We start from the raw sequence: 110914 nt of genomic DNA, 5'->3' as shown, positions 1-110914 counted from the left end.
GCCGCGTCGACGACATCATGCTCGTCTCCGGCCACAACATCTCCACCACCGAGGTCGAGTCGGCCCTGGTCTCCTACCCGTCGGTCGCCGAGGCCGCGGTCGTCGGCGCCAAGGACGAGACCACCGGGCAGCGCATCGTCGCCTTCGTCATCCTGCGGGCCGGCGAGGAGGAGACCGAGGAGCTGGACGCGGCGCTGAAGGCGCACGTGTCCAAGGAGATCGGCCCGATCGCCAAGCCCAAGCAGATCCAGATCGTGGCGGAGCTGCCGAAGACCCGCTCCGGCAAGATCATGCGCCGGCTGCTGAAGGACGTCGCCGAGGACCGCGCGGTCGGCGACACCACCACCCTGGCCGACTCCACGGTCATGGACCTGATCAAGGCGAAGCTGCCGCACGCCAACGAGGACTGATCCCCGGGATCCGCACTCCGCACGGCACCGACCGCCGGGCGCGCCGACCATCAGGTCCGCGCGCCCGGCGGTTCCGCTTTCGGTAGCCTGAACAGCTCAGGCGCGCCGGGAAGTCTGGTCGGCATGGGTAGTGGTCCCCTGATCACCACCCGTCCGCCGTCGACCGCACGAGACCCTTCGAGGACGCCCCGATGACGCCCCCGGCCCGGCCCGCCGCCCCGCTGCGCGTCTTCGCGCGGCTGAGGCGCATCGAGCGACGGCACGTGGCGGCCGTGCTCCGGACCGAGACCGTCGGCGGCGCGCTGCTGATCGTCTTCGCGCTCATCGGTCTCGTGTGGGCGAACTCCCCTTGGAGCGATTCCTACGAGACGGTCAAGACCACGGTCGTCGGGCCGCATCTGTGGCATCTGGACCTGTCGCTGGCGGACTGGGCCGCCGACTTCCTGCTCGCGTTCTTCTTCCTGGTGGCGGGCATCGAACTCAAGCACGAACTGCAGGTCGGCGAGCTGTCCGATCCGCGGGCCGCGGTGCTGCCGGTGGTGTCGGCGCTGTGCGGCATGGTCGCGCCGATCGCGGTGTACCTGGCGGTCAGCGCCGGCCACGAGCACGCGTCCAGCGGCTGGGCGGTGCCCACCGCGACCGACATCGCGTTCGCGCTGGCGGTGCTGGCCGTCGCCGGGCAGCACCTGCCCTCGGCCCTGCGCGCTTTCCTGCTCACGTTGGCGGTGGTCGACGACCTCGGCGCGATCATCATCATCGCGATCGTCTACACCGCCAAGATCGACGTCGTCGCGCTCCTCATCGCGGTGCTGCTGCTGGTCGCCTTCTACGCGCTGCAGCGGATGCGAATCACGAGCCTGTGGCTGAACCTCCCGCTGGGCCTGGCCATCTGGGTCGCGGTGCACGCGAGCGGCGTCCACGCGACCGTCGCCGGCGTGACCATCGGCTTGATGCTGCGCGGTCTCCGCGATCCTCAGGAGAAGTACTCGCCGGCCGAGCACGTGCAGTGGTGGCTCCAGCCCTTCTCCGCCGGGTTCTGCGTCCCGGTCTTCGCGGTCCTGTCCGCAGGGGTGACCATCGGAGGCGACACGTTCGGCGCGCTGTTCACCGATCGGATCCCGCTGGCGATCGCCGCCGGACTGTTCGTCGGGAAGAGCGTCGGCGTGTTCGGCGGCGCGTATCTGACCGCGAGGTTCACCCGTGCCGAACTCTCCGACGAGCTGCGCTGGAGCGACATCGCCGCGGTGGCCACACTGACCGGCGTCGGGTTCACCGTCTCACTGCTGATCGCCGAGCTCGCCTTCGACGATGCGCCGGACCTCCTGAACCTCGCTAAGGGCGGCGTGCTGGAGGGCTCACTCGCGTCCTCGATAGTGGCAGTGTTCCTTCTGCGCAGAAGAAACCGCTTCTATAACCAGCTGTGCAGTGAAGAGGCGTCGGACGAGTCTGGGGAAGAATAGGGCGGCGTCCCCTCCGCACTGGCCGCGGAGGGGACGCTTAATACGGTTCGCTCCAGGGCGATCCGTGTCAGTCCGACAGGCGCGCTTCCGCGTAAGCGGCCATCGCGGCGGCCTGGTACTCGGCGAGCCCTTCGGCGATCTTCGTGTAGTTCACCTTGAAACGCTCGTCGTCGACGTACATCCGCCCCAGGCACGTGTAGGCCGTGCGGTTAGGCGTCCACCAGTGGCAGATGCCCAGCCAGTGCTGGTGGACCTCGTCCTGCACCGCCGGGTCGTCGACCGGCGTGCCCGCGGCCATGAACTCGGCCATGCGGATCATCGCCGCGGTCGCCTCCCGCTGCCAGCGCTCGATGTCCTCGTCGGTCATCGCCTCGCGCTTGCGCTGCGCCTTCTCGAACTCCTCGGGCCAGCGCTCGCGCGCCTCGTCGTCGTACTGCGAGGAGTCGAACCCCTCGAAGAGGTTCTCCGGTCGATTGATCTTGACGGCCACCTCCGGCCTCCCTTCCAGCTCGGTGATGGTCCGCGCCACGGTCTCGGCCACCCGGGCCAGGCGGTCGCGCTCCACGATCAGGCGCCCGTACTGCCGACGCAGGGCCGCGATCATGTCCGGCTCGGAGTCGATCGCGCTGGCGATGTCCGCCAGTGCCATGCCCAGCTCGCGCAGGACGAGGATCTGCTGCAGGCGCAGCAGCTGTGACTCCTCGTAGTAGCGGTAGCCGTTCGCCCCGACATAGTCGGGCTTGAGGAGCCCGATGTCGTCGTAGTGGCGCAGGGTCCGGGCGGTTACCCCGGACATCCTCGCCACCTGCGCGATCGACCAGCTCATGACGTTTCCCATCAGTGTGCGGCCGGCTTGTCCGACCGCTCCCTCGACGGTAGAAGCTTCCGTAACGTCAAGGTCAACCCGGAATCGTCCGGGCGAACAGGAGCGGCCTCAGCGGCGGCCCAGGATCAGGTCGAAGGCTTCGGCGGTGTACTCGATGACCTGGTCGGGCTGCGGGTCCCCGGCGGCGGGCAGCGGCCGGCCGTGATGGAGCCAGGCGGTGTGCAGTCCTGCTCCGTTGCCGCCGGCGATGTCCGCGGCCAGCGAGTCGCCGACCATCCAGCCGCCTTCCAGCGGCGCTCCGGCGCGGTCCGAGGCCAGCTCGAAGATCTTCGCCTCGGGCTTCCAGGTGCCCTCGACATCCGAGACACAGACCACGTCGACATAGGCACGGAGGCCCACGGCGTCGATCTTGGCGTTCTGGAAGTCGCCGAAGCCGTTGGTGACGATGCCGATCCGCCAGCCGGCGTCGCGCAGCGCCTCCAGGCCGTCCGTCACGCCCGGGTACGGCGCCAGCAGCTCGACCATCCGGCCGCGGTAGGCGTGCATCAGCTCGGCCGGGTCCGCGGGCAGCGCGAAGTAGTCGACCAGGCCCCGGAACGTGTCGTCCGGGGAACCGGTCCAGAACACGTGCTCCTTCTCCAGGAAACCGCGCGCGTCACCGCCGGCGCCGTGGGCCGCCACCACTTCCCCGATCCAGGCGATGAACGCGTCCTTGGAGGAGATCAGAGTGTCGTCCAGGTCGAAGAGCGCGAGACGGGGCATGGCTCCGAGATTAACTGATCGTTCCGACAGCCAACGGAACGTAGGGTTACGGCTGGTGGCGGAGGGGCTGCTCGGCCTGCTGGGACGAGGGCGGCCGCCGTCCGGGTCACACCGCGCTCAGCAGCAGGCCCGAGGTGGGCACGCCGGTGCCGGCGGTGACCAGCACGTTGCGCACGTCAGAGACCTGGTTGACGGCCGTGCCACGGGCCTGGCGGACCGCCTCGGCGATGCCGTTCATGCCATGGATATACGCCTCGCCGAGCTGACCTCCATGAGTGTTCAGCGGAAGGCGGCCTCCGAGGTGGATGGCGCCATCCTTGATGAAGTCGCGAGCCTCTCCTCGACCGCAGAAGCCGAACTCCTCCAGCTGTGTGAGGACGAACGGCGTGAAGTGGTCGTAGATGACGGCGGTCTGGACGTCTTCCGGGCGGAGCCCGGACTGCCCCCACAACTGCCGTGCGACAGTGCCCATCTCTGGAAGGCCGGTGATGTCGTCGCGGTAGTAGCTGGTCATCATGTGCTGGTCGTGTGACGAACCCTGTGCAGCGCCGGCGATCAGGACTTCCTTCGCGGGGAGGCCCCGGGCGCGCTCCGCAGAGACGACCACCAGCGCCACTCCTCCGTCGGACTCCTGGCAACAGTCCAGGAGCCGCACCGGGTCCGCGATCATCTTCGAGTTCTGGTGGTCTTCCAAGGTGATCGGCCGCTTGTAGAACCACGCCGCCGGGTTGGTGGCCGCATGGGCGCGCGCCGCCACCGCGACACGCCCGAAGTCCTCCGAAGTGGCGCCGTACTTGTGCATGTAACGGCGAGCCGCCATGGCGACCCATGCCGCCGGGGTGATGAGTCCGTACGGCGCGTAGTAGCCGAAGTGCTGGGCCATCGGAGACTCCCCGCGCATCTGCACGGCGGCATCGCCGGAGCCGAACCTACGGCCGGAGCGCTCGTTGAAGGCGCGGTAGCAGACCACGACGTCCGCCAAGCCTGCGGTGACCGCTGCCGCCGCGTGCGCGACCGTGGCGCAAGCAGCGCCGCCGCCGTAGTCGACGAGCGAGAAATAGCGGAGCTCCCGGACGCCGAGACCGCGGCCGACCATGATCGACGGACTGGAGTCCATGGAGAACGTGACCAGGCCGTCGACGTCATGCGGCGCGATGCCGGCGTCGTCCAAGGCGGCCTTGCACGCTTCCAGGCACAACTGGAGTTCGCTGCGGCCGGACTCCTTGGAGAACTCCGTGGCGCCGATGCCGACGATCGCCGCCTTGCCGGACAGGGACGCGCTCACTCCCCGACACCTTTCAGGGTCACAGTTCCGGTGACGTGGTCTCCGAGCCGGTTGGCGCCCCGGACGGCGACCTCCACCGTGCCGTCCTCCTCGGTGCGCGTCACGGCACCGGTGAGGGTCATCGTGTCGCCGGGGTAGTTCGGCACGCCGAGCCGGATCGCGATCTTGAGGATGCGGGCCCGGGGACCGGCCCAGTCGGTGACATACCGGCCGACATAGCCGTTGGTGGTCAGGATGTTCATGAAGATGTCGGGAGACCCCTTCTCGCGGGCCGCGGGCACGTCGTGGTGCACGTCCTGGTAATCCCGCGAGGCGATGGCACCGGAGACGATCCGGGTCGGGGTGATCGGGACGACAAGATCTGGCAACGTCTCCCCGACCTTCGGCAGCGTGGTCATGCGTCCTCCTCGATGGGATACGTCGCGATCAGTTCTCCGAGATCGCCGGACCAGGCTTCGGCAGATCCTCCATAGAGCTCCCAGTAGCGGGCCCATGCGTGGTACCTGTGCAGCGGATAGGTGACGTCTACGCCGAAACCGCCGTGCAGGTGTTGGGCCGAACCCACGACCCGGCGTGCACCGTCGGCGGCCCAGATCTTGGCCGTCGCGACCGCGTAGCGGACCCGGGGTGAGCGGTGATCGCTCTCCGCGAGCGCTATGGCGGCGTCCCACAGCGCGGCTTGCATAGCGCGGGAGTCGATATAGCGGTCCGCGGCACGTAGGGCGACGCCTTGGAAGGTGGCGAGCGGGTGCCCGAACTGGACGCGGCCGCTGACATACTCGGACGTCATCGCGAGGGCGCGCGCCGCGATGCCACACAGCATGGCCGAGGAGAAGACGGCGGCGAGGGTGCGGGCAAGGTCGGCGGCGTCGCAGATCTCCATGACCTCGGCATCGATGAACTCCAGGACGCCCAGAGGTTCGCCGGTGGTCGTCACCTGGTCGCCGATCCGAGCGGTGGACAAGGAGACCAGAGCGAGGACTTCGTGACCGTCCTCCCTGACTGCGGGCACCAGGGCGACGTCCGCACTCAGTGGATATGGCACCAGCTGCGTGATGCCGTTGAGTCGCCGGCCGGTCAGGCGCAGGGGACTGGCGATGGTGGACGGGTGGTCGGCGAGCGCCGCGGTGATGACGAGTTCGCCGGTCATCACCCCTGGGAGGTTCTTCTCATCGATGACCGAGACCGCCACGAAGGTCTCCACCAGGGGAACCCGCGCGAGCGCCGCTCCGGCTTCGGTCAGGAGCCGCACCATTCCTGCGATGCCGGTTCCGCCACCGCCCACGCTCTCGGGGAGGACGGCTGCCAGCAGTCCGGTGTCGGCAAGCGTGCGCCACAGGCGGCGGTCATGTTCGTCGGAGACCGCTTCATTGGAATAGGCAGGGCTGCGGGTGGCCTCTATGTCGAGGTCCTTGAAGACCTCTACGGAGAGGTCGCTGACAGCTTCCAGGGCTTCGTTCATCGGCTGTTCCAGAACCGTCATGAGTCTGCCTCCGGTCCAGCGAACACGAGACCGTCCTCGAAGACGAGACGTAGGGGCATCTCTATACGCAGTTCTTCGGACGAGATGCCGCGGGTACCACAGACGATGCGTGGATGCTCGTCGCTGTCCTCGACCTCCAGGTCTATGAGGACGACCGCATAAGGACCTTCCTCCCACGGCGGCAGCGGGTGGTGACAGACGGTGTAGCTATGCAGGACGGCGCGACCGGTGGCGGAAACCGTGGTCCAGTCCAGAGACTGGCAGTCTGGGCACATCGGAGAAGGCGGGTGCCGCAGGGATCCACAGACTGTGCACTTCTGGATGAGGACGCTTCCCTTGGCGACGCCTTCCCAGTAGTAGGCGTTGTCCCGGCCGGTCAGCGGTTGAGGTCGCGTCATGATGCCTGCCCTGTGTCTTGCTCCTGCGCGGGTTTGAACCACAGGGTCCGGAACGACATCTCGCCGACGAGCTCGCCGTGCTGGTCCCGGTACTCGGTGATCGATGTGAGGAAGTAGCCCTCCCCGAGCGCGGTCTTCTTGAGCGTCGACACGGAGTCCAGGTGCGTGACCGCGTACAGGTGGTCCCCGAGGGTCAGGTAGCGGTGATAGGTCTGCTCGCAGTTCGTCGCGACCACGGCGCGGTAGCCGGCCTCGACGAGTTCGGCCTGCGCCCGCGTCGTGCCGTCCCGGAACCCGCGCATCCGCAGCCCCGGCATGGTCCACGCCTGTAGGGAAGCCGGCGGCGCGACGACGTCCGGATGGCCGGCGTCACGCGCTGCCTCGGCGTCGGTGTAGATCGGCAGCTCGTCGCCCATCGCGTCGCACCAATGCCGGATCATCGGCTGGTTCACCGGGTCCCAGGCCGGGACGGGGTCGGACGGGGGATCGGCCAGGTGCGCGGACACTTTCTCGTACAGCGGATCGGTCTCCACAGCTCTCCCTATCTGCGCACTCGGGGCATCGCCAGCCCGGTCATCGCGATGATCTCCCGCTGGATCTCGTTGGCCCCGCCGCCGAAGGTGTTGGTGACGGCGTAGCGATAAAGGAATTCCAGGTCGCCCGCCAGCAGCGCGCCGGGGGAGCCGAGCTTGAGGATCCCTCCGGCACCCAGCACCTGCAGCAGTTCTGCGAGCGCCTCTATATGCGTTTCCGTGCCGTGCACCTTCGCGGCGGACGCGTCAGCGGGGGACAGGTGACCCCCGGTCTGGTCCTTCTGCAGTGCGGCGACCATCTGACCGTTGAGGAGCCGCAGACCACTGATCCGGATGTAGGCGCGCGCCAGGGTCGCCTTCACCCACGGCAGGTCGATGACACGCTTGCCGTCCGCGGCCGGAGTCTCGGCGGCCCAGCGCTGGACGTTCGCGAACGACCGGATCACGCCCTGGGCGACCGCGGCCAGCGCCACGCGCTCGTGGTTCAGCTGCGTGGTGATCAGTTTCCAGCCCTCGTTCTCGGCTCCGATCCGCATCGTCACCGGGACGCGCACGTCGCGGTAGTAGGTGGCGGTCGTGTAATGCGAGGCGATGGTGTGGATCTTGGTGGCCTCGAAGCCGGGGGAGCGGGTGTCGACCAGCAGGATCGTGATGCCCTTGTGCTTCGGGGCGTCCGGGGCTGTGCGGCAGGCCAGCCAGACGTACTCGGCCGAGTCGCCGTGCGTGGTGAAGATCTTCTGGCCGTTGACGATGTAGGCGTCGCCGTCCTCGGTGCGCACCGCGCGGGTGGCGAGGCTCGCCAGGTCGGTGCCGGCGCCGGGTTCGGAGTAGCCGGCGGCGACGTCGATCTCGCCGGACAGGATGCCCGGCAGGATCAGGTCCTTCTGCTCCTGCGAGCCGAAGCGCATGAGCGTCGGCCCGACGGTGTTCAGGGCGACCAGCGGCAGCGGGCATCCGGCGCGCGCCGCCTCGTCGAAGAAGACGAACTGCTCTACCGGGGTCAGCCCGCGGCCGCCGTACTCCTTCGGCCAGCCGACGCCGAGCCAGCCGTCCGCGCCGAGCTTCAGGTGCAGGGTGCGGGCCGTGGCGGTGGAGGTGTCCGGCAGGCGCAGATCGCGGCGGACGTCCTCGGTGACGAGGCTCGCGAAATAGGCGCGCAGCTCGGCCCGCAGGGCGCGCTGGGCCGGGGTGTAGGCCAGGTGTTCCGGTGGGCGCATGCGGTGGTGTCTCCCGAGGTCGGCGTTGATCGGGACGATCTGAGCACTCGTCAGATTAGAACACGTTCTATCTCTTGGAAACAGGGCTTAGGGTGGCGGTCATGGACCCCGCGGACCCGGCCGGCGAGCCCTTCGACGCGATCGTGCTCGCCGGCGGCGACGCCCGGCGGCTCGGCGGCGTGGACAAACCCGGCCTCGACGTCGGGGGAATCAGCCTGCTGGACCGGGTGGTGGCGGCTTGCGCGGGCGCGCGGACGATCACCGTGGTGGGCCCGGCGCGCGCCGTACGGCACCCGGTGGAGTTCACCCGCGAGGACCCGCCCGGCGGCGGGCCGGTGCCGGCGCTGGCCGCCGGAATGGAAATCGGCTCCTCGGAAGTGGTCGCCGTCTTCGCCGCCGATCTGCCATTCCTCGACGCGGCGGCCGTCGAGTTGTTGCGCCGGTCATTGACCGCCGACGCGGTTGTCTTCACCGACGTCCACGGCAAAGACCAACCCCTGGCCGCGGTATATCGGCGCCGCGCTTTGGCGGAGGCATTGGCCGCGGTCCCGGAACTTCCGGGCGCCCGGCTGTTCTCGATTCTCCGGACGCTCACCGTCACGAGGGTGCCGGACCCGGGCGGCGTCACCGCGGACTGCGACACCTGGGACGCGTTACACGCCGCTCGCGCGCTGCTCGCGACACGGCCCGCCGCACCGACGAAGATGGACGGCATGGACGATGACAAGCTGCTCGCCGACTGGTGCGCCGCCGCCGCGGCCGAGCTCGGCCTGGCCAGCCACGAACTCTCCCCGGAAGACCTGAACGCGATCCTGGGGCTGGCCGGCGTGGCCGCGCACAGCGTCAAGCGGCCCGCCGCCCCGCTGACCACGTTCCTGGCCGGATACGCGGTCGGCCTGCGCAGCTCGGCCGGCGGTGGACGCGGGGCCCTCGACGGGCCGATCGCGAAGCTCAGTGCCCTGGCTCAGGCGTGGGGACAGAACGGGGGTCAAGCAGCACGAGGACACGGTGCGACCGGGTCCGCCGGTGCCGGCGCGGGCCGCTCGGCGGCAGCCGGTGCGGGCGGGTCCGGCGGGCCGGAAACCGGTTCCACCCCGGCGGATTCGGCGAGTGTCGCCGGCTCGGTCGCCGAGCGCGCCGCCGGATCCGGGCCGACCCGCGCCACCCCACCCGGCGGGACCGCGAGGGGCGGCTCGGCGGCCGGTTCCACGGAGGCCGAGTCCGCCGACGCCGAGTCCGCCGCCGGCGACGCTTCGAGATCCGCCGGCCAGTGAGCACGACCTCCTGGCCGGAAGCCCGCCGCATCGCCTCCGGCTCCGCGATCCCCCTGCCGCTGACCCGCGTCCCGCTGGCTCAGGCCCACGGCATGGTCCTCGGCGAGTCGCTGTCCGCGCTGGTGGATCTGCCGCCGTTCGCGACGTCCGCCATGGACGGCTGGGCCGTCGCCGGTCCCGGGCCGTGGAAGATCACCGGTCAGGTGCTCGCCGGGCAGCAGCCGACGCGGATCGGCGACGGCGAGGCGGTCGAGATCGCGACCGGCGCCCGCGTCCCGTCCGGCGCGGAGGCCGTCCTGCGGCGTGAGCGCGGGTTCGTCGACGAGCACGACCGGCTCCACGTCGGCGACGGCGAGGACACGCCCGGCCCGGCCGCCGTTCCCCCGGCGCGTCAGCGCATGTACGGCTCCCCTCCGGGAACCGTCGCCACCCGCACCCCGCGCGGTTCCGAACTCGGCCTGCCGATAGGCACCGACATCCGGCCGCAGGGCCAGGAGTCGCGGCGCGGCGAGACTCTGCTGTCGGCCGGCACCCGGATCACCCCGGCGGTGCTCGGGCTGGCCGCCGCGGCGGGGTACGACGACCTGCCGGTGCACGAGCGCCCGCGGGTGACGCTGCTGGTCATCGGCGACGAGCTGGCGGAGTCCGGACTGCCGGACGGCTCACGGGTGCGCGACGCCCTCGGCCCGATGTTCACCGCCTGGCTGGACGCGCTCGGCGTCGAGACCACCGTGGCCCGGGTCGCGGACGACGCCGGGCAGTTGCTGGCCGCGGTCGCCTCCTCCCCGGCCGATCTGGTGATCACCACCGGCGGGACGGCGCGCGGGCCGGTGGACCACGTGCACGGCGTGCTGGCCGAACTCGGGGCCGGGCTGCTGGTCGACGGGGTCGCGGTGCGGCCCGGGCATCCGATGCTGCTGGCCCAGCACGGCGGCACCCGGCACCACCGCCGCTTCGTCGCCGGGCTGCCCGGCAATCCGCTGGCCGCCGTGGCCGGTTTCGTCACCCTGGTGCGGCCGTTGCTGCGCCGGCTGTCCGGACTGGACGGCCCCGTCGGCGCCCTCGGCGCCGCGTCACACTTCCTCCCGCTCGGGGATGCCGTGCGCACCCATCCGACCGACACTCGACTCGTGCCCGTCTCCTTCGCCGACGCCTGCGCGGTACCGCTGCGCTTCACCGGGCCGGCGATGCTGCGCGGGCTGGCGCTGGCCGACGGGCTGGCGGTCGTGCCGCCCGGAGGAGGGGTGGTCGCCCTCGGCGCCGGGCAGCGGGTGGAGGTGCTGGCGGTCTGAACGAGGACGTCACGTACGCCGCGCCGTTCCGCCCGGCGATCGTACTGCCGCGCGCGGTCCCGGGCCCGCTGGTGGCCGTGCTCAAGCGCGTGCTGCTGGCGGTGGCGATCCTGGTGCTCTCGGCGGTGATCGTCCACGTGGGACGGGACGGCTACCGGGACTCCTCGGGACGCCCGGTGACCTGGCTCACGGCGTTCTACTACGCCACCGTGACCCTGTCGACCACCGGCTACGGCGACGTGGTACCGGTCAGCGACTCGGCCCGGCTGGTCAACACCCTGGTGGTCACGCCGCTGCGTGTCCTGTTCCTGCTGGTCCTGGTCGGCACCACGCTGGAAGTGCTCACCGAGCGCACCCGCACGGAGTGGCGGCAGGAGAGGTGGAGGTCGAAGGTGCGGGATCACACCGTGGTGGTCGGCTACGGCACCAAGGGCAGTTCCGCTGTCCAGACCCTGTTGAAGAACGGCTTCGACCCGGCCGCGATCGTCGTGGTCGACACCGACCCGGTCCGGATCGCCGAGGCCAACCGCCGCGGCCTGGTCGGCATCGTCGGCGACGGCAGCCGCAGCGAGGTGCTGGAGCGGGCCGAGATCCGCAAGGCGCGGCACGTCGTGATCAGCGCGCAGCGGGACGACACCGCGGTGCTGACCACGCTGACCGTGCGGCGCCTGACCCGGCGGGCCACGGTCGTGGCCTCGGTCCGGGAGGCCGGCAACGCCCCGCTGCTCCAGGAGGGCGGCGCCACCTCGGTCGTGACCAGCTCCGACACCGCCGGCCGACTGCTCGGCGTGGCCACTCTCAGCCCGAAGGTCGGTCAGGTGGTCCAGGACCTGCTGTCCTACGGCGACGGGCTGGAGCTGGTGGAGCGCCCGGCCGATGCCCGGGACGTGGGCAAGGAGCCCCGGGCGGTCGCGGAGCCGGTGCTGGCGGTCATCCGCGGCTCGCGGACCATGCGCTTCGACGACCCGGCGGTCGAGACGATCAAGCAGACCGACCGGCTGGTCGTGGTCCATTCGGTGCCCGACCGGGCTGCCGGCCCCAGGTCGCGGCCGCACTGACTCCGCGCCGGACGGCCATCGGACCCGCGCCGGACCCGCGCCGGATCCGCGCCGGATCCGCGCTGAACCGGCGCTCGACGCGCTCTGGGAATCCGGAGGAGCCTCGGGCCCCGCCGGGGATCAAGCCCGCCCCGGGCTCAGGCGCGGCCCGGACGCGGCCGCCGGCGACCGCGGGTCCCCAGCCACCAGATCGTCCCCGCCACGGCCAGCGCGAGGCCCAGGGCCGTCCCGGACACCGCGGGCTTGGCCGCCAGCTCGCCGACCCGGGAGCGCAGCGCCACCGGCTTGTCGAAGACCAGCACCGGCCAGTCCCGGGCGGCCGCCTCCTTGCGCAGGGCGCGATCCGGGTTGACGGCGTACGGGTGGCCGACGGCCTCCAGCATCGGGACGTCGGTGGCCGAGTCGCTGTAGGCGAAGGACCGGCTCAGGTCGTAGCCGCGCTCGGCGGCCAGCTCCAGGATCGCCTTGGCCTTGTTCTCGGCGTAGGCGTAGAACTCGATCTCGCCGCTGTAGCGGCCCTCGTCGTCCACCGCCATCCGCGTGCCGATGGCCAGGTCCGCGCCGAGCATCTCGGCGATCGGCTCGACCACCTCCGAGCCGGAGGTGGAGACGATCACCACGTCCCGCCCGGCCGCCTTGTGCTCGGCGATCAGCGCCGCGGCCTCGGAGTAGATCAACGGGTCGATCAGCTCGTGCAGGGTCTCGGCGACGATCTCCTTGACCTGCCCGACGTCCCACCCGGTGGCCATCGCCGACAGGAACTGGCGCATCCGCTCCATCTGGTCGTGGTCGGCGCCGCCGGCCAGATAGACGAACTGCGCGTAAGCGGTCCGCAGGACCGCGCGCCGGTTGATCAGGCCGCCGTTGTAGAACGAGCGGCCGAACGCCAGAGTCGAGGACTTGGCGATGATCGTCTTGTCCAGGTCGAAGAACGCGGCCGGGCGGCCCGCGCCATCCGCACGTGCGTCCGCATGCTCATCCACACAGTCGAGGATAGCGTTGCGTTTAGCGACTAGGTCGAGCGCGCCGGAGATGCGAGCTCGGTGACGGCTTTGAAGCGCAGTTGCGCCCGGTCGCGGCGTCGCTCTTCACGCATTCGGCGTAATGGATCGGCCCGGGGTTTGCATTCTGCGAGCGTCGGGTACACCATGGAAGTCACGGATCGTTCGCGACCGTGCTACCACGGCCCGGCTCCTCCCCCCCGAGCCTGGTCGTGGAGAAGACCCCCGCTCTCCCCCCCGGCGGGGGTCTTCACTTTTCCCCGTGGTTCTCCACGTCACAGGCCCGCCCCGTCCGGCCTCGGGTGGTCCGCCGCACCCGATCCTCCTGTTGTACTGACAACCGGCGTCTTGTCGTGCCCCGGGACTTGTCTCCCGTCCCTTCGGACACATCCTTCGCCACAAGTCCCCGACGTGTCCTTCGGAGCGGCCTTCAGCACAGTTCCGACAACCGATGTCCGCCATATCACAGTGCCTTCGTTTGTCCTTCCTGAGAAATCCACAAGTTCGCACACGTACTAAGACCTCGCATCCAATAACCGCGTGCGCTCTAGGCCGAACGAGGGATAGCAGTTATCCCCACCCCGGGTTTATCCACAAGTGCTTCCGGCAGTCCTGGCCGGAACCGTGATGCCTGCCCGACCGTGGAACGGCGGCCCGCCCGACAGCCGGCGGACCCCGAACCCACGGAGGCGCCATGCGAGAACTCACACGGCAGCCCGCGGCCGGAAGGCCAGGTCACGCGGGCCATGGAGGCCACTCCGGCCCTGCGGGCCACACCGGTCGTACGGGCCACGCCGGTCACCCGGGCCGGACCGGGCGACCCGGCCCCGCCGAGTCCGCCGTGCCCCTCGACCCGGCCTTCCTGGGCCCGCCGCCCGCCGATCCGGACCCGGCCACGGCCCCGCCGCTGGTCGTGACCTCGGATCCGGCCCTCGTCCGGGCGCTGGCCCGGATCGCCGCCGAGGCCGGTGTGCGGATCGAGGTGGTGCCGCACCCCGGCGCCGCCCGCCGCCGCTGGGCCGCCGCCCCTCTGGTGCTGGTCGGGGCCGACCAGGCCGGAGCCGTGGCCCGGGCCGGTCTGCCGCACCGGCCCGAGGTGGCGCTGGTCGGCCGCGATCTGGACGACGCCACCGTCTGGCGGCGCGGGACCGCCGTGGGCGCCGCGTACGTGCTGATCCTGCCGGACTGCGCCCGCTGGCTGGCCGGAATGCTCGCCGAGGCGGACAGCCCGCGCGGCGAGCCCGGGGCGCTGGTGGCGGTGCTGTCCGGCCGCGGCGGGGCCGGGGGTTCGACGCTGGCAGCCGCACTGGCCTTGGCCGGCACCCGCCGCGGCCTGCGGGCCACCCTGGTCGACCTGGACCCGGCCGGCGGCGGCATCGACCTGCTGTTCGGCCTGGAGACCGAGCCGGGCCCGCGCTGGTCGGAGCTGGCCCGGTGGCGCGACGGCCGGCTCTGCGGCCGGTCGCTGCGCGAGGCGCTGCCGACCTACGCCGCCCGCTCCCGGCACGGCCTGGCCGCCGGCCTGGGCTTCACCGAGGAGGGCGCGGACCGGCTGCCGGTGCTGGCCTGGCCCCGCGCCGACCGCACCGCGGCCTCCGCGCCGGCCGCCGACCCGACCGCCGGTCCGTCGGCCGATCCGGCCGGATGGCCCACGGCTCATCCCTCCGGTATCGCCGACCTCTGGTACGACAGCGGAACTCCCGCCGACCCCGAGAAAGTGGATCCGTGGCTCGGGATGGAGACAGGACATCCGTTCGAATCCGCCGATCGCGACGAAGCCGGGAATCCCTTGTATGGCACGGGATCACCGGCCGCGGACGACGAACTCCGGTGCGGAGGCACCGCGGCGATGTCCGGGGAAACGCAGCGACCGGACTCCGACGATTCGCCCATCGACGCCGATCCGTCACGAGAATCGTTTTCCCGGTCCGGCGTCATCCCGCTTTACCAGGGTTCTGATTCTCAGCCCGGCGCGGACCTGGCGCACGGCCGCGGACCCGCCGCCGGACCGTCGGCGGACCGTCCCCTCCCGACGGCCGGCCTGCCGGTCCTCACCTGGCCCCGCACCCGGACCGACCTCGCGTTGCCGGCCGTCGGCGCCGAACCGGTGCGCGCCGTCCTCGGCGCCCTGGCCCAGGCCGGGGACCTGGTCGTGGTGGACCTGCCGCGGACCCTGGACGAGGCGGCGACCGAGGCGCTGGCCCTGGCCACCACGGCGCTGATCGTGGTACCCGCCGAGGTGCGAGCCTCGGCGGCGGCCTCGCAGCTGGCGGCCGCCGTGCGGTTGGTCACGCCGGACCTGCGGGTCGTGGTGCGGCTGCCGGCGCCGGGCGGTCTGGAGCCGCTGGACATAACGGATGTCATGGGCGGCCTGCCGCTGGCCGGGGTGATCGGGCCCGATCGACGACTGTCGGCCGCCGCCGAGCACGGCGAGCCGCCCGGGTCCAGCGCCCGCGGCAGCGTGTCGGCCTTCTGCCGCGCCTTCCTGGACGATCTGTTCGGCGCTCCGGCCGGCCGGCGCGGGGCCGAGTCCCGGGCGGCGGCATGAGCGCGCCACCCGGGTCGCCGGCCCCCGGAGCCTCGCCGCCGCCGTTGCCGGCACTGCCGTCCGGGCCCGCCCGGGTGGCCCGGGCGACCGACCGAGTGCGGCTGAGCGCGGCCCTCATCGACCGGGTCCGCAACCGGTTGGCCACTCCGCCGGTGCGGATCGACACCCAGGCCATCCTCGCCGCGCTGCGGGCCGAGGGCTGCATGCTCGACGGCCGCGACCTGCGCGCGGCCGCGTACCAGGTCCGCTCCGAACTCACCGGGGCCGGCGTGCTGGACCGCTACCTGGCCGATCCGGAGGTCACCGACATCCTGGTCAACGGTCCGGACGCGGTCTGGGTCGAGCGGTCCGGGACGTTGAGCCGCGCCGAGGTGCGGTTCCCGGACGAGACCGCCGTGCGGCGGCTGGCGCAGCGGCTGGCCGCGCACGCCGGACGCCGGCTCGACGACGCCGCGCCCTACGTCGACGGCGTCCTCCCCGACGGGGCGCGCCTGCACGCGGTACTGCCCCCGGTGGCGGTACGCGGCACGCTCATCTCGCTGCGGGTGCCGCCCCGCCGGGCGTTCACCCTCGAACGCCTGACGGCGGGCGGCATGACCACCGAGCAGGGCGCCCGCGTACTGCGCGCGGTCGCGACCGCACGGCTGTCGTACCTGGTCACCGGAGGCACCGGAAGCGGCAAGACCACCCTGCTGGGAGCGCTCCTGGGCGTGGTCCCGCCCGGTGAGCGGATCGTGGTGGCCGAGGAGTGCGCGGAGGTGGTGGTCGACCACCCGCATGTGGCGCGGCTGCAATGCCGCCTGGCCAACCAGGAGAACCGCGGTACGGTGACCCTGCGGACGCTGGTGCGGCAGGCCCTGCGGATGCGGCCGGACCGGGTCGTCGTCGGCGAGGTGCGCGGCCCGGAAGTGCTGGAGTTGCTGGCGGCGATGAACACCGGCCACGACGGCTGCGCGGCCACGGTGCACGCCAACGGCGTCGAGGACGTGGTCGCCCGGATCGAGGCGCTGGCCGCCCCGGCCGGACTGGAACGCGGAGCGCTGCACGCCCAGCTGGCGTCGGCGGTGCAGGTGGTCGTCCATCTCGTGCGGGACCGAGGACGGCGGCGCCTGGCGTCGATCGGCGTCGTCGACCGGTCCTTCCACGAGACCGCGGTGCTGCCCGCCGTGACCTTCGACAGCGCGGGACGGACCGCCTTCGGGCCCGGTGCCGACCGGCTGAATCGCTTGCTGGGCATGGACGTCCGCGAGTCGGCGGACGCCGCGCAGCGGCCCCTGGGGCTCGATCTGGAAGGCGGTCTGGAGAAGCTCGACGGCTGGCAGGAGGCCTTGGCGGTCGCCGACCGGCTGCTTCCGGTGCTCGCCGACGCACCGCCCGACGGCCGCCCGGACGCTGACGAGCCGTTCGTCGCCGACTACGGTCCCCCGGCCGCCCGCGAAGGAGGCCGGAGATGAACTCCATGCTGGCGGGGATTCTGGCCGCCTCGGCGGTGCTGGTCTTCCCCGGCCGCGGTGCGCGACGGCGGCTGGAGACCGCGGTCTGGGGCCGGCCGCGCGGTCCTCGGTGGCGGGTGCGCTGGGCCGGAGCCTGGCCGACCGCGTTGTCCGCGGTCGCCCTCGGGATTCTCAGCTCGCTGCTCGCCCGGTCGGTGGTGCTCGCGGTGCTGGTGCCGTTCGGAGCCTGGCGGGCGTACCGGGCCTGGACGGCCCGCCATGAGCGATCGGCGGTCGAGCGGAGGCGTGCGGAGATCATCGAGCTCTGCGTCACACTGTGCTCGGAGTTGCGCGCCGGTCGCGAGGCCCGGGAGGCGTTGCGGGAGGCCGCCGCGAGCGCGTGCCCGGATCTGGGCGTGTATCTCGCCGGACCGCTGAGCACCGGGGGCGATGTCGTCCAGGTGCTCCGCGACGCGGCGGGCACCCCGGGCCGGGAGGCGCTGGCCGCCGTGGCGGCGTGCTGGCAGGTCGCCGACGGCGGCGCCGGCATGGTGGCCGCGGTCGGGGAACTCGCGGACGGGCTGCGCGCCGAGCGGACGCAGCGCCGGGAGTTGGAGGCGGAGCTCGCCGGCGTGCGCTCGTCGGCGCGGTTGCTGGCCCTGCTGCCGTCGCTGGGCCTCGTCATCGGGTCCGGTATGGGCCTCGCGCCGATACCCATGCTGCTGCACACCGGCATCGGGCAGGGATGCCTGGTACTGGGCATCGTGTTCGTGCTCGGCGGCGTGATGTGGATGGACCGGATCGCGCAATCCGCGGAGGCGCTGTCATGACGGCGCTCGGCGTCGCGTTCACCGGGGTCGCGGCCGGGGTGTCCGCAGGGTTGTCTGTCCTCTGCTGGCCCCGACGGCCTCATCGGCAGGCGCGGCAACGGTTGGCGCGGTTGACTCCGCGCGCCGAGGAGACCGCGACGGGACGCGCCGAGCTCATCAGACGTCTGCGACGCAACCCGTGGACCACGGCTCGCCGTTCCCGTCAGCTGGCCGAAGCCTCGGCCCGCATCTGCCCCGAGGCCGCCGAGCTCCTCGCCGCGTGCTTGGCAGCGGGGGCCGAACCGCTGCGCGCCGCCGAGGTGGTGGCGAGCGCCATCCGCCCCACGGGAAGCCTGGTCACGTATGCCGAACAGGCGGCCTTCGACTTGTCCGCCCGCTTCCAGGAGGTCGCGCATCTGCTCCGGCTCGGCGGCAACCCGATCACCAGTTGGCGTCCGGTCGCCGCCGAACCCGGGCTGCGCCCCGTCGCCGAGGCCATCGGCCGCGCGGGCTTGTCCGGCGCCCCACCGGTGACCGCGATCCGCGCCTGCGCCCAGGACCTGCGCCGGGAACGCCACGCCGCCAGCACCGCCGCCGCCCGCCGCGCCGGAGTCCGCGGCGTAGCCCCCCTCGCCGGCTGCTTCCTGCCCGCCTTCGTCCTGATCGGGATCATCCCGATCGCCCTCGGACTGGCCCACCGTCTGCTCCCCTGACCCGGAAAGGGAAAACTATGCGCAATACCCTGAAACGCCTCCGCCGCGACGACGGCATGTCAACCGCCGTTATCGCGGCACTCGGCGTGTCCCCCGCAGGTCGTGTCGGTTTGGAAACATCAGAAGATGGCTGAGGCGAGTTGCCCTGCGACAGACTCCTGTGTCTCTAAACAACACCCATTGAGGATACCAGGTGTGAGCCAAATCACATGTCGTGCTTACGTCTACATCAGGACCTTGACGCTGGTGGCGCGGCCTTGGCGAGGAGACGTAGTAGGAGATCCGCGAGCAAGACAACCTCGGCAGCCTCCGTCGGGTCCGTAAAGTCGACGCGTCGATGACTCGCCGGGTTCTTGAACAAACCGATCGCACCCTTGTAGAGCTCCATCAGCGCGACAGCCTCCCCGCCATCGGCGGCAGGGTCCGAAAGCGGACCGCCGGTGTCGGTCGGGGACTTCGGGGGCCTGAACGCTCGTTGCATGAGGGCGGTGCCAACAAGGCTGTTTTCCAGACCGGCAGCAGTGCGGACCGCGACCTCGACTTCCTTCATAGCAAGGAGTGCGGCGGCCTCGAAGTCTCCTCGCAGGAACTGCGGCCGGGCCTTCGCCTCAAGCTCAGCAACCATCTGGACATTGAGACGCTCAACGGCTCGGATCCAGGGCAGTCCACGGTCAAGTGCCGCTTCCCCCTGGCGACTGATCACGAACATACCGGGGGTTGATGATTGTTCGACGTCCCAGGCGATCAACCCTCGGTTCTGCAACCAGGCCCAGGCCTCCGACAGAGCCTGAGCAGCGTCGGGTCGTGTGGGGTAGCCGCGGTTCCGCGCTCCCAAGAGCCAGTTCTGCCAGTTCCGTTCCCCGGCTGCACGGGCACTTTTGAGAACCCGTAGCGCAAGGTCGTCCAAAGGCAACGAAACGACGTCGTCGGCTTCGAGGCCCATGTCTTGGAACGGCATGAAGGTCTTCCTGTCGATAGTCGCGGCGGTCGTCACAGACCTGGTCGTCAACGCCTGGCCGTACGAGGTTGTCTGATGTGACCCGGTCGTGCCAGAAGCGTAGAGCAATCAAGTAGTCGCCCATGGTGGATCCCGTCTGCCCGTATGGACGCTGACTATCAGCTCGCTCGTCAGGTGCGGGATCTAGGCTGTCAGGACGTCGCACTCCTCAATCCAGCGGGCCAAGACGCTGAGCGCGACAAGATACTCGAAGGCCTTCTCCTCGCTCCATGACCCCCCGTGCTCGTGGACCGCCGGGTTGCGCATCCCAGCGAAGCAGGCGAAGGCATAGGGCCGCAGAGCGTTGTTGCGGCTCTTGACCGTCTTGTTGTTCGGGTCACCAGGCAGCCGCAGGTGTTTCTCCCCAGGTTTCGGCTTCTCGGTGAAGGCCTGGTTCATGAGGTCGGCGTCAGCGATGTCATCACGCTCGATCAGCGTCTGGGTGTGGGCGTTGATGGAGTTGGCTGCGACGTCGACAGCCTTCTGGAAGTGCTTGCTCTCCCAGAAGGTCTTTGCCGCGTCCCAGACCCAGGGGTGGAGCAGGTTGGCCCGGAGCACCGGGGTGTCGGGAGCGAGGCGGACGGCCCACTCCTGCTGGTCCTCGACCAGTCCGATCGCTCGCTGGATGTTGGCCTGGTGGAGGCGGGCCTCACCAGGGACCGGCGGCTGGTCACTGCCCCACGACCCTTGATAGTCGCGCTCGTAGGCGTTCAGATCGGGATCGAGGGCCTTCATGATCTGGCGGACCGTCGGCTCGCGGCGGCTCATCTCGCCGGCGGTCTTGGAGGACTCCTCGTGAGGGGTGTCACTGAGATGCTCGTAGTGGTACTCGTTGTCGTAGCGGACGAGAAGCTCTAGGTAGTCCTCGAGCTTCTCCCGCATCCAGGCGCGATCCATGCAGTCACATTAGGTGACCGTCCGGTGTCCGTCGTTCGGTTTTAGAGGAGCCAGCGGGCCTGCCGCCTTCTGGAGCTGGAGGGACGGCTCCGAAAGCACGCCCCGGCAGCTAGCGGCGGCCGCGCTTCAGCCAGATCGCCAGCAGGCCGAAGAAGCCAAGGACCAAGGACACGACCATCTTCGCGCGCGGCATCGGCGCCCAGACGACCGCGGCCAAAACCGCCAGTGCGATGACGCCGGCCAGGAGCATCAAGACCATCGTGACGTCGATGGTGCGAGACGAGGGAGAATGGTTCTTGGAGGAGGTCGACTTCGCCATGGAGTGGAGTCCCTTCTTGGCGTCGGCCAGTCCATCAACGACTGGACATCTGAGCTGGGCTGGCCGACGCGAATCTGTAGTCGACGAAGCGGTCTCGCCTCGTTCTCTACCAGTCTGGAACCCCCGCAGAAGCGTTTGTCGCCCATGGGCTCTGGCACGCCTAGGTGTGCCAGAGCCCTGCCATGCCTTGCCATCGCATGCCCCTGATTGCCGTATCGTGTTGCAGTGTGCCAAGTCTGGCCATGATTGGATGGGGGGACCATGGCCGCGGTCCTGCGGTTGCCCAGCTATGAAGCGCTTCCTGGTGGAGCCCACCGCATCTTCATCCTGGAGCTGTTCCGTCTCTATCGCCTCGCCGGTCGGCCGCCACTGCGCGAGATCGAGGAGAAGGTCCTCGAAATGGTCGAGGAGACCGATCTGACGGTCTCCCGCGAGACGATCCGCCGGACGCTCCAAGCCAAGACCATTCCGCGCTGGGCGTCCGTCGAGGCGATGCTGGTGGCCCTGGCATCAATAGCCAAGATCAACCCTGACGAGAAGGCCCCGGACATCGATCGAGATGACGAGCTGTTCGGCACCTATCGGGAGCGGCTGAACCAGGCATGGAACGATGCGATCGACTACCGACCCGAGCCGCTTCCTCCGGTGCTGGCTAATCCCTGGACATCGTCTGACCCGTGGCAGCCTTCAGAGGAGCCGCCCTTCTAACCACCCGCTCGGGGCGGCTGAATTCGCGCCTGTGGGGATTGCTCGAGGTGATTGGCGAAACCGTGGTGGTTCGGTTCGCCCTGCCAAACGCTACTCCTCGATTCCGGCCTTGTGCTCGGCGGGCCATTCGGACGTAGTCTCGAGACCGCTCACGATCGGCCGACAGGCCGCGGAGCTGAAGGCCTCCGCCGAGCGCCTGGCGGTCCCCCGAAAGCGCGTGGCCCATGCCGCTTCGGTTGGTACGCCCGGGGCCGCGCGGTGCGCTGCCTGAGCAGGTCGCTGTTGTCCGACCGACCGAATCCGGATCTGCGAGGCCTCGGCCGTCGGCATTCCAGACGGAAGCGGGTATCCGGCCGCGCCGTTCTCGGCGCCGCTGTCGGCGATGGCACGACAGGCCCAGCCGATGGCCGCCACGAAGGTTCCTCCGCGCCCGTGGGGCACAGCTGCTGCCGGGCAAGACAGGCCGGCGTCTCTATGAAGGATGCTGAATGCCGGACTGCGGTAACTAAAATAGACGAGCGGCGTATCCCGGCCGGCTGCAGACTGCTGAGTGCCAGCCGGGGTACGCGGCCGGTGCTAGGGCAGGCCGAGCTTACGCTTGGCCTCGCTGGTCAGGACAGCCTGCAGGATCGGAGTACCGGTGCGGATCAGGCCAGGGACGGTCCGCCTGACCCGCTCGACAATCTTGATCTGGTCGTGCTCACCGACACCGGGATCCCGCAGCCGGTCCAAATCCGCGCTGATCCGTCGCAGCTCCTCCGACGTAGCCGACTGCTTCTTCAGCAGAGTCTGCAGTCGCCCTACGAGGGCCTCGCGGCCGGCCCAGGGGTGCGGGGCGCCACATTCATCGCAAAACTCCGGAGGTGTGTAGACTTCGCCCGCGACGGCCGCGCCCCAGCCGATCCCACGGATTCTAATGCCGCACTGCTGGCAGTTCGCCAGGATGTCCTCCCCGCACTGTCCGCAGCGCCCGAGATCCCCGCTCGGCCGAGAGGTCCGCAACGCGTCCTGGGGATGCCCGTTGCTACAGACCGTCGCAGCACGATAGCTGCAGCGAGGCGTCCAGTCCGGCGAATTCTGAGGCCAAAACGGCGGGTCATCGACCTCGGTGGTGCCCTCAGCGAGGATTTTCGACATGATGGTGGTGCCGCCTTTCCATGGGATGGGTGGATTGCCGCCGGTTCCCGCAGGTAGCCTCTGACCGCGTCTTGCGGGGCCGGCGCTCTTACTTGATCAATCGCGCGTATGCGGCTCGCGAGCCTCCAGTGCCGCCAGCCGCCGCTCGATCGCGGCCAGACGATCATCTGGGGATGGCTGGTCCGAGGTCGAGTCGCGGCGGCAACTACACCTGGCCCCATCCCGCCCCGGCGGGTTGGCGCTGGTGTTCAAGAGCCTTCTGCGGGCTGCGGCCTGCAGAGGTGTCTCTTGGGTCCAGGGTTCGGCGTGCAGGCGGCTAAGCCAGTCAGCGTAGAGTGCGTAGGATCCGCGCCAGGTGTCAGTGCAAGAACATGTAAGGTACTTGATGGCAGTCCGGTAGCCGTTGAACTTGGTCCTATCGGCCAGTAGCGACACGAGCTGATTCTGCAGGGCCGAAGAGCTTTCGGACTCCGAGGAGGCCAAGCAGGTCGGGAAGAGCCAGTTCTCGGGGTCTTTGTACTGCTCCCGGACGGCGTCGTGGTGATCGCCAGACTTCGGAACCGTATTGTCACCACCAGCACCTTCGGGCTGATCAACATCCTCCCAGACGAGCTCGGGCGGCAGGTCCGCAGGAGCCTCGGTCTCGACCGTGTCGGTCGGCGATACGGAGGTGTGCCGCGACAGTGAGCCCACCATGGTCTGCAGGCCCATCTTCACCTCCCGCAGCTCCACGAGTTCCTTGACGGCGGACCAGGTGCGTTCCAGACCGAGACGAGGCATGGCGACGGTGGAGTCAGCGGCAGGGCCGTGAGCCGCCTCGTTCCGCGCTGCGACGGCGCCGGCAAAGCGGGTGTGAGCGCTGGACTTGGTGATGCCCATGACTTTGCCGATCACATCCCAAGGGGTTCCGCTGACGCGCTCGGCGACCGCGGCCTGCTCGACAGCCGCCTTCGCCAGTTCCTGCAAGCGCAGAGCTTCACGCAGCAGGTCGCCAGGCTCAGCGTGAGGAGCGGGAACACCGGTGGCAGCGTCCGCGGCATGACCGGTGGGAGCGGTGGTCGAGTTCGGCATGCGAGACAGACTCCTTCCAAACGCGAGTCCCTGTCAAATCGAATCTTGGGTTTGAGTTATTCAAATCATGAGCCTGATACTCCACCACCTCGCTGCGTCGTGCGGCGGACCCAGCGGCCGGTATTGGCGAAGTGTTGAGTTCGGGTCTTATGCTCCGAACATGCGGTTTCTGGAGCTGGCAACTCAACGGCGCCGTGGGGTCGTCGGGGGTCAGGTGACGCCACGACAGCTGAAAGAGGTCACTTGTCGGTCGTCTCAACCGGCAGCCGCGTGTCCCATGTTGCGTCGAACCATGCGAGAAAGTCCTTTACGGAGCCGACTTTGCTGATCCGCTCATGAATTGCACGCTGGTCATGGCCGGGTAGGAAGTCTCCGCGGTTGATGGCCTGGCCGCAGCCGCAGTTGCACACTCGGTTGTCGAGCACGGAGTCGAAGTACGTGATCGGGTTCTGCTGAGCACCGTTCGGGGCCGGCTTGCCGACGTAGAGGTCGTAGACCGGGTGCCCCGGTTCGAGCGGTCGACCGGTGAAGGCTCGCCGTCCACCTGAACAGGGGACGATGCCGTCGATCTCGATGGCCATCCGGATCACCGTGTCGCCACTGACTACCGCATAGCGCTCCCGCTCAACTCGTCGTCCCGACATCGACCAGACTCCGCGCGCGACATTGAACAGTTCCTCGCGGCTCATGTCTTCAGCCCAGCCAACTCGGGACCGCTTCAGATCGTCCCTTAGCGGATCGACTGACCTCTGCTTGCCCAGCGTGATCTGGATCATCCCGCCCCTACCTATAGACCTCGTTCTACCGGAGACTATCAACCCTGATGAGCCAGCGTGATTCTCGCAGGGTCGGCATTCCCCGTCAAGAAGGGGTCTGATGGTTGATTGGCGTCACCCAGGCCCAGCAATGACAGGCGTGATGAAAGCGCAGCTCAGGCACGGCTAGATCAGACGTCTGGCACTCTCCTCTGGCACGGACGCGGGTGCTTGACAACACGAAGGACCAGTACCAGAGCGCAGCGATCGTGGCGTAGAGGCCATGCTCACCCAGCCTTGACGCTGAAGCGCTGGCAGGATGCGCTCCGTTCGCCACGGCGGCCAGCCCATCGCCTTGCCCACCTCGTTCCAGCATGGCCCCACTCCACGTTCGGCGATGTAGGCGTCGATCCATGCCGCCACTTCTGGACCCGGATCGTCACGAAGCAGTCGGCGGTCCTCAACGGCCTGCACGGCAGCAAGCCGGTTAGCAATTGCCTCCGGAGTCGGTGTTCCACCGTTGGCCAGCACGTGCCGCCAGGCCCTGTCCTCTGGTCGCGCTCCGGTGAAGTCATGTGGGACCAGTCGTGCGAGCTGCAACAGTGCCGGTCGGTCGGTCGGTAGCCGGAACATCTTCGAATGCACGTACGCCACTCGGAATTGCCGCCGTGTGACTTCGCTGTCCCAGCCGTCGTCGCCTTCCGTCCACTTGTGCCGCTTGCCCTTCATGACCGACCGCCCCGGCGACCAGTCGACGTCGCCGTCCATCCGGAAATCCGCGGAAGAGATCTCGCGTGGCCAACGGGACGGCGGCGCAAGGCTGCCATCTGCGGATTCTTGCTCACGAAGTCCATGTGGGAAAAATAGTCCACTATCGTCTACTGTGCACGGATCTAGCGGCCGGTTGCGTCGCTGGTCATGCACAACAACATCAGCCCTGACCCGATGCTGCTCGCGTTCGGTCTCGGCGTACGGCGCCGCCGCGAGTCCAGAGGGTGGTCGCTAGACGTCTTGGCTGATCGATCGGGGTTGAGCCGGTCGATGCTCATCGGCGTAGAGCATGGACGCCGCAATCCTTCGCTGAAATCAGTTCAGGCGCTGGCGGTGGCGCTCGGGGTCAAGATGGCGGAGTTGGTAGGCGAAGCAGACGCGTCAGCCGCCGCGGCGGGCTGACGGCCCGCAGTCACCATGCAAGGGAGGGTCGCGGGCGTGTCTTGTCGTCAGCGGAGGTGCGCGGGTTAGCTGCGACTGACGCCGTAGCCCGCGGCATGGGCCGTGCGATCGCGTAGTGCAGCGGTCGGCACTCTGTCGAATGGCAGCTCGGTAACGGGGTCGAGGGTGCCGGCGAGAGCGGGCAGGGCGCTTGCCAAGCACTCCAGGGCGACGGTGAGCAGTTGGCGGTGCTCACGTCCGAATAGGTGGTCAAACGATGAGGCGCTCCAGGCGTCACCGTCGTAGAGGGCGTCGAAGACGACCAGGTCGACGGTCTGCGGTAGCTGTCGCGCTACCGGCGTCCGACGTCGTAGCCGCTCGGCGAGATCGACGAACCGGGGTAGCCACGCGGGGGCCTGCGCGATCGCTTGCCGGAGCGAGGGGACCTGACGTTCGATGACCGTCGCACCCTGAGCCCGGTAGGCGCGATGTATGTCGGCGAGTTCCTGGTTCAATAGCGTGTCCGCCATCTCGGCGACACGGAAGAGCTGCTGGTCGTGGGGATCGCCGGTGCCCAGGCCTTGTTCGATCTCTCGTCTGACTCCCTCGACCCCGATCACATCGATACGGCCGCCGGCTCGCAGGGCTGCGACGAGCAGGGCTTGTAGGCTGTGGCCAGCCAGGACGGAGGCGAGCGGCATCGGCACGACTGCGCCCGTCTTGGTGGCTTCGTCGAGGGTGAGCAACGCGCCCAGGACGCGATGGGGTTCGGCAAGCAGTGCATCTTGCTCCAAGAAAGCGACAAGCCCGCTTCTCAGGCCGATCGTCTTGAGCTGCTCCGCTGCCTTCGCGGCTTGGTCTGTAAAGGCTGTGGCGCCAATGGTTGCGAAACGGTCGGGCATGTGGTCTAGGACCTTTTCGCGGCGGGCGAGTTCATCACCGCCGATCAAGTCGACGCCGATACGCCGTGCGACGTCGCGGCCAGCGGGGCTGACCGATTCGCGCACCAATGATGCCCGGTCGGCACCGACCAGGGATTGCATCCCTTTGAGCCATAGCAGTCGGTCCTGTTCACCGGCTTGTCCACGGGTTGATTTGCACTCGGTAATACCCAGCTGCGGACGCAGCCGCGCGTCGAAATCGAGGGAGAGGACATCGACATCGGTGATGACGCGGCGCCGGTTGCTGATCTGGTGTGTGACCGGATGCCGTAGCCGGACCAGGGAGCCTTCAGCGAACTCGGCCCGGGCAAAGCGGCGTTCCAGGTCGGCGCCCTTCTCGTTGGCGGCCTTACCCGGCATAGCGACGAGCTCCGATCTCTTGACGCAGGGCCGCGATGATGTTCGCCGTAGCCCGCGGACTCGGCTCGGTCTCCACAGCGAGGGCCGCCGCCCGCTCGCGCTCGGGGTGGCGATAGGAACGCTGCCCCCGAAGCCCAGCGGTCAGGCTCGACGAGCCTGCGTTGTCCAGATAGGTCAAGGCCTCCTGTGCGACATCGGCCTGCAGCAGGACGAACTTGAAGAACCGGGGCGCCTTCTCCACCCGTACGATCCCCGCCGTCTCCAACATCGGGTAGTCGGTGCCGATGTTGGTCGCGTCCCCGGCTTCGCCGTCGTTGATCAACCGGTTGAGGAACTTAGTCGGCGCGAACAGCCTGTTCGTGGCGTAGGTCCGGGCGAAAACCATGGAGCCAATCAGCTGACGGACGTGTCCGCTGGGATCGACGCCGGTCGGCGCCTCAAACGCGGCCTTTCCCATGTGGGGCGCGAAAAGGAACGCTCGTTCAACACCGTCCGTGGTGGTGACAATCGATCGCTGCAGCAGGCCTTGCGCGACCGCGTAGTCGACCCACTTCTTCTCGCACGAGGTGACGCGCAGCTCCGGCAGCCCCGCGCTGGCGGACACCTCCTCCAGCAAACCCGTCAGCGCGGCTCGCACGTCTCCGTCCTCGGCCCGAAGCGCTGCGGCCGAGTAGTCGTGATCGGCGGCCCACACGTTCGGGTTGAAGAGCACAACATTGTCGTCGGCGCTGTGCCGCCTCATACACAGGTGCAGGCTCTGCAGGTCCTCTATCGCCTCGAGGGCGTCCTCCTCCGAACCAAGACCTGCGCACAACTCCAGTGCGGTGCGCTGAGTGATGGGCATCAACGTCGTCTCACGCAGCACCGCCAGCGCCATGCGTTCCAGCGGCTCGGGAGCGGCGATGTCGACCAGCCTTTCGGCGCTGGCGAACAATTCATCTACGGGCGGCACCTTCTCGGAGACCGCAATGATGGCCCGCTCTGCGTTGTGCTCCAGGTCGACCAGCCCGAGCATCTCCAACGTCGGGAGGATGTCGTTGCGCAGGGCCCGCTTGGTGATCCCGGTCCCGCGCGCCAGAGCCTCGACGCGTTCGGGCGCGCAGACGCCGGAACCGCGCAGCCTGACTGCAGTGTCCAGTACCTGGCCGGCGAACTCCAACTGGCCCAGGTCCGCCCTGGGCTGGCTCGTCCCGTAGGCACTCAAGTGCCGCGACAAACCCAGTAGCAGCTCGGCCGTGGACAGCATCAGCGCTCCTTCCCGGGACGTGTATGAGAGGATCAGCGTACTTCGATATCCGACCACGCCATCGGAAAATTCACACAACGACGGCCGCCGCAATGCGACGGCCGGAATCCGTGCGCCGCATACCGCGTCACTGCCCTGGCAAAGGTTGAAATGAAAACGGAAATGCCTCATTTAGGGGCATCTGGCGTGGCTATCATCGCTCAGCGGACGCGGACCTTGCGTAGTTGAGGCGTCGATGTCGCGGGTGGCACCAACCTCAAGGAGGGCCGCCCATCCGGGCGGGGGCCGCCCGAGTTGTCGCCAGTGCGTCCGGTGATGACCAGGCCGAATACCCAGCTGCCGAGTTCTTCGGTGGTGACGTGGAGTTCCCGGGCGATGTCGGCGAGGCCGACTCCTTTGGCTCGCTGGCCGCGAATGACCTTGTCGAGTAGCTGAGAAGTCTCCCGAGACGCCATGCCTCGGGGCTCGCCCCTGCGGTAGCCGCGTTCCCCCAACACGATGCAGGTGCGGCGGTAGTGCCAGTCCGTCATCATGCCCAGGTCGTGCAGGCGGTAAGTCAGCGCCATTGCGGCAACGTTCCAGTTCCCCTTGCCGGCGATGATCTGCTCGACCAGGGGGTTCTCGGGCATATGCGCGATTACCGCCGACTGCGGCATGAGGAACGCGCTGGCGAACGCGTTCGCCTCTTTCTCGGCTTCAGGCCCCATAAACGACCGCTCATCGCCGTGCAGTACCAAATGTCCGAGTTCGTGGGCGGCGTCGAATCGGCCGCGCTCGGGGGTGGTCATGGTATTCAGGAAGACGAACGGCGTCCCGTCCCGCCAGTGCGCGAACGCGTTGATATCGGCGAACTCGGGCGGCAGGGAGAAGACCCGGACCCCGTGGGCCTCCAGCAGGTGGACCATATTAGAGATTGGGGCGTTACCGAGTCCCCACCGGGCCCGGACCATCTCGGCCGCAGTCTCCGGGTCGGGCTTTCCCAAAGTCGGCAGGTCGTTGGGCGGCAGCCGGTAGCGCTCATCGATCCAGCGATGCAGCTCCACCGCAAATCGGCTGGCGGTCAGCGCAGCGTCCCGTGCCCCGGCCGCCAGCTTGCTCCGGGCTCGGAATGAAACCGCGTCCTGGCCGATGGGGTCCAGGTCCGGCTGATGAAAGAAGGACAACGGAAAGTTCAGAGCCGCCGCTAGACGCCTCAGCGTCTCCTCTGACGGCTCCTGTTTGCCGTTCTCGTATTTACTGAGGTTCGGTACGGCGATCTTCGTCTTCTCCGACAGCTCCGCGAGGGTCAGAAAGCGACGTTTGCGAGCCATGGCGATCCGCGAGGGCGTGATCATGGCTCCTCGTCCTCCTCTCAGTGGCTTGGCAGGACGTTGTTATCGCTCTTCCAACCGAACGTCGTAGCCCGGGGGCTGCTCGCCAGGGTAGTCCACGACGATCTCCCACTCCATCGTCGGGAGCAGGATCCGGCGAAGCCAGGTGTCGATCTTTTCCTGAGGGCCGATGTTCACGGGGAGCGACAGTTCGCTGCGCACTCCAATCACACCGTTCTTCTTGCCCGTGTAGCGGTGGGTCAGCAAGTACCACGTCTGCAGCCCAGCGAGCTCGTCGTCCTCCAGGTGCGCCTGGTCGGAATCCGGCATGACGACCGACAGGGGGAAGAGCGGCGACATGTTGTTCCGGTCGATCAACTCCGCCTTCGCTGCGCCCTGCGGCCGGACGGGGCGCGGATCCGGCCGGCCGGGTAGGCCGGTGCGGTGATCGCCAAGAAGGACGCCGATCGCGATGGTCCTATCGGGGTTGACCACCAGTGGTGAGCCCCGGTGGTCCAAGCGCTTCCAGCCACGCTTGAACAAGACCTCGCGCAGCGTGAAGACCCGCTCCTGGTAGTCCAGCTGGCCGGCGGTTGTGATCGGGTGGTTCGGGGTCGCGCGTGCCCGCGCGTCCTCGCCAGCCGAGATGGCCTTAAGGAGGTCCTCCTTGCCCAGTCCAAGCGCGAAGAGCTGCTCGTCGGGGTTGCCTTCGGGCCAAGCCAAGGACACGTTGACCATGCTCACTCCACTGACACTGCAACTTTTGGTCCCTCGAATGAGGGACCAAAAGTTAGCGTAGCGGGTGGAGGCGATTCGCCGCCAGTAAGTACCGTTAAACAGGCTTCGAATGGGTCGGCATGCAGCGCCCGAGGCAAACACTGGTGCGCGATGGTAAGGCGGCTGAGTCGGTGATGAAGTGCAGCCAGACCTAGCGATCAGGAGCCGCCGGCGGCCGAGGCCGCGCTGCCGGTTGTGCCTAGTACGGCAGCCGGACGTTGAGATCTTGTCCGTAGCTCAGGCCCATGCAATGAGGAGCCGTTCAAGCTCGGCGGCGGCTTGGTCGGCGTCGACGGCTTCCAGGACCAGGGTCGGCGAGTTGGTATAGGGATCTCCGGACCACACGTTGTAGTGGCCTTCGAGGTCGAGGGAGACGAAGGCCGGCGCGTCTGTGACTCCAGCTTCCCAGCAGCGCGGCCCGGTACTCAGACACAGCCGGGCGTGGCTGGTGAACGGGTGCAGCCGTCGCAGCGTGGTGGCGTGGACCGCAGTGACCAGGGCGGTCAGGATCGGTGGCGGCCAGGTGCGGTCGTTGTCGCAGCTGTCGTCGAAGTCTTGCGCGGCTTGCAACTGCCATTCCCAGGACTGCCGTAGTTCGTCGTCCACGGGGCTATCGTCCCTTCGCTGATGTGTTCTGGGAAGGGCGCCGGTGTTGTAGCGGTGCCGGATGTTGCATCCGGGTCTGCTGCCGCTGGTAGTGGCAGTGGCGGGCCCGCAGTTGGTGTCGACGTCGCCACGCCGACCAGGCCCAGCGGTGCTGCTCGGGGTGGTGGTGAGTGAACAGCAGCGCCGCAAGCAGGTGCGCGGTCTCGTTGCGTGTGAGCGCGATCATCCCGGTGTCTTCCTCCGGGGCGGGCTGCTCGGCGGCAAGTACTGTCAGGAAGGCGTGGGCGAGCATGGCCAGCACGGTCCAGCGGGCCCAGGAGGTGTAGCGGCGGACCTGATGCTCGTCCAGCGCGGTGAGTACCTTTCCGGTTTGGAAGGCTTCTTCCACTCGCCACCTCGTCCCGGCCACCCGTACCAGTTCGGCCAGCGTGGCCCGAGCCGGAGTCCAGCAGCGGTAGAACGCCAGCTCGCCGGTAGTCCGGTTACGCCGGATGAGCAGATAGCGCCCCCCGCCGGCCGGCGGCCTCTCCTCCAGACTCAGATATGCCCACTGATACCAGCGTTGTCCTTTCGAGCCCTGCCCGGCCGAGCGCAGCTGCCAGGATTCCTCGGGCAGACCGGCGGCCAGCACGGCGGCGCCGACCGGGCCGGTGGCCAAAGCGACGGTCGCGGTGCTGGCCACGGCCAGCACGTAGCCGATGCCGAGCTGCTCCAGCCCCGCCCGAAGACGAGGGTCATTGCCGTAGACCTCATCACCAGTGACGAAGCCCGGCACCGCGTCGGCGGCCACGGTGCGTTGCACGATCCGCAGCGCCAGCGCCGGTTTGGTAGCAAACACCAGGTCCTCCGGCAGCCCGGCAGCCGCACACCGGGCCGGATCGGCCGTCCACGATCTCGGGACGTACAACTCCCGGTCGATGAACGCCGCACTGCGCCGACCGGCCCAGACCGCGTAGACGGCGACCTGTGCGTTCTCGATCCGGCCGGCAGTTCCGGTGTATTGCCGTTGGACACCGACGGTATGCACGCCCTTCTTCACATCGCCGGTCTCATCCAGCACCAGCACCGCCCTATCGCGCCCCAGATGGTCGACCACGAACGTGCGCAGGTCGTCGCGGAGGCCGTCGTGGTCCCACACTGACTGCGCCAGCAGGTACTGGAACGCATCCGGGCTGCGATACCCGGCATGCTCGGCCAGGGTCCAACAGTTGGCCCGCGACGGCCCGGCCATCAAGGCACGAAGGAACGCCGTGGCATGCCGTCGCGGCTCCACACGCGGGAACCTCCCGGCAATGGCCGCAGTGACCTCGGAGAATCGGTCCCGGCAAGCGTCCAGGTCTATGCTTGCGGCCGCGGCCGTCGTGGGCGAATCAGTCTTCACACACTTGATCATCCACGGCGGCTGACCGCATCCCGACAGCCACTCCCGCCTCACGGGTCACAACGTCCGGCTGCCGTACTAGTGCGGATGCGACGGGACGCACACGGACCGAATAGATCAACGCTGCGCCCACGGATCTGCATGAGCGTCGAGCACATCGAGTTGTTGCTCCGCAGGATCGTGGACGATGACAAGGGAGTGGGTGAACCACCTTGGCGGCCCTGCCGGAGACATCCTCTCCGGCAGGGCCGCCCCCGTTCCCCCAATTTCTCGGACGTGGCAGGTGGTCCGTGACCCACGCCGGGCTTTCCCAATCGCGCGGCGGAGTGCAATTCCGGCTGTTGTGACCCCTCCGAGTCTCTGGTTCTACTAGCCTCGGAGGCGGTGAATGTCAGTCCTCGACCACCCGGTGTTGGGCCCCTTCAGGCGGCCCGTGGCACTCCCGGTCCTGCCATTAGGAGGCAGGTCACCGACACCGGGAAAGGAGGGAAACGTGGCAAACACCCGAAACAAGCGGCAGCAGGTTCAAGGGAACACCCCGTGGATCGGGCTGGCAACGCTGATCGTGAAGTTTCTCATCGAGATCTTCACGAACTAGCGGAGCCGCCCGGAAGAGTGCCCCGGACGACTAGCGGCCTGCCCTCTTCAAGGTTTGATCGGCTTCGCCTTTCGCAACAGCTCGAGCCGCCAGCCATAGGCCTCTCATCCGCAGGACCTCGTCCGTCTGCGTCAGCAAGAAGGCGGGGTCATCAAAGCGAGGATCGTCTTCCCACGTGAGCCTGTCGACGTCGTCTTCCTCGAAACCTATGCCTTTCAGGAAACTCGCAAGGGTGTTCCAGCTGGGAAGGCGTGGTCCGCGTAGCGCTGCGGCAAGTGTTACCGGGTGCGCCTCTCCATAGTCGGCGATCTCCTTGATGCTCGCCCAGTCTCTTCGCTGCTTGCGAAGCTCGTGCATGTAGTTCCGGAGTTCGCGTGCAGCGTGGCTGGAAGGCTGCGGCGGCATCGGTCGGCCGCCGCGACCTCGCTGGGATGCAGCAAGCTGTCGCTGAAGCTCATCACGGCGCTTGAGCCAATGCAGGCGAGACTCAGCTCCTTGGCCCCACTCCTTCAGCAGCGCGAGCAGTGTGGGCGCCTGCGGCAAGGTCTTGCCGCTCAGTGCAGCGTAAATCGCTGAGCGGCTGGGGTGGTGGCGTTGGGGCTCTGTGCCTTCAGCTCGCCATCCGCTTTGGAAAAGTCCGTATCCGCCGGTTTGTTGCGCGGCGTGAGCCATCCGCAGTTCACGTAGGTCAGCGGCGAACGCCTCCAAGGAATCGGCAGATGATGTGCCCGATGTACTCGTCGCCATCTCGCCGCCTCAGTGTGTCTCGCTGAGCCTGAAGGAGTCTCTTAGAGTCCTGATGAGACCATAGCAGTCCTGTGTAGTCCAGGTTGATATGTCATTGACCAGCACATCGATCCATTGACTCCAGTTTCAGGAAATGCCTGGGCCGATCTGCCTCGTGCTCCTGCGCGTCCGCGCTAGGCTGGCCTCACGTTTCCGCCCGGTGGAGCAATGCTCTGAGATCCAGAGGCGCCTGGGCCCCCTGGATGTGCTAGAGGGCCGCTCCAACGACCTGGGAGGAGGCGCCCGTGGACCAGCCGGACTCGGGACACGGAAGCAAGGCTGAAGGCCTTAAAGAGCGTCGGAGGTTCGATCCACGCCGCTGGCGTAGATCGCGGTGGTTCATGGTGCTGGCGGGTTTGCCCGCAGCTATCCAGACAGCCGCCGCGCTCGTCCAGCTGTGGAACGGCCACTGACGCCCGACCCGGAATTGCCGTCCGGGCCGGGCTTTCAGAGGTAGGACCAGCAGGGCAGCCTGAAGACGTCTGCAGTGTCACAAGGCTGCTCTGCTGCCTAGCGCTAGACATTCCAACGGTCAGCAAGCCATCAATCTGCGCTGTCGTCGCCCTTGAGACTACTCGGCGCAACCTACTTTTGCCGAAGCTTACCTATGGAGAGGAACTCTGAGCTGGACGTTCCGTCCATCATCAACGGTGTTCGGGATCGAACAGCTCCGCGCCGTCGCTGCCGTCGAGCAGGAGCGTGAAGCAGGCGAGGCCGTCCCGCAGTTCGGCCAGGTCGTAGCCGTCCGTGCCAACGAACCGCCGCAGCGAAGCGGCCAGGAGCTCGGAGTCCTGGCCGCCGAGCCAGTCGCGCAGGAATTCCAGCATCTCGGCGAACTCGATGGCGTCTTCGGCAGCGATGTCCACGCTGGCCATGATGCCGCAGGCGACGGGTGCGCGTACTCGCCGACAGCCCAGTCGCGCCCGCGGCAACGCGCACAATGCCGCGTCGGCCGTTGCCGCTGCTTCTACTTCTATCTGTTCCCGCTCTTCCCACCGCGCAACGACCGGACCTTGCCGAGCTGATCCGAGGCGGCCCGCAGCCGCTCGATCTCGGTGTGCTGGGCCGCCAGCCGCGAGATCGCGGTCTGCTTGAACGCGGTCAGCTCGGCGATGCGGGCGTCCCGCTCCGCGATCCGCTCCCGCAGCCCGGCGTTCTCCGCCTTCAGCCGCTCAATCTGCCCGGCGCGGGCGTCCACCACCTCTCCTGCGGCCTGCAAGGCTTTCAGCCGCCGCTCGAACTCCTCGGCAAGGTGCTGGTAGGGGCCGGGCCGCTCAGTGCCGTCCCGGTTCTTCTTGGAGTAGAAGCCGGTGCGGGTGACCCCGGCCAGCTCGGCGAGAGTCTTCAGATCGGCCTTGCCGCCGGGTGGGATCTGCCCGGCCAGCAGCGCCTCCATCGCGGCGCGGACTGCCTGCTCGTTGCGGACGCGGGCCTCGCCGCTGATCCGGGGCATCGACAACTTCCCTTTCTCACGGGCCTGGGTGGGCCGAGTCGATGTCGGCGACCACGGCCAGCGCCCGATCGCGTTCCGGCACCAGTCTGAGCCTTTCGGCCTTACCGATGCGCGGATTGTCGATCAGAGACTGAGTGTTGCCGGCCGCCGAGAGCCAGACCGGCTTGTGGCAGGGGTGGTGGGTAGCCTGCGGGCAGCGGGCCGAGTCACACATCCCGGCCAGCGGACGACTCTCGCCGGTGCGGCCGGCCAGCTTCAGACACAGCGCCTTGCCCGGGTCCCGGAACCAGCAGTAGTTCGCGGCCTGGACATGAAGGTGCTTGGACTGCTGGCGCAGCAGGTTCTCCAGCCGCCGCTCCGACTCCAGCACCGAGGGCTCCCCGGCGGCGAAGTCCTTCAGTTGCTCGTCGATGTGCTCGAAGGCGGCGATCAGGTCGCGGGCCCCAGGCCCGGCGGGCAGCTGCCCGGCCTGGAAGTCCCGGAACGCCTGCGCGGTGAGTTCCAGGTGGTGCTTCTGCTCGGCCTTGCGGACCTCGGCCAGCAGCGCCGCCTGCGACCCGCCGGGCCGGTTGCTGTAGCCCTCGGTCGTGGCCACGCGGAGATGCTTCAGGTGGATCTTGGCGGCCAGCAGGCCGCCGGGGCGCTGGGACATCTCCATCGCTAGCGTCTGCCGCAGCATTTGCGTGGTAATTGGCCCGTCCGGGATCGGTGCAAGACCCAGGCGTGCCCCGGCCTCGGAGTTAACGAACCGGCGAACAGCCTCGATCGCCCCGCTCATGTCTCCCGGCGAGAAGGCGTGGGCGCCGTAGTCGTCCCTGGCCAGTCGCGAGGCCATCTTCACCGCCTTCCAGGCCGGCTCCAGCACCACCCACTCCTCCCGGATGCCACCGAACGCCTTGTGCTTGATGAGTTTGCTGGCCAGACGGTAGCGCTGGGTGCCGCCGGGAACGTCGACCGGCGGCAGGGGTGAGGTGTCGGTCAGCTCGTCCATCTCCGAAGACCGCATGCCGCTGATCGCCGAGACCACGATCCGGCAGGCCGCGTTAACCATGTAGGCCAGCTGCCGAACGTCGGCCGAGGACAGCGGCTGCGCCGTCCACGGCACCAGGTCGCCGGTGTCATAGGTGGGGATCAGCGCGGGATCACGGCCGTAGGGCTCGGCCAGGCCGACCGCCTCGACCGCTGCCTGAAGCGCCGGACGGACCTTGGCCATGTCCTTAGGCTGAAGGAACGAGAAGTTGGTCACCCCGCGCATCAGGCGGCCGTAGTTGACTTTCAGCAACGGGTCGTCCGGGCTCCAGCCCTGAGTGAGCCGGTTCTTAACCTGCTGCGCCGAGGACCGCGCCAACGGGATGCCCTCGGCGGCGTAGCGGTCAATCTCGGCACGGATCAGACCCAGCTTCTGTGCCGACACAGTGCTCGGACCCGTGCCGGGGTGGGCAAGCCAGTACTTGACCTGCGAGAACTCCTGCGCGACCGGTTCTCCAAGGGTGTCCATCAGGTAGAGCGCGGCGGCCATGAGGGGCTGGAACAGCTCGTCGGGAACGGCCGGCGTCGTGTTGGACGCTGGCGGCTTCCACCCCACGACCTGGCTGACCGTCTTGCCCTTCCACGGCTCGAACCCCGCCGCGTAGCCGCCAGCGGTGAACAGCTCGGTGTAGAACGACAGGTACTTCACCGGCTTGAGCGTCACGATCAGGCCGCCCGGCGTGACGGGAGCCGTGCGAGGCCGTCTTGCCGTCTTCAAACCGACTTCTGTGCGGAACTGCCGGTAGGCGTCGCAGTGTTCCTGCATCACTTCGGCAAGCGACTCCACGCCCGCCGAGCCCAGGAACGACAGCCAGTGCCCCAGCTCCCGCAGCACGATCCGCAGTGTGGTGGGGTTCATCGGCGTGCGCAATGCGTGCGGGAGCGCCACCACGGCCTCGTGCTCGGGGGCGAGCAGCGCCATCAGGAACTCCTTGGCGGTCAGCCGCCAGCGAGGATTCGGGATGTGCCCGAAATCCCAGCGCTTCTCGCTGGGCCGCATCATCCGGGGAGCATCCGCCAGGTCCACGAAGTCCCACAGGTCGTCGTCGAACCGGGAGCGGTGGCCGCCCGGGGCCACCGCCAGGCCAGCCAGGGCGCACACGTCGGCGCCGGAGAACGGCGAGCGAGCCGCCAGGTGGCTGGGGATCTGCTGGTAGCCGGCGAGCTCCGAAGCCGGGACGTAGATCAGTGGTGCGGTCACGATGTACCTTCCTCGGGGCGAAGTGGCAGCCCAGTGTCGTCGTCGGCGACCGCGCTGGCGGCCGCGGTCAGGACCGCCGGGTCGAAGCGCGGCAGGATGTCGTTGTCCAGGCGGTCGGCGTAGGGGCCGAACACCGCCAGGAACTGCTCGACGGTCATCTGCCGGGACTGGCGGGCGAAGAACGCCTTCAGGCGCAGCAGGTTGGCCGCGTGGCGGGGCAGGAACAGCGCCAGCGGACACAGCAGGCAGACCCAGGGCCGGGCCGGGCACGGCTTGCCCGCCGGGCCGTGCAGCCCGGACAGCAGGTCCGAGCAGGAGGCGGTGAACACGTCCGAGTCCCCGGACAACAGCTCGGTGATCGTGTCGTCGGACAGCCCCAGCGCGGCCACCGTCTGCGGGTGCTTCTCGGCCAGCTCGGCGAGCTGTTCGTCGTTCAGCACCACCGCCGGCCGGGCCCGGCGCAGGATGTCGGCCTGCCCGTCCTCGATGATCGCCTCGACCGCGTCGCGCTGCGCCGGGGTGGTGGCCGTCAGGTAGTGGTCGCCCTCCACCTGCGCGCTGTGGTTCGGGTCAATGGTGATGCGGCCGGTCCAGCCTTTGCGTGACAGCAGGTTGTGATAGGTGGTGCGGATGCGGGCCGCGTTCACCTCCAGCGGCTGCCCGTCGTCACCGAGCACGCCCAGCGCGGCCGCCGCCTTGCGGGCGGGCTTGTTCGACTCGGGCCGGTCGGCCGGGGACACCACGACGTACCGGTTCTCGCCCGCGTCCCCGGGCTGCCGGCGGACCGTGAAAATCCAGACCGCGCCGGCCGCCTGCGGCTCGGCGAAGCGTCGCATCGGCGCCGACAGCTCCAGCCAGCGCTCCAGCAGCCGCACCGCCTTGCCGGATATCGCCACCGACTCCGGTCCGGTCCGGTTCTTCATGTAGCTCACCAGCGTGGTGCGCGCCCCGGTCTTGGTGATGTCCTCCAGGCGCATGTCCCGGATCCCGTCCGGCACGATCCCGCTGTAGATCCCGAACAGCATCCGGAACGCCCAGACCGTGCCCATCTGCGGGAACAGCGCATCGCGCAGCGCCGTAGCGTTGGTGTTCCCGTAGCCGACGCCCTCGCGCTGACCGGGGATGTACTTCGGCAGGTCGCTGTAGGACATCGGGCCGTGCTGCGACATCAGCCACGCCACGTGCTGGTCGCTCCGGGACATCAGGTAGGCGGGGGCGTCCGGGATCGGGCCCAGGGCCGCCAGCGCGGCGACCTCGCCGTGGCGGCGGCGGGCGTCCTCGACCGCCTTCACCAGCGCGGCCTCCAGCCGGGCGAACTCAGTCTCCGAATACGGCTGGTAAGGCCGGGCCGGCTCCTTGAGCTTGAAGGCGCGGCCGACGACGTAGGTCCGCAGGTCCTCCCGCAGGCCGGGAACCTCCTGTAGGAGCAGCCGGGTATAGAACACGTGGTGCGCAGAGGTGCTCATCCAGTAGGACAACATCAGGCCCTTGGGAAGGTCGGCCGCTCCGCCGGTGAAGCCCTGCCCGTTCAGCCAGGCGATCATCACGCGTATGCAGCTGGCGTAGACCACCGTCGTGCGCTTCGCCCCCACACTCCCCAGCGGGTGCGTGCGCTGCACCAAGGCTTCGGCCAGATCGGCGGCCAGTAGGTCGTTGCCGGTCCCGGACAGGTCAGCCGTCCAGCTTGTGCCATTCGGATAGACCGACACCACCCGCAGCGGGTCAAACTCGACGCGGGCCGGCATCAGTCCTCGCCCCCGCCCGCGAACTCCGCCGCCGCCTCGGCCTCGGCGTCGCCGAGCCCCGACAACGCCCCGGCTTCCGCATAGGCTTCGGCGTAGATCCGCCGCACATCCAGGCGCATGATGTAGATCTCGGTGGTGGTCACACTGCTGTGACCAAGCAGGTCACGCAGCACCAGCAGCGGATCGGACTTCGTCAGATACAACGCCAGCGCGGCATCGGCGTCCGTGTCCGCGACCAGCTTCGCAGCCTGCTGATAGTAGCCCTTGACCAGTCCGTCCAGCCTCGCCATCGCGAAGGTGTGCCGCAAGGTGTGCGGCGAGACGTCCGGGAAGGCCGGCTCGTAGTGCTGGCGGATGCGGCGCGAGGTGCGCCGGAACACCGTCCCCCAATCCGTGAACGGGCTCCCGTCGCTTTGCAGGGCCACGATCGGGCTGGATCCGTTCGGGTCGACCAGCCGCATCCGCTCGGCCGGGTTCAGCGACCGCCAGGACACGCGGGCGCCGTTGACCCGGCCGCCCTCCCAGTCCACCTCGCTGACCAGCAGCGGCTCGCCCAGAGCAGGGTCCGGCCGGTATGGACGGCGTTCGGCGATCGAGGCCCGGTCCAGCCGGACGTACTGCCACATCGCCGCCAGCGGCCCGTAATCCACCCAGGTCGCCCTCGGCTTCTTGCCCTTGGTGATCTGCGCCGCCAGCGGAAAGGTGACCGGGATCGGCGACCGGCGCTTCGGCAGCGGCGGCAACTCGTAGGTCAGCAGGTAGGTGAACTCCTGCGCCCGAAGACCGCTTGAGGCCACGAACTCGCCCATCGCGGCATTGCGGCCCACGTGCCAGCCCCGGAACTCATCCGGCTCGCCGTCGGGATCCAAGCCAGCCAGTCCGCGTACAAACAGCCGCAGGTAGTCATCCTCCAGATACTTCACCGTCACGTGCGCCTTGGCCCGGCGAACCGTCGCGGCGTTGCGGACCGTCGGCATCATCCCTGCCTCCGAGTACCGACGTCCCATTACGTAGGTGAACGGCACCGCCTGGCAGAGCCCTTCATCGACCGCCCAGTTGTAGAACCTGGCCACCAGCTTGATGTTGTGGTTCCATGTCGAGCCGTCCCACCGGGCGGCCAGCGGCCCGGCCAGCCGGTACTCGGCGAACGCCGCCAGCACCGCCCGCAACTCGGCCCGCTCGCCGAACACCGGCACCTGTCGCTCGTCCAGGAACTCGAACCAGTGCCGCACGGCCTGCGCGTACGACTTCCACGATTTCGGCGACGGCACGCCGGAGATCGGCAGCTCCTGTAGCCACCGATTCGCCGCCACTGTCGGACGCGCCACGCCCTCGTCCTCGAACAACAGGTCGTCGTCGATCAACACCGGCATGCCCTCGGTGATCAGAGGCCGCCGCTCTACGTCCCAGGACTTCCACTCGGAGGAGTCGAAGTAAGTCAGTCGCACGGCATGGGATGCTATTAATGAGACACATTAGAGTGCAAGCGATAACAACGACAGGCTGTAGTCGGAGACTGCCCCGTTGAAGAGTTATGAGACATGAGGAGTAAGCCGCGATAACCGTCGAATACACCCTCGGCACCCTGGCAGCCTGCGCCTTCGCGGTGATCCTCTACAAGGTGATCACCAGCCCCACCGTCCAGAACGGCCTGTCAGCAGTGATCCGCAAAGCCCTGGACACGACCTTCTGATGCGCCCGCCCCGCGACGCCGGCTACGCCACCGTCGAAGCCGCCCTGGCCATCCCCAGCCTGCTCCTCCTGACGCTCGCCCTGGCCGGTCTCCTCGCCGGCATGGCCGCCCAGATCCGCTGCCTCGACGCCGCCCGCCTCGGCGCCCGCGCCGTCGCCCGCGGCGAACCCCCCGACGCCGTCCAGACCGCCATCAGCCAAGCCTCGCCCGGCAGCACGACCCGTATCACGACCACCGCCGGCCTGATCCACGTCGCGGTCAGCACCCCGGTCGCGCCCCTGGCGATCCTGCACGCCTTCACGGTGCACGCCGAAGCCGTGGAAGCAGACGAAGCCACTACCGCCGACGCCGCACCCGACATCCCATGACAGCCGCTCACGACTGCGGGTCGGCGACCACCGGCGGGCCGGCCGAACCGTCGTCCCGCAGCGATCGCGGCTCGGCGACGATCTACGCCGCGCTCCTGGCCGGTCTACTGACCGCTGTCACCGCGGGGATGCTCGCCCTCGGCTCGGCGGTCCTCGCCCGCCATCGGGCCGGGGCCGCCGCCGATCTGGCGGCGTTGAGCGCCGCGGTCCACGCCGACGCCGGGGAAGCGGCCTGTGACTGGGCCCGGCGCGTCGTCGCCGCCCAGCACGCCGGCCTGGTCAGCTGTGCCTGCGACGGCGCGGTTTGTGTTGTCCGGGCGGCCGTCGGGACGCCATGGGGCTCCACCGCCGTGACGAGCCGTGCCGGTCCCGTCGAGGATTCCGTGGGAGGAGACGCTCCCACCGCTCCTGCCGCCCCCGCTGCCCGATTCGTGCGCGCCACCGGTCTCGCCCCGCGTCCGGAACCGAACCGCGTCCGCCTCGACCCAGCGGCTGCGCTGTGTCGAGGCTCTACCCCACCCGTCCCATCCGCCCCACTCGTTCTCCTCCTCGGTATCCGCTTCCTCGGCGAAGCCGAGCCACACGCTGGGGCGTCGGCGGCGGGATGCCAGTTCGGCGCAGCGTTCGCCGGAGCGGTGGATGCCTATGCGCAGGAGCCAGATCGCGACCAGGAAGAGCCAGCCGAATATCGCGCCGGTGACGAAGACCTGGGCCGTGGTGGTCTGGACGGCTATGCCGAGGAAGGTCAGGTGGTCCTCGCCGCCGCTGGAGGCGACGACGCCGGTGGCGATCATCACGACCAGGCTGATCAGGCCCAGCGCTACGGCGATCATCGCGGGGCGCCTTTCGGGGTGGGGGTCGTGCCCGGCGGCGATCAGGGCCAGCGGTTGGCGGGGCTGTCCCGGCGGTGGGAGGGCGAGTCGAGGTCGCGGCCGTCGCGGGCGCGGTGCGCGCGGCTGTCGAGGTCGTCGTGGGCGCCGGCGCGGCTGTCGCCCTCGTGCCAGCGGCCCACCGGTTCGTTGTCGCTGTCGTCGTCGAGGATCCAGACGGTGTCGCGGTCCATGCGGGCGCGGCGCCAGAGCAGGACGCCGACCGCACCGGCGGCGCCCAGGACCATCAGGCCCATCGGGGCCCGTCCGCGGCGGGCGGCGGTGGTCACGGTCGCCATGGGCACCACCGAGGCGACGCGGGCCATGGGGCCGCGGCGGGGGACGCCGTGGCGGAGGATCTGCCAGGCCGCGGCGGTGCGCTGCGCGGCCTCGGCGGCGAAGGGGCGGGCCCGGTCGGCCACGGTGGAGGCGGCGGCCGAGGCGCGGTCGGCGGCCTCGTGGGCGGCCAGGGCGGCACGGTCCGCCACAACGTGGGCGGCGTCCTGGGTCGCGCCGGCGGCGGTCAGGGCCGCTCCCCGCGCCGACGCGGCCGCCGTGGTGGCGGCGCCGGACAGCGTGGTCGCGGCGTCCGCGGTGCGGCCCTGGACAGCACAGCGCACGCGCTCCGCGCGGCTCGGCTCCTGGTGGCGGAACGGCATCCTCATCGTCGGGCTCCCTCGTATCGCCTGTTCACCGCTGCCCGGCGGCCCCGTCGGGCAGCGCCGCCGGAAGCAGGGTCGACCTGGCAAGCGGCTCGAGATCGTGCCTGCCCGGCCCGGCGACCGGACAACCTCACGGAGGGCCATTGGGGCTACCCGGAGCGTGAGGCGACCGCCATGCAAGGATGGAGAGCGTCCATACGCCAGAAACCGAAAGGCAACCGACTGTGGCCGAGAACCTGTTCGCCACCATCAAGACCAACCTCGGTGACATCACCGTGCGTCTGTTCCCGGACTACGCGCCGAAGACCGTCGCGAACTTCGTGGGGCTGGCGGAGGGCTCCAAGGAGTGGACGCACCCCGAGACCCAGGTGAAGTCCACCACCCCGCTGTACAACGGCACGATCTTCCACCGGGTGATCCCGGGCTTCATGATCCAGGGCGGCGACCCGCTCGGCCAGGGCTTCGGCGGCCCCGGCTACGTCTTCGACGACGAGCCGCACCCGGACCAGACCTTCAACGACCGGGACTACCTGCTGGCCATGGCCAACGCGGGGATCCGGGGCGGGCGCGGCACCAACGGCTCGCAGTTCTTCATCACCGTGCCGACGCCGCGCCGTCCGACCCACCTGAACGGCAAGCACACGATCTTCGGCGAGGTCGCGGACGACGCCAGCCGCAAGGTCGTGGACGCCATCTCCACCGTTCCCACCGGTGCGCAGGACCGGCCGGTGCAGCCGGTCGTCATCGACTCGATCACGATCGAGCGCCGCGAGGGCTGAGCCGGAGCGCGGGGTGCGGAGGAAACTCCGCACCCCGCGCGTTCGTTTCCCCTACATTCGACAATCGGCGGATCGAACCCGGAACCTGCCCACCCGTCTCCCGCCGCCGCCCGTTGAGGGGACGCTTCGCGTCGCAGTATCAACCGAAGGATCACCGTGACGATGCCGCCAAGCAGCTCCGGCAGCCAGTCCGCGCCCGTGACCGACCTCCCCGTCTGCTACCGGCACCCGGGGCGCGAGGCCCACATCCGGTGCAACCGCTGCAACCGCCGCATCTGCCCGGAGTGCATGGTCCCGGCGTCGGTCGGGTTCCAGTGCCCCGACTGCGTGCGCGGCGGCAACCAGCAGGTGCGCCAGGCCCGGACGCCGTTCGGCGCGGTGCTGCGGCCCCGGGTGGTCCCGGTGGTCACCTACAGCCTGATCGCCCTGAACTTCGTGATGTTCGGGCTCCAGCACATCGTCGGCACCTCGCAGGTCGGCGTGCTGGGCGGCGGTGTGGTCGAGGTCAACACCCTGGACATGCGGCTGGAGCTGATCGCCAAGGCGCACTGGGTGGACGGCGAGCCGATAGGCGTGGCGAACGGCGAGTGGTACCGGCTGGTCACGTCCATGTTCCTGCACGCGAACGTGGTGCACATCGCGTCCAACATGATCTCGCTGTTCTTCATCGGCCCGCTGCTCGAGACGCTGCTGGGCCGGCTCCGCTTCCTCCTGGTCTACCTGGTCGGCGGCCTGGCCGGCGCGGTCACCTCGTACCTGTTCATGACCCCGCAGAGCCCGCCCAGCCTGGGCGCCTCGGGCGCCATCTCCGCGGTGTTCGGCTGCCTGGTGGTGATCGGGCTGCGGCGCCGGATCCTGGACCCGGGGATGATCATGGTGGTGCTGATCATCAACATCGTCATCCCGATCCAGAACACCAGCATCGACTGGCGGGACCACGTCGGGGGCGCGGTGGCCGGCGCGGTGATCGGGGCCGTCTACGCCTTCGCCCCGGAGCTGATCCGGGCGTTCGGGAAGGCCACGGCGCCACGCGAACAGCAGACCCGGCTGCTGAACGTCCTCGGCTTCGGCACCATGGCCCTGGTGCTGGTGCTGTCCGTGGCGGCCGCGGCCGTGCACACCTCGCACCTGAACGACCCCGCCAACCGTACGCGCACTCTTGACGACGCGGCGCGCACACCAGCGGTGACCAGGGTCGTCACCGACCCCCCGCCGAGTTATCCACAGGCTGTGGGCACTTATCCACACTGGGGATAAGCCTGTGGATGTTGTGTTAGGGGCCGGGCACTCACCCTGGGTGACCGCCGGACGGAAAGCCGGCGTTCAGAAACCGGCTACTTCCACTTCATCGACGTGATGAACCCGGTGATGATCAGCCCGAAGCCGACGGCCATGTTCCAGCCGTGCAGCTGCGGCACCGGGTACTTCATGTCCGACAGGTAGTAGACCACTATCCACAGCAGGCCGAGCACGAAGCAGCCGATCATCAGCGGCAGCACCACGCGGTTGCCGGTGTCGAGCTTGATGGGCTGCTTCTTGTCCGGCGGCGGGGTGTACGCGGCCTTCTTGCGGACCTTCGACTCGGGCACGGTTCCACTCCTGGATTCGTCGGCTGCCGCACCCCTCGCTCGGGCATGCGACGGTGCGTGTCCGATAGCGTATCCGCCATGGCGTCAGGGCGCGATCAGCTGGACGAACCCGCGGGGCCGGCGGACGCCGGCCCCACCCCCGGGCGGCGCTCCCGGGTGGCCTGGCACACCGGGGTGGTCCTGGTCTTCGCCCTGGCCGGCGGGCTGTTCATGACGGCCCGGGACACCGCCAACGGGCAGGGCGACATCCGTCCCGACCGGCTCTCCCAGCTCTCCGACGTCATCCGGACCCAGAACACCCACAACCGGCAGCTCACCGACCAGGTGGCGGCGCAGCGCGCGGACCTGGACGCGCTGACCCGGGGTCAGGCCGCGGACTCCCGGGTGAAGGCCGCCCAGGCCCAGGTCGACGCGCTGTCCGGCGCGGCCGCGCTGACGCCGGTCTCCGGCTCCGGGCTGACCGTGACCCTGAACGACGCGCCGCCCAACGCCCAGCCCGCCGCCGGCGCCGCCGCGCCGCAGCCGGACTGGCTGATCATCCACCAGCAGGACGTCCAGGCCGTGGTCAACGCGCTGTGGGCGGGCGGCGCCACCGGGATCCAGCTGATGGACCAGCGGATGATCAACACCTCGGCGGTGCGCTGTGTCGGCAACACGCTGCTGCTGCAGGGCCGGGTCTACTCCCCGCCGTACGTCATCACCGCGGTCGGCGACCCCGCCAAGCTGCGCACCGCGCTGATGGCGGCCCCCGCCGTGCAGACGTATCTGGAGTACGTCACCGCCTACGGCCTCGGCTGGGACGTCCGGGCCCGCGATCGGGTGACGCTGCCGGGCTACACCGGGCCGCTCGACGTGTCGCACGCCACCGTGGTGCCCTGATTCCGACAAAATGGCGGAATGTGGGCTGAACGAGCACGGCTGACGTCACGGACCGTCGGGGAGTTCCTGATCACGCTCGGGGTCGTGCTGTTCCTGTTCTGCGCCTACCAGCTCTTCTACACCAACGTGGTCGCCGACGACGCCATGCGCACCGAGGTCTCCGACCTGCACGAACAGTGGGCCGCGCAGTCCCCGGCGCCCCGGAGCGCGGCGCCGAGGACGCCGGGGCCGTTCGACAGCGCGGACAGCGAGGGCCATCCCGGCGCGGCGTTCGCGATCCTGCACATCCCGCGTCTGGGCGACAGATCGATCCCGGTGCTCCAGGGCACCGGCCTGGACCTGCTGTCCCGCGGCGTGGGGCACTACAAGGACTCGGTCATGCCGGGACAGGTGGGCAACTTCGCGATCGCCGGACACCGCAAGACGCACGGCGAGCCGTTCCGCTACCTCGACCAGATGCGGTCCGGCGACCTCATCGTGGTGGAGACCGCCGACACCTGGTTCACGTACCGGGCCGACCGCGATCCGTTCATCGTCGATCCGACCGACCTCGCGGTGGTCGGGCCGGTCCCGGACCAGCCGGGCCGCAAACCGACACAGGCGCTGATCACGCTGACCACCTGCAACCCCTGGTGGGCGTCCACGCAGCGGATGATCGTCACGGGCACCCTGGTCTCCCGGCAGCCGCGGGCCGAAGGCGCGCCGCCGGCGCTGACCGTGAACGCCCCCAGGTTCCAATAAGACTCTGGTAGAACCTCATAGGAACCTCTATAGAGGACTCTGGAGAGATCTGGAGTGAAGGGAGTAGGCGATGTACGCGTTTCTGTGGCGGCACCTTCCAGGGCCCGTCTACGTGAAGGTGCTCATCGCCGCCGCCGCGCTGGCCCTCGTCGTGGTGCTCCTGTTCGGCTGGATCTTCCCGTGGATCGAGCCGCTGATGCCGTTCAGCGGGAACACGGTCTCGCAGTAGGAGTCCGCCGCCTGCGGGTAGGCTCACGGCATGGCAGCGCGGATCCTGGTCGTCGACAACTACGACAGCTTCGTCTACAACCTCGTGCAGTACCTGTACCAGCTCGGTGCGGAGTGCGAGGTGGTGCGCAACGACGCGATCGGCGTCGAGGCCGCGCACGACTACGACGGCGTCCTGCTGTCGCCCGGCCCGGGCACCCCCGAGGAGGCCGGCGTCTGCGTGAAGATGGTCGGCTACGCCGCCGAGCACCGGATCCCGGTCTTCGGCGTCTGCCTCGGCCTGCAGTCGATCGCCGTCGCGTACGGCGCGGTGGTCGGCCGCGCCCCGGAGCTGCTGCACGGCAAGACCAGCCTGGTGACCCACGACGGCCTGGGCGTCTTCGCCGGCGTGCCCGACCCGTTCACCGCCACCCGCTACCACTCGCTGGCCATCGAGCCGGACACGCTGCCCGCCGAGCTGACGGTCACCGCGCGGACCGAGACCGGGGTCATCATGGGCATCCGGCACCGCGAGCTGCCGATCGAGGCGGTGCAGTTCCACCCCGAGTCGGTGCTGACCGAGGGCGGACACCGGATGCTCGCGAACTGGCTCGCGGTGTGTGGGGACGCCGGCGCCGTCGAGCGGTCGGCCGGACTGGCGCCGGTGGTCATCGCCGCGGCGAACTGAGTGAGCAGCCTCCAGCAGCCGCTCCAGGAGCGGAACGCATAAGAGAACAAATAAGAGGACAAAGCAGAAGCCCCGCGTGGAAGTCTCCACGCGGGGCTTCGCTATAGCGATCCCTCCCGGCTGATCACCCGCCACCCTTCTTGGTGGTGGTCGGGCTGCTCGGGCACCCGAAGATGTTGCCGATCTGGCAGGTGGGGTTGGTGTTGTTCGGCGTCGAGGTCGGCGACGTCGGCGTGCCCGGCGTCGAGCAGTCCTGCTGCTGCGGGTCGCACTGCTGGCTCGACGGCGTGGTCGGCGGCGGCGCCGGGGCCGGCGCCACGTACACGAAGATCACCTGGTCGGTGTTGTACTGCCCGTCCGGCTGGCTGATCCGGGTCACCGTGCCGGCCGCCAGGTTGTTGGGGTTCGTGGACTCCGTCTTCGTCTGGACGTTGGTGAAGCCCATCCCCTTGATCTGGGTGACGACCGCGTCGCCCGGCTGGCCGATGAAGTTCGCGGTGCCGGACAGCGTGGCCTTGTTCTTGCCGGTGGAGACGATCCAGCCGATGTGCACCTTGTCGACCTGGATGTTCTTCTGGCCCGCCAGTGACACCTGGCCGCCGTTGGAGCCGTCGAACACGTCGATGATCTTCCCGGCCGGGACCTTGTCGTCGGCCTGCGGGATGATGATCGGCTGCGACAGGTCGAACTTCGCCCCGCCCAACGTCGCCTTCAGGGCGTTCTCGTCCATCTTGTTCAGCTGCGGCTTGTCCGGCACGGCGCCGTACAGCGGGCCGAGGGACAGGCAGTAGGTGATCGGACCCGGCTTCTTGAAGTCGCTCGGCGCGGGGGACTGCGCGATGATCGTGTCCTTCGCGTTCGCGTGCTTGTCGCTGTCGCTCACGCCGGTGCAGTCCGTGCCGTTGCCGGTCAGGGACCAGCCCTGGTTCTCCGGCTGGGCCAGCATCGCCTGCGCCTGCTGGAAGTTCTTGATCCCGACCCCGAAGTCCGGCACCTGCTTGGAGCCGTTGTTCCCGCCGGACTTCAGCAGCGACTTGGCCAGCAGGATCGCCGCGATCACGGCCGCGACCCCGGCCACCGCCAGCACGATGTACCCGGTCTTGCCGCTCTTCTCCGGTTCCGGGGGGCGGCGCGGCTCGGTACGGCGCGGCGGCCCGGCCGGCGGACGCCCGCCGTCGTTGTAGTCGTCGTCGTAGCGGGAGGGCGCGGCGCCGGGCTGCTGGTAGGCGGCCGTCGGGTTCTCGACCGCGGGCATGGCCCGGGTCTGGCCGACCGCGGCCGCCGCGCCGACCTGGCGCGGGTCCAGCCGCTGGGTCGGCATGTTGGCCGCGCCCAGCACCGTGGTCTGCGCCTCGGTCGGCCGGCCGTCCAGGACCCGCTCGATGTCGGCGCGCATCTCGGTGGCCGACTGGTAGCGCTGGTCGGCGCTCTTGGCGAGCGACTTCAGCACCACGGCGTCGATCGCCGGGGTGACCTCCGGGTCGTAGGACGACGGCGGCAGCGGCTCCTCGCGCACGTGCTGGTAGGCCACCGCGACCGGGGAGTCGCCGACGAACGGCGGACGCCCGGTGAGCAGCTCGTACATCAGGCAGCCGGTGGAGTACAGGTCGCTGCGGGCGTCCACGGTCTCGCCCTTGGCCTGCTCCGGCGACAGGTACTGCGCGGTGCCGATGACCGCGGCGGTCTGCGTCATCGTCATGCCGTTGTCGGCCATGGCCCGGGCGATGCCGAAGTCCATCACCTTCACGGTGCCGGACCGGGTCAGCATGATGTTCGCGGGCTTGATGTCGCGGTGGATGATGCCGTTGCGGTGCGAGTAGTCCAGGGCCTGCAGCACGCCGGCGGTGATCTCCAGCGCGCGCTCGGGCAGCAGCCGGCGGCCGGAGTGCAGCAGGTCGCGCAGCGTGGAGCCGTCGGCGTACTCCATCACGATGTACGGGACTGAGACGCCGTTCTCGAAGTCCTCGCCGGTGTCGTAGATGGCCACGATCGCCGGGTGGTTGAGCGAGGCGGCGGACTGCGCCTCGCGCCGGAACCGCGCCTGGAACGTGGGATCCCGGGACAGGTCGGCGCGCAGGGTCTTGACGGCGACCGTGCGGCCCAGGCGGGTGTCCCGGGCCATGAAGACCTCGGCCATCCCGCCGCGGCCCAGTACGGCGCCGAGCTCGTACCTGCCCCCGAGCCGTCGCGGCTGTTCCGCGCCGGGGTAGGTTCCGGACATCTCATCGCTCCAGCTCATCGAACGCCGCCCAGGCGGGAGACGGTCTGAAATCGGTCCCAGTCGAAAACTTGCTTCCGGCAGTATCCCCCGAACCCGCTCCGGCGCCAGACCCGTCACCGGAAACCGCTCCCAGCACGGTACCTGGCGCTACGCGCCGTGCGCGGTCGGCCACGACGCGTGCCGCAGCGGGTGCGGCGTCAGTGCTTGCCCACCCCCAGCGCCGCCTCCTCGACCGCCTTCGCGACCGGTCCGGCGTAGTCGTGGCCGCTGATGCTGTCCCGGAGGTTCGGGTTGTCGGTCTTGATCATCACCGCGACCGCGACGCTCTTCCCGTTCATGGTGGCGTAGGAGACGTACCAGGCCAGCGGGTTCTGGCCGGTGCCGCGCTGCGCGGTACCGGTCTTGGCCCCCACCTTGGCGCCCTCGATGCCCAGGCCGGAGCCGGTCCCGTTGGTCACCACGTTCTGCATCATGTCGTCCAGCATGGCCGCGGTCTGCGGGCTGACCGCCTGGCTGAGCAGGTGCTGGTGGTCCTTGCCCTGATAGGTGACGTGACCGTTCGGTGCGGTCTCCTTGTCCACCAGGTAGGGCTGCATGATCTTGCCGTCGTTGGCCACCGCGGCCGCTATCATCGCCGCCTGCAGCGGGGTGAGCGAGGTGTCGCCCTGGCCGACCGAGGCCTGGGCCAGGCCCAGCTGGTCGTTCCCGAGCTTGTCGGCCGGGAAGGTGGAGGAGACCACGGGCAGCGGGATCTTCAGACCGGGGTTGTTGAAGCCGAACCGTCCGGCGTAGTCGGCTATCGTCTGGGCGCCGAGCTGGGCGCCGACGTAACCGTAGACCGAGTTGCACGAGGCGGCCAGCGCCGCCTTCAGGTCGGTGCCGGGACAGTCGTCCTTGTTCTCGTTGACCAGGGTGTAGCCGGTGCTGTTCGCCGGGTACTGGTGCGCGTTCGCCCCGGTCGGGTCAGTCTCGGTGAACTTGCCGGTGTCCAGAGCCGCCGCCGCGGTGATCACCTTGAACACCGACCCGGGCGGGTAGAGCTCCTGGGTCGCGTGGTTCAGGTTCGGCTTGGTCTTGTCGGCCTCCAGCGCCTTGCCCGCCGCCGACGCGGCGTCGCCGTCGTTGGAGGAGATGCCGTTGGGGTCGAAGGTCGGATTGGAGTACATCGCCAGGATCGCGCCGGTGGTCGGGTCCAGCGCCACCACCGAGCCCTCACGGCCCTTCATCGCGGTGATCGCGGCCTGCTGCACCGAGTTCTGCAGCGTGAGCTGGACGTCGCCGCCCTTCTTGGACTTGCCGGTCAGCGTGTCCATGAAGTTGGCCACCGACTCCGAGCTGTCCGTGCCCTGCAGGTACTTGTTGAGGATGAACTCGAGGTCCGTGGACCCGTAGCTGGGCGACTTGTAGCCGGTGATGTTGCCGTAGGCGCCGCCGAGCGGGTACGTGCGCTGGTACTTCAGCGTGATGCCACCGGAGAGCTTGGAGCCGGCGATCACGGTGCCGTCGGCGGTGGTGATCTGGCCGCGGGGGTAAGCGAACGCGTCGTAGACGGTGCGCATGTTGCCCGGGCGGGCCTTGTAGCTGTCGGCGTTCACCACCTGGAGGTAGTTCGAGCTGACCAGCAACGCGGTGATGAGCAGGAAGCAGAACAGCGCCACCCGCCTGATCGGCTGGTTCACGGGCCGTACCTCCGCTCCGCCGGACCCGGCCGGTCCGGCACCTCGCCCGGCGTGGCACCGGGCGCCGGGGTCGGCCGCGTCAGCTCGTCGTCTTCGTCGTCATCGAACGCCGGGGGGTAGGACTCCGCCGACCCCTTCTCCGGTTCCACGTTCCGGCCGGATGTGGCCTGGATCGCCTGGGTCGCCTCCGCGGCGCGCTGCGTCGTCTGCTCGCCGTAACCACGCGGCTGGGCCGGGACCGCCTGGGTGGGGTCCGAGGCGCCGGCGGTGCCGGCGGCGCCCGCCGGGCGGGTGGGCATCGCCTGCGTGGGGTCGGCCGCGCCGGGCGGCACCGGGCCGTTCAAGCCGTTCTGTCCAGCGTGACCCGGGTGGCTCTGATGGCTCGGGCTGTTCGGGGAGCCGGGGTTGTTCGGGTCCAGGCCGGCCCGGCTCAGGATGCCCTGCCCCAGCCCGGTGGCGCCGAGGCCGCTCTGGCCCGGCTTGCCCGCGCCGACCGGACCACCCGGACCACCCGGACCACCCGGACCGCCCGCGCCGGCCAGACCCGCGGCGGGGACCCCGCGCCGGCCGCCGCCGCCCGTGGTCGCCGGCATCCGCGAGGCGGCCGCCAGCCGCATCGAGCGCAGCTCCTCCTCGGTCAACGGGATGGCCGGCGGCAGCGGACGCCGGGCGGCGTCCGAGAGCCGGATCAGCAGCGCGATCACGACCCAGTTCGCGACCAGCGCCGAACCGCCGGCGGCCAGGAACGGCATCGGCAGACCGGTCAGCGGGATGACCCGCATGACGCCGCCGGCCGTGATGAACACCTGGAGCGCGAAGGTGGTGGCCAGGCCCGCGGCCAGCAGCTTGCCGTAGTTGTCGCGGATCAGCAGCGCGGTCTTGAAGCCGCGCATCACGATCAGCATGTAGACCAGCATCAGCGCGAACAGCCCGACCATGCCGAGCTCTTCGCCGACCGTGACCAGGATGAAGTCGGCGTTCTTGGCGAACCCGACCAGCCAAGGTCGGCCCTGGTCCAGGCCCTTGCCCCAGATCCCACCGGTGGCGAAGCCGTAGATGGACTGCGCGATCTGCGGCGAGGCCTTACTGCCCGGCTGCTCGGCGTCGAAGGGGTGCAGCCAGTTGTTCACGCGGGCCACGACGTGCGGGACCGTGGTGCCGATGACGAACGCGCCGACGAGGAACGCGGTGACGCCGATCGCCAGCCAGCTGGTCCGCTCGGTGGCGATGTACAGCAGCACCACGAACGCGCCGAAGAACATCAGCGAGACGCCGAGGTCGGTCTCGAAGATCAGGATGAGCATCGCCAGGACCCAGCAGACCGCGATCGGGCCGAGGTCGCGGCCGCGCGGGATGTTCAGCCCCAGCACCTTGCGCGAGGCCACCCGCAGCGCGTCGCGCTTGGCCATCAGGAACGCGGCGAAGAACGAGACCAGCAGCAGCTTGCCGAACTCGGCCGGCTGGATCGAGACGCCTCCGGGGAAGCGGACCCAGCTCTTGGCGCCGTTCGCGCCCGAGATCGACTCCGGCAGCATGGCCGGGATCGCCACCAGGAACAGCCCGCCGACCATGGAGATGTAGGCGTAGCGCTGCAGGACCTTGTGGTCCTTGATGAACAACAGGAAGCCCGCGAAGGCGATGATGCTCAGCGCGGTGAACATCAGCTGGTTCGTCGTCGACCCGTGCGGCGGCGTGTGGAACTTCACCGGGTTGGCCGCGTGCAGCGCCTGGAAGTGTTCCTTGTCGTAGACGTCCAGGCGGTAGATCAGGACCAGGCCCATGCCGTTGAGGAAGATGGCCAACGGCAGGAACAGCGGGTCGGCGTACGGTGCGGCGTACCGGATGAGCCCGTTGGCCACCAGCACCACGGCCGCCAGGCCCGCGCCGTAGCCCCACATGCCGGCTGGCACGTTGCCGTTGTCGGCCAGGCCCACATTGGCGTACGCGAACATGACGATCCCGACCGCGAACAGGCTCAGCCCGAGCTCGGTGTTGCGGCGCTTCGGGATCGAGGGTTCTTCCGGCCGGGGCGGGGCGGCTGACGTCGACACTACTGAGGACCGTCCGTTGTTCCGGCGCAATACGCCTGCATCTGCGACTCACCGCCGGTCGGCGGCTGCGTGTTCGAAGCCGACGACGACGGGGGGTTCGGGCTCTGAGGGGCGGCCGATCCGCTGTCGCCGCCGGTCGGCGGGGCGGTGGCGCTGCCGGTCGGCTGGCCCGTGGGCGCGCCGCCGTTCAGCGTGGAGCTCTGGGCCGGGTCGCCGACGATCGGCGCTCCGCCCTTGGACTCCGTCGAGACGGGCGCGGACGGGGAGGGGAGCTGGGCCGCCTTCTGCGGCTGGCCCTGCGCCTGCGTCTGCGCCTGGGACTGGGTCTGGATCTGGGTCGCCCCCGGGCCGTGGTGGAAGTCCGCGCAGGCCTTCGCGGCCGAGCGGTACTGCTCCAGGTATTTCAGCGCCGCGTCCTTGGAGCTGAAGGTGACGGTCTTGTTCAGATCGCCGCGCTTCTCGGCGGGCACGGACTTCAGCCACAGCGGACCCGCGGGCTGCCTCACCTCCGAGGCCAGGAAGGGCAGCTGTGTCGTGCCCTGGTACAGCAGCACCCAGTTGCCGTCCGCCGAGGGCTTCACGTAGTACTGACCCTGGCTGTAGACGTAGCCGCCGGTCGCGACGCCGGCCAGGACCACGACCACGGCACCACCGATGATCATGCCCTTCTTGCCGCGCTTGGTCCTGGGGGGACCGCCGGGACCGGGGAGCGGCTGGCCGTCCGGGCCCACGCCGTTGTCGCCGGAGCGGCGGCGGCTGTTCGCCTCGCCGCGCTGGCCGGGGACCGAGTCCAGCTCAGTGGTCTGAGCCGAGGGGTCGAACTGCGGCGGCATGGTGGCCAGCGGCGCGCCGGGATGCGGCTCCGGAGCTCCGGCGGCCTGCTGTTGCTGGTTGCCGCGGCGGGACCGCAGGCGGGCGGCACGGCCGGCCGGGTGGTTCTGCGGGAACTCGTCCTGCGGGCCGGATCCGCCCTGGCCGCCGGGCCCGCCGGCCGCGCCCTGGTTCGGGGACTGGAAGCGCGGCAGCCGCTCCACACCCTCGCTGGCCGCGCCCACCACCACCGGCGTCAGCGAGCCCAGCATCTGCGTGGACTCGTTCGGGCTGGCGCCCGGGATCACGCCGTCGTCCAGGGTGTCGGCGACGATGCAGGTGATGTTGTCCGGGCCGCCGGCCCGCAGCGCCAGCTCGATCAGCGCGTCCACGGCCTGCTGCGGGTCCTGGTACGCGGCCAGGGTCTCGGCCAGCGTCTCCTGGGAGACGAAACCCGACAGCCCGTCGGAGCACAGCAGGTAGCGGTCGCCGGCGTAGGCGTCGAAGGTGCCGATGTCCGCCTCGACCTGCGTGCGGCCGTCCAGGACGCGCATCAGCAGGGAGCGCTGCGGGTGGTGCCCGGCCTCCTCCTCGGTGATCCGGCCCTCGTCGATCAGGCGCTGCACCCAGGTGTGGTCCGCGGTCATCTGCTCCAGCAGGCCGTCGCGCAGCCGGTAGGCCCGGGAGTCGCCGACGTGCACCATGCCGAACCGGCCGCCGGACCACAGCATCGCGGTCAGCGTGGTGCCCATGCCCTCCAGCTCGGGGCGCTCGGCCACGATCGCGCGCAGCCGTTCGTTGGCGGCCACCACGGCGCCGCCGAGCAGCGCCAGGTCCGGCTCGCCGAAGGCCGGGTCGGGCGCGGAGTGCGGACCGGTCTCGTGCGCGGCGATGTCGTGCGTGGAGATGTGCAGGGTCTCCTCGGCCGCGGAGGCGTTGGGGCCGCCCGGACCGTTCGGGCCGCCGGGGCCGTTCGGACCCGGTTGGCCGCCGGGCCCGAGCACCTGCTGCTCGCCGGTGGCGGACAGGTCCCCGGCCCCGGACTGGTCGCCCGGCGACGCCGAGTCCAGCCGCGCCACCGTCGCCATCACCACGGCGCTGGCCAGCTCACCGGCCGCGGCGCCGCCCATGCCGTCGGCGATCGCCAGCAGGCGCGGGCCCGCGTAACCGGAGTCCTCGTTGCCCTCCCGGATCAGCCCGACATGGGAGCGGATCGCGTACCTGAGCACTAGAGCCATCTGGCACCTCTCCTTATCCCTATGCGCGCAACTCGAGCACGGTCTTGCCGATGCGGATCGGGACGCCGATCTGCGCCACGGTGGGCGCGTTCAGCTTGGTCTGCCCCAGGAAGGTGCCGTTGGTGGAGCCCAGGTCTTCGACGATCCACTGCCCTGAGGCGTCGGGGTAAAGCCGGGCGTGGCGGCTGGAGGCGTAGTCGTCGTCCAGCACGATGGTCGAGTCGTGGGCCCGGCCCATGGTGACCTGTTGGCCGCTGGTGATGTTCACCGTGGTGCCGGCCAGCGAGCCGCCGACCACCACCAGCCGGGTCGGGAGCGGGGGGCCGCCGCGCCGTTGACCGGGGCCGCCGGGGCCGCCGGGGCCGTCGCCGGGGCCGGCCGCGCCGGCCTGGCCGCGGACCGCGCCCGGGACGGCCACCGGCCGGGTCGTGGCGGCCGCGGCCTTCGCCGCCTTGGCCTGCCGGCGCTTGCTGGGCCGCGACCCGTACAGGTCGGAGCGCATGACCCCGACCGCCGAGAACACGAACAGCCACAGCAACACCAGGAAGGCGAGCCGGATCACCGTGAGGGTCAGCTGGGACATCGTCAGTCGGTCCTGTATCGGTCCTGTCGGCCTCAGCCCTGCTGCCGGAAGATGATGGTCGTGGTGCCCAGGTGGATGACCGAGCCGTCGCGCAGCGGAGCCTGCGTCACGTGCTGGTTGTCCACCACGATGCCGTTGGTGGAGCCCAGGTCCGAGACGTAGGACGGGGTGCCGATGCGGATCTCGGCGTGCCGCCGGGACACCGACGGGTCGTCGACCCGCAGGTCCACGTCCGTCCCGCGGCCCATGGTGGTGACCGGGCGGGTCAGCATGTGGCGGGCTCCGTTGATCTCCACCCAGCACTGGGTCTGGGGCGCGGGCTGCGGCGGCTGCTGCGGGGCGTATCCGGGCTGTTGCGGTCCGCCCCAGCCGGGCTGCGGCGGAGGCGGCTGGCCGTAGGGGTCGTACCCGCCCTGGCCCTGAGGCGCGCCCCAGCCGGGCTGGCCGCCCTGGGCCTGCGGCGGCTGCTGCGGGGCACCCCACGGCGTGGGCTGCGGCACCTGGTTCGGCGGCACGGGCTGCAGGCCGCCGGGACCCTGCGGACCGCCCGGGCCCTGCGGGCCACCGGGGCCCTGGGGGCCGCCCTGGTACGGAGGAGGCTGGCCATAGGGGTCGTAGCCCTGGGGCTCGCCTTGCATCGAGGACACGGGCACCACTCCTGCCAACGCCTGACTCTGGATCCGGAACATCCCCGTGTCGAGATCCGCCGCGCGCGCGAACTTCACCTCGACCGGTCCGACGAACATATAGCGTTGCTCGGCGCCGTACTCGCGCACGAGTTCGGCAAGCTCCGCGCCCAGGGGGCCGGCGTAGGTCGCCAGCCGCTCGTAGTCCACGCCGCCCAGCTCGACCGTGAAGTCGTTGGGCACCATGGTCCGACCCTGGCTGACCACGGCCGCCCGATCGTCGCACTCCCGCTGCAGCGCGGAGGCGATCTCCACCGGCTGCACCTCGGACTTGAATGCCTTGGCGAAGGCGCCGTTGACCAACCCTTCGATGCGTCGCTCGAACCGCTGTAGGACTCCCACGGACACCCCCTTCCGGCGCGCCAGCCTAGCGTTGACCGGCCTCGCAGACCATTCTGTCGTCCGGCACACCGGGCGGTGCGCCGTCGTCGTCGGACCCTCGGCCACGCGTCCCGTCCGCCGCCTGCGACATCCGGCCCGCGTGCCTGTTACGGATGAGATCGTAACCACCCCGTCCCCCGCTGCGTACCCACATCGCCACGAGATCAGCCGCTCGGCGGCGCCCACGCAGCTCAGCGACCCGGGTATCCGGGCGGGAGGCGAACGTCCTCTCGTCACAAGGACGTGCGACACCCCCGCCTGGTTCCACACACAGAGGTTCGAGATTAAAGGGCTTTCCCGGACGTACCGGGATGTGACGCGCGCTACTCCGGGGGCGGCGGCGATATTGGCAAGAGGGGCGTTCGCCGCGTGCTAATGTTTGTGCAGCAAGAGCGAGCGCGAGTGGCGGAATAGGCAGACGCGCACGGTTCAGGTCCGTGTGCCCGAAAGGGCGTGGGGGTTCAACTCCCCCCTCGCGCACTTGTGAAGGTCGAGTCCAGGCTCGGTTCCCACGGCGGAAGCCGTCAGGAACCGGGCCTGATCGCTTTTCCGGGCCGAGTCGGGGCTCCTTGGACCGTTCGTCGGCGTAGCGGCCACCGGCGAGGCCGCGGTGAGGGGCGGAACTCGCTCACGCAGCCTTGGTTCAGATGATTTTCGGCCTCGTCCAGGCGGCTTCGGGCAGGTCTTCGTCTTCCGCCCAGCCGGCCCGGAGTGCGCACAACCACGACGTCGACCGGCCGCGCGTAGGTCAGCAAGGCCGCAAGCCCGGGCTGGTCGGTGTCGATGGAAGCTGTGTCACGGCTTGGCTGTACCGGAAGTCGCCGACAAGACAGGGTTCTGGATCACCTGTTGTGGAACTACTTGTGAAACGCGACGTCCTGCGGCTCCGCTTCGGGGAGCCGCAGGACGCGGTGGTGTTCCACTTCTATGGAAGCGGGACGGGCGACCGGCTACTGGATTCTTCCGTGCACTGTGCGCGCGACGTCATTCATGACGCCGTCGCTCACGGCCACCCTGCCGCCGAAGACTTCGACGGCCACCAGCGAGTTCGCCCAGCCCGACAACTGGAACCGGGTCGAATCCGACAGCGCCCCGGGCTCGGTGATCAGCAACGGCATCCCGGCATTGGCCGCGTAGGCACCGCCCGTCAGTGCATCCGGGAAGGTCACGCTGGAGGCGACCCCGACACCTGTCGGCGCATGGCCGGTCACCTGAGCGATCACCCGGCCGACCGCCACGGCTGTGTCGTAGCGGGTCGGGCCCGACAGCGCCTTGTCGACCGTCTTGCCTGCCGTGTTCAAAGTGGCGACGGCGCGCTGCGCGAAGCCCCCGACCGGGTCGATCGCCGCGTGCGATTGAACGAAGGCCGCAGTCGCCGCGTCGAAGGTGTTGTCGTCGGACAGCACGATCGGCGCGTTCTCGACCGCGCCGAGCGGGCCTGCCGCCAGCGCGTCCGGGAAGTTCTGCCCCGTGGCCACGATCACGTGCGAGGTGTTCCCGAACGCGCCGGCCACCGCCAGCGCCGTGCCGTACCGGTCGCCGCCTTTGTAGCGGACCACGTGGTAGCCCGCGGCGCGTAGCCCGGACTCGATCGACGGGGACACCGCCGCGTCCCCGCCCAAGATGTAGACCGTCTTGTCCGGCGACGGGCCACCGGTCACCCGGGCGATCTCGGCGCTGGTCGCCGCGTCCATACCCTTTGGATCGGTCAACAGCAGCGGGCCGTGCACGTGCGCCGCCAGCGGCACCCCTGCCAACGCATCCGGTGCAGCGTCGCCGCGGGCCAGGACCACTGCGTTCGCGGTGCCGGCCTTCCACTGCGCCTGCGACACCATCCGCGCCGTCTCATAGCGGTCCCCACCGCCGATGCGATGCACCGCTGCCTGGCCCGGCGGGTTCGGCGTCGGGGTGGGGGTTGGTGTGGGGTTGCCGGTCGGGTAGTCGACGATGGCGGTTCGCATGGTCGTGAGACCGTCGAGCGACGCGTAGATCATGACCTCGGCGCCGGTGGCGGTTCCGGACCAGCCCGGCGAGGTGAGCGTCCCCTTCAGCGGGTTCTGCGGGTCGAGGGTGAGCACCTCGTTGAGCCCCGCGGTCAGCTTGGCACCCGGGGTCGAGCCGGTGGCGTCGATGTCGATGACCACGCTGCCATAGGCGTACCGGGCGGTGCCGCTGAACGTCAGCGCCGGGCCGGGAGTCACGATCTGGGTCCCGACCGGCACCGTGCCGAGCCAGACATGCGTCTGCGTCGAGCCGACGCCGTAACCGGTGACGTCGTCGATGAGCTCGACGCGCGGGACCGCAAAGCCCTCGTAAAGGTAGTTGGTGAACAGGCAGTCGGCACCGACCGCTGTCGGGGTCGGCAGCACGCGGGGATCAGCCGCGACCTGCTGGCCACAATCGAAGATGGCGTGCGTTCCGGCGGGCGGCGTGTAGGACAGGTGAACGAGCCCGGGATTGGCGCTGTCGATCGAAACCGACAGATCGATCGCCGGGCTCAAAGCCGTGGCAGCGTCTGCGGGCGCAGCTGCCGCCCAGGCAAGGCCGGCACCCGTAGCGAGCGTGGACAGGGCGACACCCGTTATGCGGGCACCCCGCGACAAGGACGATCGTTGCATTTATCCCCTTGGCATTCAGAAGTGAGATGGGCGGCAAGGCTAGCCGGCCACCCAAAAACGGAGCGACCACAGCGTGTTGTCGCGACAGAAGTTTGACATTCAGAGCTGCAGGCATCGGCTGGGCCCCTTGCCGACTGTGCCGACAGACATCACCCTCGACGAGTGGTTGACTTCGACATCCGGGTCGGGGTCCGCGGGATCGGGCAGGCGCGGCGCGACAACGGTGTAGCCGTAGGCGGCCAGCGATTCGGCGAGCGAGGGGTACCAATGCTGTTCCGGGGACATGCCGTAGCCGTGGGCGATCAGGACCGTGGACACCAGCATCACTCCTCCAATCGAAACGCGAGAGAGCTCGGTTCTGGCAAGAGCGGAAATCGGTTCCCCCGGCGCAATTCGCAAGGAACCGAGCTTGTTCGCTTTTCCCGGCCTCAGCCGGACAGTTCCGCCAGATGCTTCGTGGCTGCTTCGACCGCTTCCCTGTCCTCACTGTCGGCGGCGAGCTCGTACCAGCGGCGCGCCTCGGCGGGATCGCCTCGCTCCGCGCTGATGAGACCCAGGCCGACCATGGCGCTGGGCGACCACTGCGGGTCGTCGGCCTCGACGCTCGTCGTGAAGATGTCCCAGGCCTCGTCGTTCGCGTCGCGCTCGTACAGGAGCTTGCCGAGCAGATAGTGCGTCATCGCGACCCACTGGGACGTGTCGACCGCCGCGGCCTCCCGGAGCGCCGCCTCGGCGATCGCCTTGTCGACTTCGTGCGCGGCCAAGCTCAGTTTGATCAAGGCCTGGACTTTGCTGTCGGGTTCTGATGAGTCGGCCGCAACGGACCAGGCAGCCTGCGCGGCTTGGAGGTCGCCGGCCTCCTCCAGGATCAGACCGAGACGGAGCGCCGAACGCGCCGCCCATACGGGATGGCCGGAGTCGATGGCGCTTTGGAGATAGTGCTGTGCCGTCCGCGTGTCGTTCTCGTCGAGATACACGCCGCCGAGAAGGTACGCGGCTTGGGGCGCGTCGTTCTTGTCGCCCAGCCCTACAGCCATCTTGAAGGCGTCGCGGATGCCATCGGTGTCGTCTCCGGTGGCCTGGAGAAGGAGCCCCAGCTTCAAGGCGGCGGAAGCCCTGATCTCAGGCTTGTCGGAGTCGATGGCCGTCCGGAGAGCATCGATCGCTTCCTCGTCGTCCCCGTGCTCGGCCAGGAGGAAACCGAGGTGATAGGCCGCGACCGGCGCCAGGTGGTCGTGGCCGGAGTCGACGACCTTTCGGTAGAGCACCGTCGCCCGCTCCACATCACCGTGCTTACGCAGACGCTCTGCTCCTGCGAGCCAGGATCGCGGGCTGCCGGCGTTCGGGTCGGTGCTGTCCGCCAAGGACTTGGCCCCGCCCAACAGGAACCGTGAGAATCGCTTCTTCTCCCCCATCGTCATACTTCTGATTCTTCTCACCGATCGTGGCCCGGGGAAGAGAGCGAGACCGGGCTCCATTCCAGCGGCAGCGCCGCCGGGAACGGAGCCCGGCTCAGAGAGATCTCTCACACATCCGGTCCGGCTCCCGGGCGGTCAGCGCCGCAGCGTGGTGACCTGCAACGCCGGCGAGGCGGCGATGTCTGCGGCGGTGAACCGCTCGGTGACCCACTGGCTGTGGGAGTAGAGGGTCGTCTGGTCGGTGTAGTGCGGCGAGGCGGGGTTCGCCGATTCCGAGTACGTGAGCAAGGTGCTGGCCTTCGGGCCGGTAGGCGACATCTCCACCGTCATCATGAAGCTGCTGCCCATGGCCCAGCTCGTGCGCGACGCGCTGGTGCCCCCGCCCTGGCCGGACGTCGGGTAGGCGTACAACACGTTGAAACAGCCTTCCCAGTCACCACAGCCGTGGAGGGGAACGTTGTCCCATCGCTTGACGTCACCCGGTGCGGCGTCAAGCGCCACTCCCTTCTTCACAGCGTCCTGCACCGCGTCGGCGAAGGCATGCTGGACCACGGGGGCCTCGCCGTCGATGCCGCGCGGCGTGGTCAGCGGCTGCTTCGGGTCGTAGGGGACGCGCCACCAGGTGGCAGGGCCCTTGGCCAGATCACCGAAGAAGCTGGCCCAGAGAACCTCGCCGTGGCTGTTCACAGTGCCGTGCCCGTCCCAGTTCCCGAGTGCGGTGCATGCGGCGCGCACGTCGACGACCGCGCCGTCGCCGGCGGTCAGCGTGGGGTGGGCCCGGCACATCGCGAGGACGTCGGCCAGCCCGACCTGAGCGCTGCGGTCGGTGTCGTCGAACATCAGCTCACGCAGCGTCGGCAGGGTGAAGCCGGCGGGTCCGAGGCCGTCGGTGCCGGCGATCCGCGCGGCGATCATGCCCAGGCCGTTCTGCGGCCGCAGGGCCAACTGTGGCGAGGCGCCGAAGACCTGCGGGTACCCGGTCAGCGGCGCGGCCGGGTTCGTGAGCGCGGGGGTGTTGTTGGAGTTGGCGACGTAGTCGCGGCGCAGCAGCGCCGGCTGGGCCGCCGGCCCGTACAGGCCCGGTTCCACGGCGTCCGGATCCGAACCCCAGTCGCACGCCGTCGTCGCCCCGTTGAGCAGCGGCACGCCGATGCCGGGGAGCGGGGCCACCCGGCAGGAGGCCAGCTGCGCGTCGGTCAGATGAGGCGTGGCCGAGTTGTCGGTGAAGTAGGCGGCGCCGGTGGTGTCGGTGGCGATGGTGTAGGTCCACGGCGAACCCTGATATCTGCGCTGGGCAGCCCGCAGCTGGTCGACGCTCTGCGCCCGGTCCATCGCCAGCCACTGGTCCATCGAGCGGATGTTGTCGGCGTTGGCGTCGCGCATCGTCAGCGCTGAGGTCGCGGTCCAGCCGTCGGCCAGCACAGGACCGTAGCGGGAGGTGTAGAGGGTCCGCACAACCGTGGTCTGCCGACCGTCCGCACCGCGGACCGTGACCGGTACCTGTCGCTGCTGCATCCGCTCCGGGCGACCGTCGACCAGGTAGCTGGTGGGATCACCGGGCACCAGTTGGAGCTGGTAAAGGCTCAGGTGATCGGAGTCGGTGGAAGTGTGAGTCCAGGCGACGCCCGCGGTGTGGCCGATCTGCACGACAGGCGTTCCGTACAGCGCGCCCCCGGTGACGTCGAGCACGCCGGGGATCGTGAGCTGGACCTGGTAGAAACGTGCGTCGCCGTTCCAGGGCAGGTGCGGGTTGGCCAACAACATGCCGGTACCGTCAGCGGTCGCGTCGGCACCGAGCGCCCAGCCGTTGCTGCCACGGCCGGTGGGTTTCGCCGCTGACAGCGAGCCCGCCAGCGCTGTGGTCGTCGTGGTCGGGGAGGTGTTCGGTGCGGGAGGCGTGGCGTTCGCGATCTCCTGACGGAGCCCGGCGGCACCGCCCAACTGATCGATGTCGAGGATGTTCGTCCACAGGTCCTCGGCGGTGATCGGCTGGACCCACGGCTGTCCCTGACACGTCGGATCCGGCAGATGCGCCACGCCGACGTCCTTCAGATATCGGTCGAACCCGGCCGCGTACCCCTCCATGAGTCGCCGCATCTCCGGAGTCGGTCCCAAGGGCGCAGGCCGGGAAAGCAGTTCGCGTACGGTGCCCGCACGCAGCAGAGCCTGGAAGTAGGTGTCACTGTCCAGGTTCGTGTCAGTACCGTTCAGCGAATCGTTGGTCCTGGCCGTAGCGCCGAAGTACCGCGAACGCTCACCGCGCAACGTCAGTACGCGGTCCGCCATCTCGCAGGCGTTGTCCTGGGCGAACGCGTATCCGTAGCCGTATCCCAAGTCGGAGTAGTTCTGCGCGAGGATGTGGGGAACGCCGTACTCGGTGCGGCGTATCTGGACTCCTGACGCGCCTTGATGCTGGTCGCCGACCGCCGACGCCCAGGGCGCCGCCACGGCCACCAGAGCCGTGCACAACGCGCTGACGATGACAGGTCTCGTCTTCCATCTCATGGTCCTGACGATCCCAGCGGTACTCCGGGAGGACATCGTCCCAGAGGGCCGCGCCTGACGTCGGCGCTTAGCCCCTGAGGCGTACTACCCCAGGAGGAAGATCTCGTCCGGCGTCTGCGCCGACCACCCCGATTTTCGAGCGAACGCCAAGGCGCCGGCCTCCCGAGGAGACCGGCGCGCCTTGTGAGCTTTGGGGATCAGATCGCAGCAGGCTCCGCAGTGCGAGTGGTGACCATCACGTCCTCCGGCATCACCACCGGAGCGCGGCGCGCCCGGAGCCCGGCCGCGGCCAGCATGGCGGCGGACAGAGCGATCCACAGGCTGAGGACAACCGTGGCGTGCGTGGCGCCCTCGCCGTGGAAGAAGGCCGTCGAGCGGATCAGGGTGGCGGCGGCACCGGCGGGAAGGTCCTGGCCCATCGCGCCCCAGGGAGTGGGAAGCAGTTCCGGGGCGCTCGCGGCGGCGGAGAGCGGGTTCGCCAGCAACATCATGGTGAGGCCGGCCAGGGGGAAGCCGCGACGGCCGAGGAGGGACGCGGCGGCGGTGGTGAAGCCCGCGACGGCGAGGACCGGGGCGGCGACGGCCGCTGTGAGGGCGAGGTAGGAGCCGGGCAGGAAGGCCAGCGTGTGGCCGGCGAGCAAGGCCAGGGCCAGACCGCCGCCGATGCCGAACAGCAGGGCGGCCAGGGCCCGGTCCCGCAGGCGGCGCAGCTTGAGGGTGATCAGGACGCCGCCGATCAGAGAGGACATGACCACCGGGAGGACCATCGACGTGAAGGCACCGCCATGAGGGTCCTTGGCCGCCGCCGGGACAACGTCCGTGACCGCGGGGGCCGGGGAGCCCGCGGTGCTGGGTGCGAGGTGCGATCCGACCTCGGTCAGCATCGCCGCCACCGTCGGGCCGGCGGCCGAGGCGACCAGCATGCGCGGGCCCTGCGTGTCGGCGACGATGGCGCCGTACGCGGTGCGGTCGGTCAGGGCGGCGCGCGCCGCCGCGTCGTCGGCCACCTCGCGGACCTTGAACGCGCCCGGCGCCGCCTGCTCCAGCCGTTGCTCGATAGCGGTGCGCAGCGGAGCGGGAGCGGAGACGGCCAGCGGCACCTTGTGCGGGGCGCTGTGGGCGGCGGGCGCGGTGAAGGCGAACACCATCAGGGCCTGGATCCCGACGGCCGCGAGAGCGACGCCGGCGGTGCGGTCGAGGAGCTTCATGGCGGGACCCCTTAAAAAGAACGCTCGTTTTGTTTACGTTCCTCATCGTGGCGCCGCCGCCGTCGGTTGTCAAGAACGAGCGTTCGTTTTATTTTGGAGTCATGCCCAAGGTCTCCCCAGAGCACGCCGCCGCCCGCCGCGAACAGATCCTCACCGCAGCCCAGAAGTGCTTCGCCCGCAAGGGCTTCCACGCCAGCTCGATGAACGACGTCTTCGCCGAGGCCGGCCTGTCCGCGGGAGCCGTCTACAGCTACTTCAAGAGCAAGGACGAGATCATCGCGGGGATGGCGGACCGCGCGGTGGGCCTGGTCCAGCCGTTCTTCGACGCCGTCCTCGCCGAGGAGCCGACCCCGCCGCTCACGGAGGTGGTGCGCCGGTTCGCCCAGTTGCTTCAGGAGCTGTCCGAGGGCCCGATGTCCGTGGCGCCGCAGGTCTGGGCGGCAGCCACCTACGACCCGGGGCTCACTCCGGCGGTCGCCTCCAACATGCAGCGGATGCGCGAGTTCTGGATCGAGCTGGCGAGCCGGGAGCGGAAGGCCGGCCGGCTCGCGCCGGACGCCGATCCCACGGCGGTCGGTTCGGTCCTGTTCACGATGGTGCCGGGCTTCCTGCTGGGCCACCGGCTGCTGGCCGACATGACCCCGGAGTTGGTCGAGCGCGGGCTGCGCGACCTGCGCGGCGCACCCCGCGATTGACAGGCTAACGTCGTTAGCTTACGGTGGAGCTAACAGCGTTAGCCACTCCGGCGGACGCGGCGCGGCAGACTGGGGACCACCATGAGCACCCTCACCACCACCGGGGCGACCGGCACCACCGGCCACCACCTCTCGTCGGCGCTGCGGCGCGGCGGCTGGGCGGGGTGGGCCGCCCTTCTCGCCGCCTTCGCGGTCCTCGAGGGCGTCAACCACGGCGCCGGCAGCTGGCTCGCGCTGGTCGCCGGACTGATCGGCCCGGACCTGACGTTCTTCGCGGCCGCCGGCGCCCACGAGCCGGTGCGCCAGGGCCAGCTGCCGCGCAAGGCGGTCCCCTTCTACAACACCGCGCACCGCACGTGGATCCCGTTCGGCCTCGCGGTGGCGTACACGGTGTCGCCGGTCTCGTCGCCGATGCTGTTCACTTTCTTGCTGGCCTGGATGCTGCACATCGCGATCGACCGCGTCGCGGGTTACAACCTGCGGACCAAGGAAGGCTTCATCCGTGGCTGACCACTTCACTGAGGCGCTCACCGAGCGGCAACGGCAGATCGCCGCGGCCGCTCGCGCGCTGCTGGACGCCGAGGGCCCCGACGGCCTCACGATGCGCCGCGTGGCCGACGCGCTCGGCATCAAGGCGCCGTCCCTCTACAAGCACGTCCCCGACAAGACCGCGCTGGAACTCCTGGTCGTCGCCGACGGGTTCGCCGAGGTCGCCGACGCGCTGGAAACGGCCACCGAGAACGCCGAGAATCCTTTGCCCGCACTGGCGAAGGCCTACCGCGACTATGCGGTCGCGCACCCACATCTCTACCGACTCATGAACTACCGGCCGCTTCGCAGGGACCTGCTCCCGGAAGGACTGGAGGAGCGGGCCGCCCTGCCGCTCCTCAAGGCGGTCGGCGGCGACAGTGACAAAGCCCGCGCGCTGTGGGCCTTCGCGCACGGCATGGTGAGTCTGGAGATCGACGGCCGGTTCCCTCCGGACGCCGATCTCCCCGCCACCTGGGAAGCCGGGCTGGCTACGTTCGCGTAAAGATCTGGAGTCCCGGGAACAAGCCGACGAGCCGGAGCTGTTGCCTGCGATCATGACCGACCTCCCGCTCCGCCTCGGTGTCATCGGCCTCGGGGCCATGGGCGCCGAGATGCTCGCCATCGCCGCGGCCCATCCCGATGTCACCGTGGTCCTCGCCGCCGACCCCGGTGGGTCCGCTTTGGAACGCGCCCGTATCGCGCACCCGGACCTGACGGTGACCGCCGATCCGACGGAAGTCGTATCCCACACCGGCATCGACGCCGTCTACATCGCGGCGCCTCCCGTAACCCACGCCGGCTATGCGATCGCCGCTATGAAGTCCGGTAAGGCGGTCTTCTGTGAGAAGCCCCTGGCAATCGACCTCGCCGAAGGCGAAGAGATGGTTGCCCTCGCCGACGCGACCGGTCTGGTCAACGCGCTCAACTACACACTGTCCGACCGCAGCGCCGCGGTCGAGGTTCTCCGCGCTGTCCGCGCAGGCGAAGCCGGAGACGTCCTCGGTGTGGACATCGAGCTGCTCTTCCCTGAGTGGCCACGAGAGTTCCAGAAGGACGCGCGCTGGGTCGCCGGCCGCGAACAGGGTGGCTTCCTCCGTGAGGTCGGCTCTCACTATGTGTTCCTCACCGACCGTGTCCTAGGGCCGCTGACTCCTGTACACACAGAGGTCTCTTACGGGGAAGAAGGGGAGAGCTCCGCTACAGGCTTGTTCTCCGCGAACGGAATCCCGGTCCGCCTCCTAGGGAACGTCGCGGCCGGCCCCGAGACCTACAGCTGGACTCTCCACGGTTCCCAGCGTTCCTACCGCATCACCGAGTGGGGCGACCTGTCCGTGGGTGACGCCGACGGCTGGAAGCCGGTCACCTTGTCCGGTCCGCGCGGCGGCGAGGACACCCGCCTCGCGGAGTTCGTCGGCGCGGTCCGCGGACGTCCGTCGACGCTGGCCGACTTCGCCGCGGGCCTCCGGGTACAGCGCGTGATCGAATCGTTCCACAGCGCCGAATAAGGCGATATCCCATTGCCGCGACCGCGGTGCGCACAACACGATGAACGCATGCTGGCCTCCCTGCTGCCCTTCCTTCTCGCGTGCACCGCGGTCGCCGCCGTGCCCGGACAAAGCACGGCGCTGATCATCCGCCAGTCGATCCGCGGCGGAAAGCGCGCCGGCGTGGCCACGGTCCTCGGCAACGAGACCGGCGTGTTCGTCTGGGGTTGCGCGGCCGCCTTCGGCTTCACCGCGCTGCTGGCCGCGTCGCAGATCGCCTACGACGGCATGCGCATCGTCGGCGCGTGCGTGCTGCTGTGGTTCGGGATCCAGTCCTTCCGTACCGCCCGCAAGATGAAGCAGGACGAGACCGCCCAGAAGCCGGACGAGCTCGACGGCGACGCCCGCACCAAGGGCGCGTGGTGGTCCTACCGCGCCGGCTTGCTGACGAACCTGGCCAACCCGAAGGCCGCGGTCTTCGCCATGTCGTTCCTGCCGCAGTTCGTCCCGGCCCACGCCCCGAAGCTCGCGGCGATGGTCCTGCTGGCCGCGTTGTGGGCCGGCTACGAGGTCTTCTATTACTCGCTCTATGTGTGGTCGGTGCAGCGGATGCGCGCGTTCTTCAGCCGCCGCAAGGTCCGCCGGCGCATGGAGCAGATCTCCGGAACCGTGATGCTCGGCCTGGCCGCGCGGATGGTCGTGGAGAACAGCTGACGGGTATCACCCGGGCATGACCGACATCGAGATCCGCCCGGCCACCCTGGACGATCTGGACGGCCTGGCCCACGACAGCGCCGAGCTGTTCGCGGAGGACGGCGTCGCCCGGGACCGTCTGCGCGATCCCGAGTGGCCGCGCGACAACGACCGCGCCCGGCTGGCCGGGCTGGTCGCAGCTCCCGACGCCCTGGTGCTGGTGGCCGTCGAGGACCGCGTCGTGGTCGGGCACCTGGTCGGCACCTTCAGCCCGGCCTCCTCGATGTGGACGGCCGCGCGCGCCGAGCTGGTGAGCACGCACGTCGTGGCCTCGCATCGCGGGCAGGGGATCGGCGGCCGCATGGTCGAGGACTTCATCGCCTGGGGCCGCGACCGGGGTGCGGCCCGCCTGCACGTCTCGGCGTACGCGGCGAACAGCGCCGCGATCCGCTTCTACCAGCGCTACGGCTTCGTCCCGCTGTCGATCGACCTAGCCCTCGAAGTCGACTAGCCGCGTCCTGAGGGCGGCCACGAGCCCGTCGTCGACGCCGAGCTCCTGTTCCGCGTAGCCGCGCACGGATCCGTACCGGGACTTCAGGTCGGCGATGAACAGCTCCATGGGCTCTTTGGGAGCGCGGGCGTAGGCCGGCCACGTGAGTTCCCGGCCCGGGTAGAAGGCCTTCCAGTCGGCGATCAAGCGCTCGGAGGCCAACTCCGTCAACGTGAAGTCGTCGACCACCGTCTCCTCGGACACACCGATCAGCGTGAGCACGAGCAGACCGATGACGCCGGTCCGGTCCTTCCCCGAGGCGCAGTGGAAGACCGTGGTCTCGGACTCCGGGTCGGCGATCACCGTGAGCACTTCGCGGATCTCTTTGACGCCGTCCTGCGCGACTTCCATATAGCGGTCGGCGAGGAAGCGCCACGGGTCGAAGTCGCTTCCCAGCGAGCCCTGGTCATAGGGCCGGTGCTCGATGCTCAGGTTGAAGTAGCGCAGGCCGGGGAGATCCGGCGCCCGGCCGGCCTTCTCGATCTCCCACGGGTAGCGCAGGTCGATGACCGTGTGCACGCCGAGCGCCGCGAACCGCTCGACGTCGGCCGGCTCCCGGAGCTTTCCGAGGTTGTCCGACCGGTAGAGCACGCCCCACTTCGTCGCGTTCCCGTCGGCGGTCGGGTAGCCGCCGAGGTCGCGGAAGTTGTGTAGGCGCTGGAAATCCACGTGTCTGGTCATGAGCCCCAGTCTGGATCACCGGGAAGGGCTACGCGGCGCCGTCCTCGCCCCGGTCGTATTCCGCCTGCGCGGCCTTCACCTCCGGCATCCGGGTCTCCAGGAACACCGCCAGGGCCTTCAGCTGGTCGGACGTACCCCGCCCGAGCTCGGTCAGCTGGTACTCGACCCGCGGCGGCATGGTCGACAACACGTCGCGGGCCACGAATCCGTCCCGCTCCAGTGCTTGCAGACCCTGGGACAGCATCTTCTCGCTGATGCCGTCGACCCGGCGGCGCAGCTCGTTGAAGCGGACCGGGCCGTCCCGCAGCGAAAGCATGATCAGCGTGCCCCAGCGGCCGGTCACGTGCTCCAGCGCGTAGCGCGACGGACAGCGCGCCTGCAGGACGTCGTAGGCCAGGTCGAGGGCGCGCTCCTCGGTCTGCACCGGTTCGACGGCTTCCGGTTCGGCGCGCGTGCTCATGGCGTCCACGGTACCTCAGAAGCTTTCCTGAAGAAAGCACTACCCTCCAGGTTGCGCTTTCCAAAAGTTAGTGCCATCGTAGGACCCGCGCTAACCAATCGAAAGTGTCTAGGAGCAGCCATGACCATCGCCATCACCGCCGCCAGCGGCCACCTCGGCCGGCTCATCGTCGAGGACCTGCTGGGCCGCGGCGTCCCGGCCGAGCAGATCCGCGCCGTCGTGCGCACGCCCGAGAAGGTCCAGGACTTCGCCGACCGCGGCGTGCAGGTGGTGCGGGGCGACTACGCCGACACCGCCGGCCTGGCCGAGGCGCTGCGCGGCGCCGACAAGTGGATCTTCGTCTCCACCTCCGGCTCCAACGAGGAGCGGCTGGCCCAGCACCTGACCGCGGTCGAGGCGGGGCGGGAGGCCGGAGTCGGCCACGTGATCTACACGTCGATCCCGAACGCCGAGACCAACCCGATCGGCTTCGCCGCCGTGCACAAGGCGACCGAGGCGGCCATCAAGGAGACCGGCCTGCCCTACACGTTCCTGCGGAACAACTGGTACTGGGAGAACCTCACCGGCAGCCTCCCGGCCTTCGTCGAGCACGGCGCCATCATCGGCTCGGTCGGCGACGGCCGGATCGCCTACGCCACCCGCGCCGACTACGCCGCCGCGGCCGCCGCCGTCGCGACCGGCGAGGGCCACGAGGGCAAGGCCTACGAGCTCACCGGCGACCGCGCCTACAGCTACGCCGAGATCGCCGCGGAGGTCTCGCGGCAGGCGGGCAAGGACGTCGCGGCGGTGAACCTGGACCCGGAGGAGTACCGCACCACCCTGGAGGGCTTCGGCCTGCCGGCTTTCCTCGCCGAGGGCCTGGCCGACGCCGACGTCCAGATCTCGCACGGCGCGCTGGAGCAGGTGACCGACACCCTGCGGACGCTGATCGGCCGCCCGACCACGCCGGTCGCCGACGCCGTCGCCGAGGCGCTTAAGAACTGAATAAGGAAGCGACGGTGGTGCGCGCGGATCCCTGGGTCCGCGCGCACCGCTTTTGCATACTCGGCCCGTGGTGACACTGGCCGGAGTGGGGAAGCAGTACGGTCGCGGACGCCCGGTCCTGGCGGACGTCGACATGACGGTGCGCGCAGGCGACGTCGTCTCGGTGGTAGGGGGCAACGGTTCGGGGAAATCGACACTGCTTCGCATCCTGGCCGGAATCACGTTGCCCACTACGGGAACGCTGACCGACGTCCCCTATAGCGTCGGCTACGTACCAGAACGCTTCTCCGCCAACACGCGGATGGCGGCGCACTCCTACCTCTGCCACATGGGACGGATCCGCGGTCTGCCAACACGACGTGCCAGTGAGCGTGCGGACGAACTCTTAGAGCGCCTCAAGTTGGAGCCCGGTCCCGAGTTCTCCATACGAGACCTCTCTAAAGGCAACGCACAGAAGGTCGCTGTAGCGCAGTCTCTGATGACACGCCCGGACCTCCTGATCCTCGACGAACCATGGTCCGGCCTCGACACGTCAGCGCACGGAACGCTGTCCGCCCTCATCACTGAGACCGCGGCAGCCGGGGCCGCCGTCGTCTTCACTGATCACCGGGAGTCCGTGGCCCGCATGGAGGTCTTCCAGCGCTACGAGATCGAAGGCGGCCGAGTCCGGAAGTCGCTGCGACGCCGTCAGGGTCACCGATGAGGGCCCTGATCCGCTATACGTTGGCGAACCTGTTCGTCTCTCAGCGCTTCGTCCCACCGACGTTCCTCTACATGGTGCTCCTGGCGGTCCTCACCAGCAGTGATCCAGGGCCCCTGGTCACTGTGTACGCGGCTGCCGGCGGTTCCCTTCTGGCGGCGAGCGTCTGGATCACCGTCGCGGTGGCCAACGCCGAGGATCCCGTCGGGCGGTGGGTGCTTCTCGCCAATGCGCGTCGCACATCGGACATCGTCATAGCGATCGCCGCATCAGCGCTTCTCTATGAGGTCGCGCTCATCGGGATCGGGCTTGTGTATCCGCTGGCTACGGGCCACCACACGGTCACGGTCTCGGGTCTGGCGATCGGGGCCATCGCGGAACTCACCTGTGCGCTTGTCGGGACGGGCGTCGGGTTGCTGTGCGCGCGTCCGGTCATCGTGCGCACCGGCGTCTCGACCCTGGCCGGGATCGCCATGGTTCTGGTGGTCCTGCTCGTCAAAGCGCTTCCGCCGGTCTCCCCGATGTTGCAGAGGATGACCAGCGGAAGCGCTGCTCGTACCGCTCTCACTCTTACCGACGCTGTGCCGTACGTCGGCTTCGCCATTCTCGGCGCGGCCGCCCTATACGGTTGCGGCCTGCTCGCCCACCGAGTCGGTCGGCGCCGGGACTGACTTCTTTCCCTTCTTCGGCGCCTTCTCCTTCTTGGGCGCGGCCGGCAGCACCGGCTCGTTGCGCAGCGCTCGCAGGGCGAACAGTCCGGTGAGCACCAGCACCACCGCACCGGCCAGCGCCGCGGAGTGCAGCCCCGAGGAGTAGGCGTCGCGCGCCGTGGTCAGCAGGGTGTGGGTCGCGGCGTCGGGGAACTGCTCGGCGACGGCGGCCGCACCGCCGATGGTCTCGTGGGTGGTGGCCACCGCGGCGTCGGGGACGCCCGCGGCACCCGCGTTCGCCATCTTGTGGTGGTAGATCGCCGCGCCGACGCTGCCCAGCAGTGCCATGCCCAGCGAGCTGCCGAGCTCGGCACCGGTCTCGTTCAGCGCCGAGGCCGAACCGGCGCGCTCGGCCGGGGCCGCCGCCAGCACCATGTTGCCGACGATGCTCTGCGCCGAGACCACGCCACCGGCGGCGACGCCCGCTCCGATCAGCACCACGACCACCGGGTTGCCCGGGTGCACCGTGGTCAGGATCAGCGCGCCGGCCGCGGAGACCAGGAAACCGAAACCGATGATCTTCGCCGGCTTCACCTTGGCGGTCAGCGCGCCGGTGACGCCCATCCCGACGCTGATGAACGGCATCGCGGCCAGCGACCACAGCGCGGCGGTGAAGGGCCGCATCCCGATCACGGACTGCATGTACTGCGTGTTGAACAGGCTGAAGCCCATCAGGACGAAGTTGCCGCACAGGTTGACCAGCATCGGCGCCCGGAAGTTCGGCTTGCGGAACAGCTCCATGTCGATCAGCGGGTTGCGGGCGGTGTGCTGCCGGACGACGAAGGCGATCGCCAGGGCCACGCCGAAGGCGAGGGCGCCCAAGGCCGTGACGCTGAAGCCGTCGACCGCGAGCTGCTTGACGCCGTACACGGCCGGGAAGATGGCGGCCATCGACAGGACGGAGCCGGCGACGTCGAAGCGGTGCCCGCTCTTCGTGGCCTTGTACTCCGGCAGCAGGAACGGGCCGATCATCAGCAGCAGGGCCATCGCGGGCAGGTTGATCAGGAAGACCGAGCCCCACCAGAAGTGGTCCAGCAGCGCGCCGCCGACGATCGGGCCGAGCGAGACGCCGCCGATCAGGCCGCCGGTCCAGATCGAGATGGCGGTCTGCCGCTGCTTGGGGTCGGGGAACATGTTGCGGATCAAGGCCATCGTCGACGGCATCAGCGTCGCGCCGGCCACGCCCAGCAGGGCCCGGGTGCCGATCAGCAGCTCGGCGCTGCCGGAGTAGGCGGCGACGACCGAGGCCGCTCCGAACGCCGTGGCGCCGATCAGCAGCAGCCGGCGGCGTCCTATCCGGTCGCCGATCGCGCCCATCGTGATCAGCAGACCGGCCAGGGCGAAGCCGTAGGCGTCCATGATCCACAGCTGCTGGGTGGCGCTCGGCTTCAGGTCCGCGCTGATGAACGGCAGGCCGAACAACAGCACCGACATGTCCATCGAGATCAGCAGGCAGGGCAGGACGAGGACCGCGAGGCCGATCCACTCCTTGCGTCCGGCCCGTGCGGCCGGGGCGGCGTCTTCAGTGCTCTGGTTCGTCGTCATGAGAGGAACGTACATCCGTCTTGGACGTTTGTACAAGACTTTTGTGCGAGACCATCGTTCAATACACGCGTGCGAGACATCCGTCTGAGACTCGGGTAGGCTCGACGCATGAACAACCGTGACGCCCTCCTGGCCGGCGCCAAGAAGTGCCTCCTGGAGAAGGGCTACGCCCGCACCACCGCACGCGACATCGCCACCGCCGCGGACGTCAGCCTGGCCGCGATCGGCTACCACTTCGGGTCCAAGGACGCGCTGATGAACCAGGCGATGTTCCAGGCCATCGGGGAGTGGGGGGAGCGGCTGGAGGAGGCCTTCACCAAGGCCGGCGGTGACATGACGGTCGAGGACCGCTTGGTGCGCGTCTACGACGAGATCGTCGCGACGTTCGACGAGAACCGGGCACTGTGGATGGCCAGCTTCGAGATCATCATGCAGCTGGACCGCATCCCGGGGGCCCGGGATCTGTTCCTCGAGGCGTTGCCCGCCGCCCGGGCCGGGATGGTGGCCATGATCGTCGGGGTTCCCGAGGCCGAGGTCGACCGGGACACCGAGATGTCGATGGGCGCCGTGCTCTACTCGCTGATGGCCGGCCTGCTGATCCAGCGCTTCGCCGACGCCACCCGCACGCCCACCGGCGCGGATCTGGCCGCCGGGCTGCGGCGGCTGGCCGACGCGCTGGACGGGAAGCCGGAGTCCGCCGGCTCCTGACCGGCGCGTCAGGCGGTTCCGGTGGCTCCGGCGGTTCCGGCGGTTCCGGTGGCTCCGGCGGCTCCGGCGGCTCCGGCGGCTCGCGGCGGGGAACCTCAGCGGATTTGAGGTAGGTCAGGACGCCGACCGGGATCAGCCGGCGATCGCCTGACCCAGGCTGACAGCGGCCAGCACCACCATGACGGCCGCGGCCACCCGGACGATCAGGTGCAGCGGGAGCACCTTCAGCAGCCCGCGGCCCCCGATGATCGCGATGCCGCCGACCGCCCACAGCCCGAGCACGGCGCCGATGCCGACGGCGAGCGGGTCCCCGTACTTGGCGGCCAGGTTCGCGGTGACGATCTGCGTCAGGTCCCCGAACTCGGCGACCATGATCACGCCGAACGCGGTGCCCGCCACTTTGCCGAATCCGGCCCCGGTGCCCAACTCCGGCGCCTCCTCGACCTCTTCTTCGCCCTCTTCCTTGCCGTGGCTGCGCAGCATGAGCACCGCGCCCAGCAGGAACAACCCGGCCACGATGGCCTGCAGCGGCCGTTCGGGGATCAGGGAGAGCACCGAGCCGGCCGCCACGGCCAGCACCACGTGCACGGTGAACGCCGCCGCGACCCCGCTGAACACCCACATCGGGCGGTACTTGGTACCCAGGACCAGGGAGGCGATGGCGGTCTTGTCCGGCAGTTCGGCCAGGAACACCACCCCGAAGGTGGTGAAGAGGGCGGCGACGTTCACGAGGCGCTCACGGCGTCAAACTACCGCCCGCTCCCACCTGCCGCGAGCCCGTACGGGCGCCGGGTCCGATCCAGGTCCGCCGCGGTCCCCAGGGCGGATATCCAAGATCGCATCGAATGATGGTAGCTCGACCGGGTGATACAAACGGCATTAGTCTCGGAAACCCCCACCCAAGGGGCACGCGGGCGGCCACACTGTGGGAATGAGCCCAGCACGCAGCGTATTAGCTGAAGAACTCGGTCGGCGTCTGCGCCGGCACCGACTGGACCTCGGCTTGTCCGGCCTGGAGGTCGCGGCCCGCGCCGGCGTCACCCAGCCCTCGGTGTCGAAGATCGAGCGGGGCATGATGCTGCCCTCGGCGGAGGTGCTGGAGCGGGTACTCGGCGTCCTGGCCCTGGGCGACGACCACCGCACGGACCTGCGTGACCTGCTCTCGCGCGCCGTCGACGACGCCGCCGACCGCCGCCGCCACGGCCGGGGCCTGGCCCTTCTGGACGCGATCGCCGAGCGCGAGCGCAACACCACCGCGCTTCGCTCCTTCTCCACCTCGATGATCCCGCCCTTGCTGCAGACCGCCGACTACGCGCGCTACGCCGCGCGCCTGACGCCGTGGATGTCCGAACGCGAACTCGGCCGGGCCTCGGCACTGCACCTGGAGCGCCAGGGGGTGCTGTTCGAACAGGGCCGCAGCTTCGAGTTCCTGCTCACAGAGAGCGCGCTGCGGCTGTGCCCGGGGCCGCCGACGCTGGCCGCCACCCAGGCCGACCGGCTGCGGGTGCTCTCGGCGCTGCCCGGGGTCCGGATCGGCATCGTCCCGGACGGCGCGGCGGTGACCGAGGTGTTCCCGCTGTACGGGTTCACCCTGCACGACGACGCCGCGGTGGCGGTCGAGACCTACACCGGCGAACTGCTGCTCTCCCGGGCCGACGAGATCGCGGCGCACGCCGCCGTGCTGGACGCCTACGCGGCGGTCGCGGCCTATGAGCTGGAGACGGTCACCGGTCTCCTTACGGGTGACAGGCGGCCGACGGCGTCTATCCCGGCGCCGGCCGGGGCAGGAACCGGCTGACGATGTCCGCACACGGGGCCGGGCCCCGGAGCCGAGCCGGGGAGCCGGGCGTCGGGCCCCGGCGCCCGGCGGCCAGGTCGAGTGGTCGGCCCAGTCCAACACAATCCATACAGGTGACCGCAGACCATTGATCCATGCGGATGGGTCACCGATTCCTCACAAGTGGTGTAGAACCAATGGGTATGAGTGCGGTGCGAAGTCCTTACGCTGCCAAGCTGGGCGGCCGGATCCGGCAGTTCCGGATGGAGCGGGCGCTGTCCAGCGGCGAACTCGCGTCCGCGGCGGCCGTCACCTCCTCGGCGGTGTCCAAAGTCGAGCACGGCAAGATGGTCCCGAGCCGGGACGTGCTGGCCCGGATCGTCACCGCCCTGAACCTGCCGGCCGAGGAGCAGGAGAGCCTGTTCGACCTGCTGGGTCAGGCGGCCGCGGACGCGGCCAGCAACCGCGGCTACGGCAAGGGTCTGACACTGCTGAACCAGATCGCCGACCGGGAGCGGGTCTGCTCGGCGGTCTCCACGTTCTCCAACTCGATCATCCCGCGTCTGCTGCAGACCGCCGAGTACGCCCGGGACGCCAACCGGCTCACGCCGTGGCTGTCCGAGCGCGAGGTCGGGAAGGCGGCGCTGACCCACACCGAGCGGCAGTCAGTGCTGTTCGAGGACGGCCGCGAGTTCACCTTCCTGATCACCGAGGGGGTGCTGCGCACCTGGCCCGGCGAGCTGACGGTGATGGCCGCGCAGTTCGACCGCCTGCGGCAGATGGCGGTGCACCCCGGGGTGCGGCTCGGCATCCTGCCCTGGACCTCGGCGATGCGCGGGCTGCCCATGGTCAGCTTCACCGTCTACGACGACCGCGAGGTGGCCGTCGAGATGTTCACCGGCGAGCTGCTGATGGCGCAGCCTGACAAGGTCTCGACACACGTCGCGCAGTTCCGCCGGTTCGAGGAGTCGGCTGTGTACGGTGAGAAGGCGATCGAGCTCATCAACCGGGTCGAGATGGACCTGGCGCGGCTGCCGCAGCTAAACCTGGATGACGAATCATCATCCAAATAAGGGAACTTCCTTGAAATGCCATAGAATCGATGCCTTGTGGGGCTAGCCTGACTGGTGGGAGGGCGGAACCGCCCCCTCCGCACTGCCCAGGAGGCCCCAGGTGTCGTATTGGTCCCGTTCGTTCCCCGGGGCGGCCGAGTGTCTCGCCGAGGTCCGCCACTTCACCCAGATGGTGCTCGGCAACGCGCCGGGCGCCGATCTCGTGGTCCTGGCCATCTCCGAACTGGCCGGGAACGCCATCGTCCACACCGCCAGCGGCGAACCCGGCGGGCAGTTCGTCGTGCACCTGGCCGCCTTCGCCGACCGCTGGCAGGTCCGGGTCGACGACGAGGGCGCGCCGAGCGACCCCCGGATCGTGGTCGCCGGCCTCGACGAGGACGGCGTGGCGAGCTGGGACGCCGAGGCCGGCCGCGGACTGGCGATGGTCGCGGCGATCTCCGAGAAGTGGGGCGTGCTCGGCGACAGCCGGGCGCGCGCCGTATGGGCCGAGATCCCGTACCCCGTGCTGAACGGCACGGCCGCCGAGTGCGTGATGTCGGGGGACATGCTCGACGCGCTGGAGGCCGCGGCTGACGCTCTGGACGCCGAGGACGACCCGGATCAGGGCTTTGACGCGCAGGACGACGGCGGTCCGCGGGGCGCCGACGCCGAGCGCGAGGCCGCCGGACTGCCGGCGGCGGCGAGCGTCGCCGACTCCGGCGACGCGGTCGGCGATCCGGGGAGCTCCGCCACGCCGACCGACCTGGCGACCACGCCCCCGCGGATCCCGGCCGCGCGCTGGCCGGGCCGGGTGAGCGATCCGAAGATCGCCGAACGCCATCGGCAGGCGACCCACCGCGCGGTGTTCATGCGGGCCCTGATCGGGAACGCGTACGTCGAGACCATCGGGCCACGGCCGCTGCCGTACTGGCCTCCGTTCCCGAATCCGCATGCGCTGCCCGGGGCGCAGGCGGCCCGGGCGGGTCACCGGACCCGCGAGCTGGAGGGGCAAGAAGCGGGGTAGCGCGCGGCGTGGGGCCGGGACTGTCGAGCCCGGACGCGACGATAATGAGCTCCCTAAAGCGACAAATCTCCGCGAAAGGTCCCCCCGCGATGCGTACTCGTCCCATCCTGGCCGCCAGTGGCTCAGCCCTCTTATTCGCCTGCGGCGGCACCGTCGCCCATGCCGGGGACGGCGGTGGCGGCGGGCTCGGCCGACTCGGCGGTGTCGGCACGGTCGGCGCCGCGCTGCCGGCATCCGGAACCGCCTTCTCGGTGGTCGAGGACGGCGACATGGTGATGGAGTGCGACGGCGTCGTGCACCGCTTCGAGGTGCGGGGCGCCGGGCGGTTGCGAGTCGGGAACCGGATCGCCGGAGCCACGCCGACCGCCGTGGTGAGCACCGACGCCGAGCAGCTGACCGGCTACGACGCCGATCTGGGGACGGTGACCGTGACCGAGAAGGCGCCGGTGCTGGGGGAGATCGTGGCGCCGGCGGAGGGCCGGCCGTACCCGGCGGCGGAGTCGTTCGCCCAGGATCTGACCGTCGCGATGGAGCACAGCCCGTGCCGCGGCGGGCGGCCCGCGGCGTACGCGAGCAAGACCGCGTTCCCGTTGCTGAACACGGATCTGACGGCGTTCCCGCCGCGGAACGCGGTGTACCTGCTGACGGATCCGGTGGAGCTGGTGGACGTGACGGACCCGTCCGCGCCGTCGTTCACGCTCACGGCGTTCCCGGTGACGGTCAGCCGGACCGTGTGACGGACTCCGGCGGCCGGGGCGCCACCGCGTGGAAACCGTCGAAGAGCGGGCCGCCGAGCCGGTCCAGGACCTCGCGGGCGACGGCGGCGGTGGCGGCCTCGTCGTCCCGCGCCCGCAGCCAGCGCTCGGCCAGGTCCGCGTCCAGGGCCCGCAGCTCGCGCAGCAGCCATTTGCCGTTGCCGTTCCAGCAGTTCGCGACCGCCAGGGCCTGCTGCGCCGCGTCGGTCCACAGAGTGGCCGCGATGACCCGCCGCTCACCGGGATCGGTGGCGTGGGTCAGGTCGTCGAGCAGGTCGGTGAGGCCGTAGCGGGCCAGGTCCCGCTGAGCGGGGTGCAGCGGTTCGGGACCGGTCTCCAGGATCGTGCGGCAGCGCTCCTGCCAGTCGGCCGGGTTGCCGACCAGGGCCACGCCGGCGCCGACCATGCGGTGCAGCGTGGGTTTGCGGGCCGCGTACTCCTTGCCGAGCCAGTGTTGCAGGGTCTGCTCGTCGTGCACGAACATCTCGGCCGGCCAGGCGCGGAAGACCAGCGACTCGCGGCGCGGGGCCAGCGGGTCCCCCGAGGGGAGCACGACGACCAGGTCCAGGTCGGAACCCGGCGTGCGGTGCGCGGTCAGCACACTGCCGGCCAGCACGGCCCACAAGGCCTGCGGATACCGTTCACGGACCAGAGCTCGGGCATCGGGGATCGGATCGCGGTCCATCCCGGGATCATCCACCGGGGCGGCGAGGCGGACAACCGCTTTCCTTAGGAATCCGGCGTCGGGCTTCATGGCTTTCTTGCCCGATTCTCATGCTGTCGGCAAGGCCCTCTCATCGTGGGGGAGCACGGTGGAGCCATGACCGGATTCGAGCACGACCCGTACCAGCCGCAGCGGCCCACCTCTGGAAACCCGCAGCCGTGGGGCGGACACCCGACTTCCGGGCCGGCGTTCGATCCGGCCCGGACTTCCGAGGGGACGACGGCGTCCGCACCGCCGAACCCGCCCCACGCGGGTGGCCCGGGCCCGTCCGGGCCGCCGTCGGGTCCTTGGTCGTTCGGCAGCCCGATGGCACCGACGCCGCCGGAGCGCCCCCGCCGCAAGAGCCGCATGGGCGTCGCCTTGCTGGTGGCGGGCACGATCGCCGCGTCGGGAGTCGCGGGCGGCGTGGCCGGGACGGTCGCGTCCCACCAGAACTCGTCGGCGTCGGCGAGCACCGGCGCGCCGACGTCCGACTCGGCGGTCAACACCCCGATCAGCAACCAGACCGGCCAGCCGACGACCGCCATCGGCCAGGTCGCCAAGGCGGCCCTGCCGACCGTGGTCCAGGTGACGGTGAACTCCTACCAGGGCAAGTCGGTCGGCTCCGGCGTCATCCTCTCCGCCGACGGCAAGATCCTCACCAACAACCACGTGGTCGCCGAGGCGGCGGGCGGCAACGGCCAGATCTCCGTCACCTTCAACGACGGCAGGACCGCCCAGGCCTCGATCGTCGGCACCGACAGCGGCAGCGACCTGGCGGTGATCCAGGCCCAGAGCGTCAGCGGCCTGCCCACCGCCACCCTCGGCGACAGCGACAAGGTCCAGGTCGGCGACACCGTGATCGCCATCGGCTCCCCCGACGGCCTGCAGAGCACCGTCACCTCCGGCATCGTCAGCGCCCTGAACCGCCAGGTGACCGTCAGCAGCGGCCAGAGCCGCTACTCCAACGGCAGCCAGGTCACCTACAAGGCCATCCAGACCGACGCCAGCCTGAACCCCGGCAACTCCGGCGGCCCCCTGCTCAACGCCCAGGGCCAGGTGATCGGCGTCAACTCCGCCATCTACTCCCCGACCAGCGCCTTCGGCGGCCAGGGCGGCAGCGTCGGCCTCGGCTTCTCCATCCCGGTGAACCAGGTCAAGGCCCTGCTGGGCAAGCTGGAGGGCGGTCAAAGCAGCTGACCGTCGCCTCCTCTGCGAACGCCCCGGAAGGGAGCCTCCGGGGCGTTTCGCCTTGTCCGGGCTCTGGTGGCCGGCGGTGGAGCCGACTCAGGCGCCGGCCTCAGCGCGGGCCGCAGCGCGAGCCTCAGCTGCCCGCGCGGCCTGCTCGACCTTCGCGAAGTAGGCCGCGCGCGCGTCCTCGTCGATCGGCTCCTCATACGCCGCCGCCATCCCGGTCCGCCCGTCGAGCCCTTCCCGCAGCACGTCGGCGTGCCCGGCATGCCGGGTGGTCTCGCTGAGCACGTGGATCAAGACGTCGAACAGCTTCGTCTCAGGACGCGGCCACCACGGCACGTGCCCGACGGCATCGATATGTCCTCCCGCGTCTCGTCCGGAGTCACCCAGTGGTCGCTGCCGTCGTAGTCCTGCCACCCCTGCAACGGCCCGGGGTAGGGGGAGGTTGACACCGGTCGCGGTCAGAGGCCGACGGACGTCGTACTCGGAGAGCCCGTCGAGCTTCCAGATCAACACCTCACGCGTCCACCGCAGGCCGCTTTGCAGGCGTTCGTTCACGAAGTCGTCAGCCACGATGCCACGTCCTCACTACGCCCCATCCTTCGGACCGGAGACCCGCCGCCACTTCTTCGCCACGGTCTTGAGCGACGAGTCTCCCCGCTGGACGTACTGCGCGATGTAGCCACAAGCCACGCAGATGTAGACGTCGGTCGGGGTATTCATCACGGTCCCCCGAAGGCTGACCCCACCGAACACACCGCGCCCAGGCTTCAAACCATCCAAGGCGTAATAGACCTCGGTAGCACCGCAGCTACTGCATGTGCCTTCCCGCATCGACATATGGGGAGACTAACGGTCCTGCGACAAGCCACGCAGAAAACGCACAGGCTACCGGCAACGACTCACTTCCCAGGCGCCAGCACCGGGCTGTTGTGATACGCGGCGATCAACCACCGCCCCTCCCGCTTCTCGAGCACCCACGTCGCGTTCACCTTGGCCTCCTCCGGCACCTCGGTGGCCCCGCCGAACAGGATCCCCGACTCACTGACGACGATCGCGGCGTCCCGACCGATGAAGCGGATACTGAGCTGCTTGTTGTAGGTCGACGTCCCCTTGAGCGGCCCCTCGAAGGCCGCCGCCATGCTGTCCCGGATGACGTCCCGGCTGTCCCGCAGCGACCCCGTCATGATCGCGGTGGCGTCCGCGGTGTAGTCCGCGACCATCCCGGCCGCGTCCCCTGCCGCCCACGCCTTGTACGAGGCGATCAGCACGTCCTGGATCGCGGCCTCGTCTGCCACACGGTTCTCCGACATCAGAATCTCCCTTGTGATCGGCTCGCCCGGGCTGTCCGGCGAACTCACCACTACGTACTGGCGCCGAGTTCTGAAGTCATCGCTGTCGCGGAAGAAATATTGAGGCGTCGGGACCTACGACGGCGAGAGACTGCGTGCCCCGCCTGCTCGCGGACGTGCGCCGACGATGCGTTTCAACTCGTCAGCTCCGGCCTGTTCGGCGGGACGCTCCAACAGACTCGGGAAGAACGAGCCACTGCGCCACTTGGGGATGTGCAGCTCCACGTCCCCGGCCGCGGTGGTCAAGCCACGGTCGCGGTGTCCGTCGCGCAGGTTCGTGCGCTGCTCGCTGTGCTGGTAGGGCGCCTCGCCGATCGCGACGGTGGCTTCAGCCTCGATGAGTTCCTGCAAGATCCGCTCCAACACGGTCGAACCATGTCCACATTGTTGGACGAACGTAGTGACGCCAGCAGGTCCAGTAGTTCAGACTGGGAGAGAGCCATCGCCGGCGTGTCCTTTCACAGGGAACGTCAAACCTTCCCTTTGACCGTCCGGCGATGGCTTCCTCAACACAAAAGCCCAGCTCAAGGTCAGTACACCACTCCAGCGAACGTGACCCGCCTTGGGTCACTTGCCGGGACGCAACCGCGCCTTGCCACCTTTGACGGTTATCAAGAAACGACGCGCCATCCCTACAACGTCTAGGGCCGCGCCCCTAGAAAACACGAAACAGCCCCGGAGCTTGATAGCTCCGGGGCTGCTCACCGGGGTGGGCCTAGGTGGACTTGAACCACCGACCTCCGCCTTATCAGGGCGGCGCGCTAACCAACTGTGCCATAGGCCCCGGTTGGTAACGTCGAGAAGCTTACCCCACGCGGGGCGGTGCCCCAAAACCGCTTTCCGGGCCTGGTGACCGGCCCGGTGGGCGGTGGCGGTGGGTCAGGAGGCGGTGTCGTCGGCCAGGGTGACCTCGACGCCGCCGACCAGGGCGGAGCACATGTTGTACAGGTAGGCGCCGAGGGTGGCCAGGGCGGTGAACAGGACGATGTTGACCACGCTGACCAGGGCCGTGAAGCTGATCACCTTGCCGAAGGACAGGACGGAGGTGAGGGTGAGACTGTTGGGCTGGTTGGAGGGGGCGACCGAGGCGAGGGTCCGGTTGATCGAGTCGAAGACGCCCAGGGCGTTCAGGGCCGACCAGAGGAGGGCGGCGGCCACCACGGAGACGACGGCGAAGGCGATCGACAGGACGAAGGTGGTCTTCATCACCGACCAGGGGTCGATCTTGGCCACGCGGAGGCGGGCCTTGCGGCCGCGGGGGGCGGCGCCGGGGGCCTGCTGGTAGCGGGGGGCGCCGGCCGGGGCGCCGCCGGGGCCAGACGGGCGGGGGGACCAGCCGCCGCCCGCGGGTTGCGGACGGGGGCCGGTCTGGCCGGGCGCGGAGTCCGGTTGCTGATACGCCACGGTGCCCATGGTAGGCGCTCCCTTGCGCTTGCCCCCGCCGCGACGGCCGCCGCCGCTGGAGATGCGGCCGGCCAGGCCGGAGAGGCCGGCGGTGATCGAGGCGGCGGCGTTGGACGCCATGGCGCCGGCCGTGGAGGCGGCCGGGGCCGCGCCGCGGGTGCCGCCGGCTCCCGGGGTGCCGGGTCCGCCCGGGGCTCCGGGCGCGCCGGCGGGGCCCTGGCCATAGCCGCCCGGACCGCGTCCACCCTGCGGGCCGTGCGCCTGCTGCGGGCGCGGCGCGCCCTGAGGGCCTTGGGGACTCTGCTGATACGGCGCAGGCTGACGGTGCGCACCGGGGGGCGCGGCGTCGGAGCCCGGCCCGTAAGTGCGGGGCCCGCCGCCGGCGCCGTCGGGGTCGGTTCCGAGGCCGGGATCGGTCGTCGTCTCGCTACTCACTCGGCCAAGCTACCGTCCTACTCCTCTGAGGTCTCCCCAGCCCCGCTATTTTTCGTAGTCGGGTCCATATGTTCGATGGACGCGTCGGATGCGCTGCGCACGTGGACGGACACGTAACGGAACGACGGCCCTGATGACCGCGGCCGGGCGGGTGGCCGAACGGGGGTCACCCATCTGCCGTGCCGGCGCCAGATCGGGAAACCTCCGCACGCGAAACGGCGGCACCGATGCCTCGCATCGATGCCGCCGTCGCGTTTCGCCGTGGAGCTACTCCTCGTCGGAGTCCTCGACAGCGCTGTCCTCGGCCTCAGCCGCGATCTCCGCGTCACCGGAGCCGGCCGCCTCCACGGCCGCCGCCAGGGCCTTCGCCTCCACCGTCAGCGCCTCGCCGTCCTCGCCGAGCTCGTCCTCGACCTCGCCCGGGTCGGCGTTGCGCGCGATCGCGAGCACCGTGTCCCCCTTGCTGAGGTTTATCACCCGCACGCCCATGGTGTCCCGGGACGTCGGCCGCACCTCGGCGACCCGGGTCCGGATCACCCCGCCGCTGAGCGTGATGGCCATGACCTCGTCGCCCTCGTCGACGATCGTCGCGCCCACCAGGCCGCCGCGCTCGTCGACGGTCTTGGCGGCGATGACGCCCAGGCCGCCGCGGCCGCGCAGCGGGAACATGTCCACCGGCGTCCGCTTGCCGTAGCCGCCGGAGGTCGCGGTGAACAGGAACGTCTCCGGCCGCACCACCGACATCGACAGCAGCTCGTCGTCCTCGCGGAAGCGCATCCCGATCACGCCGGAGGTGGCGCGGCCCATCGGCCGCAGCGCCTCGTCGGTGGCGGTGAACCGCAGCCCCTGCGCGCCCTTGGAGACCAGCAGCAGGTCGTCCTCGGGGGAGACCAGCTCGGCGGCGATCAGCTCGTCGTCCTCGCGCAGGTTGATCGCGATGACGCCGGCCGAGCGCGGCGAGTCGTAGTCCTTCAGCGGCGTCTTCTTGATCAGGCCCCTCTTGGTGGCCAGCACCAGGTACGGCGCCTGCTCGTAGTCCCGCAGGTCCAGGACCTGCGCGATCTTCTCCTCGGGCAGGAACGCCAGCAGGTTCGCCACGTGCTGCCCGCGCGCGTCGCGGGCCGTGTCCGGCAGCTCGTGCGCCTTGGCCCGGTACACCCGGCCCTTGTTCGTGAAGAACAGCAGCCAGTGGTGGGTGGTGGTGACGAAGAAGTGGTCGACGATGTCGTCCTGCTTCAGCTGCGCGCCCTTGACGCCCTTGCCGCCGCGCTTCTGCGAGCGGTACAGGTCGGTCCTGGTCCGCCGGGTGTAGCCGCCGCGGGTGATCGTGACGACCACGTCCTCCTCGGGGATCAGGTCCTCGATGGACATGTCGCCCTCGTACGGCACCAGCTGCGAGCGCCGGTCGTCGCCGTACTTGTCGGCGATCGCCTGCAGCTCCTCGGAGACGATCTGCCGCTGCCGGGCCGGGGACTCCAGGATCGCGTTGTAGTCCGCGATCTTCGCCATCAGCTCGTTGTGCTCGGCCTCGATCTTCTGCCGCTCCAGGGCGGCCAGCCGGCGCAGCTGCATCTCCAGGATCGCGTTGGCCTGGACCTCGTCGATGGTGAGCAGCGAGATCAGGCCGGTGCGGGCGTCCTCGACGGTGGGCGAGCGCCGGATCAGCGCCACCACCTCGTCGATCGCGTCCAGCGCCTTGAGCAGGCCCTGCAGGATGTGGGCGCGCTCCTGGGCCTTGCGCAGCCGGAACCGGGTGCGGCGCACGATCACGTCGATCTGGTGCGTGACCCAGTTCCGGATGAACGCGTCCAGCGACAGCGTGCGCGGCACGTCGTCGACCAGCGCCAGCATGTTGGCCCCGAACGAGTCCTGCAGCTGGGTGTGCTTGTACAGGTTGTTCAGCACGACCTTGGCGACCGCGTCCCGCTTCAGCACGATCACCAGACGCTGGCCGGTGCGCGAGGAGGACTCGTCGCGCACGTCGGCGATGCCGGCGATCTTGCCGTCCTTCACCAGCTCGGCGATCTTCAGCGCCAGGTTGTCCGGGTTCACCTGGTACGGCAGCTCGGTGACCACCAGGCACATCCGCCCGTTGATCTCCTCGGTGTTCACCACCGCGCGCATGGTGATCGAGCCGCGGCCGGTGCGGTAGGCCTCCTCGATGCCCCGGCGGCCGACGATCAGCGCGCCGGTCGGGAAGTCCGGGCCCTTGATCCGCTCGATGAGCGCTTCCAGCAGCTCCTCGTTGGTGGCCTCCGGGTTCGCCAGGAACCACTGGACGCCGTCGTTGACCTCGCGCAGGTTGTGGCTCGGGATGTTGGTGGCCATGCCGACCGCGATCCCGGTGGAGCCGTTCACCAGCAGGTTGGGGAACCGCGCGGGCAGCACCACCGGCTCGGTGGAGCGGCCGTCGTAGTTGGGGCGGAAGTCGACGGTCTCCTCGTCGATGTCCCGCACCATCTCCATGGCCAGCGGCGCCATCTTGCACTCGGTGTAGCGCATGGCCGCGGCCGGGTCGTTGCCCGGGGAGCCGAAGTTGCCGTTGCCGTCGACCAGCGGCATCCGCAGCGACCAGGGCTGGGCCAGGCGCACCAGGGTGTCGTAGATCGGGGAGTCGCCGTGCGGGTGGTAGATACCCATGACCTCGCCGACGACGCGCGCGCACTTGTAGTACCCGCGGTCGGGGCGGTAGCCGCCGTCGTACATCGCGTACAGCACGCGGCGGTGCACGGGCTTGAGGCCGTCCCGGACGTCCGGCAGCGCGCGGCCGACGATCACGCTCATCGCGTAGTCGAGGTACGAGCGCTGCATCTCGGTCTGGAGGTCGACCGGATCGATCCGGTCGTGCGGCGTCTCGTCCACAGTTTCCGTGCTCAAATCTCGATCCTTCGCAGTCAAGGAGAGGTGGTGCTCTCGTCAGGTCTCGGGCGGGGCGGGCGCCGGCCGGCGGCGCCTAGATGTCCAGGAACCTGACGTCCTTCGCGTTGCGCTGGATGAAGGTGCGCCGGGCCTCGACGTCCTCGCCCATCAGGACCGAGAACAGGTCGTCGGCCTGGGCCGCGTCATCGAGGGTGACCTGCCGCAGGATCCGGTGCTCGCGGTCCATGGTGGTGACCCGCAGCTCCTCGGCGTTCATCTCGCCGAGGCCCTTGAAGCGCTGCACGGTCTCGTCCTTCATGCGCTTGCCGGCCGCCACACCGGCCTCGATGAGCTGGTCGCGCTCCCGGTCGGAGTAGGCGTAGTGGAAGTCGTTGTTCGTCCACTTCACCTTGTACAGCGGCGGTGCGGCCAGGTAGACGTGGCCCGCCTCGACCAGCGGCTTCATGAACCGGAACAGCAGCGTCAGCAGCAGGGTGTTGATGTGCGCGCCGTCGACGTCGGCGTCCGCCATCAGGATGATCTTGTGGTACCGCAGCCGGCTGATGTCGAAGTCGTCGTGCACGCCGGTGCCCAGCGCCGAGATCAGCGCCTGCACCTCGGTGTTCTGCAGCACCTTGTCGATGCGCGCCTTCTCGACGTTCAGGATCTTGCCGCGGATCGGCAGGATGGCCTGGGTCATCGGGTCGCGGCCGGAGCGCGCGGAGCCGCCGGCCGAGTCGCCCTCGACGATGAAGATCTCAGTCTTCGTCGGGTCGTTGGACTGGCAGTCGGACAGCTTGCCGGGCAGCGAGGTGGACTCCAGCAGACCCTTGCGGCGGGTGAGCTCGCGGGCCTTGCGCGCGGCCATCCGCGCGGTGGAGGCCTGGACCGCCTTGCGGACCACCTCGCGGGCCTCGTTCGGGTTCTCCTCCAGCCACTCGCCGAGCTTCTCGTAGGTCAGGCGCTGCACGAACGCCTTAGCCTCGGGGTTGCCCAGCTTGTCCTTGGTCTGGCCCTCGAACTGCGGCTCGGCCAGCTTCACCGAGATGATCGCGGTCAGGCCCTCGCGGATGTCCTCGCCGGCGAGGTTGTCGTCCTTGTCCTTCAACAGCTTCTGGTCGCGCGCGTACTTGTTGATGAGCGTCGTCATCGCCGCGCGGAAGCCCTCTTCGTGGGTGCCGCCGCCGTGCGTGTTGATGTTGTTGGCGAAGGTGTAGATGGACTCCGCGTACTGGCTGTTCCACTGCAGCGCGACCTCGGCGGCGAGGGTCTTGTCCTTGTCCTCGCCGGAGACCTCGATGACGTTCGGGTGCACAGGCTCGCCCTTGCGGGCATTGATGTGCCGCACGAAGTCGGCGATGCCGCCCTCGGCGTGGTACTTCACCGAGCGCTGCTCGCCGTTCTCGTCCCGGAACTCCGGGCGCTCGTCGGTGAGCGAGATCGTCAGGCCCCGGTTGAGGAACGCCATCTCCTGGAAGCGCCGCGAGAGCGTCTCGAAGGAGTAGACGGTGGTCTCGAAGATGTCGCCGTCGGCCCAGAAGACCGTGGTGGTGCCGGTGTCCTCGGCGGTGCCGCCCTTGCGCACCTCGGACTCGGGCACGCCGTGCTTGTAGCTCTGATTCCACACGTGGCCGTCTGTGTGGACCTCGACGTCGACCCGGGTGGACAGCGCGTTGACCACCGACACGCCGACGCCGTGCAGACCGCCGGAGACCTTGTAGCCGCCGTCGCCGAACTTGCCGCCGGCGTGCAGGATGGTCATCACGACCTCCAGCGCCGACTTGCCGGTCTTGCTGTTGATGCCGACCGGGATGCCGCGGCCGTTGTCGACGACCTTCACGCCGCCGTCGGCCAGCAGGGTCACCTCGATGGTGTCCGCGAACCCGGCCATCGCCTCGTCGACGGAGTTGTCGACGATCTCGTACACCAGGTGGTGCAGTCCACGTTCCCCGGTTGAGCCGATGTACATGCCGGGCCGCTTACGGACCGCCTCCAGCCCTTCCAGGACACTGATGGAGTCGGCGTTGTAGGTGCCATCGGAGCTTGGGGTGCCACCCCCGGTCGGTTCTACGTCCGCCACGGCGCGCTGGCCCTTTCTCAAAGCACGGCCCGGTGCTCGGAGCGCGGCGCAGGGGTGGAAGCCCAACCTGACAGTCGCGGCCCGACGCGAGCCGCGAAGGGGAAGACTTACGGGCTCTAGTCTACCCTGCCCGACTGACGAAAGAGGCCCTCCTAGGGCTCTGCAGGGCCCTAGGAGACATTTTTTGCCCGTCTTTGAAGACCCCCTATGCGAGGACGCCTACGAGACGCTTACGGGACCGTCCGGCACGGTCTGAGGATGCGAGAGGGTGATTGTCACAGGTATAGACCGGTATCGCAGCGGCTCGGGACTCCGGCCCGCGCCCGCCGGACGTCGCTCGGGACCGCTGGAGCGTGGGACGGATGGGGTGCCAGCGCCGGCTGTGGCCACCCACCGCGGTCCTCGCGGACACAGGTTGTAGCAGAACTGATGCGGAGCTCCGGGCGGCGGAAACGAAATGACAGCGCCCGGTCGGCGTCTCCGGGGCGGTGTCCCACGCTCACCGGCCGCCGGGACCGACCACCTTCAGGGTCGCGATCGCACCGGCGGTGTCCCGGCCGCCGTGCGCCGAGCGCGACGTGCCCAGCTCCGCGTTCAGCTTCGCCAGCAGCTGTGGCGCCAGCATCCGCAGCTCGGTGGCCCAGGCCGCGGAGTCGGTGCGGACGGTGAGCACGCCGTCGTGGAACTCCACCGGGGTGCAGTGCGCCGCGATGTGGCCGCCGACGATCTCCGACCAGCGGCCCATCACCCCGCCGACGGCGGCCGGGACCGTCCAGCCGCGGTCTTCGATCAGCCGCGGGATCGCCGACGAGAGCAGCTGGGGGTCGCGTTCGTCGGGCCCGGACCCCGAGCGCTGGCCGGGGGTCGCGGTCCGGCGGCGGCCGCCGTTCCAGCCGGCCCCGCCGTCGCGTCCGCGGGCCCGGGCCGCGGCCAGGGCGGCGCGGGCCAGGTCCATGCCGGACCCGGCCGCGTCCCCGTCGTCCACAGGCTGTGGATTCACGCGGCGGTCACCTGCCCCGCGGCGACCGCGTACTTCTGCCCGGCCAGCTGCGGCGGGACGTCGGCGTCCACCGCCGCGGTGATGAGCACCTGGTCGGCACCCGAGACCCGCTCGGCCAGCCGGCGCCGGCGCTTGGCGTCGAGCTCGGCGAAGACGTCGTCGAGGATCAGGACCGGCTCGCCGCCGTCGGACCCGTCCGAGCGCAGCAGGTCGTAGGAGGCCAGGCGCAGGGCCAGCGCGTACGACCAGGACTCGCCGTGGCTGGCGTAGCCGCGGGCGGGCATGTTCTCGCCGGAGCCGGAGGTCAGTTCCAGGAGCATTTCGTCACGGTGCGGCCCGACCAGGGTGATGCCGCGCTCCAATTCGTTAGCGCGGGCCTCGCCCAGGGTGGCCAGGAACTGTTCCGTCAGGGCCCCGACCACGGTGTCCGGCTCCGGGGCGATCGTCGAGCGGTAGCCGATGCGGGTCGCACCGCCCTCGGCGATCTCGGCATAACACTTGTCCACAAGCGGGGACAGCGCTGTGATGAGCGCCAGCCGCGCGGCCACCAGCTCGGAACCGGCCAGCGCCAGGTGGTGGTCCCAGGCGTCGAGTGTCGACATGTTGGGACCGGAGGTCTTGTTACGCCGGGCCATCGCGGCCGTGCGCAGCAAGGTGTTCCGCTGTTTCAGGACCCGGTCGTAGTCGGCGCGCACGCCCGCGAACCGCGGCCAGCGCGCGACCAGCAGGTCGTCCAGGAACCGGCGCCGCTCGCCCGGATCACCCTTCACCAGCGCCAGGTCCTCCGGCGCGAACAGCACGGTCCTCAGCACGCCCAGCACCTCGCGCGGCCGCGGCACCGGGTTGCGGTTCAGCCGCGCGCGGTTGGAGCCGCCGGGGTTCAGCTCGATCTCCACCAGCTGGGTCCGACCCTCGCGCTCGACGTTCGCGCGCACTATGGCCCGCGGCGCCCCGAACCGCACCAGCGGCTGGTCGGTGGCGACCCGGTGGCTGTCCAGGGTGGCGACGTAGCCGATCGCCTCGACCAGGTTGGTCTTCCCCTGACCGTTGGGGCCGACGAACGCGGTGACGCCTCCCCCGAGCGGGAGCTCGAGGGAGGCGTAGGAGCGGAAGTCCGCCAGCGACAGATGCGTGACCCGCAAGGTGAGTCCTTCGCTCAGACCGGAGTGCTAGTCCTTGTGGACGGCGTGGCCGCCGAACTGGTTGCGCAGCGCCGCGATCGCCTTCATCTGCGGCGAGTCCTCCTGCCGCGAGGTGAAGCGGGCGTACAGCGAGGCGGTGATCGCCGGGGTCGGCACGGCCATGTCGATACCGGCCTCCACGGTCCAGCGGCCCTCACCGGAGTCGTCGGCGTAGCCGCGGATGGCGGACAGGTGCTCGTCGTCGTCCAGCGCGCGCACCAGCAGGTCCAGCAGCCACGAGCGGATGACGGTGCCCTCGGTCCAGGACCGGAAGACCTCGCGCACGTTGGTCACCTGCGGTGCGGCCTCCAGCAGTTCCCAGCCCTCGGCGAAGGACTGCATCATGCCGTACTCGATGCCGTTGTGGACCATCTTCGAGAAGTGGCCCGCGCCGACCGCGCCGGCGTGCACGAAGCCGCTGTCGCCCTCGGGCTTGAGCGCCTCGAAGATCGGCATGACCCGGCCGATCGCGTCCTCGGCGCCGCCGACCATCAGGGCGTAGCCGTTCTCCAGGCCCCACACGCCGCCGGAGACACCGGCGTCGACGAATCCGACGCCCTTCTCCTTCAGCAGCTCGGCGTGCTTGACGTCCTCGGTCCAGCGCGAGTTCCCGCCGTCGATCACCAGGTCGCCGACGGACAGCAGATCGGCCAGCTCCCGGATCGTGGCGTCGGTGGGCTCGCCGGCCGGGACCATGACCCACACCGCCCGGGGGGCCTGGAGGGTCTGGACGAGCTCCTTCAGGGACCCGACGTCGGCCAGCTTGGGGTCGCGGTCGTAGCCGACGACGGTGTGCCCGGCGCGGCGGATGCGCTCGCGCATGTTCCCGCCCATCTTGCCCAAGCCGACAAGACCGATCTCCATGGTCTTTCCTCTTCCTCTGTCACCTGATCGTGTCAGCTATGACACTACGGCGGCTGTGTGGCGCGTGCTTTCCGGGTCAGCCCGCGGACTGACCGGGCACACGCAGCGGCATCATCAGGTAACGGAACTCGTCCAGCGGCGCGGCGTCGAGGGCCGGGCGGCCCATGAGCACCGCGGGCTTGCTGGCCACGGTGAACGACAGCTGGGCGTACGGGGTGTCGATCACCTGCAGGCCGTCGAGCAGGAAGGCGGGGTTGAAGGAGACGGTGATGTCGTCGCCGTCCAGCACCGCGTCCATGGCCTCGGAGGCCTGCGCCTCGTCGCCGGCCCCGGCCTCCAGGGTCACCTCGCCCTGGGTGAAGGCCAGCTTGATCGGGGAGGTGCGGTCGGCCACCAGGGAGACGCGCTTGGCGGCCTCCAGGAACGGCGCGGTCTCCACGGTCGCGGTGATGTTGTACTCGTTCGGGAACAGCGAGCGGTACTTCACGAACTCGCCGGACAGCAGCCGCGAGGTCATCCGGCGCGCCCCCTTGCCGCCGCTGCTCGCGCCCTCACCGGACTCGAAGCCGATCAGGCCCTCACCGGCGTCGCCGGAGGACAGCGCCAGGGTGACCCAGTCGCCGCCGGTGAGCGCTTTCGCGGTGTCGGCCAGGATCTTGGAGGGGATCAGCGCGGTCGCCGACATCTCCTGCTGCTCCGGCTTCCACTGGAGCTCGCGCACCGCCAGCCGGAACCGGTCGGTGGCGACCAGGGTGATCTTCTCGCCCTCGATCTCCACGCGGATGCCGGTGAGCATCGGGATGGTGTCGTCGCGGCCGGCCGCGATGGCCACCTGGGAGACCGCTCCGGCCAGCCCGGAGGCCGTGACGGCGCCGGTGGCGGTGGGCATGGTGGGCAGCGCCGGGTAGTCCTCCACCGGCAGCGTCTGCAGGGTGAAGCGGGAGGAGCCGCAGGAGAGCAGCACCTTAGAGCCCTCGGTGGCGAACTCCACCGGGCGGTTCGGCAGCGACTTGGCGATGTCCGCGAGCAGCTTGCCGTGGATCAGGATCCGGCCGGGCTCGGTGACGTCGGCGGTGATCTCGGCGCGCGAGGAGACCTCGTAGTCGAAGCCGGACAGGGTGACGGAGCCCTCGCCGCCGTCGCCTTCCACGGCTTCGAAGACCAGACCCGCCAGCACCGGGGCGGCCGGGCGGCTGGGCAGGGACCGCGCGGTCCATGCCACGGCCTCGGAAAGGACGTCGCGCTCGACCCGGAACTTCACCGGACACCGCCTCCTGCTTGCTTGCTGCTCGTCGGAACCAGCGTCCCATCATGCCGTGGCCGACCCACAGGCTGTGAATCGTGTCGGCATGTCGGGAGGTTCCAGTGTGCCCCAAGCAGGCCCGTCGGCGGGTTGAAACCGCGACGGAGCGGGAAGGGTTGTCAGTGCCACCTGGAAGAGTGAATCCGGGCCGGTGGCCTTCGGACGTCCGACAAGTGGACCGCAAGTTTTCCACAGATGTGGGCCGAGGCGATTCAAATCGGCCGACGAAGCTATCTGTAGTGGTCGTAGTAGTAGGGGCTGTGGATACTGTGGATAACCAGTCTTCGGGCAGCTCAGAGCTATTTTGTTAGTCCACATTGCTTGTGTATGAAACTGTGGAAAACAAATCATCTCTGGGGATAACCACCCGGTATCCACACGTCCATTCACTTACACACAGCGTTGTCCACAGGTTATCCCCAGTTTTCCCCCACCTTTTCCCCAGGCGGGGTCGATCCCCGGGGCGGCCGTGTGAGGGACATGTCGAACCTGTCGAACGTCGGTCCTTTGGGCGTCTCCTTAGCGACATAGAGCTTCGAAGCGGACATGCAGGACATTAGTCGACAAGGAGCTATGAAAGGTGGGAGGTCGGGGCCCGGCGATCTTCGGCGTGTCGCGTCCCGGTCCGGCGGACGTGACGAAAAGGGTCCCCGGCCGTCGGTCGGACGGCCGGGGACCCGGGAGAAGCGCTGGTCAGCCCGATTGCTTGATGCGGTTCGTGAGCTCGGTGACCTGGTTGTAGATGGCGCGGCGCTCGGGGAGCAGCGAGCGGATCTTGCGGTCGGCGTGCATCACGGTGGTGTGGTCGCGGCCGCCGAAGGCCTGACCGATCTTGGGCAGCGAGAGGTCGGTGAGTTCGCGGCACAGATACATGGCGATCTGCCGGGCGGTCACCAGGATCCGGCTGCGGGAGGTGCCGCAGAGGTCCTCCATGGTGATGCCGAAATACATGGCGGTCTGCGCCATGATCGTGGAGACCGTGATCTCCGGGCCGGCCGCGTCCGGGACGAGGTCCTTCAGCACGATCTCGGCCAGCGACAAGTCGACGGGCGCCCGGTTGAGCGAGGCGAACGCGGTGACCCGGATCAGGGCGCCCTCGAGCTCGCGGATGTTGGTGGAGATCTTGGAGGCGATGAACTCCAGGACCTCCGGCGGCGCGTTCAGGCCTTCTTGCTGCGCCTTTTTGCGCAGGATCGCGATCCGGGTCTCCAGTTCGGGCGGCTGGATGTCCGTGATCAGACCCCACTCGAAGCGTGAGCGGAGCCGGTCCTCCAGGGTGTTCAGCTGCTTGGGCGGCCGGTCGCTGGAGATGACGATCTGCTTGGAGGCGTTGTGGAGGGTGTTGAAGGTGTGGAAGAACTCCTCCTGCGTCCCCTCCTTGTTCTCCAGGAACTGGATGTCGTCGACCATGAGGATGTCGACGTCGCGGTAGCGGCGGCGCAGCAGGTCGCCCTTGCCATCGCGGATCGCGTTGATGAAGTCGTTGGTGAACTCCTCGGTGGACACGTAGCGCACGCGGGTCTGCGGGTACAGGTTGCGGGCGTAGTGGCCGATCGCGTGGAGCAGGTGGGTCTTGCCCAGGCCGGAGTCGCCGTAGATGAACAACGGGTTGTAGGCCTTGGCCGGGGCCTCGGCGACCGCGACCGCGGCGGCGTGCGCGAACCGGTTGCTGGAGCCGATGACGAAGGTCTCGAAGACGTACTTCTCGTTGAGCTTGGCGTGCTGCGCCTTGGCGCCGCCGGCCTCGTCGACCGAGGACCGGGCCCCGGGGCTGCCGGTGGACAGCGCGAGGGTGGCCGCTATCGGGTCGCTCGGCTCGGCCGGCGGTTCGGAGAGGCGCGGGGGCGGCAGCGCGACGCCGCCGGCCATGGGCCGGGAGGCCTCGGGGGAGAAGGCCGGGGGCTCACTGTGATACGTCGGCAGGCGGTGCGCCTCGGCGGCGGTGGCGGCCACCGGCGGGGGCGTCCAGTGGTTCGCCGGGGGCGCGGCGTGCTGCGGCACCGGGCTGGGCGCCGGAGCGGCGGCCGGTGCGCTGGCCGGGGCCGGCTGGTTCTCCAGCGTCTTGTCGACGAAGAGGCTGAACTTCTTGATGTCGCCGCCGAGCACCGCTGTGAGATGCGCCATGAGCATCGGCTCAAGCCGCTGTTCCAGGTAGTTCTTGGAGAACTCGTCCGGGACGGCGAGCACCACGGTGTCCCCGATCACCGCCACGACCTGCGGGATCATCAGGAAGGCCTGTTCGCTCTTGGTCAGCGACTCGTCCGCCTCGACGCGGGCCACGAACTCCGGCCACAGGGCCTTCGGATCACCGGGGGCGGCGGGCGGCGGCGGGACCGGGGTGTAGCCTTGCGGGTCGGACACGGCCTGCGGCTCCTTCGGTGACGGCGGCGGGTGGATCGGGGCCGCCTCGGCCTCACGTTTCCACAGGCTTTCCACAGGTCGTGCACAGCGGATGTGCACGGTCCGGGGCAGCGCGGGGCGTAGCCGCGTCGGTCATCGTATCTGTCGTTTTCACTGGTCCCGCGCTTGTCGAAGGCTGCGGGCCTCACAAAATGCGGTGCGCCGCGTCCTCGCGGCGGTCCGCCGACCGTAGCCGGTACCCCCGGTTATCCACAAGTACGATGGCCCTGTGGATAATAGCCGGTACCGGTGCCCCGGCGGGCGGGTCGACCTCGGGTTTGACCCTTCCGGGTGGTGCCACGTACCGTAAGCAGGTCGAGAAGTCGATTGCCGATGCCGCACGTCTGTGCGCGCGTCACCCATATGGCGCCCGACCCACTCCACAGACACCAGCAGTGAGCCGCCCTGAAGGGCGCCAACGACACAGCGGAGCCCCCAGTGAGCAAGCGCACCTTCCAGCCGAACAACCGCCGCCGCGCCAAGACCCACGGCTTCCGGCTGCGCATGCGGACCCGCGCCGGCCGCGCGATCCTCGCGAACCGCCGCGCCAAGGGCCGCAGCGAGCTGTCGGCCTGAGCCGCCGCGACCAGATAGGGCCGCGCCGTGCTGTCCTCCGCCCATCGGATGCGGAGGTCGACGGACTTCGGTGCGGCGGTGCGCGGCGGTCGGCGGGCCGGCCGGTCCACCCTCGTCGCGCACCTGGCAGTCGTGTCCGACCCGTCGACTCCCGCTGACGCCCCCGCGCTGGCGGGCTTCGTGGTGAGCAAGGCCGTCGGCCCGGCCGTGGTGCGGACCGCCGTCAAGCGGCGGCTGCGCCACCTGGTCCGCGCCCGGCTCGACCGGCTGCCTCCGGGGTCGCTCCTGGTGGTCCGCGCCCTGCCGCCGGCCGCCACCGCGGATTCCGCGGCGCTCGGCGCCGACCTGGACTCCGCCCTGCGGAAGTTATTGCGATGAAGTACCTCCTGATGGGCCTGATCCGGCTCTACCAGATCGTCCTGAGCCCGGTGGTGAACTGGCGGGGACCGGTCTGCAAGTACGAACCCTCCTGTTCGCACTACGGCTACGAGGCCGTGAAGGTGCACGGAGCGGTCAAAGGCGGCGGCATGACCGTGTGGCGGGTGCTGCGCTGCAACCCGTGGAGCGCGGGCGGATACGATCCAGTCAAGCCCCGTGAGCCCAGGGGGCGGAAAGATCGCCGGGCGCGGAACCTCTCGGACGGTGAGAAGAGTTCCCCCGGTGACACACAGACTTCCGACCGGACTGCCATGGTCGGTATGCCCGAGAAGCCGGCCCGCGACGCGGTCCGGCCCGACCTGATGTCCAGCCGAGGAGCGCGATCGTGATCGACACAATCCTCTCGCCGATCATCTGGGCCACCAGCTTCGTCATGATGCTGTGGCACCAGGTGTTCGGAGCGATTTTCGGCAGCAGTTCCTCGACGTCCTGGGTGCTGTCGATCATCTTCCTGACGATCACCATCCGCGCCGCGATGATCCCGCTGTTCCGCAAGCAGATCAAGTCGATGCAGAACATGCAGCGACTCCAGCCGCAGATCCAGGCCCTGCAGAAGAAGTACAAGCTCGACAAGCAGAAGCTTCAGCAGGAGATGATGAAGCTGTACAAGGACAACGGGACCTCCCCGTTCGCCTCGTGCATGCCGATCCTGCTGCAGACGCCGTTCTTCATGGGCCTGTACCGGGTGCTGAGCCACGTGGCCTCCGGCCAGGCGGTCGGGGCGCTGTCCAAGGCCGACGCGGTGAGCGCCCAGCACGCCCAGTTCTTCGGCGCCCCGATCCCGCTGAGCTTCCTGCACCACTCGACCTCGTCGATGTCCGCGCTCGGCATCAGCTACTCGGTCACCACGCTGCAGGTCGTGGCGATGACCATGGCCATCATCTACGCCACGTCGCAGTTCCTGACGCAGCGCATGATGATGGCGAAGAACACCAACCTGGACAGCTCCGTCCCGAACCCCATGATGCAGAGCCAGAAGATCATGCTCTACGTCATGCCGTTCGGCATGCTGTTCTTCAGCCTGAACGTCCCGATCGGCGTCGTGCTCTACCTGATGACCACCAACGTGTGGACCATCGGCCAGCAGTTCTACACCCTGCGCAACTCCCCCATGCCCGGCAGCCAGGCCGAGAAGGAGATGCTGGCCCGCCGCAAGGCCAAGGAGCAGCGCAAGCGCGAGGAGCTGATCGCCAAGGACCCGGAGGCCGCCAAGCAGCTGGCCGAGGCGAACGGGTCCGCTTCCCAGGACAAGGTGCCGGTCTCACGGCAGCGCCAACAGCCGGTCCGCACCAGTCGTAGCAAGCGCAAGAAGTAGAGGAGTCCCACGGCATGAGCGACACCACCGCGGTGACCGAGGCCGAGGCCTCCGAGCACGCCCTGGACGACCCGGCCGGCGAGGCCGCCGAGAAGCCGGCCGAGACCCAGGCCGAGCGGATCGCCCGCCTGGAGCGCGAGGGCGACATCGCCGCCGACTACCTGGAGGGCCTGCTCGACATCGCCGACCTGGACGGCGACATCGACATGGACGTCGAGGGCGACCGGGCCTCGGTGTCCATCGTCGGCGGCAAGCTCTCGCACCTGGTCGGCGCCGAGGGCGAGGTGCTGGACGCGCTGCAGGAGCTGACCCGCCTGGCGGTGCTGCGCGAGACCGGCGAGCGGTCCCGGCTGATGCTGGACATCGACGGCCACCGCGCCACCCGCCGGTCCGAGCTGACCCGGATCGGCACCGAGGCCGCGCGCAAGGTGGCCGAGACCGGCGAGCCGGTGAAGCTGTCGGCGATGTCGCCGTTCGAGCGCAAGGTGGTGCACGACGCGGTGGCGGCGGCCGGGCTGCGCAGCGAGTCGGAGGGCGAGGAGCCGAACCGCTGTGTCGTGGTGCTTCCGGTCTGAGGACCGAGTAGTCAGGACATAGTGGAGACATGCGACCCTCTTCAGAGACCACCGGCTCCCCCGGCGGCGACCCGACCGAACTGATGTTGGGCCCGGCGCCGGCGGCGGTGGTCTCGGTGTTCGGTGACCGGGCGGCCGACGCCGTCCGGTACGCCGAGATCCTGGCCGGCCCCGGGGTGACCCGCGGCCTGCTCGGTCCGCGCGAGGTGCCCCGGCTGTGGGAGCGCCACATCCTGAACTGCGCGGTGGTCGGCGAACTGCTCCCCGCCGACATCCAGGTCTGTGACGTCGGGTCCGGCGCCGGGCTGCCCGGTATCGTGCTGGCCCTGGCCCGACCGGACCTGACGGTGACCCTGTTGGAGCCGCTGCTGCGCCGGACCCTGTTCCTGGACGAGGTGATCGCGTTGCTGGGCCTGCCCAACGTCCGGGTGTTGCGCGGCCGGGCCGAGGAGTTCGCCGGCCGGGAGCGGTTCGACGTGGTGACCTCGCGGGCGGTGGCGCCGCTGGACCGGCTGGCCGGCTGGTCGCTTCCGCTGCTGCGGGCCGGGGGCGAGATGGTGGCGCTGAAGGGCGGATCGGCGGAGGCCGAACTGGCCGAGAGCGCGGAGCTGCTGGCCAAGCTCGGCGCCACGCGCTGGAGCGTGCAGACGGTCGGCACCGGGATCGTCGATCCGCCGACCACGGTGATCCGGGTCGGGATCGACCAGGAACTCCAGGTGCGCGGAGCCAAGAAGCCGCGGTCGAAGAACCGGCGGCCGGGTCGCTGAATCCGGGCCGCGAGAGCGGATGTTTCACGGGAAACCTCGGCCGGTTTCCCGTGAAACATCAAACTGAGGGCGATGTTTCACGGGAAACACCGCCCTTCGTTCGTTCTCGGGGTGGCGAGTACGGCAGACTGTTGGTTCGTAGCTTTCTTGAGCACAGACTTCCGCGTGTCCCATGACAGGAGTCCTTCCGTGGCCGGACCCGGCAATGAACCCCGAGAGCACCAGGGGGTCGACCCGCTGCTCGCGCAGTCCGTGGTGGACAGCCTGAACGACGAGCCCTACTACCCCGCCGGGACCACAGACGTCATGGCCGCCCCCGTGGTGGACCTGGAATACGAGTCCGGACACGTCCCCGCGGGAGCCACTCCCTCCGCACACCTGCAGGTACCGCACATGCCGCCTTCCTCCATTCCCGCCCAGGGGCCGGCCGTGAACGACGCCGACACCCCGATCGCCCGCCAGGCCGCGGCCGCCATAGAGGCGCTGTCCGGCGTGACCAGACTTCCCCGGCCGGACAAGACCCGCGTGCTGGTCGTCGCCAACCAGAAGGGCGGCGTCGGCAAGACCACCACCACCGTCAACCTGGCCGCCTCGCTGGCCCAGGCCGGTGCGAACGTCCTGGTGATCGACCTCGACCCGCAGGGCAACGCCTCGACCGCGCTGTCCGTGGAGCACCACGCCGACGTGCCGTCGGTGTACGACGTCCTCATCGAGCGCTACACGATGGACGAGGTCGTCCAGGCGGTGCCGGACATCCCGAACCTGTACTGCTGCCCGGCGACCATCGACCTGGCCGGCGCCGAGATCGAGCTGGTCTCGATGGTGGCCCGCGAGAGCCGGCTGTCCAAGGCGCTGTCGGCCTACGGGAAGCGGATGGACTACATCCTCATCGACTGTCCGCCGTCCCTGGGCCTGCTGACGGTCAACGCGATGGTGGCCGGTGCCGAGGTGCTGATCCCGATCCAGTGCGAGTACTACGCGCTTGAGGGTCTGAGCCAGCTGCTGCACAACATCGAGCTGATCCGCGGGCACCTGAACCCGCAGCTGCACGTCTCCACCATCCTGCTGACGATGTACGACTCCCGGACCCGGTTGTCGACCGAGGTGGCGGAGCAGGTCCGCACCCACTTCCCGAACGAGGTGCTGTCCTCGGCGATCCCGCGTTCGGTGCGGGTGTCCGAGGCCCCCTCCTACGGCCAGACCGTGATGACGTGGGACCCGGTCTCCACCGGCGCCATCGCCTACCGCGACGCGGCCCGGGAGATCGCCGAGCGCGGCGCGTCCCGCGTCCCGATGGACGGCATGAACGATTTCCGGGCCGACATCGAGTACGGTGGGGCGTCCCTGCACAGCGGTGGGCAGTGAGCAGCACGATGGGAGAGCAGTGGTGAGCAGCAGCCGACGCGGACTGGGCAAGGGCCTGGGGGCTCTGATTCCCACTGGCGCGCCGCCCGCGATACTGTCCGAGAAGACGCGTGCCGAGTCGGCCCTCGATGTTTCACGGGAAACCGCCACCGATGTTTCACGGGAAACATCGGTCGCGACGGCTCCGCCGCGCACCGCCCTGGGTTCGCTGCCGATCGACACCGACCGGCCGGCCACCGCCGAGACGGTGACCGTGGCCGCCACGGTTCCGGCCCCGACCTCCAGCCCGGAGGCGACGCCGGTGGTCCTGCCCGACGGTCTGATGCCGGTGCCCGGCGCCTCGTTCGCGGAGATCCCGCACAGCCAGATCCGGATGAACCCGGTCCAGCCCCGGACCGTCTTCGACGAGGACGCGCTGGCCGAACTCGAGGCCTCGATCCGTGAGGTCGGGCTGCTGCAGCCGATCGTGGTGCGGCAGCTGGCCGAGCCGGAGGACGGGGTCCGCTACGAGCTCATCATGGGTGAGCGTCGCTGGCGGGCCACTCAGCTGGCGGGCCTGGAGGCCATTCCGGCCATCATCCGGGACACCCGCGACGACCGGATGCTGCTCGACGCCCTGCTGGAGAACCTGCAGCGGGCCCAGCTCAACCCGCTCGAAGAGGCGGCGGCCTACGACCAGCTCCTGAAGGACTTCGACTGCACGCACGAGGTGCTGGCGGTCAAGGTGGGCAAGTCCCGTCCGCACGTGACCAACACCCTGCGGCTGCTGACCCTGCCGTCGGGGATCCAGAAGCGGGTGGCCGCCGGCATCATCACCGCCGGCCACGCCCGGGCTCTGCTCGGCCTGAAGTCGGTCGAGCACCAGGAGGAGATCGCCGCCCGGATCGTCAAGGAGAACCTCTCGGTCCGCGCGGTGGAGGAACTGGCGGGCATGAGCCGCTGGGACTCCGCCGCCTTGGACGCGGCGCTGAGCGAGACGCCGGAGGACTACCTCGACTTCAGCGACAAGCCCAAGGGCAGGCGGGTGCGTTCCGGGAGCCGGATGCCGGTCCTGGAGGAGTACGGCCAGCGGCTCTCGGACCGGCTGGAGACCCGGGTGAAGGTCGACATCATGCAGAAGCGCGGCCGGATCACCATCGAGTACGCCGGGATAGAGGATCTGAAGCGGATCGCGAAGACGATTCTCGGCGAGTGATGTTTCACGGGAAACCGTGACGAGGGCCCGGCGGATGACCGCCGGGCCCTCGATGTTTCACGGGAAACCATGCGCGGGGACGGAGCCGGTGACACGCGCTGGGACACGGCTTACGGCGGCAAGGGCTGGAAGGAGGTCGCCTGGTTCCAGGAGAATCTCCGGCTGCAGGACCTCATCGTGGCGTCGGGCGTCCCCGTGGCGATCGTGGATGTTGGAGGTGGCGCCTCGGCACTCGGGGTGCGACTGCTGGAGGCGGGTTCCGAGATGTGACGGTGCTCGACTTCGCCCGGTCCGCATTGGACGTGGCGCGGGACGAGCTCGGTTTCACGGGAAACATGGTCGCGGCGGACCTGACGGAGCCAGAGGATCGGGCGGCGTATCGGCGAACGCTGGAGGCGGCGATCGAGCCCGTGCAGCCGCTCACGTGGTCGCTGCTGCGTCATGTTTCCCGTGAAACATGACGATGGTTTCCCGTGAAACAGAGGAGGGCCCGGCGACCGACCGCCGGGCCCTCCTCGTTGTTTCACGGGAAACATGGGCTATGACGCGGCGACCGCCTGGACCAGATCGCGGTAGAGCACGCCGAGGTCCAGATCCGCGGCGCCGGCGGCCAGCGGCAGCAGGCTGGTCTCGGTGAGGCCGGGGGCCACGTTCACTTCGAGGAACCAGGGGGTGCCGTCGGCGCCGAGGATCAGGTCGGTGCGGGAGATGCAGGACAGGCCCAGGACGTTGTGGGCCCGGACCGCCAGTTCCTCCACCGCCTGTGCCTCGGCCGAGGTGAGCCGGGCCGGGGCGAAGAACTCGGTCATGCCGGCGGTGTAGCGGGCCGCGTAGTCGTAGACGCCGGAGTCGGCCACGATCTCGACCGCGGGCAAGGCGTGCGGTCCCTGGCCGGTGTCGACGACGGACACCGCGATCTCGCGCCCGGAGACGTGCCGCTCGATGAGGGCGGTCTCGTCGTAGGCGAAGCACGCGACCATGGCGGCCGGGAGTTCCTCGCGGGTGTGGACCGCGGTCGCGCCGAGGGAGGATCCGCCCCGGGCCGGCTTCACGAACAACGGCAGCGGGAGCGCGGCGGTGACGGCGTCCAGCACCGCCTGGGTGCCGAGGTCCCGGAAGGTGGTCTTGGGGATCGCCACCCAGTCCGGGGTGGACAGGCCGGCGGCGCGGACGGCCTCCTTGGCCGACGGCTTGTCGAAGGCGCGGCGGCAGGCGGTCGCCGACGAGCCGACGTACGGCAGACCGAGCAGGGCCAGGATGCCCTGGACCGCGCCGTCCTCGCCGGTGGCGCCGTGCAGGGTCGGGAACACGGCGTCCGGACGATCGGCGAGGAGCGCGGGCAGCAGGGTTGCGTCCACGTCGCGGACCTCCACCTCGACGCCGGCCCCGCGCAGAGCGTCGGCGACGCGGCGTCCGGAGCGGATCGAGACGTCGCGTTCATGGCTGAGGCCGCCGGCCAGGACGACGACGCGGTCCAGGTCGCTCATTGCAGTCACTGTCCTTCTCTGGGTTTCCCGTGAAACATCGCGGTGCGGAGGGGTCCGGCGGGGCGAAGTTTCACGGGAAACACGGCTTGGTTTCCCGTGAAACATCGCCCACGGGGTGGCTACGCCAGATCCGGTCCGGGGGTGTCGATCGCTTCGCGACTCTCGAGCGCGAGCGTGGCGTCCTGGCCGAAGGCGGCCCGCAGCTCCATCTCCTCGCGCAGGACGTCGGCGAAGCGTCGCACGCCCTCGCGGATCCGCTCCGGCGTGGGGTAGCAGTACGACAGTCGGAGCGACGAGGCGCCGAAGCCGTCCGCGTAGAAGCCGGTGCCCGGGACGTAGGCCACGCGGGCGGTGACGGCACGGGGCAGCATGGCCTTGGCGTCCAGGCCCGGCGGGAGCGTCACCCAGACGTAGAAGCCGCCGTCCGGCTTGGTCCACGTGACACCGGCGGGCATCAGGTCGGCCAGCGCCGACAGCGTCGCGTCCCGTCGCTCGCGGTAGAGCTCGCGGAAGGCCTTGATCTGCTCACGCCAGGGCTGGGTGCCCAGGTAGCGGGAGACCATCATCTGCGAGAAGGCCGGGGGGCACAGGTCGGCCGCCTCGGCGGCCAGGGTGAGCTTCTCGCGCACCGCGTGCGGGGCCAGGGCCCAGCCGACGCGGAAGCCGGGGGCGAAGGTCTTGGAGAACGAGCCGAGGTAGATGACGTTCTCGGTGTCCAGGGAGCGCAGCGCCGGGTAGGTCTCGCCGCTGAACCCGAGCAGGCCGTAGGGGTTGTCCTCGAGGATGAGGATCCCGGCCTCCCGGCAAATCTCGACGATCTCCGGGCGCCGCTCGACCGCCATCGTGACACCGGCCGGGTTGTGGAAGTTGGGGATCGTGTAGAGGAACTTGATGCGGCGGCCGGTGGCCTGGACCGAGGCGATCGCGGCCCGCAGGTTGTCCGGCACCAGGCCCTGGTCGTCCATCGCGATGTGCACGACCTGCGCCTGGTACGAGGAGAAGACGCCGAGCGCCCCGACGTAGGACGGGCCCTCGGCGAGGATGACGTCGCCGGGGTCCACGAAGATCCGGGTGACCAGATCCAGCGCCTGCTGCGAGCCGACGGTGGCGATCACGTCGTCCGGGTGGCCCTCGACGCCCTCCATCCGCATGATCTCGCAGATCTGCTCGCGCAGCGTCTCGTCGCCCTGGGCGCCGCCGTACTGCATGGCGACCAGCCCGGACTCGCGGACCAGCTGTTCGGCCACGCCGGCGATGGAGTCCATGGGCAGCGCCGCCAGGTTCGGCATGCCGCCGGCCAGCGAGACCACCTCGGGCCGGGAGGCCACGGCGAACAGGGCTCGGATCTCGGATGCGGTCATCCCGCGGGTCCTGGCTGCGTAACGGTCGACGTACGAGTCGAGCCGGGAACCGGGACGCTGCGGGAGTTCCATATCACTCCTCCTGGGAGTCGGAAGGTGGGTGCGCCTGTCGAGTCCAAGTCAAGCAGGCCTGACCATCATCGCGAGGGCTCGTCCACCTTTTCGGTGCCGTGTGACGGGACTAACATGCCCTCGCGGACGGGTGATGTTTCCCGTGAAACATCCGGAAGGAGACGGCCGATGCGGGGGAGGATCGGCGTCGGCTACGCGCTACGCGCCGCGCTCTGGTTCGCCGGTGGCGTCGTCGCCGGTTTCGTCGGCGGTCTGGTCCGGCCGCACCGGGCCACCTGGGTCGACCGCGACCGCGCGCAGATGCAGCACGGTCTCGGTGGCGCCGGAGCCCAGCCGCCGCGCCCACGACGAACTGATGGTCTCCAGTTCCGTGTGCGGCACCAGGCGGACGTCGACGATCTGCCAGCCGAACGCGGCCAGGCGATCGGCCAGGCCGGTTGACTTCACACTGTCCGGGGTCAGCTCCGGCAGGTCGCGGATCTCCAGCGGCACCGGGTCGCGCCAGATGCTGGTGCCGATCGACACCTCCAGCGGGGCGCCGTCCTTGGCGACCGCGCGCAGCCCGGCCAGCACGTCGTCCTCGCCGAGCACCACACCGCGCAGCAGCTTGCCCCACGGCATGAGCACCGTGACCTCGTCGGCCACCCCGTGCAGCGCCGTCGGCGCCGCCTCGATCGCGGCGTTCACCAGGACCAGGTTCGGCGCCCCGCCCTTGGCGGGCTTGCGGGCGGCCCGCACCGCGGTCTCGGTCATGCGCTGCCACGCCGGATCCACGCCGATCACCAGCCAGCCGGGATGCGCGACGGCCTGCCGGTAGGCGGTGCGCGCGTCCCCGGTGCCGACGTCGACGAGGACGTGCTCGGCCGCGGCGAGCGCGGCGGCGAGTTCGGCCGGCGCGAGATCCGTGAGCTTCTTGCCGGCGAGGACCTTGAGGCGGGAGGCGGTGTTCATGGCTGGTTCCGGTCTTGCTCGGTGAGCAGGGCGTAGAGCTTCTTGCGGGTGAGGCCGAACGGCGCGAGGGCGTCGGTCAGGGTTCGGGGGGCGATGCCGGCCCCGGTGAGGGCCCGGGCGGCGGCGGTCAGAGCGATCAGGTCGTCGTCCCCCGCCCTCGGCCCGGCCACCACGAGCGCGCCGACCGCCGCGACGGCGGCGTCGGGCGTCGTGCGGTTCACGGCGGTACCGAGGTCGAGCTCTGACGTGTCCTCGACCCAGACGTCCCGTCCGGCCAGAAGCGAGGCGGGCACGGCGTCGGGCATCACGAAGACAGTGGGCGTCGCAGGGAGCGTAGAGAGCCGCTGCGGGGCTCCGAGGTACGTGCAGGGGTGAGGAGGCAGACCCGCCGCCAAGAGGGCTTCCAGGGGCTTGTACGGCCCGGCGAGGCAGACTCGCGCCCCGAGGGCTGTCGCTCGTTCGAGTGCGGTGACGGTGGCGGCGGCCTCCTTCGGCGGCGCCTCCCCCGCGATGGTGAGGTCCGCGCTGCCCTGGGCCGTGAGCTCCTTCATCGCCGGCAGGTGTGTGCGCTCCCCGAAAGCGACCCACAGCAGCGGACGCCCGGGGCCGAGTTCCTCGACGGTGAGCCGGACCTCGCGCCCGGGATCGGTCAGCGCCTCCGCGAAATCGGCGGGCAGGTCGTCGGCGGTCAGCGTGGACTCCACGGCCAGCGTGTCCGGGTCCAGGCTCCGGCTGCGCCGGATCACGACGCGGTCGGTGATGGCCCGCCGCGGGTTGAGGGTGGCCTCGCCGCTGACCGCGGGCAGTCCCGCGGTGGCCAGGGTGAGCCGCACCCGGCCGCGCAGCCCGGCCAGGTCCGGGTCCAGCACGGTGCCGACCGCGAGCACACAGGTGGCCCGGGGCGTGACGGCCGGCTCGGCGGTCAGCTCGAAGGTCTTCGCATGGGTCGCCCGGATCGCGGGGTGGCCGCGGCCGACGAGGACGACGTGGTGGGGGCGGGGCACGGTTCCAGGGTAGGGGCGGATCGGGGGCCGGGCCGCCTACTGCGCCCGTAGCTCCGCCAGCCGCAGCACCCCGGTCGGCGCGTCCGCCTCCGGCGGGAGGTACAGCCGCTGCACCGCGACCACTATGGCGTCGGCGCAGGACTCGCGGAACCGGCGGGAGGCGAGCAGGGCCGCGTCGTGCGGGCTGGTGAGGTAGCCGAGCTCGATGCGGACCGCCGGCATCTGGGTGTAGCGGAGCAGGTCCCAGGTCATGCCGTGGGTGCCGAGGTTGGCCAGGCCGGTGCGGGCGGTGATCTCGCGCTGGACCAGGCCGGCGAACCGCTCGCCGGTGGGGGAGCTGTGGCCGAAGCGGTCGTTGCCGTAGTAGAACGCGGCGACGCCGGACGCGGCCGGGTTGGCGTGGGCGTCGCAGTGCAGCGAGATGAGCAGGTCGGCGCCGACCTCGTTGGCCTTCTCGGCCCGGCGGACCTGGTCCGGGCTGCCCCCGGCGCCGCGGGTGAGGTGGGTGGTGACGCTCAGCTTCTCCAGCCGGGTGCGGACCCGGTCGGCGATGTCGAAGACGATCTCGGACTCGGCCAGGCCGGAGGCGGTGACGCCGGAGTCCGGGCCGCCGTGGCCGGGGTCGAGCACCAGGGTCTTGCCGGGGAGCGCGGGGCCGGCGGACTGGATGGCCTCCGATTCCCGCATCGCGTGCAGCAGCCCGCCGCCGGCCATCCGCCGGCCCAGGCGGTTCAGGGCCTGGACCGTCAGCAGGTCGGTGACCCCGTCCGGGGTGAGGCCGACGTTGCGCTGGAACTCGCGTACCGCGGCCGCGGTGGCCCGGTCGTAGGCGCCGTTCACCCGGCCGCAGTCGAAGCCCAGGGTGAGCAGGGCCCGCTGGAGCTCGGCCACGTCGTCGCCGAACGGCGGGTCGTCGGCGGGCACCAGGTCCCGGTCGCCCAGCCGCCAGGAGGCTTCCTCCAGCAGGCGCAGGGTGCCCGGGGTGACCAGTCCGTCGACCGTGGTGCGGCGGGTCTGCTGGAAGTGCCGGACCGCGGTCTCCACCGCCTCGTCGAAGACCGCCTCGCCCTGCACCGGGATCGCCCCGGCGTCGATCAGGCCGAGACGGGCCAGGCGTTCGCGGATGGCGGCCACCGCGGGCCCGGAGTCGCCGCGGCGGTAGGTCGGTTCAGTGGTCACGGTCCTCTACCCTACGCACTCTGTCACGCCCGGCTCGGGCAAAGCGAGAAGGGGCGGCCGGCGTGGCCGCCCCTTCCTCCCGCGGATCGCGGATCAGCCGACGTAGTCGGCCAGGTCCTTCAGCAGCAGGGCCTTCGGCTTCGCGCCGACGATGGTCTTCACGACCTCGCCGCCGGCGTAGACGTTGAGCGTCGGGATCGAGCGCACCCCGTACTTCGCCTGGGTCAGCGGGTTCTCGTCGGTGTTCAGCTTGACGATGTCGATCTTGTCGCCGTGCTCGGCGTAGATGGCCTCCAGCACCGGGGCGACCTGGCGGCACGGGCCGCACCACGGCGCCCAGAAGTCGACCAGCACCGGCTTGGTGTTGTGGAGGACCTCGGCCTCGAAGGTGGCGTCGGTCACGGCGCGGATGTCGCCCATGGCAGTACTCCTCTTGCTTGTGGGTCCCGGGTGGGGAATGTCGGCGGGGTGTTTCACGGGAAACACGGCCCTGGTTTCACGTGAAACGTCAGATGGTGACGCTCTGGTGGTGCGCCAGCTGCGACAGGTGCCGCTCGGCGTCGAGCGCGGCCGAGCAGCCGGTGCCGGCCGCGGTGATGGCCTGGCGGTAGGTGTGGTCCACGACGTCGCCGCACGCGTACACGGCCGGCACGCTGGTACGGGTGGTCGGGGCGTCCACCTTGATGTACCCCTCGTCGTCGAGGTCGAGGACGCCGGCGAACAGCTCGGTGCGCGGCAGGTGGCCGATCGCCACGAACAGCGCCCCGGCCGGCTTCAGCGTCTCCTCGCCGGTCTTCACGTTGCGCAGCTTCACGGCGGTCACCTGGGTCTCGCCCTCGATGCCGACCACCTCGGAGTCCCAGACGAAGGAGATCTTCGGGTTGGCGAAGGCCCGCTCCTGCATCACCTTCGACGCCCGCAGCTCGTCCCGGCGGTGCACCACGGTCACCGTCTTGCCGAACCGGGTGAGGAACAGCGCCTCCTCCATGGCGGTGTCGCCGCCGCCGACCACGACGATGTCCGTGTCCTTGAAGAAGAACCCGTCACACGTCGCGCACCAGGACACGCCCTTGCCGGACAGCCGCTTCTCGTCCGGCAGGCCCAGCTCCTTGTACGCCGAGCCGGTGGCGACGATCACGGTGTGCGCCCGGTGCACGGTGCCCGCCGAGTCGGTGACCTGCTTTATGTCGCCGGTCAGGTCGACCGCGGTGACGTCGTCGAAGACCAGCTCGGCGCCGAAGCGCTCGGCCTGCTTCTGCATGTTGTCCATCAGGTCCGGGCCCATGATCCCCTCGGGGAACCCCGGGAAGTTCTCCACCTCGGTGGTGTTCATCAGGGCGCCGCCGGCGGTCACGGAACCGGCGAACACCAGAGGGTTCAGGCCCGCCCGCGCGGTGTAGACCGCGGCCGTGTAACCGGCCGGTCCCGAACCGATGATGATGACGTTGCGGATCTCGCTCACGTGAGCCTGGCCTCTCGAATCCTGGGGCAGCTGGAGGGTGCCGGTTGGCTCAACCGATCCTAGGCAAGATGCATTCCCGGCAGCGCCACGCGCCGCCTTTTCCTTCGGGGGTGTTACCGGCGGGGTACCTCGGTGGTGTACAGCACCTCGCCCGGGCCCGGTGCGGCACACCCGGTGGTGGCGACGACGTAGACCGAGGCCGTGGTGGCGTCACCAGGCTTGGGATAGACGAGGAGTTCCGCGGGCTGCCCCTGGTACGTGATGGACGCCATGCCCAGCGGTGAGGTGTCGGCGAAGCCGGCGGGCGGGCACGCGAAACGTGAGGCCAGGGCTTTGGTGTCCCCGGTGCTGCCGGCGGCCTGGGGCTGGCTCTGGCCGGCCTTCTTGAGCAGTTGCGCAGCCTGCTGTTCCACCGTCAGCGTCGCGGAACCCTGCGGCGATCCGCTCTCCGCATCCGACGGCGGCGCGACGGCGTTCGGCGCCTGGGCGCCGGCGGCGGGGCTGCTCGCCGCGTGCGGGGAGGTCGACCTGCCGGAGTCCGCGGCGCCCCCCGCGACGCTGACGCTCGAGGACTTGGCGCCACCGGAGTTCAGGGCTGTGACGCCGGCGAAGACGCCGCCGATCACCAGCGTCGCGCCGGCCAGACCGCCGAACCAGAGCCGGAACCGCCGGGACCGTCGCGGTGCGGCGGAGTGCTGCGGCGCGGCCGCGGGGACGGCCAACGGCGGTTCCCGATGCAGGGCGGCTTCTATCCGGATCGCCACGTCCGCCGGGATCGGCTCGGGGGCGGTGAACGCCGCCAGTTCCCCGCCGAACCCGGAGTCCAGCGTGATCAGGGCGAAGTCGTCGGCGCACGCCCGGCAGCCGGCCAGGTGGCGCCGCGCGGCCTCGGCGGCGCCGGGCTCCAGCAGACCCTCGTACAGGTCCGCCATCCGGTCCGGTTCCAGGTGGGTGTCCGGTCCGGAAGCCGCGGGGTCGATCGTCATCCGGCGGTCCCTCCTTCCCGGTGATCATTGCGCGTCGAGATTTTGACGCGGGAACCGTCGCTTCGGTTCCCGGCGGATCCGGGCGTGTCGCCGTCCCGCAGATGACGCAGCAGGGGCAGCAGTTTGGCCCGAGCCCGCGCGCACCGGCTCTTCACCGTGCCGGAGGCGACGCCCAGCACCCGCGCGGTCTCCTCGACCGAGTAGCCCTCGACG

Annotated in this window: 108 protein-coding genes, 2 tRNA genes and 4 pseudogenes (1 of these 114 running past the window's edge); 46 read left to right on the top strand and 68 right to left on the bottom strand. The window is 69.7% G+C overall.

Going from position 1 to position 110914, the window contains the following annotated elements; genetic code table 11:
• The coding region (locus ABD466_RS07360; RefSeq protein WP_425558570.1) for an AMP-binding enzyme at positions 1 to 410 on the top strand (410 nt) is incomplete at its 5' end.
• Between the two features lie 191 nt (positions 411 to 601).
• A complete protein-coding gene (gene nhaA / locus ABD466_RS07355; protein ID WP_344656178.1) occupies positions 602 to 1870 on the top strand; it encodes a Na+/H+ antiporter NhaA in 1269 nt (422 codons plus the stop codon).
• A gap of 67 nt (positions 1871 to 1937) precedes the next feature.
• Here the strand turns inward: nhaA and ABD466_RS07350 are convergent, their stop codons facing one another.
• From ABD466_RS07350 to ABD466_RS07315, 8 genes are all read right to left on the bottom strand, one after another.
• A complete protein-coding gene (locus ABD466_RS07350; protein ID WP_344656177.1) occupies positions 1938 to 2696 on the bottom strand; it encodes a MerR family transcriptional regulator in 759 nt (252 codons plus the stop codon).
• Positions 2697 to 2804: 108 nt separating this feature from the next.
• Entirely contained in the window at positions 2805 to 3458 is a 654-nt protein-coding gene (locus tag ABD466_RS07345) for an HAD family hydrolase (protein ID WP_344656176.1), read from the bottom strand.
• A 106-nt stretch (positions 3459 to 3564) separates the two neighbouring features.
• Positions 3565 to 4743, bottom strand: coding sequence for a lipid-transfer protein (locus tag ABD466_RS07340; protein WP_344656175.1), 1179 nt, complete (start codon positions 4741 to 4743; stop codon positions 3565 to 3567).
• Entirely contained in the window at positions 4740 to 5141 is a 402-nt protein-coding gene (locus ABD466_RS07335; RefSeq protein ID WP_344656174.1) for a MaoC family dehydratase, read from the bottom strand. The genes ABD466_RS07340 and ABD466_RS07335 overlap by 4 nt, the downstream gene beginning before the upstream one ends.
• On the bottom strand, positions 5138 to 6226 hold the full coding sequence (locus ABD466_RS07330) for an acyl-CoA dehydrogenase family protein (protein WP_344656173.1): 1089 nt from the start codon (positions 6224 to 6226) through the stop codon (positions 5138 to 5140). The genes ABD466_RS07335 and ABD466_RS07330 overlap by 4 nt, the downstream gene beginning before the upstream one ends.
• On the bottom strand, positions 6223 to 6624 hold the full coding sequence (locus ABD466_RS07325) for a Zn-ribbon domain-containing OB-fold protein (protein WP_344656172.1): 402 nt from the start codon (positions 6622 to 6624) through the stop codon (positions 6223 to 6225). The genes ABD466_RS07330 and ABD466_RS07325 overlap by 4 nt, the downstream gene beginning before the upstream one ends.
• Entirely contained in the window at positions 6621 to 7157 is a 537-nt protein-coding gene (locus ABD466_RS07320; protein ID WP_344656171.1) for an FAS1-like dehydratase domain-containing protein, read from the bottom strand. Before ABD466_RS07320 ends, ABD466_RS07325 begins: the two co-directional genes overlap by 4 nt.
• Before the next feature lie 8 nt (positions 7158 to 7165).
• Positions 7166 to 8374: an acyl-CoA dehydrogenase family protein gene (locus tag ABD466_RS07315; protein ID WP_344656170.1), complete on the bottom strand. Its 1209-nt coding sequence runs from the start codon at positions 8372 to 8374 to the stop codon at positions 7166 to 7168.
• Between the two features lie 101 nt (positions 8375 to 8475).
• Between ABD466_RS07315 and ABD466_RS07310 the strand changes: the two genes are divergently transcribed.
• The 3 genes from ABD466_RS07310 (at position 8476) to ABD466_RS07300 (ending at position 11998) form a co-directional block, all read left to right on the top strand.
• On the top strand, positions 8476 to 9648 hold the full coding sequence (locus ABD466_RS07310; protein WP_344656169.1) for an NTP transferase domain-containing protein: 1173 nt from the start codon (positions 8476 to 8478) through the stop codon (positions 9646 to 9648).
• The gene (locus ABD466_RS07305) at positions 9645 to 10940 is read left to right on the top strand and encodes a molybdopterin molybdotransferase MoeA (RefSeq protein WP_344656168.1); all 1296 of its coding nucleotides are present in this window, start codon (positions 9645 to 9647) and stop codon (positions 10938 to 10940) included. The genes ABD466_RS07310 and ABD466_RS07305 overlap by 4 nt, the downstream gene beginning before the upstream one ends.
• Before the next feature lie 77 nt (positions 10941 to 11017).
• Positions 11018 to 11998, top strand: coding sequence for a potassium channel family protein (locus tag ABD466_RS07300; RefSeq protein WP_344656167.1), 981 nt, complete (start codon positions 11018 to 11020; stop codon positions 11996 to 11998).
• Positions 11999 to 12135: 137 nt separating this feature from the next.
• Here the strand turns inward: ABD466_RS07300 and ABD466_RS07295 are convergent, their stop codons facing one another.
• Positions 12136 to 12981 (bottom strand): HAD family hydrolase, encoded by an 846-nt coding sequence (locus ABD466_RS07295; protein ID WP_344656166.1) that lies wholly within the window; start codon positions 12979 to 12981, stop codon positions 12136 to 12138.
• A gap of 859 nt (positions 12982 to 13840) precedes the next feature.
• Between ABD466_RS07295 and ssd the strand changes: the two genes are divergently transcribed.
• The 4 genes from ssd to ABD466_RS07275 are packed head-to-tail and all read left to right on the top strand — an operon-like array spanning position 13841 to position 18502.
• Positions 13841 to 15547, top strand: a complete 1707-nt coding sequence (gene ssd / locus ABD466_RS07290; RefSeq protein ID WP_344656165.1) for a septum site-determining protein Ssd — start codon at positions 13841 to 13843, stop codon at positions 15545 to 15547.
• Positions 15544 to 17001 (top strand): TadA family conjugal transfer-associated ATPase, encoded by a 1458-nt coding sequence (locus ABD466_RS07285; RefSeq protein WP_344656164.1) that lies wholly within the window; start codon positions 15544 to 15546, stop codon positions 16999 to 17001. The genes ssd and ABD466_RS07285 overlap by 4 nt, the downstream gene beginning before the upstream one ends.
• A complete protein-coding gene (locus ABD466_RS07280) occupies positions 16998 to 17810 on the top strand; it encodes a type II secretion system F family protein (protein ID WP_344656163.1) in 813 nt (270 codons plus the stop codon). The genes ABD466_RS07285 and ABD466_RS07280 overlap by 4 nt, the downstream gene beginning before the upstream one ends.
• Positions 17807 to 18502, top strand: a complete 696-nt coding sequence (locus ABD466_RS07275; protein WP_344656162.1) for a type II secretion system F family protein — start codon at positions 17807 to 17809, stop codon at positions 18500 to 18502. Before ABD466_RS07280 ends, ABD466_RS07275 begins: the two co-directional genes overlap by 4 nt.
• Before the next feature lie 229 nt (positions 18503 to 18731).
• Here ABD466_RS07275 and ABD466_RS07270 read toward each other — a convergent pair whose 3' ends face one another.
• The 3 genes from ABD466_RS07270 to ABD466_RS07260 form a co-directional block, all read right to left on the bottom strand.
• Positions 18732 to 19496, bottom strand: a complete 765-nt coding sequence (locus ABD466_RS07270) for a TIGR02391 family protein (protein ID WP_344656161.1) — start codon at positions 19494 to 19496, stop codon at positions 18732 to 18734.
• A 147-nt stretch (positions 19497 to 19643) separates the two neighbouring features.
• Positions 19644 to 20381, bottom strand: a complete 738-nt coding sequence (locus tag ABD466_RS07265; protein WP_344656160.1) for a TIGR02391 family protein — start codon at positions 20379 to 20381, stop codon at positions 19644 to 19646.
• A 124-nt stretch (positions 20382 to 20505) separates the two neighbouring features.
• Positions 20506 to 20715 carry a hypothetical protein gene (locus ABD466_RS07260; RefSeq protein ID WP_344656159.1) on the bottom strand — a complete coding sequence of 70 codons (210 nt, stop codon included), beginning with the start codon at positions 20713 to 20715 and terminating at the stop codon, positions 20506 to 20508.
• A gap of 261 nt (positions 20716 to 20976) precedes the next feature.
• On the opposite strand from ABD466_RS07260, the gene ABD466_RS07255 reads away from it, so the two are divergent.
• Positions 20977 to 21423, top strand: a complete 447-nt coding sequence (locus ABD466_RS07255; protein ID WP_344656158.1) for a hypothetical protein — start codon at positions 20977 to 20979, stop codon at positions 21421 to 21423.
• A 576-nt stretch (positions 21424 to 21999) separates the two neighbouring features.
• Here ABD466_RS07255 and ABD466_RS07250 read toward each other — a convergent pair.
• The 4 genes from ABD466_RS07250 to ABD466_RS07235 all read right to left on the bottom strand — a co-directional run bounded on the left by ABD466_RS07250 (position 22000) and on the right by ABD466_RS07235 (position 25154).
• A complete protein-coding gene (locus tag ABD466_RS07250) occupies positions 22000 to 22560 on the bottom strand; it encodes a DUF2321 domain-containing protein (protein ID WP_344656157.1) in 561 nt (186 codons plus the stop codon).
• A gap of 96 nt (positions 22561 to 22656) precedes the next feature.
• The gene (locus tag ABD466_RS07245) at positions 22657 to 23631 is read right to left on the bottom strand and encodes a hypothetical protein (RefSeq protein ID WP_344656156.1); all 975 of its coding nucleotides are present in this window, start codon (positions 23629 to 23631) and stop codon (positions 22657 to 22659) included.
• Positions 23632 to 23870: 239 nt separating this feature from the next.
• On the bottom strand, positions 23871 to 24407 hold the full coding sequence (locus ABD466_RS07240; RefSeq protein ID WP_344656155.1) for a hypothetical protein: 537 nt from the start codon (positions 24405 to 24407) through the stop codon (positions 23871 to 23873).
• Positions 24408 to 24572: 165 nt separating this feature from the next.
• On the bottom strand, positions 24573 to 25154 hold the full coding sequence (locus ABD466_RS07235) for a hypothetical protein (RefSeq protein ID WP_344656154.1): 582 nt from the start codon (positions 25152 to 25154) through the stop codon (positions 24573 to 24575).
• 150 nt (positions 25155 to 25304) lie between these two features.
• Here ABD466_RS07235 and ABD466_RS07230 point away from each other — a divergent pair, with 150 nt between their 5' ends.
• Positions 25305 to 25559 (top strand): helix-turn-helix domain-containing protein, encoded by a 255-nt coding sequence (locus tag ABD466_RS07230; RefSeq protein WP_344656153.1) that lies wholly within the window; start codon positions 25305 to 25307, stop codon positions 25557 to 25559.
• Between the two features lie 65 nt (positions 25560 to 25624).
• Here the strand turns inward: ABD466_RS07230 and ABD466_RS07225 are convergent, their stop codons facing one another.
• From ABD466_RS07225 to ABD466_RS07170, 12 genes are all read right to left on the bottom strand, one after another.
• Positions 25625 to 26839, bottom strand: a complete 1215-nt coding sequence (locus tag ABD466_RS07225) for a hypothetical protein (protein ID WP_344656152.1) — start codon at positions 26837 to 26839, stop codon at positions 25625 to 25627.
• Entirely contained in the window at positions 26829 to 28085 is a 1257-nt protein-coding gene (locus ABD466_RS07220) for a hypothetical protein (RefSeq protein WP_344656151.1), read from the bottom strand. The genes ABD466_RS07225 and ABD466_RS07220 overlap by 11 nt, the downstream gene beginning before the upstream one ends.
• A gap of 200 nt (positions 28086 to 28285) precedes the next feature.
• Positions 28286 to 29419: an XRE family transcriptional regulator gene (locus tag ABD466_RS07215; protein WP_344656150.1), complete on the bottom strand. Its 1134-nt coding sequence runs from the start codon at positions 29417 to 29419 to the stop codon at positions 28286 to 28288.
• A gap of 39 nt (positions 29420 to 29458) precedes the next feature.
• On the bottom strand, positions 29459 to 30133 hold the full coding sequence (locus ABD466_RS07210; protein ID WP_344656149.1) for a hypothetical protein: 675 nt from the start codon (positions 30131 to 30133) through the stop codon (positions 29459 to 29461).
• Positions 30134 to 30409: 276 nt separating this feature from the next.
• A complete protein-coding gene (locus tag ABD466_RS07205) occupies positions 30410 to 30778 on the bottom strand; it encodes a DUF6193 family natural product biosynthesis protein (protein ID WP_344656148.1) in 369 nt (122 codons plus the stop codon).
• A gap of 4 nt (positions 30779 to 30782) precedes the next feature.
• Positions 30783 to 32171, bottom strand: a complete 1389-nt coding sequence (locus ABD466_RS07200) for an IS701 family transposase (protein WP_425558569.1) — start codon at positions 32169 to 32171, stop codon at positions 30783 to 30785.
• Positions 32172 to 32787: 616 nt separating this feature from the next.
• Positions 32788 to 33504 carry a hypothetical protein gene (locus ABD466_RS07195; protein ID WP_344656147.1) on the bottom strand — a complete coding sequence of 239 codons (717 nt, stop codon included), beginning with the start codon at positions 33502 to 33504 and terminating at the stop codon, positions 32788 to 32790.
• A 683-nt stretch (positions 33505 to 34187) separates the two neighbouring features.
• Positions 34188 to 34409, bottom strand: a complete 222-nt coding sequence (locus tag ABD466_RS07190) for a hypothetical protein (protein WP_425558568.1) — start codon at positions 34407 to 34409, stop codon at positions 34188 to 34190.
• Positions 34410 to 34516: 107 nt separating this feature from the next.
• Entirely contained in the window at positions 34517 to 34996 is a 480-nt protein-coding gene (locus ABD466_RS07185) for a hypothetical protein (RefSeq protein WP_344656145.1), read from the bottom strand.
• A gap of 16 nt (positions 34997 to 35012) precedes the next feature.
• Positions 35013 to 37226: a hypothetical protein gene (locus tag ABD466_RS07180; protein ID WP_344656144.1), complete on the bottom strand. Its 2214-nt coding sequence runs from the start codon at positions 37224 to 37226 to the stop codon at positions 35013 to 35015.
• On the bottom strand, positions 37223 to 38971 hold the full coding sequence (locus ABD466_RS07175; protein WP_344656143.1) for a hypothetical protein: 1749 nt from the start codon (positions 38969 to 38971) through the stop codon (positions 37223 to 37225). The genes ABD466_RS07180 and ABD466_RS07175 overlap by 4 nt, the downstream gene beginning before the upstream one ends.
• A complete protein-coding gene (locus ABD466_RS07170) occupies positions 38971 to 40419 on the bottom strand; it encodes a tyrosine-type recombinase/integrase (RefSeq protein ID WP_344656142.1) in 1449 nt (482 codons plus the stop codon). Before ABD466_RS07170 ends, ABD466_RS07175 begins: the two co-directional genes overlap by 1 nt.
• Positions 40420 to 40529: 110 nt before the next feature.
• Here ABD466_RS07170 and ABD466_RS07165 point away from each other — a divergent pair, with 110 nt between their 5' ends.
• The 3 genes and pseudogenes from ABD466_RS07165 to ABD466_RS07155 form a co-directional block, all read left to right on the top strand.
• Positions 40530 to 40664, top strand: coding sequence for a DUF4244 domain-containing protein (locus tag ABD466_RS07165; RefSeq protein WP_344656187.1), 135 nt, complete (start codon positions 40530 to 40532; stop codon positions 40662 to 40664).
• On the top strand, positions 40664 to 41032 hold the full coding sequence (locus ABD466_RS07160) for a TadE family type IV pilus minor pilin (protein WP_344656141.1): 369 nt from the start codon (positions 40664 to 40666) through the stop codon (positions 41030 to 41032). The genes ABD466_RS07165 and ABD466_RS07160 overlap by 1 nt, the downstream gene beginning before the upstream one ends.
• Positions 41029 to 41343: pseudogene (locus ABD466_RS07155) on the top strand (Rv3654c family TadE-like protein); the annotation flags it as partial. The gene ABD466_RS07160 and the pseudogene ABD466_RS07155, both read left to right, overlap by 4 nt.
• A gap of 563 nt (positions 41344 to 41906) precedes the next feature.
• On the opposite strand, the gene ABD466_RS07150 reads toward ABD466_RS07155, so the two are convergent.
• A complete protein-coding gene (locus ABD466_RS07150) occupies positions 41907 to 42566 on the bottom strand; it encodes a hypothetical protein (RefSeq protein WP_344656140.1) in 660 nt (219 codons plus the stop codon).
• 179 nt (positions 42567 to 42745) lie between these two features.
• Between ABD466_RS07150 and ABD466_RS07145 the strand changes: the two genes are divergently transcribed.
• A complete protein-coding gene (locus ABD466_RS07145; RefSeq protein WP_344656139.1) occupies positions 42746 to 43342 on the top strand; it encodes a peptidylprolyl isomerase in 597 nt (198 codons plus the stop codon).
• A 162-nt stretch (positions 43343 to 43504) separates the two neighbouring features.
• Positions 43505 to 44599, top strand: coding sequence for a rhomboid family intramembrane serine protease (locus ABD466_RS07140; protein WP_344656186.1), 1095 nt, complete (start codon positions 43505 to 43507; stop codon positions 44597 to 44599).
• 77 nt (positions 44600 to 44676) lie between these two features.
• Here ABD466_RS07140 and crgA read toward each other — a convergent pair whose 3' ends face one another.
• A complete protein-coding gene (crgA, locus tag ABD466_RS07135) occupies positions 44677 to 44931 on the bottom strand; it encodes a cell division protein CrgA (protein ID WP_344656138.1) in 255 nt (84 codons plus the stop codon).
• A gap of 78 nt (positions 44932 to 45009) precedes the next feature.
• Here crgA and ABD466_RS07130 point away from each other — a divergent pair, with 78 nt between their 5' ends.
• The 4 genes from ABD466_RS07130 (at position 45010) to ABD466_RS07115 (ending at position 47446) form a co-directional block, all read left to right on the top strand.
• The gene (locus ABD466_RS07130; protein WP_344656137.1) at positions 45010 to 45810 is read left to right on the top strand and encodes a DUF881 domain-containing protein; all 801 of its coding nucleotides are present in this window, start codon (positions 45010 to 45012) and stop codon (positions 45808 to 45810) included.
• A gap of 18 nt (positions 45811 to 45828) precedes the next feature.
• A complete protein-coding gene (locus tag ABD466_RS07125; protein ID WP_344656136.1) occupies positions 45829 to 46551 on the top strand; it encodes a class E sortase in 723 nt (240 codons plus the stop codon).
• A 70-nt stretch (positions 46552 to 46621) separates the two neighbouring features.
• On the top strand, positions 46622 to 46780 hold the full coding sequence (locus ABD466_RS07120; protein WP_344656135.1) for a hypothetical protein: 159 nt from the start codon (positions 46622 to 46624) through the stop codon (positions 46778 to 46780).
• 30 nt (positions 46781 to 46810) lie between these two features.
• Complete coding sequence (locus ABD466_RS07115) at positions 46811 to 47446, top strand: aminodeoxychorismate/anthranilate synthase component II (protein ID WP_344656134.1); 636 nt, start codon at positions 46811 to 46813, stop codon at positions 47444 to 47446.
• A gap of 124 nt (positions 47447 to 47570) precedes the next feature.
• Here the strand turns inward: ABD466_RS07115 and pknB are convergent, their stop codons facing one another.
• From pknB to ABD466_RS07085, 6 genes and pseudogenes are all read right to left on the bottom strand, one after another.
• A complete protein-coding gene (gene pknB, locus ABD466_RS07110) occupies positions 47571 to 49667 on the bottom strand; it encodes a Stk1 family PASTA domain-containing Ser/Thr kinase (RefSeq protein ID WP_344656133.1) in 2097 nt (698 codons plus the stop codon).
• 197 nt (positions 49668 to 49864) lie between these two features.
• The gene (locus tag ABD466_RS07105) at positions 49865 to 51346 is read right to left on the bottom strand and encodes a penicillin-binding transpeptidase domain-containing protein (RefSeq protein WP_344656132.1); all 1482 of its coding nucleotides are present in this window, start codon (positions 51344 to 51346) and stop codon (positions 49865 to 49867) included.
• A gap of 623 nt (positions 51347 to 51969) precedes the next feature.
• Positions 51970 to 53397 (bottom strand): annotated as a pseudogene (locus tag ABD466_RS07100) (FtsW/RodA/SpoVE family cell cycle protein); the annotation flags it as partial.
• Positions 53397 to 55445, bottom strand: coding sequence for a PP2C family protein-serine/threonine phosphatase (locus ABD466_RS07095; RefSeq protein WP_344656131.1), 2049 nt, complete (start codon positions 55443 to 55445; stop codon positions 53397 to 53399). The pseudogene ABD466_RS07100 and the gene ABD466_RS07095, both read right to left, overlap by 1 nt.
• Before the next feature lie 19 nt (positions 55446 to 55464).
• Positions 55465 to 56028, bottom strand: coding sequence for an FHA domain-containing protein FhaB/FipA (locus tag ABD466_RS07090; RefSeq protein WP_344656130.1), 564 nt, complete (start codon positions 56026 to 56028; stop codon positions 55465 to 55467).
• A 32-nt stretch (positions 56029 to 56060) separates the two neighbouring features.
• Positions 56061 to 57056 (bottom strand): FHA domain-containing protein, encoded by a 996-nt coding sequence (locus tag ABD466_RS07085; RefSeq protein ID WP_344656129.1) that lies wholly within the window; start codon positions 57054 to 57056, stop codon positions 56061 to 56063.
• Between the two features lie 435 nt (positions 57057 to 57491).
• On the opposite strand from ABD466_RS07085, the gene ABD466_RS07080 reads away from it, so the two are divergent.
• Positions 57492 to 57575 (top strand) — tRNA-Leu (locus ABD466_RS07080).
• Between the two features lie 470 nt (positions 57576 to 58045).
• Here the strand turns inward: ABD466_RS07080 and ABD466_RS07075 are convergent.
• From ABD466_RS07075 to ABD466_RS07055, 5 genes are all read right to left on the bottom strand, one after another.
• Positions 58046 to 59464 (bottom strand): cell wall-binding repeat-containing protein, encoded by a 1419-nt coding sequence (locus ABD466_RS07075; RefSeq protein ID WP_344656128.1) that lies wholly within the window; start codon positions 59462 to 59464, stop codon positions 58046 to 58048.
• A 348-nt stretch (positions 59465 to 59812) separates the two neighbouring features.
• Positions 59813 to 60031 (bottom strand): hypothetical protein, encoded by a 219-nt coding sequence (locus ABD466_RS07070; protein ID WP_344656127.1) that lies wholly within the window; start codon positions 60029 to 60031, stop codon positions 59813 to 59815.
• A gap of 110 nt (positions 60032 to 60141) precedes the next feature.
• Positions 60142 to 61191, bottom strand: coding sequence for a tetratricopeptide repeat protein (locus ABD466_RS07065; protein WP_344656126.1), 1050 nt, complete (start codon positions 61189 to 61191; stop codon positions 60142 to 60144).
• 75 nt (positions 61192 to 61266) lie between these two features.
• A complete protein-coding gene (locus ABD466_RS07060) occupies positions 61267 to 63636 on the bottom strand; it encodes a penicillin acylase family protein (RefSeq protein ID WP_344656125.1) in 2370 nt (789 codons plus the stop codon).
• 197 nt (positions 63637 to 63833) lie between these two features.
• Positions 63834 to 64844, bottom strand: a complete 1011-nt coding sequence (locus tag ABD466_RS07055; RefSeq protein WP_344656124.1) for a hypothetical protein — start codon at positions 64842 to 64844, stop codon at positions 63834 to 63836.
• Positions 64845 to 64945: 101 nt separating this feature from the next.
• Here ABD466_RS07055 and ABD466_RS07050 point away from each other — a divergent pair, with 101 nt between their 5' ends.
• The 6 genes from ABD466_RS07050 (at position 64946) to ABD466_RS07025 (ending at position 68758) form a co-directional block, all read left to right on the top strand.
• Complete coding sequence (locus tag ABD466_RS07050) at positions 64946 to 65539, top strand: TetR/AcrR family transcriptional regulator (RefSeq protein ID WP_344656123.1); 594 nt, start codon at positions 64946 to 64948, stop codon at positions 65537 to 65539.
• Between the two features lie 81 nt (positions 65540 to 65620).
• A complete protein-coding gene (locus ABD466_RS07045) occupies positions 65621 to 66049 on the top strand; it encodes a DUF4260 family protein (protein ID WP_344656122.1) in 429 nt (142 codons plus the stop codon).
• On the top strand, positions 66042 to 66572 hold the full coding sequence (locus ABD466_RS07040; protein ID WP_344656121.1) for a TetR/AcrR family transcriptional regulator: 531 nt from the start codon (positions 66042 to 66044) through the stop codon (positions 66570 to 66572). The genes ABD466_RS07045 and ABD466_RS07040 overlap by 8 nt, the downstream gene beginning before the upstream one ends.
• Before the next feature lie 52 nt (positions 66573 to 66624).
• Positions 66625 to 67575, top strand: coding sequence for a Gfo/Idh/MocA family protein (locus ABD466_RS07035; protein WP_344656120.1), 951 nt, complete (start codon positions 66625 to 66627; stop codon positions 67573 to 67575).
• Positions 67576 to 67623: 48 nt separating this feature from the next.
• Positions 67624 to 68268, top strand: a complete 645-nt coding sequence (locus ABD466_RS07030) for a LysE family translocator (RefSeq protein WP_344656119.1) — start codon at positions 67624 to 67626, stop codon at positions 68266 to 68268.
• Between the two features lie 16 nt (positions 68269 to 68284).
• Positions 68285 to 68758 carry a GNAT family N-acetyltransferase gene (locus ABD466_RS07025; RefSeq protein ID WP_344656118.1) on the top strand — a complete coding sequence of 158 codons (474 nt, stop codon included), beginning with the start codon at positions 68285 to 68287 and terminating at the stop codon, positions 68756 to 68758.
• Here ABD466_RS07025 and ABD466_RS07020 read toward each other — a convergent pair.
• Positions 68738 to 69478 (bottom strand): tyrosine-protein phosphatase, encoded by a 741-nt coding sequence (locus ABD466_RS07020; RefSeq protein ID WP_344656117.1) that lies wholly within the window; start codon positions 69476 to 69478, stop codon positions 68738 to 68740. The two genes, ABD466_RS07025 and ABD466_RS07020, sit on opposite strands and share 21 nt — an antisense overlap.
• A 28-nt stretch (positions 69479 to 69506) precedes the next feature.
• The gene (locus tag ABD466_RS07015) at positions 69507 to 69938 is read right to left on the bottom strand and encodes a winged helix-turn-helix transcriptional regulator (protein ID WP_344656116.1); all 432 of its coding nucleotides are present in this window, start codon (positions 69936 to 69938) and stop codon (positions 69507 to 69509) included.
• 120 nt (positions 69939 to 70058) lie between these two features.
• Between ABD466_RS07015 and ABD466_RS07010 the strand changes: the two genes are divergently transcribed.
• From ABD466_RS07010 to ABD466_RS07000, 3 genes are all read left to right on the top strand, one after another.
• Positions 70059 to 70922: an SDR family oxidoreductase gene (locus tag ABD466_RS07010; RefSeq protein WP_344656115.1), complete on the top strand. Its 864-nt coding sequence runs from the start codon at positions 70059 to 70061 to the stop codon at positions 70920 to 70922.
• A 67-nt stretch (positions 70923 to 70989) separates the two neighbouring features.
• Positions 70990 to 71625: an ATP-binding cassette domain-containing protein gene (locus ABD466_RS07005; protein ID WP_425558567.1), complete on the top strand. Its 636-nt coding sequence runs from the start codon at positions 70990 to 70992 to the stop codon at positions 71623 to 71625.
• The gene (locus ABD466_RS07000; protein WP_344656114.1) at positions 71622 to 72293 is read left to right on the top strand and encodes a hypothetical protein; all 672 of its coding nucleotides are present in this window, start codon (positions 71622 to 71624) and stop codon (positions 72291 to 72293) included. The genes ABD466_RS07005 and ABD466_RS07000 overlap by 4 nt, the downstream gene beginning before the upstream one ends.
• Here ABD466_RS07000 and ABD466_RS06995 read toward each other — a convergent pair.
• Positions 72243 to 73877, bottom strand: a complete 1635-nt coding sequence (locus ABD466_RS06995) for an MFS transporter (protein ID WP_344656113.1) — start codon at positions 73875 to 73877, stop codon at positions 72243 to 72245. The genes ABD466_RS07000 and ABD466_RS06995 overlap by 51 nt on opposite strands.
• 108 nt (positions 73878 to 73985) lie before the next feature.
• Here ABD466_RS06995 and ABD466_RS06990 point away from each other — a divergent pair, with 108 nt between their 5' ends.
• Positions 73986 to 74585: a TetR/AcrR family transcriptional regulator gene (locus ABD466_RS06990; RefSeq protein WP_344656112.1), complete on the top strand. Its 600-nt coding sequence runs from the start codon at positions 73986 to 73988 to the stop codon at positions 74583 to 74585.
• A gap of 132 nt (positions 74586 to 74717) precedes the next feature.
• Here ABD466_RS06990 and ABD466_RS06985 read toward each other — a convergent pair whose 3' ends face one another.
• Positions 74718 to 75314 carry a TMEM165/GDT1 family protein gene (locus tag ABD466_RS06985; RefSeq protein WP_344656111.1) on the bottom strand — a complete coding sequence of 199 codons (597 nt, stop codon included), beginning with the start codon at positions 75312 to 75314 and terminating at the stop codon, positions 74718 to 74720.
• 202 nt (positions 75315 to 75516) lie between these two features.
• On the opposite strand from ABD466_RS06985, the gene ABD466_RS06980 reads away from it, so the two are divergent.
• The 4 genes from ABD466_RS06980 (at position 75517) to ABD466_RS06965 (ending at position 79175) form a co-directional block, all read left to right on the top strand.
• A complete protein-coding gene (locus tag ABD466_RS06980) occupies positions 75517 to 76383 on the top strand; it encodes a helix-turn-helix domain-containing protein (RefSeq protein WP_344656110.1) in 867 nt (288 codons plus the stop codon).
• A gap of 182 nt (positions 76384 to 76565) precedes the next feature.
• The gene (locus ABD466_RS06975; RefSeq protein ID WP_344656109.1) at positions 76566 to 77435 is read left to right on the top strand and encodes a helix-turn-helix domain-containing protein; all 870 of its coding nucleotides are present in this window, start codon (positions 76566 to 76568) and stop codon (positions 77433 to 77435) included.
• Positions 77436 to 77535: 100 nt separating this feature from the next.
• Positions 77536 to 78438, top strand: coding sequence for an ATP-binding protein (locus ABD466_RS06970; RefSeq protein WP_344656108.1), 903 nt, complete (start codon positions 77536 to 77538; stop codon positions 78436 to 78438).
• Positions 78439 to 78527: 89 nt separating this feature from the next.
• Positions 78528 to 79175, top strand: coding sequence for a hypothetical protein (locus ABD466_RS06965; RefSeq protein WP_344656107.1), 648 nt, complete (start codon positions 78528 to 78530; stop codon positions 79173 to 79175).
• On the opposite strand, the gene ABD466_RS06960 is transcribed toward ABD466_RS06965, so the two are convergent.
• Positions 79159 to 79878 carry a nucleotidyltransferase domain-containing protein gene (locus ABD466_RS06960; RefSeq protein WP_344656106.1) on the bottom strand — a complete coding sequence of 240 codons (720 nt, stop codon included), beginning with the start codon at positions 79876 to 79878 and terminating at the stop codon, positions 79159 to 79161. The two genes, ABD466_RS06965 and ABD466_RS06960, sit on opposite strands and share 17 nt — an antisense overlap.
• Positions 79879 to 80013: 135 nt before the next feature.
• Here ABD466_RS06960 and ABD466_RS06955 point away from each other — a divergent pair, with 135 nt between their 5' ends.
• Positions 80014 to 81096, top strand: a complete 1083-nt coding sequence (locus ABD466_RS06955; protein ID WP_344656105.1) for a S1C family serine protease — start codon at positions 80014 to 80016, stop codon at positions 81094 to 81096.
• Positions 81097 to 81183: 87 nt separating this feature from the next.
• Here the strand turns inward: ABD466_RS06955 and ABD466_RS06950 are convergent.
• The 13 genes and pseudogenes from ABD466_RS06950 to dnaA form a co-directional block, all read right to left on the bottom strand.
• Positions 81184 to 81663 (bottom strand): annotated as a pseudogene (locus ABD466_RS06950) (mycothiol transferase).
• A 15-nt stretch (positions 81664 to 81678) separates the two neighbouring features.
• Positions 81679 to 81813 (bottom strand): hypothetical protein, encoded by a 135-nt coding sequence (locus ABD466_RS06945; RefSeq protein ID WP_344656104.1) that lies wholly within the window; start codon positions 81811 to 81813, stop codon positions 81679 to 81681.
• Between the two features lie 179 nt (positions 81814 to 81992).
• Positions 81993 to 82403, bottom strand: coding sequence for an SgcJ/EcaC family oxidoreductase (locus ABD466_RS06940; RefSeq protein ID WP_344656103.1), 411 nt, complete (start codon positions 82401 to 82403; stop codon positions 81993 to 81995).
• A 204-nt stretch (positions 82404 to 82607) separates the two neighbouring features.
• Positions 82608 to 82885: pseudogene (locus tag ABD466_RS06935) on the bottom strand (transposase); the annotation flags it as partial.
• Between the two features lie 267 nt (positions 82886 to 83152).
• A tRNA-Ile gene (locus ABD466_RS06930) sits at positions 83153 to 83226 on the bottom strand.
• A 95-nt stretch (positions 83227 to 83321) separates the two neighbouring features.
• Positions 83322 to 84281 (bottom strand): DUF3566 domain-containing protein, encoded by a 960-nt coding sequence (locus ABD466_RS06925; RefSeq protein ID WP_344656101.1) that lies wholly within the window; start codon positions 84279 to 84281, stop codon positions 83322 to 83324.
• Positions 84282 to 84548: 267 nt separating this feature from the next.
• Positions 84549 to 87092, bottom strand: coding sequence for a DNA gyrase subunit A (gene gyrA / locus ABD466_RS06920; protein WP_344656185.1), 2544 nt, complete (start codon positions 87090 to 87092; stop codon positions 84549 to 84551).
• A 142-nt stretch (positions 87093 to 87234) separates the two neighbouring features.
• Positions 87235 to 89220 (bottom strand): DNA topoisomerase (ATP-hydrolyzing) subunit B, encoded by a 1986-nt coding sequence (gene gyrB, locus ABD466_RS06915; protein ID WP_344656100.1) that lies wholly within the window; start codon positions 89218 to 89220, stop codon positions 87235 to 87237.
• Positions 89221 to 89719: 499 nt separating this feature from the next.
• Positions 89720 to 90220 carry a DciA family protein gene (locus ABD466_RS06910; RefSeq protein WP_344656099.1) on the bottom strand — a complete coding sequence of 167 codons (501 nt, stop codon included), beginning with the start codon at positions 90218 to 90220 and terminating at the stop codon, positions 89720 to 89722.
• Positions 90217 to 91362, bottom strand: a complete 1146-nt coding sequence (gene recF, locus ABD466_RS06905; RefSeq protein WP_344656098.1) for a DNA replication/repair protein RecF — start codon at positions 91360 to 91362, stop codon at positions 90217 to 90219. Before recF ends, ABD466_RS06910 begins: the two co-directional genes overlap by 4 nt.
• A gap of 27 nt (positions 91363 to 91389) precedes the next feature.
• A complete protein-coding gene (gnd, locus tag ABD466_RS06900; protein WP_344656097.1) occupies positions 91390 to 92265 on the bottom strand; it encodes a phosphogluconate dehydrogenase (NAD(+)-dependent, decarboxylating) in 876 nt (291 codons plus the stop codon).
• Positions 92266 to 92341: 76 nt separating this feature from the next.
• Complete coding sequence (gene dnaN, locus ABD466_RS06895; RefSeq protein ID WP_344656096.1) at positions 92342 to 93526, bottom strand: DNA polymerase III subunit beta; 1185 nt, start codon at positions 93524 to 93526, stop codon at positions 92342 to 92344.
• Between the two features lie 735 nt (positions 93527 to 94261).
• On the bottom strand, positions 94262 to 95794 hold the full coding sequence (gene dnaA, locus ABD466_RS06890) for a chromosomal replication initiator protein DnaA (RefSeq protein ID WP_425558574.1): 1533 nt from the start codon (positions 95792 to 95794) through the stop codon (positions 94262 to 94264).
• Positions 95795 to 96406: 612 nt separating this feature from the next.
• On the opposite strand from dnaA, the gene rpmH reads away from it, so the two are divergent.
• From rpmH to ABD466_RS06840, 10 genes are all read left to right on the top strand, one after another.
• Positions 96407 to 96544: a 50S ribosomal protein L34 gene (rpmH, locus tag ABD466_RS06885; protein WP_015797593.1), complete on the top strand. Its 138-nt coding sequence runs from the start codon at positions 96407 to 96409 to the stop codon at positions 96542 to 96544.
• A gap of 27 nt (positions 96545 to 96571) precedes the next feature.
• A complete protein-coding gene (rnpA, locus tag ABD466_RS06880; protein WP_344656095.1) occupies positions 96572 to 96922 on the top strand; it encodes a ribonuclease P protein component in 351 nt (116 codons plus the stop codon).
• Entirely contained in the window at positions 96919 to 97311 is a 393-nt protein-coding gene (gene yidD / locus ABD466_RS06875; RefSeq protein ID WP_344656094.1) for a membrane protein insertion efficiency factor YidD, read from the top strand. The genes rnpA and yidD overlap by 4 nt, the downstream gene beginning before the upstream one ends.
• On the top strand, positions 97308 to 98297 hold the full coding sequence (yidC, locus tag ABD466_RS06870) for a membrane protein insertase YidC (RefSeq protein WP_344656093.1): 990 nt from the start codon (positions 97308 to 97310) through the stop codon (positions 98295 to 98297). The genes yidD and yidC overlap by 4 nt, the downstream gene beginning before the upstream one ends.
• Positions 98298 to 98311: 14 nt before the next feature.
• A complete protein-coding gene (locus ABD466_RS06865) occupies positions 98312 to 98872 on the top strand; it encodes a Jag family protein (RefSeq protein ID WP_344656092.1) in 561 nt (186 codons plus the stop codon).
• 29 nt (positions 98873 to 98901) lie between these two features.
• A complete protein-coding gene (gene rsmG, locus ABD466_RS06860; protein WP_425558566.1) occupies positions 98902 to 99639 on the top strand; it encodes a 16S rRNA (guanine(527)-N(7))-methyltransferase RsmG in 738 nt (245 codons plus the stop codon).
• 393 nt (positions 99640 to 100032) lie between these two features.
• On the top strand, positions 100033 to 101004 hold the full coding sequence (locus ABD466_RS06855) for a ParA family protein (protein ID WP_344656182.1): 972 nt from the start codon (positions 100033 to 100035) through the stop codon (positions 101002 to 101004).
• Positions 101005 to 101026: 22 nt separating this feature from the next.
• Entirely contained in the window at positions 101027 to 102199 is a 1173-nt protein-coding gene (locus ABD466_RS06850) for a ParB/RepB/Spo0J family partition protein (RefSeq protein ID WP_344656091.1), read from the top strand.
• Between the two features lie 69 nt (positions 102200 to 102268).
• Complete coding sequence (locus ABD466_RS06845) at positions 102269 to 102469, top strand: hypothetical protein (protein WP_344656090.1); 201 nt, start codon at positions 102269 to 102271, stop codon at positions 102467 to 102469.
• Positions 102466 to 102660: a hypothetical protein gene (locus ABD466_RS06840; protein WP_344656089.1), complete on the top strand. Its 195-nt coding sequence runs from the start codon at positions 102466 to 102468 to the stop codon at positions 102658 to 102660. The genes ABD466_RS06845 and ABD466_RS06840 overlap by 4 nt, the downstream gene beginning before the upstream one ends.
• A 78-nt stretch (positions 102661 to 102738) precedes the next feature.
• Here the strand turns inward: ABD466_RS06840 and ABD466_RS06835 are convergent, their stop codons facing one another.
• From ABD466_RS06835 to sigM, 9 genes are all read right to left on the bottom strand, one after another.
• Positions 102739 to 103686: a D-alanine--D-alanine ligase family protein gene (locus tag ABD466_RS06835; protein ID WP_344656088.1), complete on the bottom strand. Its 948-nt coding sequence runs from the start codon at positions 103684 to 103686 to the stop codon at positions 102739 to 102741.
• A 119-nt stretch (positions 103687 to 103805) separates the two neighbouring features.
• On the bottom strand, positions 103806 to 105119 hold the full coding sequence (locus ABD466_RS06830) for an aminotransferase-like domain-containing protein (protein ID WP_344656087.1): 1314 nt from the start codon (positions 105117 to 105119) through the stop codon (positions 103806 to 103808).
• A gap of 198 nt (positions 105120 to 105317) precedes the next feature.
• Complete coding sequence (locus tag ABD466_RS06825) at positions 105318 to 106070, bottom strand: class I SAM-dependent methyltransferase (RefSeq protein WP_344656086.1); 753 nt, start codon at positions 106068 to 106070, stop codon at positions 105318 to 105320.
• Positions 106067 to 107074 (bottom strand): DUF371 domain-containing protein, encoded by a 1008-nt coding sequence (locus ABD466_RS06820; protein ID WP_344656085.1) that lies wholly within the window; start codon positions 107072 to 107074, stop codon positions 106067 to 106069. The genes ABD466_RS06825 and ABD466_RS06820 overlap by 4 nt, the downstream gene beginning before the upstream one ends.
• 36 nt (positions 107075 to 107110) lie before the next feature.
• Complete coding sequence (locus tag ABD466_RS06815; protein ID WP_344656084.1) at positions 107111 to 108253, bottom strand: N-acetylmuramoyl-L-alanine amidase; 1143 nt, start codon at positions 108251 to 108253, stop codon at positions 107111 to 107113.
• 93 nt (positions 108254 to 108346) lie between these two features.
• Positions 108347 to 108673 carry a thioredoxin gene (gene trxA / locus ABD466_RS06810; protein WP_344656083.1) on the bottom strand — a complete coding sequence of 109 codons (327 nt, stop codon included), beginning with the start codon at positions 108671 to 108673 and terminating at the stop codon, positions 108347 to 108349.
• Positions 108674 to 108761: 88 nt separating this feature from the next.
• Positions 108762 to 109715 carry a thioredoxin-disulfide reductase gene (gene trxB, locus ABD466_RS06805; protein WP_344656082.1) on the bottom strand — a complete coding sequence of 318 codons (954 nt, stop codon included), beginning with the start codon at positions 109713 to 109715 and terminating at the stop codon, positions 108762 to 108764.
• 113 nt (positions 109716 to 109828) lie between these two features.
• A complete protein-coding gene (locus ABD466_RS06800) occupies positions 109829 to 110701 on the bottom strand; it encodes a hypothetical protein (protein ID WP_344656081.1) in 873 nt (290 codons plus the stop codon).
• Positions 110698 to 110914: the end of an RNA polymerase sigma factor SigM gene (sigM, locus tag ABD466_RS06795; RefSeq protein WP_344656080.1), read on the bottom strand. 443 nt of this gene lie beyond the right edge of the window; the window shows 217 of its 660 coding nt (coding positions 444-660); its start codon lies off the right edge, out of view; the stop codon is at positions 110698 to 110700. Before sigM ends, ABD466_RS06800 begins: the two co-directional genes overlap by 4 nt.

This window comes from Catenulispora subtropica (genome assembly GCF_039531675.1).
GTDB classification, from domain to species: domain Bacteria; phylum Actinomycetota; class Actinomycetes; order Streptomycetales; family Catenulisporaceae; genus Catenulispora; species Catenulispora subtropica.
Note: the sequence above shows the minus strand (reverse complement) of the source record. Positions and strands in the feature narration are given on the sequence as shown.

Bases quoted from the DNA above. Each gene is read 5' to 3' on its own strand.
- nhaA (WP_344656178.1), top strand. From the start codon at position 602: ATGACGCCCCCGGCCCGGCCCGCCGCCCCGCTGCGCGTCTTCGCGCGG.
- ABD466_RS07350 (WP_344656177.1), bottom strand. From the start codon at position 2,696: ATGAGCTGGTCGATCGCGCAGGTGGCGAGGATGTCCGGGGTAACCGCC.
- ABD466_RS07345 (WP_344656176.1), bottom strand. From the start codon at position 3,458: ATGCCCCGTCTCGCGCTCTTCGACCTGGACGACACTCTGATCTCCTCC.
- ABD466_RS07335 (WP_344656174.1), bottom strand. From the start codon at position 5,141: ATGACCACGCTGCCGAAGGTCGGGGAGACGTTGCCAGATCTTGTCGTC.
- ABD466_RS07330 (WP_344656173.1), bottom strand. From the start codon at position 6,226: ATGACGGTTCTGGAACAGCCGATGAACGAAGCCCTGGAAGCTGTCAGC.
- ABD466_RS07325 (WP_344656172.1), bottom strand. From the start codon at position 6,624: ATGACGCGACCTCAACCGCTGACCGGCCGGGACAACGCCTACTACTGG.
- ABD466_RS07315 (WP_344656170.1), bottom strand. From the start codon at position 8,374: ATGCGCCCACCGGAACACCTGGCCTACACCCCGGCCCAGCGCGCCCTG.
- ABD466_RS07310 (WP_344656169.1), top strand. From the start codon at position 8,476: ATGGACCCCGCGGACCCGGCCGGCGAGCCCTTCGACGCGATCGTGCTC.
- ABD466_RS07285 (WP_344656164.1), top strand. From the start codon at position 15,544: ATGAGCGCGCCACCCGGGTCGCCGGCCCCCGGAGCCTCGCCGCCGCCG.
- ABD466_RS07280 (WP_344656163.1), top strand. From the start codon at position 16,998: ATGAACTCCATGCTGGCGGGGATTCTGGCCGCCTCGGCGGTGCTGGTC.
- ABD466_RS07275 (WP_344656162.1), top strand. From the start codon at position 17,807: ATGACGGCGCTCGGCGTCGCGTTCACCGGGGTCGCGGCCGGGGTGTCC.
- ABD466_RS07265 (WP_344656160.1), bottom strand. From the start codon at position 20,381: ATGCGGGAGAAGCTCGAGGACTACCTAGAGCTTCTCGTCCGCTACGAC.
- ABD466_RS07260 (WP_344656159.1), bottom strand. From the start codon at position 20,715: ATGGCGAAGTCGACCTCCTCCAAGAACCATTCTCCCTCGTCTCGCACC.
- ABD466_RS07255 (WP_344656158.1), top strand. From the start codon at position 20,977: ATGGCCGCGGTCCTGCGGTTGCCCAGCTATGAAGCGCTTCCTGGTGGA.
- ABD466_RS07250 (WP_344656157.1), bottom strand. From the start codon at position 22,560: ATGTCGAAAATCCTCGCTGAGGGCACCACCGAGGTCGATGACCCGCCG.
- ABD466_RS07245 (WP_344656156.1), bottom strand. From the start codon at position 23,631: ATGCCGAACTCGACCACCGCTCCCACCGGTCATGCCGCGGACGCTGCC.
- ABD466_RS07240 (WP_344656155.1), bottom strand. From the start codon at position 24,407: ATGATCCAGATCACGCTGGGCAAGCAGAGGTCAGTCGATCCGCTAAGG.
- ABD466_RS07235 (WP_344656154.1), bottom strand. From the start codon at position 25,154: ATGGACGGCGACGTCGACTGGTCGCCGGGGCGGTCGGTCATGAAGGGC.
- ABD466_RS07230 (WP_344656153.1), top strand. From the start codon at position 25,305: ATGCACAACAACATCAGCCCTGACCCGATGCTGCTCGCGTTCGGTCTC.
- ABD466_RS07225 (WP_344656152.1), bottom strand. From the start codon at position 26,839: ATGCCGGGTAAGGCCGCCAACGAGAAGGGCGCCGACCTGGAACGCCGC.
- ABD466_RS07220 (WP_344656151.1), bottom strand. From the start codon at position 28,085: ATGCTGTCCACGGCCGAGCTGCTACTGGGTTTGTCGCGGCACTTGAGT.
- ABD466_RS07215 (WP_344656150.1), bottom strand. From the start codon at position 29,419: ATGATCACGCCCTCGCGGATCGCCATGGCTCGCAAACGTCGCTTTCTG.
- ABD466_RS07210 (WP_344656149.1), bottom strand. From the start codon at position 30,133: ATGGTCAACGTGTCCTTGGCTTGGCCCGAAGGCAACCCCGACGAGCAG.
- ABD466_RS07200 (WP_425558569.1), bottom strand. From the start codon at position 32,171: ATGATCAAGTGTGTGAAGACTGATTCGCCCACGACGGCCGCGGCCGCA.
- ABD466_RS07195 (WP_344656147.1), bottom strand. From the start codon at position 33,504: ATGGCGACGAGTACATCGGGCACATCATCTGCCGATTCCTTGGAGGCG.
- ABD466_RS07185 (WP_344656145.1), bottom strand. From the start codon at position 34,996: ATGCCCCGGATCAGCGGCGAGGCCCGCGTCCGCAACGAGCAGGCAGTC.
- ABD466_RS07175 (WP_344656143.1), bottom strand. From the start codon at position 38,971: ATGCCGGCCCGCGTCGAGTTTGACCCGCTGCGGGTGGTGTCGGTCTAT.
- ABD466_RS07160 (WP_344656141.1), top strand. From the start codon at position 40,664: ATGCGCCCGCCCCGCGACGCCGGCTACGCCACCGTCGAAGCCGCCCTG.
- ABD466_RS07150 (WP_344656140.1), bottom strand. From the start codon at position 42,566: ATGAGGATGCCGTTCCGCCACCAGGAGCCGAGCCGCGCGGAGCGCGTG.
- ABD466_RS07145 (WP_344656139.1), top strand. From the start codon at position 42,746: ATGGAGAGCGTCCATACGCCAGAAACCGAAAGGCAACCGACTGTGGCC.
- ABD466_RS07140 (WP_344656186.1), top strand. From the start codon at position 43,505: ATGCCGCCAAGCAGCTCCGGCAGCCAGTCCGCGCCCGTGACCGACCTC.
- ABD466_RS07130 (WP_344656137.1), top strand. From the start codon at position 45,010: ATGGCGTCAGGGCGCGATCAGCTGGACGAACCCGCGGGGCCGGCGGAC.
- ABD466_RS07125 (WP_344656136.1), top strand. From the start codon at position 45,829: ATGTGGGCTGAACGAGCACGGCTGACGTCACGGACCGTCGGGGAGTTC.
- ABD466_RS07120 (WP_344656135.1), top strand. From the start codon at position 46,622: ATGTACGCGTTTCTGTGGCGGCACCTTCCAGGGCCCGTCTACGTGAAG.
- ABD466_RS07115 (WP_344656134.1), top strand. From the start codon at position 46,811: ATGGCAGCGCGGATCCTGGTCGTCGACAACTACGACAGCTTCGTCTAC.
- pknB (WP_344656133.1), bottom strand. From the start codon at position 49,667: ATGTCCGGAACCTACCCCGGCGCGGAACAGCCGCGACGGCTCGGGGGC.
- ABD466_RS07095 (WP_344656131.1), bottom strand. From the start codon at position 55,445: ATGGCTCTAGTGCTCAGGTACGCGATCCGCTCCCATGTCGGGCTGATC.
- ABD466_RS07090 (WP_344656130.1), bottom strand. From the start codon at position 56,028: ATGTCCCAGCTGACCCTCACGGTGATCCGGCTCGCCTTCCTGGTGTTG.
- ABD466_RS07065 (WP_344656126.1), bottom strand. From the start codon at position 61,191: ATGGAGCCCGGTCTCGCTCTCTTCCCCGGGCCACGATCGGTGAGAAGA.
- ABD466_RS07060 (WP_344656125.1), bottom strand. From the start codon at position 63,636: ATGAGATGGAAGACGAGACCTGTCATCGTCAGCGCGTTGTGCACGGCT.
- ABD466_RS07055 (WP_344656124.1), bottom strand. From the start codon at position 64,844: ATGAAGCTCCTCGACCGCACCGCCGGCGTCGCTCTCGCGGCCGTCGGG.
- ABD466_RS07050 (WP_344656123.1), top strand. From the start codon at position 64,946: ATGCCCAAGGTCTCCCCAGAGCACGCCGCCGCCCGCCGCGAACAGATC.
- ABD466_RS07045 (WP_344656122.1), top strand. From the start codon at position 65,621: ATGAGCACCCTCACCACCACCGGGGCGACCGGCACCACCGGCCACCAC.
- ABD466_RS07035 (WP_344656120.1), top strand. From the start codon at position 66,625: ATGACCGACCTCCCGCTCCGCCTCGGTGTCATCGGCCTCGGGGCCATG.
- ABD466_RS07030 (WP_344656119.1), top strand. From the start codon at position 67,624: ATGCTGGCCTCCCTGCTGCCCTTCCTTCTCGCGTGCACCGCGGTCGCC.
- ABD466_RS07025 (WP_344656118.1), top strand. From the start codon at position 68,285: ATGACCGACATCGAGATCCGCCCGGCCACCCTGGACGATCTGGACGGC.
- ABD466_RS07020 (WP_344656117.1), bottom strand. From the start codon at position 69,478: ATGACCAGACACGTGGATTTCCAGCGCCTACACAACTTCCGCGACCTC.
- ABD466_RS07015 (WP_344656116.1), bottom strand. From the start codon at position 69,938: ATGAGCACGCGCGCCGAACCGGAAGCCGTCGAACCGGTGCAGACCGAG.
- ABD466_RS07010 (WP_344656115.1), top strand. From the start codon at position 70,059: ATGACCATCGCCATCACCGCCGCCAGCGGCCACCTCGGCCGGCTCATC.
- ABD466_RS07000 (WP_344656114.1), top strand. From the start codon at position 71,622: ATGAGGGCCCTGATCCGCTATACGTTGGCGAACCTGTTCGTCTCTCAG.
- ABD466_RS06995 (WP_344656113.1), bottom strand. From the start codon at position 73,877: ATGACGACGAACCAGAGCACTGAAGACGCCGCCCCGGCCGCACGGGCC.
- ABD466_RS06990 (WP_344656112.1), top strand. From the start codon at position 73,986: ATGAACAACCGTGACGCCCTCCTGGCCGGCGCCAAGAAGTGCCTCCTG.
- ABD466_RS06980 (WP_344656110.1), top strand. From the start codon at position 75,517: ATGAGCCCAGCACGCAGCGTATTAGCTGAAGAACTCGGTCGGCGTCTG.
- ABD466_RS06975 (WP_344656109.1), top strand. From the start codon at position 76,566: ATGAGTGCGGTGCGAAGTCCTTACGCTGCCAAGCTGGGCGGCCGGATC.
- ABD466_RS06965 (WP_344656107.1), top strand. From the start codon at position 78,528: ATGCGTACTCGTCCCATCCTGGCCGCCAGTGGCTCAGCCCTCTTATTC.
- ABD466_RS06960 (WP_344656106.1), bottom strand. From the start codon at position 79,878: ATGGACCGCGATCCGATCCCCGATGCCCGAGCTCTGGTCCGTGAACGG.
- ABD466_RS06955 (WP_344656105.1), top strand. From the start codon at position 80,014: ATGACCGGATTCGAGCACGACCCGTACCAGCCGCAGCGGCCCACCTCT.
- ABD466_RS06945 (WP_344656104.1), bottom strand. From the start codon at position 81,813: ATGAATACCCCGACCGACGTCTACATCTGCGTGGCTTGTGGCTACATC.
- ABD466_RS06940 (WP_344656103.1), bottom strand. From the start codon at position 82,403: ATGTCGGAGAACCGTGTGGCAGACGAGGCCGCGATCCAGGACGTGCTG.
- gyrA (WP_344656185.1), bottom strand. From the start codon at position 87,092: ATGCAGCGCTCGTACCTCGACTACGCGATGAGCGTGATCGTCGGCCGC.
- gnd (WP_344656097.1), bottom strand. From the start codon at position 92,265: ATGGAGATCGGTCTTGTCGGCTTGGGCAAGATGGGCGGGAACATGCGC.
- dnaA (WP_425558574.1), bottom strand. From the start codon at position 95,794: ATGATCCCGCAGGTCGTGGCGGTGATCGGGGACACCGTGGTGCTCGCC.
- yidD (WP_344656094.1), top strand. From the start codon at position 96,919: ATGAAGTACCTCCTGATGGGCCTGATCCGGCTCTACCAGATCGTCCTG.
- ABD466_RS06865 (WP_344656092.1), top strand. From the start codon at position 98,312: ATGAGCGACACCACCGCGGTGACCGAGGCCGAGGCCTCCGAGCACGCC.
- rsmG (WP_425558566.1), top strand. From the start codon at position 98,902: ATGCGACCCTCTTCAGAGACCACCGGCTCCCCCGGCGGCGACCCGACC.
- ABD466_RS06855 (WP_344656182.1), top strand. From the start codon at position 100,033: ATGCCGCCTTCCTCCATTCCCGCCCAGGGGCCGGCCGTGAACGACGCC.
- ABD466_RS06845 (WP_344656090.1), top strand. From the start codon at position 102,269: ATGCGCGGGGACGGAGCCGGTGACACGCGCTGGGACACGGCTTACGGC.
- ABD466_RS06835 (WP_344656088.1), bottom strand. From the start codon at position 103,686: ATGAGCGACCTGGACCGCGTCGTCGTCCTGGCCGGCGGCCTCAGCCAT.
- ABD466_RS06830 (WP_344656087.1), bottom strand. From the start codon at position 105,119: ATGGAACTCCCGCAGCGTCCCGGTTCCCGGCTCGACTCGTACGTCGAC.
- ABD466_RS06825 (WP_344656086.1), bottom strand. From the start codon at position 106,070: ATGAACACCGCCTCCCGCCTCAAGGTCCTCGCCGGCAAGAAGCTCACG.
- trxA (WP_344656083.1), bottom strand. From the start codon at position 108,673: ATGGGCGACATCCGCGCCGTGACCGACGCCACCTTCGAGGCCGAGGTC.
- ABD466_RS06800 (WP_344656081.1), bottom strand. From the start codon at position 110,701: ATGACGATCGACCCCGCGGCTTCCGGACCGGACACCCACCTGGAACCG.